The organism is Stenotrophomonas sp. 116085_Sma (assembly GCF_056479585.1).
In genome coordinates, this window is record NZ_CM151057.1 from 2635865 (window position 1) to 2751207 (window position 115343).

The window sequence follows — 115343 nt, forward strand, 5'->3', positions numbered from 1 at the left end:
GTGGCCGAAGCACGCCGGGCGCGCTGAAACCTGCCACCATCACGCTTGGCGGGCAAGCCTTGGCGGGCCCGTTCAGCTAAGTTAAGGTGGACTCCCCTACCCGGACCTGCTGCGTGCCTGTGCGAGTTCTCATCGTCGACGATCACACCCTGGTCCGCGCCGGCCTGGCGCGGCTTCTGCAGGGGTTTGCCGACGTGCAGCTGGTGGCCGAAGCCAGCAACGCCGAGCAGGCGCTGCAGCTGGCCCTGCAGCACGCACCGGACGTGGTGCTGATGGACCTGTCACTGCCGGGCCGTACGGGCCTGGAAGCGCTCAGCGATATCCGGCTGCGCGCGCCTGGTACCCGGGTCGTGATGATGACCATGCATGACGATGCCGCGCACGTGCGCGATGCGCTTGACCGCGGCGCGGTCGGGTTCGTGGTCAAGGATGCGGCACCGCAGGAACTGGAACTGGCGCTTCGCGCGGCGCATGCCGGCCAGGTGTTCCTGAGTCCGCAGATCTCCGCCAAGATGCTGGCACCGATGCTCGGCCGCGAGAAGCCCACTGGCATCGCCGCGCTGTCACCACGCCAGCGCGAGATCCTGCGCCGCATCGGCAAGGGCGAAAGCAACAAGGAAATCGCCGCCGACCTCGGCATCAGCGTCAAGACGGTGGAAACCCACCGCGCACGCATGATGGAGTCACTGGGCTGCCGTCGCGCCAATGATCTGCTGCTGCTGGCCGCGCGCCACCAGCACGAGCTGGAGTGATCGGCTGTCGGTAGAGTCGACTGTCAGTCGACTTGCGCGCGGAGCGCGGGACTTTTCCAGAGCCTGATCGGAGAGCAGTCGACTAACAGTGCAGTCGACTAACAGTGCAGTCGACTAACAGTGCAGTCGACTAACAGTCGACTCTACTACCAACCTGCGACATCCCGCATCCGCGACGAAATCCCGTCATCCCGACACTCCCCGACGGGAATCCGTACACGGCACACGGCGGGATCGACGGATCTGGTACCGCGAATCAATGCCTTAGCTCCACCCATCGTCAATATCCCGCAACCATGTAGGGAAAACCCCTACACCCTGTCGGGGCAACCACCAAGCCCCTCAGGAACCCCCTGATTCCGCCCCCGCCGGATCAAAAGCAAGATGCGTTCCACAAGGCGCCGGGGAGCGGTGCCGGGGAACCACGATGAAGGCTGCACTCTCGACCCAGCTGGGCCAACAACTCCACCTCACCCCGCAGCTGCTGCAGTCGATCCGGCTGCTGCAGCTTGATGGCCTGCACCTGGAACAGGAAATCCAGCGCCTGCTGGACTCCAATCCCCTGCTGGAAATCGAAGAACCCGAAGCACCGACCGCCGACGCCACCGAGGTTGCCGCCACGACGCTGGAAACCGCCGCGTTCGATGAGCTGCCGGAGTCCTCGATGTGGGACGTTGCCGGTACCAGCTGGCAGGACGGTGACGACGATCGCATGGCGCGTATCGCTGCCGGCGAATCGACCGACCCGCAGCTGCGCGTGCTGCAGCGCCTGTCGCTCGACATGGATGATCGCCAGCTGGCAGTGGCCGCATTCTGGCTGGACCACTGCGACGAGGCCGGCTACCTGCAGGCGCCACTGGACCAGCTGCAGCTGCTGGCCAGCGCACAGTTCGACATCGCTGCCGACGGCGTCGAAGCCATCCGCCAGCAGCTGCTGCACGGTGAACCGGCCGGCATGGCCGCGCAGGACCTGCGCGAGGGCCTGCAGGCGCAGCTGCGCAGCCTTCACGGCGCGGTGCCTGCCCGCCACCTGGCCACGCGCATCCTGGACGGCGCGCTCGATGCGCTGGCCGCACATGATTACCCCGCCCTCGCCCGCCAGCACGACGCCGAGATCGACGACGTTCGCGAAGCGGTACGCCTGATTCTGTCGCTGCAGCCACGCCCGGGCGACAGCCTGCTGCCGGAACGCAATGCCGTTGTGGTTCCGGACGTGGTCGCCTGGCACGCCGATGGCCAGTGGAAGGTGGCATTGAACCCGACCACCAGCCGCCGCGTCTCCATCAACAGCCAGTACGAACAGGCGCTGGCAGAGACCAGCGAGGCCGCCCCGGCACTGCGCGAAATGCTGCAGGAAGCGCGCTGGTTCAGCCGCGGCCTGTCGCTGCGCTACGACACCCTGCTGCGCACCGCGCGGGTGATCGTCGAGCGCCAGGCCGCCTTCCTGGCCCGTGGCGAAGAGGCCATGGCCCCGCTGACCCTGAAGGAAGTGGCCGAGGAGATCGGCATGCACGAGTCCACCGTTTCGCGCATCACTACCGGCAAGTTCCTGCAGACCCCGCGCGGCACCTTCGAACTGAAGCACTTCTTCGCCGTGCGCCTGGAAGGCGCCAGCGTCTCCGGGCAGGCGGTGAAGGCCATGGTCCGCCGCCTGATCGACGCCGAACCGGCCGGCCGCCCGCTGGCAGACGAGGCCATTGCCGGCCTGCTGTCACGCCAGGGGGTGAACATTGCCCGCCGAACCGTCGCAAAATACCGAGAACAACTGGATATCGCCCCGGCCCGCGAACGGCGCCGGCTCAGCGCCAGGCAACCCCAGCTGGCCCGGGTGGGCTGAAAAGGATGTTGGACATGAACAAGCTCACGGTCCTGCTGGTCGATGACCACGAGGGCTTCATCAACGCGGCGATGCGCCATTTCCGCAAGATCGACTGGCTGCAGATCGTCGGCAGCGCCGGCAACGGCCTGGAAGCGATCGAGCGCTCGGAAACGCTGCGCCCGCAGGTGGTGCTGATGGACCTGGCGATGCCGGAAATGGGCGGCCTGCAGGCCACCCGCCTGATCAAGTCGCAGGACGATGCACCGTACATCGTGATCGCCAGCCACTTCGACGACGCCGAGCACCGCGAGCACGCACTGCGTGCCGGCGCCGACAATTTTGTCAGCAAGCTGTCCTACATCCAGGAAGTCATGCCGATCCTGGAAGGCCTCAGGGAGGATCGATCGTGAGCGAATCGCGCATCCTGGTGCTGGACAACGACGCCGTGCGCGCAGAGCGCACCGTTGCCCTGCTGGAATTCATGGACTTCAACCCGCGCTGGGTCTCCGACGCGGCCGACTTCGATCTGGGCCGGCAGCGCCAGAACGACTGGATGGCGGTGATCGTCGGCAGCCTGGACGACAGCGCCGCCAGCACCGCACTCTACAACTGGCTGGGCGGCAGCAGCCTGCCACCGCCGGTGCTGCTGGCCGATGGTGATGCCTCTGCGTTCGCGCAGCAGCACGGCCTGCACGAAGCCAATATCTGGCCGCTTGAAACGCCGCTGCGCCACGCGCAGATGGAAGCCCTTCTGCGCCGCGCCAGCCTCAAGCGCCTGGATGCCGAGCATCAGGCCGGTGCCGTGCAGGATCAGGGGCCGACCGGCAACGGTCCGGCGGTGACCGCACTGCGCACCATGATCGAACAGGTGGCCGCGTTCGATACCACCGTGCTGGTGCTGGGTGAATCGGGTACCGGCAAGGAAGTGGTGTCGCGCGCGATCCACCAGCGCTCGCCGCGCCGCGATGGCCCGTTCGTGGCGATCAACTGCGGCGCCATTCCGGCGGACCTGCTGGAAAGCGAACTGTTCGGCCACGAGAAGGGCGCCTTCACCGGTGCGCTGACCGCGCGCAAGGGTCGTTTCGAAATGGCCGAGGGCGGCACCCTGCTGCTGGATGAAATCGGCGACATGAGCCTGCCGATGCAGGTGAAGCTGCTGCGCGTGCTGCAGGAGCGCAGTTTCGAGCGCGTGGGCGGCAACCAGACCATCCGCTGCAACGTGCGCGTGGTGGCGGCGACCCATCGCGACCTGGAAACCCGTATTGCCGAGGGCAAGTTCCGCGAGGATCTGTTCTACCGCCTGAACGTGTTCCCGATTGAAGTGCCCGCGCTGCGCGAACGTCGCGAGGACCTGCCGGCACTGGTGGAAACCATCGCCGCACAGCTGGCCCGCACCGGCCGTGGCGAGGTGCGCTTCACCCCGGAAGCCTTGCAGGCACTGGCCGGCTACGAATGGCCGGGCAACGTGCGCGAGCTGACCAACCTGGTCGAACGACTGGCCGTGCTGCATCCGGGTGGTTCGGTGCGCGTGCAGGACCTGCCGGCCCGCTATCGTGGCGATGCGGCACTGGCCGCCGTCGCTACGCCGGCACCGGCACCGCCCGCCGCCAGCGAAGAGCGGCTGGACCTGCGCAGCTTCTCGTTCCACACACCCGGCAGTGGCAACCAGCCGGCGCTGGAGCACGGCATTGCCGTCAATCGCCCGGCGGCTCCGGCCGCACTGCCCGACGAAGGCATGGACCTGCGCAACCACATGGCCAACATCGAACTGGGCCTGATCCACGAAGCACTGGAACGCACCCAGGGCGTGGTCGCCCACGCCGCCCAGCTGCTCGGCCTGCGCCGCACCACCCTGGTGGAAAAGCTGCGCAAGTACGGCATCGAGCGCGAGCAGGCCGAGCTGGCCGGCTGAACCGCGCTATCAGCATGAAGGGGGCACGAACGCCTGGGCTTGCCCGGGCGTTGGTGTTTGTGGCGCCCGGGGTCAGATCCCTTTCCGCTGGAAAGGGATCTGACCCCCCGCGCACTCACAGCGCCGGAATTCCGGCCACTGGACCCTGCGGCCCCAGGCCAGAAAACCGACGCCGGTTAAATGGCGCCATGACCGGGGTCAGAGCCCGTTGCACTGCAACGGGATCTGCCCCCCTCCGAGCAGTGTCGACCAAGGTCGACACCCACCATCAGATCGCAGAGAACTGTCGAAGGCGGGGTGGGTCCGGTTGCGGGGGCGTGAGCCGCATGGATGCGGCGACCGAGCCTCCATGGACGGATTTACGGCGCCCCCCGCAACCGGACCCACCCCGCCATCCCACGGAATGTTCGCTGTTGCTGTTGCTGTTGCTGTTGCCGGCCAGCGGCCGGCACTACCGCGGGGAGCGGGGTGCAACCCCGCACGCACACCCAACCTCCTCACTTCACTGAATCGAAAACCGGTTTCGGCACGGCACTTGCACTGGCTCCAGCAGACAACCCCATCCCTGTTTCTGGAACCGTTGCAGATGTCCCACTCCGTCACTTCGATCCTTTCGCAGATCCGCTCCTATCAGACCCAGATGGGACAGCCGGCGCTCAACCCGCTGGGCGAAACCCCGCGCAGCAATGCCCTGCCGGGCACGGTGCTGGAAGCACCGCAGGCCCAGCCGGCCAGCTTCACCGAAACCCTGCGTGGTGCGATTGCCGGCGTCAACGACGCGCAACAGAAATCCGGCGCCCTGGCCAAGGCCTTCGAAATGGGCGACCCCAGCGCCGACCTGGCCAAGGTGATGGTCGCCTCGCAGCAGTCCCAGATCGCCTTCCGCGCCACCGTGGAAGTCCGCAACCGTCTCGTCCAGGCTTACCAGGACGTGATGAACATGCCGCTGTAAGGAACATTGACGCATGGCACTGACGCTCTCCAAGGACAGCCTGAACGCCGAGAAGGCCGGGCAATGGTTCGACCGCCTGCAGAGTCTGCAGATCACCCGTCGGCTGGGCCTGATGGCGATGATCGCGGTGGCGGTGGCGGCAGGCCTGTCCGTGTTCTTCTGGTCACAGAAGCCGGGCATGGTCCCGCTGTATACCGGCCTGGACCAGAAGGCGACCGCTGAAGCGACCGACCTGCTGCGCGCCGCGCAGATTCCGTTCGCGCTCGATCCCGCCACCGGCGGCATCACCGTGCCGGAGAAGAACCTGCACGACGCCCGCCTGAAGCTGGCCGGCTCCGGCCTGACCGACAGCGGCAAGCTTGGCTTCGAGCTGATGGAACGCGACCCGGGCTTCGGCGTCAGCCAGTTCGTCGAAAGCGCGCGCTACCAGCACGCGCTGGAAACCGAGCTGTCGCGCACCATCAACACGCTGCGCCCGGTGCGTGATTCGCGCGTGCACCTGGCCATTCCCAAGCCCAGCGCCTTCACCCGCCAGCGCGATGTCGCCAGCGCTTCGGTGACCCTGGAACTGCGCGGCGGCCAGCAGCTGGAACGCAGCCAGGTGGACGCCATCGTGCACATGGTCGCGGCCAGCATCCCGGATCTTGCCCCGGAACGGGTGACCGTGGTCGACCAGAGCGGGCGCATGCTCAGCATCACCGACCCCAACAGCGAGGCGGCCGTCAACGCTGCCCAGTTCGAACAGGTGCGCCGCCAGGAAACCTCGTTCAACCAACGCATCCGCGAGCTTCTGGAACCGATGACCGGCCCGGGCCGCGTCAACCCGGAAGTGAGCGTGGACATGGATTTCTCGGTGACCGAAGAAGCCCGCGAGCTCTATAACGGCGAGCCGCAGAAGCTGCGCAGCGAGCAGATGAGCGAGAACACCACCAGCACGCCGGGGCCGCAGGGTGTGCCGGGGGCGACCAGCAACAGCCCGCCGGGCCAGCAGGCCGCGCCGGCCACCGCGCAGACCCCGACCGAAAGCAGCAAGAACGCGACCCGCAACTACGAGCTGGACCGCACCCTGCAGCACACCCGCCAGCCCGCGGGCCGCATCAAGCGCGTGTCGGTGGCAGTGCTGGTGGACAACGTGCCGCGCGCCGGCGCCAACGGCAAGATGAGCCCGCAGCCGCTGTCGGCCGCCGAGCTGACCCGCGTCGAGGCCTTGGTGAAGCAGGCGGTCGGCTTCAACGCCGAGCGTGGCGACACCGTGTCGGTGATGAACGCCCCGTTCGTGCGCGAGATCACGCCCGAGGAAGGCCCGGCCTGGTGGGAGCTGCCTTGGGTCCACGACGCCGGCCGCATGCTGCTCGGCGCGGTGGTGGTGCTGGCACTGCTGTTCGGCGTGCTGCGCCCGGCGCTGCGCGCGATCACCGGCCAGAACAAGAAGAACGACGAGCACGCACTGGAACCGCATACCGCGGACGTGCAGCTGGTTGATGACGATGGCACCCCGCTGCCGGCGCTGGGCGCCGACCGGGCCAGCCTGGCCGGGCCAGACGCACTGGCCCTGCCGGTGGATTCATATGAGGAACGACTGCGGATGGCGCGTGAAGCCGTGAAGACCGACTCCAAGCGCGTGGCCCAGGTGGTCAAGGGCTGGGTGGCCAATGACTGAGCCGCAATTGACCGGCGTGCAGCGCGCGGCCGTGCTGCTGCTTTCGCTGGGTGAGCTGGACGCGGCCGAGGTGCTGCGCCACATGGAACCCAAGGAAGTGCAGAAGATCGGCATCGCCATGGCCACCATGACCGACATCACCCGCGAGCAGGTGGAACGGGTGATGGACCAGTTCGGCCAGGAGCTGGGCTCGAAGACTTCGCTGGGCGTGGGTTCGGATGACTACATCCGCAACATGCTGGTGCAGGCGCTGGGCAGCGAGAAGGCCGGCAACCTGATCGACCGCATCCTGCTCGGCCGCAACACCACCGGCCTGGACGCGCTGAAGTGGATGGACCCGCGCGCGGTGGCCGACCTGGTGCGCAACGAGCACCCGCAGATCATCGCCATCGTGATGGCGCACCTGGAAACAGACCAGGCCGCCGACGCACTGAAGCTGCTGCCCGACCGTACCCGCGTCGACGTACTGCTGCGCATCGCCACCCTCGACGGCATTCCGCCGAACGCGCTCAATGAACTCAACGAGATCATGGAGCGCCAGTTCGCCGGCAACCAGAACCTGAAGTCGTCCAACATCGGCGGCGTGCAGTGCGCGGCCAACATCCTGAACTTCATGGACAGCGGCCAGGACCAAGCGATCCTGGGCGAAATCGCACGCATCGATGCGCCACTGAGCAACCGCATCCAGGACCTGATGTTCGTGTTCGACGATCTGGTCGATCTGGACGATCGCGAAATGCAGCTGGTCCTGCGCGAAGTGAGCGGCGAGCGCCTGGGCCTGGCCCTGCGCGGTGCCGACATCAAGGTGCGCGACAAGATCACCCGCAACATGTCGCAGCGCGCGGCCGAAATCCTGCTGGAGGACATGGAAGCCCGTGGCCCGGTGCGCCTGTCCGACGTGGAAGGCGCGCAGCGCGAGATCCTGGCCATCGTCAAGCGCATGGCCGATGAAGGCACCGTCACCATCGGCGGCAGCGCGGAGGCCATGCTGTGAGCAACGTCGTGCGCTGGCTTGCCCCGGACCTGCTGGCCCAGCCCGAACCGGCGCTGGCGCAGGAAGATGTGTTCGAACTCACCGAGCCGGACCCGGAACACGAACCCGAGCCACCGCTGCAGCTGCCGACCCTGGAGGAGATCCAGGCGATCCAGGACAGCGCAGAGAAGGAAGGCTTCCAGCACGGCCATGCCGACGGCTACAGCCAGGGCCAGGCCGAGGTGCGGCGCCTCGCCGCGCAGATCGAAGGCATCCTGGACAACTTCAGCCGGCCGCTGGTGCGGCTGGAGAATGAAGTGGTCGGTGCGCTCGGCGAGCTGGCCGTGCGCATCGCCGGTGCCCTGGTCGGGCGTGCCTACGAGGCCGACCCTGCGCTGTTGGCGCAGCTGGTCGGCGAGGCCATCGACGCGGTCGGTGGCAGCACCCGCGAAGTCGAGGTGCGCCTGCACCCCGACGACATCGCCGCCCTCGCCCCCCTGCTGAACCTGTCGCCGCAGCAGCGCCTGGTGCCCGATACCAGCCTGAGCCGCGGCGACCTGCGCGTGCATGCCGAAGCGGTGCGCATCGACGGCACCCTGGAAGCCCGCCTGCGTGGCGCGCTGGATGCGGTGATCCGCCAGACCGGAGCAGGCGCATGACGCCCGAATCGCAGCCCACGCCACCGCCCGCCGACTGGGCCATGGCCCGCAACCTGCGCCTGGCCCGTCGTCTCGACGGCCTGCGCGTGGATACCGCGCATGGTCGCGGCCTGATCCGCGAGGGCGTGCTGCGTCGCGCGGTCGGGCTGACGCTCGAAGCGGTTGGCTGCGAGGCACCGCTGGGCGCCAGCTGCAAGGTGGAAGTGGTCGACGGTGGCTGGGTCGATGCCGAAGTGGTCGGCTTTGCCGGCGAGCGCACCTACCTGATGCCCAGCGCTGAACTGCACGGCCTGCTGCCCAACGCCCGCGTGGTGCCGTCGGCGCGCCGCGGTGGCGTGGAAGTCGGCGAAGGCCTGCTCGGCCGGGTCATCGACAGTGATGGCGTGCCGCTGGACGGCAAGGGGCCGATCCGCGCCGAAGGCCACGTCGGCATGGCCGGCGTCTCGATCAATCCGTTGGCACGTGAACCGATCACCCAGCCGCTGGACGTGGGCGTGCGCGCGATCAACGCGCTGCTGCCGATCGGCCGCGGCCAGCGTGTCGGCCTGTTCGCCGGCTCCGGCGTCGGCAAATCCACGCTGCTCGGCATGATGACCCGCTACACCGCTGCCGATGTGATCGTGGTCGGGCTGATCGGTGAACGTGGCCGCGAAGTCCGTGATTTCGTCGAAACCACTCTGGGTGAGGAAGGCCTGCGCCGCGCCGTGGTGGTGGCCAGCCCGGCCGACCGCCCGCCGCTGGCACGCCTGCACGGCGCCTACCGTGCCACCGCCATTGCCGAATGGTTCCGCGACCAGGGACTGAATGTGCTGCTGCTGATGGACTCGCTGACCCGCTTCGCCCAGGCACAGCGCGAGATCGGCCTGTCGGTCGGCGAGCCGCCGACCACCCGCGGCTACCCGCCGTCGGTGTTCGCCAAGCTGCCGGCGCTGGTCGAACGCGCCGGCAACGGCGCCAAGGGGCGTGGTTCGATCACGGCGTTCTACACGGTGCTGACCGAGGGCGACGATCCGCAGGACCCGATCGCCGATGCCGCCCGCGCGATCCTCGATGGTCACATCCTGCTCTCGCGGCGCGTGGCCGACAGCGGCCTGTATCCGGCCATCGACGTCGAATCGTCAGTCAGCCGAGTGGTCACGGAAATCGCCGACGAGCCGTGGCGCCTGCGCATCCGCAAGCTGAAGCGGCTGGTCTCGGCCTACTCGGCCAACCGCGACCTGATCGCCATCGGTGCGTACCAGCGCGGCAACGACGCGGCCACCGACGAAGCCCTGGAACGCTGGCCGGAAATCATGGAGTTCCTCGGCCAGGACGTTGCCAAGGCCGCAGATCTCCCGCACAGCCAGGCGGCACTGCAGCGCCTGGTGGAACAAGAGAGTTAAGCCATGAACCAGTCCAAGCGCATCGATCCCCTGCTCAAGCGGGCCCAGGAACACGAGGACGCGGTCGCCCGAGACCTCGCTGAACGCCAGCGCGTTCTCGATACCCATCTATCGCGACTGGACGAACTGCGACGTTATGCCGAGGAGTACGCAAACGCGCAGATGGCAGCGACCAGCCCGGCGCAGCTGCTGAACCGTCGCGCTTTCCTGGACCGCCTGGACAGTGCGGTCGAGCAGCAGCAAGCCACGGTCAACGGCAACCGCGAAAAAGTGGAAGCCGAGCGTGCCCGCCTGATCCTGGCCAGCCGGGACAAGGCCGTGCTGGAACAGCTCGCCGCCAGCTACCGCGCGCAGGAAAAAGTGGTGACCGATCGCCGCGACCAGCGCGAGATGGACGACATCGGTGCGCGCCGCGCGCGCCTTGTACAGGCCGAAGACCAGGATGGCACCGAGCAGGGAGGCCGCTCGTGATGCCCTCCCCGCTCGCCAGCAGCGCCAACGCGCAGACACAGAATTCCGGCGGCGCTGCAGCGCGCGCACCGCGCAGCGAGCGCGGCAAGGAATTCGGCCAGCTGCTGCAGGGTGGCGCGCCCTCTGCAGCCGCCCCTGCCAGCAGCGCCACCACGCCGACGCCATCCACGCCGAGCCAGCCATCGACCCCCGACAGCAATGGCCAGGCTCCCGGCGAACGCAACGCAGAAGGCGAAGCGGCAAGCGCTGAAACGTCGCCGCTGCCGCCCGTTGCCGCCACCCCGGCTGGACCCGGCACCGACAAGGACACGCCCGCCGCGACCGAGGATGCCCCGTGGCCACCGCTCGGCCTGGCCGGCCTGGTGCTGGCGATGCCGACGCCCGTGGATCCGGCCGCCGCTCTGCCGACCACCGCTGCACCGTCGCTGTCCAGCGACGGTAGCGCGCTGCCCGCTGCCCCCGCCGCGAACCCGGCGCTGCCCGCAACCGCCCCAGCAGCGGCTACCGCAGCCGCAGCGACGGCCGACGGCAAACCTGCGGCGACCAGCGCTGGGGATGCCAGCGCGCTGCCACTGCCGGAGATGATCCCGCCCGGCAAGCGCAGCGAGCGCGGCGAAGGCAGTGACGTGGCTGCCTTCGGCGACCGCAACAGTGCACCACTGCTGCACGCACCGGCAGCGGCCGCCGTGCAGGACCTGAAAGCGGCGCTCGCCACCGGCAACGCGATCTTCAATGGCGAACCCACGCCCAAGCCCGTGCTGGGTGACGACGGCTTCGACCAGGCCATCGGCGCGCGCCTGGGCTGGCTGGCCGACCAGAAGATCGGTCACGCCCACATCCGCCTGAGTCCGGACGACATGGGCCCGGTGGATGTTCGCCTGCAGTTGAACGGCGACAAGGTGCATGCCAGCTTCAGCAGCCCGCACGTGGACGTGCGGCAGGCGCTGGAAAGCAGCCTGCCGCGCCTGCGCGAGCTGCTGGGCGAACAGGGCTTCCAACTGGCCCACGCCGATGTCGGCCACCAGGCGCCTGGAGGTGACGGCAGTGCGTCGGGGCAATCCGGCGCCGGCGGCATGGCCGGTGACGGAGAACCGTCGCCGGGTGACACCAGCGTGTCGTCCGCGCAGTTGATCCGCCAGCGCGGATTGCTGGACGCCTACGCCTGACAGACGTGCCAACCAAGGTTGGCACCTACCAGAGTGGGGCGGTCGGCGCCCACCAGGGCACAGGGGCACCGGGGCAATGGAGCCGGCCAGGATCGGCACTTCGCCGTATCGCGTTGGTGGCTGCGGAGCTTGCTCCGCACGGCCGCACCGGCACCCCGACGGAATTCCGTCGCACCCCACCGTCCCATCTTCGGCACACCCCTTGCATATCCCGGTGAAGCAACCCTCAGGAGCTTCACCCCGTGGCCGCAGCCGCTGACAAAACCAAGAAGACCGCCGAGAAGGACAAGGCCGCCAAGCCGCGCAGTCCGATCCTGATCACCGCATTGGTGGCCGTGCTGGCCGCCGCCGCCGCTGGTGGCGGCGTCTGGTTCTTCACCCAGTCCAAGCCGGAAGAGAAGACCGCGCAGGCCCCGAAGAAGTCGGCCACCCCGGCGCCGGCGCAGTACTTCGCGCTCGACCCGGCCTTCGTGGTCAACCTCAACGGCCCCATCGACGGCCCGCGCTACCTGCAGCTGGAAGTGCAGCTGATGACGCGTGACCCGGCCGCGCTGGAGGCGATCAAGACCCACGCACCGGCCATCCGTGCACGCCTGCTGATGCTGTTCTCGCAGGTCAGCCCCGACCAGATCGCCGATGTCGCCGGCAAGCAGAAGCTGCAGGCTGCGTCGCTGGCCGAAGTGCAGAAAGTGCTCAAGGCCGAGACCGGCAGCAATGGTGCCGACGACCTGCTGTTCACCAGTTTCGTGACCCAGTAAGGGCCCACCAATGAATGATCTGTTGTCCCAGGACGAGATCGATGCCCTGCTCCACGGCGTGGACAGTGGCGCGGTCGAGACCGATCCGGAACCGCCGTCAGGCGAAGCGCGCTCATACGACTTCGCCAGCCAGGACCGCATCATCCGCGGTCGCATGCCAACCCTGGAAATGGTCCACGAGCGTTTCGCACGCCTGTGGCGGATCGGCCTGTTCAACCTGATCCGCCGCTCGGCCGAGCTGTCGGTGCGCGGCATCGAGCTGATCAAGTTCAACGACTACATGCACTCGCTGTATGTGCCGACCAACCTGAACCTGATCCGTTTCAAGCCGCTGCGTGGCACCGGCCTGATCGTGTTCGAACCGACCCTGGTGTTCGCCATCGTCGACAACTTCTTCGGTGGCGACGGGCGCTACCCGACCCGCATCGAAGGCCGCGAGTTCACCGCCACCGAAATGCGGGTGATCCACCTGCTGCTGAAGCAGACCTTCGCCGACCTGCGCGAGGCCTGGGCACCGGTGATGGATGTCGACTTCGAGTACATCAACTCGGAAATCAACCCGCACTTCGCCAACATCGTGACGCCGCGCGAGTACGTGGTGGTGTGCCGCCTGCACGTCGAGCTCGATGGTGGTGGCGGCGATATCCACGTGACCCTGCCGTACTCGATGCTGGAGCCGATCCGCGAACTGCTCGACGCCGGCATCCAGAGTGACCGCAACGACCGCGACGAGAGCTGGGGCCAGACCCTGCGCGAACAGCTCAACATCGCCGAGGTGACCCTGTCCAGCGTGCTGGCCAGCAAGCGCATGACGCTGCGTGACCTGACCCAGCTGAAGGTCGGCGACATCCTGCCGATCGAGCTCAGCCCGCAGGTGCCGTTGTGCGTGGAGAACATCCCGGTGTTCACCGGCGAGTTCGGCATCGCCAACGGCATGAATGCCGTGAAGATCACCGCTACCCATCCGCCGGGCACCCGCCCGCGCGTACCCGTCATCCAGGAAGACCCGCAATGAACGATATCGACGCCCTCGAACCCACCCCGGCCCAGTTCAGCAGCCTGCAGGCCGACGAGGCGAACGGCCCGGACCTGAACCTGGACGTGATCCTCGATGTGCCGGTGACGCTGTCGCTGGAAGTCGGTCGCGCGCGCCTGCCGATCCGCAACCTGCTGCAGCTCAACCAGGGCTCGGTGGTGGAACTGGAACGCGGCGCCGGCGAATCGCTGGATGTGTTCGTCAACGGCACGCTGATCGCCCACGGCGAAGTGGTGGTGATCAATGACCGCTTCGGCGTGCGCCTGACCGACGTGGTCAGCCCGAGCGAGCGTATCCGGAGACTGCGTTGAGCCTGCTGGCCTCCACCCTGCTGGCGGTCGGCAAGGCCGCCGCCCCGGTTGGCCCGCAGATTGGCCAGCATGCGGCCGCCGCACCCAGCCTGTTCGGTGCGGTGCTGGCGCTGCTGGCGGTGCTGGCCCTGGTCATCGGCCTGGGCTGGCTGCTCAAGCGCATGCCCGGCAGCGGCTTCCGCCCTGCCGAAGGCATGAAGCTGGTAGCCAGCCTCAGTGTCGGCGCCAAGGAACGCGTGGTGGTGGTCGAGGTCAACGGCCAGCAGCTGCTGCTGGGCGTCACCGCCGGTGGCATCAATACCCTGCATACCCTGCCCGAACCGTTGCCGCCACCGGCGCCGGTACGCGTGCCGGACTTCAAGAACCTGCCGAATTTCGCCCAGCTGCTGCAGCAGCGGCTGCGCAAGGACCCCTGACATGCGTGTCACCCGTACCCGTCTTGCCATCCTGATGCCGTGGCTGCTGTTGCTTGCCCTGTGCCTGTTGCCGGCACTGGCGTTCGCCGCGCCCGGCGCACCGACCACGCCGCTGCCGGACATCAACGTCGGCAAGATCGGCGGTGCGCCGGTCAGCCTGCCGCTGCAGACCCTGCTGCTGATGACGGCGATCACCCTGATCCCGTCGATGCTGATGGTGCTGACCTCGTTCACCCGCATCATCATCGTGCTGGGCCTGCTGCGCCAGGCGCTGGGCACGGGCCAGACGCCGTCCAACCAGGTGCTGCTGGGCCTGGCCCTGTTCCTGACCGCGATGATCATGCTGCCGACCTGGGACAAGGCCTGGAGCACCGGCATGGCGCCTTACCTCAACGGCGACATCGACTTCCAGACCGCCTGGACGCTGACCACCACGCCGCTGCGCGCCTTCATGCTGGCGCAGATCCGCGAGACCGACCTGATGACCTTCGCCGGCATCGCCGGGCACGGCACCTACGCCAGCCCCGACGCGATCCCGTTCCCGGTGCTGGTCGCCTCGTTCGTCACCAGCGAGCTGAAGACCGCCTTCGAGATCGGCTTCCTGATCTTCATCCCGTTCGTGATCATCGATCTGGTGGTGGCCAGCGTGCTGATGTCGATGGGCATGATGATGCTGTCGCCGATGCTGGTGTCGGCGCCGTTCAAGATCCTGCTGTTCGTGCTGGTCGATGGCTGGGTGCTGACAGTCGGCACACTGGCGGCGAGCTTCAATCCGGCTTGACCCAACCCCGCAACGGCCGTCGAGCACGGCTCGACGCTACATGAGCGTTGCCGGGCACCGCCCGGCGCTACCGATGGAAAGACCATGTCTCCCGAACTTGCCCTGACCGAACTGCGTGGCGGCCTGATCACCGTGTTGTGGGTGGCCGGCCCGCTGCTGCTCACCGTACTGGTGGTGGGCGTGGTGGTCGGCGTCGTGCAGGCCGCGACCCAGCTCAACGAACCGACCATCGCCTTCGTCGCCAAGGCGGCGGCGCTGACCGCGGTGCTGTTCGCGCTGGGCAGCCTGCTGATCGGCCACCTGGTTGAATTCACCACGCTGTTGTTCCAGCGCATCCCGCACCTGATCGGCTAGGACACACGCTTCGATGGACGCCGCCACCCAGATGGCTGCCGACGGCCTGCAGGCCTTCGGCATGATCGGCACCGTACTATGGACCATGCTGCGCATCGGTGCGGTGGCCATGGCCATGCCCATGGTCGGCACCCGCGCGGTGCCGGCGCGGATCCGCGTGATCCTGGCCGGCACCCTTGCCATCGCGTTGGCACCACTGCTGCCGCCGGTACCGGACTGGACCGGCTTCGACGCCGCCACCGTGCTGACCATCGCCCGGGAACTGGCCATCGGCGTGTCCATCGGCTTCCTGCTGCGCCTGGTGTTCGAGGCCGGTGCGCTGGCCGGCGAACTGATCGCCCAGGGCACCGGCCTGGCCTTCGCGCAGATGAGCGACCCACTGCGCGGCGGCACCTCCGGCGTGATCGGGCAGTGGTTCTACCTGATGTTCGGCCTGCTGTTCTTCACCGCCAATGGCCACCTGGCGCTGATCTCGCTGGTGGTGGACAGTTACCGGGCACTGCCGATCGGCGCCCCGCTGCCCGACCCGCACGCGTTCTTCAGCATTGCCCCGACCTTCCTGCTGACCGTACTGCGCGGCGCACTGACCCTGGCCATCCCGCTGACGGTGGCGATGCTGGCGGTCAATCTGGCGTTCGGCGTACTGGCCCGCGCCGCCCCGGCGCTGAACCCGATCCAGTTGGGCCTGCCGGTCTCGCTGCTGCTGGGCCTGTTCCTGCTGGCCCTGCTGGCCGGTGAAATGGGGCCGCCGGTGCAGCGCTTGTTCGATGCCGCCTTCCAGGCTGCGGACGCGGTTACACACTGACCTGATCATCACGTTTTACTGGTTGCCATGCATTCGTTTCTGTAGAGCCGAGCCCATGCTCGGCTGCCATTGGCCGAAGCGCTAGCCGAGCATGGGCTCGGCTCTACAGGGGCGCAATTTCACGTCTTGCCGCTTGAAGTCCCCCCGGGTCCACGCGTTAGAGTGAATGCGCGGCGCCCAGGGGGACGCCGCGTCTGGTCGACGCACTGCGTCGGCCTGCCTCATGCATGCCCCACCGTGGTTTCCGTCGACAGGCAGGTCCGGGAGACTGACGAATGCTGGTAGGCACGTACAATCCTTGGCTGGTGGCGATCTCGTTGCTGGTCGCCGTGATGGCTTCCTACACCGCGCTGGCGATGGCCGGGCGCACCGTCACCGCACCAGGCAAGGGCGCGGCGTGGTGGTGGCGCCTGGGGGGCGGCTTCGCCATGGGCCTGGGCATCTGGTCGATGCACTTCATCGGCATGCTCGCCTTCGACCTGCCCATTCCACTGGGCTACGACCTGCCCATCACCCTGCTCTCGCTGGCGTTGGCGATCGCCTCGTCTGTGTTCGCGCTGTGGCTGGTGTCACTGCGCACCCTGCCGCATCCCCGCCTGGCCGGCGGGGCATTGCTGATGGGTACCGGCATCGCCTGCATGCACTACGTCGGCATGGCGGCCATGCGCATGCAACCCGGCATCGACTATGACCCGGGCTGGCTGCTGTTCTCGCTGATGGTGGCGGTCGCCGCCTCGTGGACTGCGCTGTATGTGGCATTCCGCCTGCGCGCGCAGCGCACCCGTGTCGGCGACCGCCTCGCGGCCGCCGGCCTGCTCGGGCTGGCCATCGTCGGCATGCACTACACCGGCATGGCCGCCGCACGCTTTCCGGAAGGCAGCATCTGCGGCGCGGCGGTCGGCGATGGCCTGCAGAGCGAATGGCTGGCCATGCTGGTGGTGCTGCTGACCGTCGCAATCCTGGCCGTGGTGCTGGTGGTGTCGTGGCTGGACCAGCGGGTCGAGGCCCAGCTGCTGCGCCTGCGCAACTCGATGTTGAGCACCTCCCTGACCGACGCGCAGCAGGAGCTGACCCAGGCTGCACTGCATGATCCGCTCACCCGCCTGCCGAACCGCCTGTTGCTGCAGCGGCGCATCGTGCAGGCGCTGGCCGAGGCCGAACAGGGCGGCAGCCGTTTCGCAGTGATGTTCATGGATCTTGACGGCTTCAAGCAGGTCAACGATGCCTATGGCCACCAGGCCGGCGACGCGCTGCTGGTGGCGGTGGCCGAGCGCACCCGCGAGCTGCTGCGCCCCCATGACATGCTGGCCCGCCTCGGCGGCGATGAGTTCGTGCTGGTGGTACGCATCGAGCACGACGAGGATCTGCCTACCCTCGCCCGGCGCATCCTGCAGGCGGTCGGCAGCGGACCGCTGCTGCCGGACAACGAACTTCAGGTAACCGCCAGCATCGGCGTGGCGATCTGCCCCGACCATGCTGCCAGCGAGCGGCAGCTGATGGCGTTTGCCGACGCGGCGATGTACCAGGCCAAGGAGTCCGGACGCAACGCCTTCGTGCTGTTCGCGGACTGGATGAACGACAGTGCCGAGCAGCAGTTCCGGCTGCTGGCCGACCTGCGCCGGGCGATCGGCAGCGACCAGTTGTTCCTGAACTTCCAGCCCAAGATCCGCGTCGCGACGCAGAAGGTGGCCGGCGCCGAGGCGTTGATCCGCTGGCGGCATCCGGAACATGGCCTGATCCCGCCCGATCGATTCATCCGCCTGGCCGAGCGCAGCGGCGCGATCAACGACATCGGGCGCTGGGCGCTGGACCAGGCCTGCCAGCAGCTGCGGCGATGGCACGATGCCGGTCATGAAGGCTGGTCGATGTCGGTGAACCTGTCGCCGGTGCAGTTCAGCTCGCCGCACCTGCTGCAGGACGTGCGCACGGTGATCGAGCGCCACAACATCGCGCCACGGCACCTGGTGCTGGAAATCACCGAAAGCACGGTGATGCGCGATACCGACACCAGCCTGCGCCTGTTGCAGGCACTGTCGGCACTGGGCGTAGGCATTTCCATCGACGATTTCGGCACCGGCTATTCCAGCCTGCTGTACCTGAAGCGGCTGCCGGCCACCGAGATCAAGATCGACCACGCCTTCGTGCGCGACCTGGAGCACAGCGCCGAGGACGTGGTGATCGTCTCGGCGATCGTGGCGCTGGGCCATGCGCTGGACATGGACATCGTCGCCGAAGGCGTGGAAACCGCCGCCCAGCGCGCCTACCTGGAGCGTCTGGGCTGCGACTACCTGCAGGGCTACCTGCTGGGCCGGCCGGTCGATGCAGCGCGCTTCATGCAGCTGCACGACCTGCCACGGCCGCGGGTGGAACTGGCGCAGAGCCCGCCGCCGCAACACCCGCCCGGATAACGCCTCGCGGCGCGGCCGCCCGCCATCACGGAACGACTCCTTCGACACCCTCCTGTAGAGCCGAGCCTGCGCTCGGCTGCGCTTCGCGCTTGAGCCAACCGCAGCCGAGCATGGGCTCGGCCCTACAAATGCCCCGCGCCTCCTGTAGAGCCGAGCCTGCGCTCGGCTCCCGTATGATGGGCCGCGCGACCGTCATGCAAGGAAGAGCCCGTGGCACTCCGCACCACCCTGGCAGGTCTGCTGCTGGCCCTGAGCTGCGCCCGCGCATTGGCCAGCGATCTGTCATGGTCGCTGCCCGCGGATGCATCTCCCGCGCAGACCGACGCAGCCCTGCGAACACTGGGCACCGAGCTGCTGAAGTCTGCCTCCCTGACCGACGCACAGCGCAGCCACGCGCTGCTTGCGCTGGACCGGACCAGCGAAGCGCGGCGATCGATCCAGCAGGCACGCGCATCGCTTGCAAGCGACGGTGATACCGCGGCGGTGCAGCGCTGGGTGCCGATGCTGCTGCTCGCCACCGCCGGCGAGCAGGACGCAGCGGGGTATGCGCGTGCCTTCCACAGCACCTTCGCTGCCCTCGACGACGTTGCCGCGGTGCAGGCCGATGCCGCGCTCTCGGTCGAGCCAGCCCCGGTGCGCGCGCAGCTGGAGCAGGCCATCGCCGCGCAGGCGGGGGCCGCGACCGTCACCGAGGCCGTCGCCCTGGAACTGCTGCGCCTGCGGGCGGTACTGCGTGCACAGACCCTTGCCGCCGCACTGGCCCCTGCGCTGGTCGCCGCGGAAGAGCAGCGTCGCTTCGTCATCGACGATGCCCTGCGCATCCCCGCCGGCGATGGCGTCGTGCTGTCGGCGCAGCTGGCACGGCCACGCGCCGCCAGGGCTCCGCTGCCTGCAGCAATGCTGTTCACCATCTACACCGATCCACCCAAGAACCGGCAGAAGATGCTGCTGGCCGCCGCACATGGCTACGCCGGCATCGTGGTCGATGCCCGTGGCAAGGGTCGGGGCATCGGCACCATCGCTCCCTATGAGCATGACGGCGGGGACGCCAACGCAGCCATCGACTGGATCAGCCACCAGCCGTGGAACGATGGCCGGGTGGCCATGTATGGCGGCAGCTATGAGGGCTTCACTGCCTGGGCGGCGGCGCGCCATCACCATCCCGCACTGAAGACCATCGTGCCCTACGTTGCCGCCATCCCCGGCCAGGGCCTGCCGATGGAAAACAACGTGTTCCTGAGTGCCAACTACGGTTGGGCGTTCTATGTGGCCAATGGCCCGATGCTGGACAACGACACCTACAACCAGAACGAGCGCTGGTCGCAGCTGCCGCGCCGCTGGTATGCCTCCGGCCGCCCCTACCGGCAGATCGACCAGGTCGATGGCACGCCGAACCCCTGGCTGCAGCGCTGGCTCGACCACCCGGCGTACGACGCTTACTGGCAGTCAATGGTTCCCTATGGCGACCAGTTCGACGACATCCGCATCCCGGTACTGACCATCACCGGCTACTACGACGATGGCCAGATCTCGGCACTGCAGTACTTCAAGGACCACCTGCGGCACCGCCCCGATGCGGACCATGCCCTGCTGATCGGCCCCTACGACCATCGTGGTGCGCAGTCGGCGGTCAAACCGCTGCAGCTGCGTGATTACGCGATCGACCCCGCCGCGCAGTTCGATACCCCGGCAGTCACCTTCCAGTGGCTGGACCATGTGCTGCGCGGCGCGCCGCGTCCTGCGCTGGTGCCCGACCGCGTGAACTACCAGCTGATGGGCGCCAACCGCTGGGGCCATGCGGCAACGCTGGACGCCGCCGCGGGTGCCCACCGCCGCTACCACCTGTCGGCCGCACCCGCTTCGGCCGATGGCTACCACCGCCTGCAGGAACAGCCGCCAGCGCCAGGCCAGCTGGGGCAGACCGTGGACCTGGCCGACCGCAATGAAATGCGGCATGGCTACTACCCGTTCCCGATCATCGCAGCACAGGACGAAAGGGATACGGCGCTGTCCTTTGTCACCGATCCCTTTACAGGCCCGATGGATCTGGTGGGCAGCTTCTCCGGCGACCTGAAGGTCCGGATCAACAAGCGCGACTTCGATTTCACCGTCACCCTGTACGAACTGATGGCCGATGGACGCCGGATGCAGCTGTCCTACTACATGGGCCGGGCCAGCCACGTGCGTGACCCGACCACGCGCCAGCTGCTTCAGCCAGGCCAATGGACCCACCTGCCCTTCGACCGCACGCGCATGGTGGCGCGCCGACTGGCCGCCGGCAGCCGCCTGCTGGTGAAGGTGGATGTACTGAAGGACGCGATGCACCAGGTGAACCACGGTACCGGCCGCGATGTCAGCGACGAGAGCGTGGCCGATGCGGGTGAACCGCTGCGGGTGGACTGGCACAGCGACAGTGTTCTGACGATTCCGCTGCGGGCGGTAACGCCGGATGGATGATTGCGCCGGGCACGGTCCGGCGTTACCCGTGCCGCCGCCCGCCATCACGGAACGGTTCCTGCAACACCCTCCTGTAGAGCCGAGCCTGCGCTCGGCTGCGCTTCGCGCCTGGGCCCAACCTCAGCCGAGCGTGGGCTCGGCTCTACAGTAGATCCACGCCATGCGTGGATGCGCCACCCGCCATGCGTGGAACGGTTCTTGCACGCACCCCGGCATCCCCTGCCGTAGTGCCCCGTGATGTCCGAGAACGAATCCGCCGGCGAAAAGACCGAACAACCGACCGAGAAACGCCTGCGCGACGCCCGTGAACAGGGCAACCTGCCGCGCTCGCGCGAACTCGGCACGGCCGCCGTATTCGGCGCCGGCGTGCTGGCGGTGATGGCGATGAGTGGCTCGATCGGCCGTGGCGCCACGGCCTGGATGAAGCAGGCGCTGAGCCCGGAACAGAGCCTGCGGCAGAACCCGAAGGAGCTGTTCGGCCACTTCGGTGACCTGCTGCTGCAGTTCATGCTGGTGATCGCGCCGCTGGTGCTGGTCTGCCTGCTGGCCAGCTTCGTCGCCCCGCTGGTGATGGGAGGCCTGCGCTGGTCGCAGAAGGCGTTGCTGCCCGACATCAACCGCATGAACCCGATGAGCGGGCTCAAGCGCCTGTACGGCCCGGAGGCCATTGCCGAGTTCACCAAATCGTTGCTGCGCGTGGCCTTCGTCGGCGTCGCCGCCGGGCTGGTGGTCTGGACCGGCTTTGACACCCTGCGCGGGCTGATCCACCACCCGCTGGAGACGGCCATCACCGACGGGCTCGGCTTCACCCTGCGCCTGCTGCTGGCCACCGCCGGCGCCATGCTGGTGCTGGCCGCCATCGATGCGCCGTACCAGCGCTGGAACTGGATGCGCAAGCTGAAGATGACCCGTGAAGAGCTGCGCCGGGAAATGAAGGAAAGCGAAGGCAGCCCAGAGGTGAAGGGCCGCATCCGCCAGCTGCAGCAGCAGATGGCCAACCGCCGGATGATGGAAGCGGTGCCCACCGCCGACGTGGTGGTGGTCAACCCCACCCACTACGCGGTGGCCCTGAAGTACGAAGGCGGGGCCATGAACGCCCCCACCGTGGTCGCGCTGGGCGTGGACGAGACCGCCCTGCGCATCCGTGAGGTGGCCGACGGCAACAAGGTCGCGATCGTCTCCGCCCCGCCTTTGGCACGCGCCTTGTATCGGGAAGGCCAACTCGGAAAGGAAATCCCCGTGAGACTGTATTCGGCCGTCGCCCAGGTCCTGTCCTACGTCTACCAGCTGCGCGCCTGGCGCACTGGCCCGATGCCGGACGCCCCGCACATCCAGGTGGATGAATTCGGCAAGGGAGGCCGCCCGTGAGCGCCCAGCCCTCCGCCGGATTCAATACCCGCCGCGCCCTGGAAATGATCCGCCAGGGTCTTGGCGCACCGCTGATCGTGCTGGCCCTGCTGGCCATGGTCGTGGTGCCGCTGGCCGCGCCAGTGCTCGATGCACTGTTCACCTTCAACATCGCCATCTCGCTGATGGTGCTGCTGGCGGTGGTCTACGTGAAGCGCCCGCTGGACTTCACGATCTTCCCGATCGTGCTGCTGATCACCACCATGCTGAGGCTGGCGCTGAACGTGGCGTCCACCCGCGTGATCATGCTCAACGGCCAGAACGGCCACGACGCCGCGGGCAAGGTCATCGCCGCCTTCGGCGAATTCGTGATCGGCGGCAACTACGCGGTCGGCATCGTGGTCTTCGCGATCCTCACCATCATCAACTTCGTGGTCATCACCAAGGGCGCAGGCCGCGTCTCCGAAGTGACCGCGCGCTTCATCCTGGACGCGATGCCCGGCAAGCAGATGGCGATCGACGCCGACCTCAACGCCGGTTTGCTGACGCGTGAAGAAGCCAAGCTGCGTCGCGAGGAAGTCCGCGAGGAAGCCGACTTCTACGGCGCGATGGACGGTGCCAGCAAGTTCATCCGCGGCGACGCCATCGCCGGCATCCTGATTCTGTTCATCAACATGCTCGGCGGCCTGGCCGTGGGCGTGCTGCAGCATGGCATGCCGTTCGGCGAAGCCGCTGCCACCTACACCCTGCTCTCCATCGGTGACGGCCTGGTGGCGCAGCTGCCGGCCCTGCTGGTGTCCAGCGCGGTGGCGATGCTGGTCACCCGCGCCTCGCGTTCGCAGGACATGGCCCAGGCCATGACCGGCCAGGTGTTCGGCCAGTACCGTGCGCTGGCGATCACTGCCGGCATCATCGGCGTGGTCGGCCTGGTGCCGGGCATGCCCAATGTCGCTTTCCTGACGCTGTCCGCGATCCTCGGCTTCATCGCGTGGAAGGTCTATCGCAAGGGCAAGGCTGCCACCACCGATCCGGGAGCTGCAGGCAACGACGCCGCTGCGCTCAACGCATTGGGCCGCCCGTCCGCGCCGGCACCGACCGCCGAACTGAGCTGGGACGAGCTGCGCCCGGTCGATCCGCTGGGCCTGGAGGTCGGCTACCGGCTGATCCCGCTGGTGGACAGCAACCAGGGCGGCGAATTGATGGCGCGCATCAAGGGTGTGCGCCGCAAGTTGACCCAGGACGTCGGCTTCCTGATTCCGTCGGTGCATATCCGCGACAATCTGGAGCTGCCGGCCAATGGTTACCGCGTGCTGGTGCACGGCGTGCCGGTGGCCACCGCCGAGATCCACCCGGACCGCGAACTGGCGCTGGACCCCGGCAGTGCACTCGGCGCGCTGGAAGGTATCGCCGGCAAGGACCCCGCGTTCGGCCTGGATGCCACCTGGATCCAGCCGCACCAGCGTGCCCAGGCCGAAACGCTGGGCTACACCGTGGTCGACCCGGCCACCGTGGTCGCTACCCACCTGTCGCACCTGATCCGCGAGCACGCGCCGGAACTGCTCGGCCACGAGGAAGTGCAGCACCTGCTGGCCAACCTGGCCAAGAGCGCGCCCAAGCTCGTCGAAGATCTGACGCCGAAGGCGCTGCCGCTGTCGGCGGTGGTGCGCGTGCTGCAGAACCTGCTGGTCGAGCGCATTCCGATCCGCCAGCTGCGCAAGATCGCCGAGGCACTGGTCGAACACGCGCCCAGCAGCCAGGACCCGGCGGTGCTGACCGCTGCCGTGCGCACCGCGCTGGGCCGCTTCATCGTGCAGGAGATCGCCGGAATGTCGGCGGAGCTGCCGGTGTTCACCCTCAACCCGCAATTGGAACGTGTCTTGCAGGAGTCCACGCAGGGCAACGGCGCCGCGCTGGAACCCGGACTCGCTGAGCGACTGCACCAGAGCCTGGCCGAATGTGTCAGCAAGCAGGAAGCCCGCAACGAGCCCGCGGTCGTGCTGGTACCTGGCCCGGTGCGCGCCGCGCTGGCCCGCCTGGTCCGCCACAGCGTTCCGTCGCTGTCGGTCCTGGCCTACAGCGAGGTGCCGGAGGACAAGCGCCTGAAGCTGGTCGGAACGATCAGCTGACGCCGCCCTCCGATGCGCCAGAAAACAGACACCACTTTCGAACCAACGCAACAGACAGATACCAAGGGGAACCCGCACCGTGCAGACCACCGACCACCCGAGTTCCCCGACCGCCACCCCGCCGTCTTCGTCCCGTGACCACAGCATGAAAATCAAACGATTCGTCGCCGCCGACATGCGCTCGGCCATGAACCTGGTGCGCAAGGAACATGGTCCTGACGCCGTGATCCTGTCCAACCGCCGGATCGAGGAAGGCATCGAGATCGTCGCCGCGGCCAACTACGACGAGAGCGCCGTGCAGCGCGCACTGGAAGCCTCGCGTCGTGACGTCGCCCCGCCGCCGGCACCGAAGCCGCGCACCGCCGCCGACGCGGTGATCGCCGCGGTGACCCGCCGCCGCAGCGCTACCCCGGCGCCGGAGCCGGTGGCCGCCACCACCTCGGCCGTGGCCGCCCTCGCCCGCGCCGCGGTCGGTGCCACCGGCCGCACCCTGGACAGCGCCGACGAGATCGTGCCGACCCGCGGCAGCACCGGCTTCGCCGCGACCCTGGCCCGCGCTGCCGTCAACGAACCGGCGCTGCCCGAACAGATCTTCGCCCCGTTCGCCGAGGCCATCGTTGCACCGGCACCGGCCGTCAGCGCGCCAGCCAACCGTGCCCGCTTCCAGATCGACCCGCCGCACGACATGCATCACGAAAGCGTGCCCCCCGCCGTGCAGCCGCCGCCGCTGCCGGGCGCGGCCGTCGCCGAACCGCAGCCGGCCATCGCCGCCAGCGAACCGGCGTTGGCCGATGCCAGCGCCGAAACCGCGCCGGAGCCCACCCTCGCCCCGGCCCCGGTGCTGACCGTGGTTGCCCAGGACGACGCCGAGATCCGCCAGCTGCGCCAGGAAGTGGCCGGCATGCGCCAGGTGATCGAGCGCGAGATGAACCGCTTCACCGACGAGCGCCTGCGCGGCTGCCCGGTGCGCGCCACCGCGCTGGACCTTATGGACGAGTACGGATTCGACGCCGGGCTGGCCCGCGACGTGGCCATGCAGATCCCGCTGGAGACCGAAGCCCACCGTGGACGCGGCCTGATGCTGGGGCTGATCTCGCGCAAGCTGCCGATCGCCCCGGTCGACCCGCTGGAAGAAGGCGGCGTGATCGCGCTGGTCGGCCCGACCGGCGCCGGCAAGACCACCACCATCGCCAAGCTGGCCTCGCGCTTCGCCGAGAAGCACGCCCCGCGTGACGTCGCCCTGGTGACCACCGACACCACCCGCATCGGCGCCCGCGAGCAGCTGTACGGCTACGGCCGCCAGCTCGGCATCGCGGTGCACGAGGCCAACAGCGGCACCGACCTGGACCAGCTGCTGGAACGCCTGAAGGACTACAAGCTGGTGCTGATCGACACCGCCGGGCTGGGCCCGCGCGACCGCGCACTGGCCGCCCAGCTGCAGTGGCTGCGCGCCGCCCGCCAGGTCCGCACCCTGCTGGTGCTGCCGGCCAACACCAGCTTCGGCGACATGGACGAGGTGGTCCGCCGCTTCGGCGCCGCCAACCTGCAAGGCCTGGTGCTGAGCAAGCTGGACGAGACCGGCCGCTTCGGCAACGCCCTGTCGGTGGCCGTGGACCATGCCCTGCCGATCACCTGGGTGACCGATGGCCAGGACGTTCCGGACGACCTGCACCGGGCCAGTGCAGCCAATCTTGTACTTCGCCTTGAAGATTTGCGCCGAGCGGCCGATATGCCCTGCAACCCGGAGTTGAACCATGCCGTCGCGTGAGTACGCCAAGCTGACCAAGACCTTCCCGCTGTCGGCCACCCGCAGCGAGCCGCTCGGCCCTGTGCGCACCCTTGCCGTCACTGGCGGCAAGGGCGGCGTGGGCAAGACCAATGTCTCGGCCAACCTGGCCGTGGCACTGGCCGGCATGGGCAAGCGCACGCTGCTGCTGGACGCCGACCTTGGCCTGGCCAACATCGACGTGATCCTGGGGCTGAACCCCACCTTCACGCTGGCCGACCTGGTCGCCGGCCGCTGCTCGCTGGACGATGTGATCGTCGAAGGCCCGAACGGCGTGCTGGTGGTCCCGGCCGCGTCCGGCCGCCGGCACATGGCCGAGCTGGCCCCGGCCGAGCACGTCGGCCTGGTCAACGTGTTCTCCGAACTGGAACGCGAACTGGACATCATGGTGGTCGACACCGCCGCCGGCATCACCGACGGCGTGCTGACCTTCTGCCAGGCCGCACAGGACACCGTGGTGGTGGTCTGCGATGAACCCGCGTCGATCACCGACGCCTACGCGCTGATCAAGGTGCTGTCGCGCGAACGCGGCGTGGACCGCATCCAGGTGGTGGCCAACATGGTGCGCGACCCCAACGAGGGCCGCGTGCTGTACGAGAAGCTGACCCGCGTCTGCGAGAAGTTCCTCGCCGATGTCTCGCTGAACTACCTGGGCTGCGTGCCGCAGGATGACTGGCTGCGCCTGTCGGTGCAGCGCCAGCAGCCGGTGGTGAAAGCCTATCCGTCCAGCCCGGCAGCACTGGCGATCACCGAGATCGCGCGTCGCACCGCACGCTGGCAGGCGCCAACCGAACCGCGTGGCGGCGTCGAGTTCTTCCTCGAGCGCATTCTCAAGCAGCGCGGGGTGGCCGCATGAAAGGTGCAGCCCAGTACCGGGAGGTCCAGCGCTCGGCGGCCAACGAGGTCATCGCCCAGCACTCGGACCTGGTGCGGCGCATAGCCCACCACCTGGCCGCGCGGCTGCCGGCCAGCGTTGAAGTGGACGACCTGATCCAGGCCGGCATGATGGGCCTGATCGAAGCCTCGCGCAGCTACGACGCCGACCAGGGCGCCTCGTTCGAGACCTATGCCTCGATCCGCATCCGCGGTTCGATGATCGACGAGATCCGCCGTGGCGACTGGGTGCCGCGCTCGGTGCACCGCCGTGCCCGCGATGCCGCCGCCACCATCCGCCGCCTGGAACAGAGCAGCGGCCGCGCCGCCAGCGCCACCGAAGTGGCCGCCGCGATGGAGATGCCGCTGCCCGAATACCTGCGGTTGATGGAAGACGCCGCACGCGGCCAGGTACTGAGCCTGGAATCGCGCATCGAGGACCAGGGCGAGCTGGACACCGTCGCCCAGGGCGGCCCGACCCCGCAGCAGGTGCTGGAGCGCGGCGAATTCGGCCGCGAGCTGGGCAAGGCCATCGGCCACCTGCCCGAGCGCGAACAGCTGGTGCTCTCGCTCTATTACGAGCAGGAACTGAACCTGAAGGAGATCGGCGCGGTGCTCGGCGTGAGCGAGTCGCGGGTCTGCCAGATCCACGGCCAGGCGGTGCTGCGCCTGCGTGGCCGGCTCAAGATTTTCGAGGCGGCGGACGCCGGCCTGGAAGAATGAACATGCCCGAGGCGGCTGCCCCCGGCCGCCCGGAATGAACAACAAAGGAACTCTGCTTTGAACAAGAACATGCGCATCCTGATCGTCGACGACTTCTCGACCATGCGTCGAATCGTCAAGAACCTGCTGGGCGATCTGGGCTTCACCAACACCGCCGAAGCCGAGGACGGGCATGCCGCGCTGTCGCTGCTGCAGAGCCAGCCGTTCGATTTCGTGGTCACCGACTGGAACATGCCGGTGATGACCGGCATCGAGCTGCTGAAGGCGATCCGCGCCGATGCCAAGCTGAAGACCCTGCCGGTGCTGATGGTCACCGCCGAGGCCAAGCGCGAGCAGATCATCGAAGCCGCCCAGAACGGCGTGAACGGCTACATCATCAAGCCGTTCACCGCGCAGACGCTGGAAGAGAAGCTCGGCAAGATCTTCGAACGCCTGGCGGCCAGCGCCTGATGGATACCACGGTCGACAAGAACGCCCTCGCCCTGCGCCTGCAGGAAGCCCTGGACGCACTGGAGTCCGGTGACGAAGCCGCCTGGCGGCAACGCATCGACGGACTGGTCGCGCTGCGTACGCAGCCGATGATGAGCGGCCTCTCGCGGCTGGCCCGCGAGCTGGGACAGGCACTGGGTGAACTGCCGACCGTGCCCAGCGAGGCCGGCGAGCTGGACGACGCCTGCGCACGCCTTGACCACGTGGTGGCGATGACCGAACAGGCCACGCACCGCACCCTGGACCTGGCCGAGGAATGCCGCAGCCTGACCGAACAGCTGCGCGCCGAAGGCCTGCAGCCGGGCCAGGACGCGCAGCTCGAGCGCATCCGCCACAACCTGACCGAGATCGCCCTGACCCAGAGCTACCAGGACCTGACCGGGCAGATCATCCGTCGCGTGGTCGGCATCGTCCGCCGCGTGCACGAGGGCTTTGGCGCACTCGGCCTGCCGCCGGAACAGCATCGCACCGATCCGGAACTGGCCGGGCCGGCACTGAAGGGACTGGACCGCCACGCGGTCTCGCAGAACGACGCCGACGACCTGTTGTCGGATCTGGGGCTGTAAGCATGAGCGCGGTATCCGACGACATCACTGCCGATTTCATCATCGAGGCCCAGGAAATCCTGGATCGCCTGGGCGAACAGCTGGTGTCGCTGGAGCAGGCACCGCAGGACACCGAGCAACTCAACGCGGTGTTCCGCGGCTACCACACGCTCAAGGGCGGCGCCGGCTTCCTTGGCGTCACCGCAATGGTCGAGCTGTGCCACGCCGCTGAAGAAGCACTTGGCATCGCGCGTGCCGGGCAGGCGGTACTGCAGGCCCACCACTTCGACGCCGCCCAGCAATCGCTGGACTACCTGCAGTCGATGCTGGACGCCGTGTCCTCCGGTACGGAGCCGGGCTATGCGCCGCCGGACCTGATCGCGCAGTTCGACATGAACGGTGGCACTGCCGCACCGGTCGCTGCGGCCGCGCCTGCGGCAGGTGGCAGCGATCTGATCACCGACGACGAATTCGAGGCCCTGCTCGACCAGCTGCACGGCGGCAACGCGCCGACCGCAGTCGCGCCGGCGAAGAAGGCCGACGACGGCCTGATCAGCGAAGACGAGTTCGAAGCCCTGCTGGACCAGCTGCACGGTGGCGCTGCGCCAGGCGCCAAGCCTGCTGCCGCCGTCGCGGCGGCACCCGCCGCAGCACCGCGCCCGGCACCCGCAGCCAAGCCGGCAGCCAAGCCGATGGCCGAGGCCGAGCACACCGTGCGCGTGGACACCAAGCGCCTGGATGCGATCGTCAACCTGATCGGCGAACTGGTGCTGTCACGCAACCGCCTGAAGACCCTGCGTGCACGCCTGCGCGACGAGGAGCTGGACCGCGCCGTATCGACGCTGGACATCGCCACTGCCCGCCTGCAGTCGGCGGTGATGCGTACCCGCATGCAGCCGGTTGGCAAGGTGTTCTCGCGCTTCCCCAAGGTCGCCCGCGACGTCGCCCGCTCGCTGAAGAAGGAAGTGGACCTCGAGCTGGTCGGCGCCGAGACCGAGCTCGACCGCAACCTGGTCGAAGCGCTGGCCGACCCGCTGGTGCACCTGGTCCGCAACGCCATCGACCATGGTGTGGAAATGCCCGAGCTGCGTGAAGCGCAGGGCAAGCCACGGATGGGCCATGTGCGCCTGTCGGCGCAACAGGAAGGCGACTACGTCAGCATCGAGGTGCAGGACGATGGTGCCGGCATCGACCCGGAAAAGCTGCGTGCCAAGGCGCGCGAAAAGGGCCTGATCGATCCGGAAGCCGCCGCTCGCCTGAGCAGCGAGGAATGCCTGCACCTGGTGTTCCTGCCCGGCTTCTCGACCAAGCAGCAGGTCACCGACATTTCCGGCCGTGGCGTCGGCATGGACGTGGTGCAGTCGCGCATCCGCGAACTGAGCGGCCAGATCCAGATCCAGTCGGAACTGGGGCGTGGCAGCCGCTTCCTGATCCGCGTGCCGCTCACCCTGGCGATCCTGCCAACCCTGCTGGTGCAGGCCGGCGAGGACGTCTACGCGCTACCGCTGGCGCGCGTGATGGAAGTGCTGCACGCACCGCGCACGTCGCTGGGCTGGTTCGATGGCCGCGCCGTGCTCGACCGCCGCTCGCACACCCTGCCGCTGGTCGACCTGCGCCAGTGGCTGGATGTGACGCCCGCCGCGTCGACCCTGCTGACCATCGTGGTGCTGCAGGCCGGTGAAGCGCGCTTCGGACTGGTCGTGGACCAGGTGCGCGGGCGCGAGGAAGTGGTCATCAAGCCACTGCCGAAAGCCCTGCGCGGCCTGCGCGGTTATGCCGGTGCAACCTTGATCGGCGATGGTCGCATGGCACTGATCCTGGACGTGGACGGCATCCGCTGAACACCGCCGGGCGTGGCCCGGCGACCCGAAAACTGTGACTACCGTCTGTACGCGTTCTCCCGGTGTCTCAAGTCCCATTCATACAAGCCGATACCGGAACCATGGATAGACTCAGCCTCATTGGACTCTTTCTCGCCCTGGCCTCGCTGGTCGGTGGCAGCATCCTCAAGGGCGCCGGCCTGGCGTCGCTGTGGTCGCCTGCGGCGTTCGTGATCGTCATCGTCGGCACCGTTGCCGCGATCCTGCTGCACACCTCGCCGGCGGTGTTCAAGCATGCGTTCAAGATCGTGCGCTGGGTCGTGCGCCCGCCGCACAGCGATCGTCGCGAACTGATCCAGCAGATCGTCGAGTGGAGCAACATCGCCCGTCGCCAGGGCCTGCTGGGCCTGGAATCGCAGGTGGAAGCGCAGCAGGATCCGTTCCTGCGCAAGGGCCTGCAGTTGCTGGTGGACGGCGTCGAGCCTGAATCGATGCGGCACATGCTGGAAATCGAACTGGGCAGCCAGGAACACCAGGACCAGGCCGGTGCCAAGGTATTCGAGGCGATGGGCATCTACGCGCCCACGCTGGGCATCATCGGCGCCGTGCTCGGCCTGATCGCGGTGATGAAGAACCTGGCCGACCCGAGCAAGCTGGGCCACGGCATCGCTGCCGCGTTCACCGCCACCATCTACGGCATCGCCTCGGCCAACCTGCTGTTCCTGCCGATCGCGGCCAAGCTCAAGAGTGTGATCTCGCACAACACGCGCGACCGCGAAATGGTCATCGAAGGCCTGATCTCGATCGCCCAGGGCGAGAACCCGCGCAACATCGAAACCAACCTCTCCGGCTTCCTGCACTGACATGGCCCGCCGCAAGCACCACGAAGAGCACGCCAACCATGAAGCATGGGCGATCCCCTATGCCGACCTGATGACGCTGCTGCTCGCCTTCTTCGTGGTCATGTACGCGATCTCTTCGGTCAACGAGGGCAAGTACCGGATCATGGCCGACGCGCTCACCGATGCCTTTGGTGGTGCGCCGCGCACGATCAACCCGGTGCAGGTCGGCAACAAGCAGGTGCAGGGCGGCGGCTGGGACAGCCCGTCGGTGATCAAGTCCGGCACCAAGATCGGCCCCTCCGCGCCGGCGCCGTCGCACGACCCGACCCTGCTGCCGTCGATGGCCTCGCAGATGCGCATGCCGGTCTCGGTGCACAACCAGGAACAGATCGCCCGTGCCGAGCGCCAGCTCAACAGCATCGCCGACCGCCTCACCGCCGCGCTGGCGCCGCTGATCGACCGCGGCATGATCAGCGTGCGCCGCACCGAGCTGTGGATCGAAGTGGAGATCAACAGCGACATCCTGTTCCCCACCGGCTCGGCCGCGCTGGACATGCATGCACGGCAGACGCTGGCCAGCCTGGCCGAGGTGCTGCGTGACGTGCCCAACAGCGTGCGCGTGGAAGGCCATACCGACAACGTGCCGATCGCCACCGCCACCTTCCCCTCCAACTGGGAGCTGTCGGCCGGACGCGCGGCCAGCGTCGTGCACCTGTTCGCCGACCAGGGCGTGCAGCCGTCGCGGCTGGCGATGGTCGGCTATGGCCAGTTCCGTCCGCGCGAAGAGAACGACAGCGCACAGGGGCGCAACCGCAACCGCCGGGTGATGGTCATCATCCTGGCCGACACCTCGCATGCGGTGGATCCACTTGGCCAGCGCCTCAATGCGGCCACCGGCGCCGCCGACAACAGCACCACCGAACAAGCCGCCGCAACTCCGGCTAACGCCCCCACGTCCCCCATCGCACCGGTGAAGTTGCCGCCGGTGCCGGCTGGCAGCCGTGTCGGCGCCGCCGTTCCCCCGGCAATGAAGGAGTAAACCGATGCGCATCTGGGCAGTCGCCAACCAGAAGGGCGGAGTCGGCAAGACCACCACCACCCTCGCCCTCGGCCGTGGCCTGGCCGCGCTTGGCCATCGCGTATTGCTGATCGACCTCGATCCGCATGCCTCGCTCAGCCGCGCCTTCGGCGTGCCGGTGGATCCGCCGCCGGCCGGCGTACTGGAACTGTTCGGCGCCCCGCCGGCAGATCTTTCCAGCCTGTGCCATGCCAGCAGCATCCACGGTCTGGACTATGTCTGCGCGCAGTCGGCGCTGGCCACGCTGGAGCGCCGCAGCGCCAACCAGCCCGGCCTCGGCCTGGCCCTGCAGAACGCGCTGGCGCGCCACCAGGGCCAGCACGACTACATCCTGCTGGACTGTGCCCCCACCCTCGGCCTGTTGATGATCAATGCGCTGGCCGCTGCGGACCGCCTGATCATTCCCACCCAGGCCGAGCCGCTGGCCCTGCACGGCCTGGATGGCATGGTCCGCACCGGCGAGATGGTCGAGCGCTCGCGCCGCCGCCCCCTGCCGATCTCGATCCTGCCGACCCTGTTCGACCGCCGCACCCGCGCCGGCAACGAATCGCTGCGCACCATGCAGGATCGTCACGGCACCCGCGTGTGGGAAGACGCGATTCCGATCGATACCCGCATCAGCAATGCCGCAGGCCTGACCCTGCCCAGCGTCGGCGAGGACTACCCCGGCCGCGGCCTGGCCGCCTACCGCCGCGCCCTGAACTGGATCCTCGGCGAAGATGCCCGTGCCCTGGAGCAGGCGGCATGAACAGCACAGGCGTATTGGACGACTACCTGGACGAACTGCTGGGCGAAGCGATTGTGGCGACGCCGCCCTCCACCCTGTCATCCGACAACGCCGGCCCCTGCCCGACGAGCGCGGTAGCGCCCGAGCGTGAGCCGACCTGGGACGACCTGCCCGCCGAAGTCATCTACGAGACGGACGCCGTCGTCGCGCAGCCCGCTGCAGACAACGCAGCCCTGGAGGCCGCCTTCGACGCCGCCTCCACGCCCGCGACCGTGACCGACACGGAACGCGAGCCGACATGGGACGACCTGCCCGATGAGGTCGTTCATGAGACCGCGCCCGCCCTCGCTCCGGTCACAACCAAGGCTGGCCCAGAGCCCACCTGGGACGACCTGCCCGACGAAGTGATCTACGAGACCGACGCGGCCGACAGCCATCACCTCGCCCACACTGACAGCCCAGGGCTGCAGGCCGCGTTCGAAGCCGCCGCCGGTGGCGAGGATGTCCCCACGCCGCCGCCGGCCGTGGTGACGCCCCCGGCACCGCGCCCTGCACCTGTACCTGCCCCGGCTGCACGCGCTGCAGCCGCGCCGCCCCCGCGCGTTGCCGTGGATGCCCCGGCCAGCAGCCGTCCCGGCACCTGGCAGGAGCTGCAGGCACAGGCGCACCAGCCCGCCAGCAGCCCACACCCGCAGAACCGCCGCGCCGGCGAGCGCACCTCGCGCTGGCTGCGCCTGCGCTGCGGGACCCAGGCGTATGCGCTCGAACTGCTGAAAGTGCAGGAAGTGGTGTTGCCGGTGCCGCTGCTGCCGTTGCGCGGCACCGCACCGGCGATGCTCGGGATCATGAACCTGCGTGGCCAGGTGGTGCCGGTGATGGACCTCGGCCTGCACCTCGGTGCCGCGGCGGCGGAAGACGACGCCCAGACCCGCATCGTGGTGCTGGAAGAGGATGGCGAGACCATCGGTCTGCGTGTGTCGGCAGTGGAAGATGTCGCCAACCTCACCGATTCGCAGATCGAACCCCCGGATACCGCCCGTATCTGCCAGATCTCCAATGATCTGTTCCGCGGCGTCGCCCGGGTCAGCCAGCGGCCGATGATCCTGCTCGATGCCACGCGGCTGTTGAGTTGAGCCGACGCACCGCGTCGATTCCTCTAAAGAACCCCGCCGGGGTGCCGTTATGGATCACGGAACCGTTTGTCCGGAGCAACGATGAGCACTGTCGAACTGGGTGAGGATCTCGGCATCGAGAGCACCACCGAGCTCAAGAACCGCCTCGCCCCGCTGGTGGCGCAGGCAGGCGAGCTGATCCTGGATGCAAGCCAGGTCGCCCGCATCCACACGGCAGCCGTGCAGGTGCTGTGTGCCTTCGTGCAGGCCCGCCGCGAGGCAGGCCTGGGCACCGGCTTCCACGGTTGCACCGCAAACTTCCGTGACGCCGCGCGCCTGCTGGGCGTCACCCAGGCCCTGGGCCTGGACGTAACCCATGACAACCTGAAATCTGTGGAGAACGCTGCATGAGCGCACGTATCTTGGTGGTGGACGATTCGGCGTCGATGCGCCAGATGGTTTCCTTCGCCCTCACCTCGGCCGGTTTTGCCGTCGAAGAAGCCGAAGACGGCGCGGTCGCGCTCGGTCGCGCCAAGGGCCAACGCTTCAACGCGGTGGTCACCGACGTCAACATGCCGAACATGGACGGCATTGCGCTGATCCGCGAACTGCGCCAGCTGCCGGACTACAAGTTCACCCCGCTGCTGATGCTGACCACCGAGTCGGCCGCCGACAAGAAGTCCGAAGGCAAGGCCGCCGGCGCCACCGGCTGGCTGGTCAAGCCGTTCAATCCGGAACAGCTGGTCGCCACCGTGCAGAAAGTGCTGGGCTGATCGCCCGGCACTGCTCCCCCTCTTCGCTTCCGGACCACCACTGCCATGAGCATGGACCTGCAACGCTTCCACGCCACCTTCTTCGAGGAGAGCCGCGAAGGCCTCGACGCGATGGAGGCTGGCCTGCTGGCCCTGGAATCGGGGCAGCAGGACGCGGAGATCATCAATTCGGTGTTCCGCGCCGCCCACTCCATCAAGGGCGGCGCCGGCACCTTCGGCTTCGATGCCATCGCCGGCCTGACCCACGTGCTGGAAACGCTGCTCGATGAGCTGCGTGCCGGCAAGCGGGCCCTGGAAGGCCACGCTGTCGACGCCATGCTGTCCTCGGTGGACGTGCTGCGCGCGCTGCTGCGCGAGGCCGAGCACGGCCAGGCTGCCGACCCCGCCGCTGTTGCTGCGGTGAAGGCACGCCTGGAAGCCGTTCTCTCCGGCCAGGCCGCACCGAGCGCGCCGGCCGCTGCCGCCGCCAAGGTGGACGATACGCCGGAAGCCTGGCAGATCGGCTTCACCCCGGCACCGTCGCTGTTCATGAGCGGCAACGATCCGTTGCGCATCATCCGCGAACTGGAACACCTCGGTTCGCTGCAGGTGGCCGCGCGCATGGAACGCCTGCCCGGATTTGCCCAGCTCGACCCGCTCGAGGCCCACCTGGCGTGGGACCTGGGCCTGGTCGGCAAGGTGCCGCGCAGCAAGATCGAAGACACCTTCGCCTGGGTACTGGACGACTGCGAGCTGGACATCCGTCCGGCAGCGCCGCCGAGCCTGGCTACCCAGGCGCCCGTTGCAGCAACCCCTTCCACGCCTGCTGCCATCGCACCGGCAGCGCCTGCTGCGCCAGCCGCCAGCGGCGCTGCCAGCCAGGAAGCCGAGACCTCGATCCGCGTCAGCGTCGACAAGGTCGATGCGCTGATCAACCTGGTCGGCGAACTGGTCATCACCCAGGCCATGCTCAAGCAGGTCTCGCACGCGCTGGACCCGGTCCACGCCGAGAGCCTGTTTGCCGGGCTTGACCAGCTGGAACGCAACACCCGCGACCTGCAGGAAGCAGTGATCGGCGTGCGCATGCTGCCGGTCGATGCGGTGTTCCGCCGCTTCCCGCGCCTGGTCCGCGACCTGTCCAGCCGCCTCGGCAAGCAGGTGCGCCTGCGCACCGTCGGCGAAGGCACCGAGCTGGACAAGGGCCTGATCGAGAAGATCGCCGATCCGCTGGTGCACCTGGTGCGCAACTCGATCGACCACGGCCTGGAAATGCCCGATGTGCGCCGCGGCGCGGGCAAGGACGAGACCGGCACGATCACCCTGGCCGCTTCGCATCAAGGCGGTCATATCGTCATTGAAGTGAGCGACGACGGCCGCGGCCTGGATCGCGCCAAGATCCTGGCCAAGGCCACCGAACGCGGCCTGGCCGTGCCGGACAACCCGACCGATTCGCAGGTCTGGGACCTGATCTTCCAGCCCGGCTTCTCCACCGCCGATGCGGTCACCGACCTGTCCGGGCGCGGCGTCGGCATGGACGTGGTCCGCCGCAACATCCAGGCGCTGGGTGGCGAGGTGCAGATCGAAAGCAACCTCGGCGCCGGCACCCGCACGTTGATCCGCCTGCCGCTGACCCTGGCCATCCTCGATGGCATGACCGTGGCCGTGGCCGGCGAAACCCTGATCCTGCCACTGGCCTATGTGCTTGAGGCGTTGCAGCCGCAGGCCGAGGACATCCGCAGCATGGCCGGCGAAGGCCGCGTGCTGCGCGTGCGTGGCGAGTACCTGCCCATCCTCTCGCTGAGCGAGTACTACGGCTACGGCAACCGTGCACCGGGCAGCGAATCGCTGGTGGTCGTGGTCGAAGGCGATGGCCAGAAGATCGCACTGGAAGTGGACGAGCTGGTCGGCCAGCAGCAGGTGGTGGTGAAGAACATCGAGAACAACTACCGCCGCATCGGTGGGGTGTCCGGTGCCACCATCCTTGGTGACGGCCGCGTGGCACTGATCGTCGACATCGGTGGGCTGGTGCGTTCGCTGCGGATGCCGCAGGCCGCCTGATCCATCCTGCAAGCGTTCATGAAACCGCCGCCCTTCGGGGTGGCGGTTTTTGTTTGTGCACGTTCCGGCGATGGGGCGGCGATGGGGTCAGATCCCTTTCCTGCGGAAAGGGATCTGACCCCCGCCTGACGGCGCCGCCCATTCCGTGAACTTCGTCGCCATGATGGTTTCGCGCGCAACCACGCCACTCAAGCGAAGCCCCGCCGCTACGCCACTTTCGCGCCCTTATCCCTACGCATCCGAATGTGATCTGCGTCCATAAAGTCCGCGCAGGTTGCGCCGCTATTCCGCAATGACGGCCGTCACCGAACCCCCACCGGGCACTCCCGTTCGCTCTGCAACCACCCCCAAACCGGCGCACAGACGCCGGCACTCTGCCCACCTGGAGCACCCTGCATGAAGTGGTTCCAAGATCTGCCCATCGCCCGCAAGCTGGCCGTGGGGTTCACCCTCACCACCTTGATGACCCTGGTCCTCGGCGCCTTCGCACTGGTGCGTCTGAGCGAAGCCAACGCGCAGCTGCGCGAGATGGCTGGCAACGACATTCCGTCGGTGCAGCACCTGGGCGAGGCGCGCTCGCAACTGGGCGAGTTCCGCACCTACGAACTTGCACAGCTGAGCATGCTCGACCAGCCGGAGAAGGTCGCCGACTACAACAAGCGCATGGACGACACCGCCAAGGCCGTGCATGACGAGCTGGCCGCGTACTCGGCGCTGCCGGCGCTGGCCAAGGAGCGTGAACTGTATCGCGCGGCGAGCGCGCAGCTGGATCGCTACTTCGCCGCCAACAAGGCGATGCGCGACGCCGTGGCTGCCGGTGATGGCGCACGGGCCCAGCAGATCTCCGACGAGCAGTCGCGCCCCGCGCGTCGCGATCTGTTCGCTGCAATGAAGGCACTGGGCACCCACATCGCCGGCCAGATGGACGGCAAGATCGCCGGCGCCAATGCCACCCACCGCACCAGCATGATTGCCATCGTCGGCTGCATGGTGCTGCTGTCGCTGGTCGCAGCCGTGCTGGCCGTCGTCATCTCGCGTGCAGTGACCGGCCCACTCGGCAAGGCCGTGCATGCCATCCAGGCCGTCGCGCGCGGTGATCTCAGCGTCAGCACCCAGGCCACCAGCAAGGACGAAGCCGGCAAGATGCTGGCCGCCACCGCCGAGATGACCGCGATGCTGCGCCGCTTCAGCGAGCAGACCCAGCTGATGGCGCAGATGCATGCCGGCCCGGACATCAGCCACCGCATTCCCGAAGACTTCCCGGGCGTCTACGGCCAGCTGGCCAACGGCATCAACACGGTGATCTTCGAACACCTCGATGCGATCGTCGATGCCATTGAAGTACTCAACCAGTACGCCATCGGCAATCTGACCCCGGACGCACGCCGCCTGCCCGGCAGCCGCGCCATCCTGCATGAATCGATGGATGCAGCCAAGGCCAGCCTGCTGGCAATCAATACGCAGATCCAGCAGCTGGCTGCAGCAGCGGCCGCAGGCGACTTCAGCCAGCGCGGCGACGCCCAGCGTTTCCAGCACGACTTCAAGCTGATGATCGAACACCTCAACACCATGATGCAGGTGGCTGACGGTAACCTCGGCCAGCTCTCGCAGCTGCTGCAGTCCATTGCCGCAGGCGACCTGACCGCGCGCATGGATGGCCAGTTCAACGGCGTGTTCGCCCGCATGCGCGACGACGCCAACACCACCGTTGCGCAGCTGACCCAGATCGTCGGCCAGATCCAGGCCAGCGCCTCCAGCATCACCCTGGCCGCCGGCGAGATCGCCTCCGGCAACAGCGACCTGTCGCGCCGCACCGAGCAGCAGGCCGCCAACCTGGAAGAAACCGCTGCCTCGATGGAGGAGCTGACCTCCACCGTGCGCCAGAACGCCGAACACGCGCGCCAGGCCAACCAGCTCGCCATCGGTGCGCATGGTGTCGCCTCGCAGGGTGGCGACGTGGTCGGCCAGGTGGTCACCACCATGTCGGCCATCGAAGCCTCGTCGAAGAAGATTGCCGAGATCATCTCGGTCATCGACGGCATCGCGTTCCAGACCAACATCCTGGCGTTGAACGCCGCGGTGGAAGCCGCCCGCGCCGGTGAACAGGGCCGTGGCTTTGCCGTGGTTGCCAGCGAGGTGCGCACCCTCGCCCAGCGCTCCGCTGCCGCCGCCAAGGAGATCAAGGGCCTGATCGACGATTCGGTCGGCAAGGTCGCCGAAGGCTCCAGCCTGGTCCATCAGGCCGGCAGCACCATGGGCGAGATCGTCGCCTCGGTGCAGCGCGTGACCGACATCATGGCCGAGATCTCCGCTGCCTCGCAGGAACAGTCGGCCGGCATCGAGCAGGTCAACCAGACCGTCGTGCAGATGGACGAGACCACCCAGCAGAACGCCGCACTGGTGGAGGAAGCCACCGCTGCGGCGCGCGCGATGGAAGACCAGGCCATGCAGCTGGGCGAAGCCGTAGCGCGCTTCCGGCTGGCATCGCAGGGCGTCGCTGCTGCACCGGCACGGCTGGCAAATGCGCCGCAGCCACGCCAGGTCGCGGCTGCCCTGCCCGCCACCAAGGCAGCACCGGCACGACCGTTGCGTGCATCGGCCGCCCAGCCGGCGCTGGCTGCCGAGGGTGACTGGCAGGAGTTCTGAGGACACCGGGGTCGGATCCCTCTTCCGTGGAGGAGGGATCCGACCCCACGCAGAAGGCATCCACGCATGGCGTGGATCTACCGATGCCGAGAGCCACGGGGTCAGATCCCTTTCCCACGGGAAAGGGCTCTGACCCCTTACGCATGGAAAGTGATGCAAATCTCACTTCATAATCCAATGCAGAGGCCGATATCCCCATCGAGCCTCGCGCCAACGCGTGCTGGCGCCCGCCCCTGATCACAGATTCCATGTCCGACGGCCACGACACTGAACTGCACGATGTCCACGCGGCCGACGCCGCGGACGAACGCTTCCTGGTCCGCAACCCCCGCCAGCTGCGCCACCTGCTGCGCTCGCTGATCGACCAGCGATCACTGATCAACGCGCATATCGACGGCCGGGACCGTTCGTTCCCGACCGCCCTGCTTGATCTCGACGAGGACGAAGACTACCTGCTGCTCGACGGCAGCCCGCAGGAGGCATCCAACCGTGCCGCCGAGCAGGCCGACCATCTGCTCTGCTTCGCCCAGCTGGAACGTGTCCTCGTGCGGTTCCGCCTGCACGCGCTGCAACGCGTGGACAACGATGGCCACGTCGCCTTCCGCGCCCCGCTGCCGGACGAACTGGTGCACCTGCAACGCCGCGAGCTGTACCGGCTCGAGACCCCGGTCACCGACTCACCACAGCTGCTGCTGCCACCCGGCGAAGCCCGCGCCGAAGCACTGTCGATGCGGGTGGTGGACATCAGCGGTGGCGGCCTGGCCGTAGTGGTACCCAACGACTGCGCCGTGTTCGGCCTGCAGAAGCGCTACACGGCTCAGCTGTCGCTGCCCGATGGCCCGGACCTGGACATCGAACTGGTGGTCTGCAACCTGCTGCCTCAGCGACAGCCCAACGGCATCGAGGTCAAGCGCGTAGGCATGCGCTTTGACAGCCTGCCGCGCGGTGGCGACAGCGCCATACAGCGCTACATCTTCCGCATCGACCGCCAGCGCAAGGCCCGCCGCAACGGCGAGCTCTGAGGCCCGTCCAATGGGTATGCCGGCCAGCGGCCGGCACCATCCACGCCGTGCGTGGATGCCCAACCCACCGCCCCGGTAGACCCACGCCATGCGTGGATGCCTCTCCCCCGGCACCTAAAGTCCCCCCATGCGGGGCCGATATCGAGCCTGACACCGGGACTTCCGGCAGAACCAGGACCCCTCGATGAACGACAAGACCAGCTCCGCCGCCAGCGCCGGCGGCGAATTCCTCAGCTTCACGCTCGGCGCCGAGCACTACGGCGTGGACATCCTCAAGGTGCAGGAAATCCGTGGCTACGATGCGGTCACCCGCGTGCCGGATGCCCCGGACTACATCAAGGGCGTGATCAACCTGCGCGGCACCATCGTGCCGGTCATCGACCTGCGCCTGAAGCTGCGCCTGGACAACGCCCGCTACGACGCCTTCACCGTGATGATCGTGCTCAACGTCGAAGACCGCGTGGTCGGCATCGTGGTCGACAGCGTGTCGGACGTGATCCCGCTGTCGGCCGAGCAGATCCGCCCGACCCCGGAGTTCGGCGCTGCGGTCGATACGCGCTTCATCTCCGGCATCGGCACACACGACGACCGCATGCTGATCCTGCTGGACATCGAGACCCTGCTCGACAGCGCCGACATGGGCCAGTCCACCCTCGCCGAAGACGCTGCCGCCTGACCCAGCGGACCTGCTTCACGTTCTGGTCACAAAACCCTTCAGTTCCCCCCGGCGGTGCCGATAGGGGGACAGAAGCCGGTCGCGCAGGAGCGCGCGGAACCGGAACGACCATCACCATCCCCGGAGATACACCTCGATGAAGTCCCTGCTTGCGTTCGTTTCGGCCGCTGTCCTGGCCACCACCGCTTCCTCCGCGTTCGCCCAGGCGGCCGACATGATCCCGCCGGAACTGGCCCCGCGTTCGGTCGGCAAGGACGGCATGGTCTGTGGCAAGGTCGAAAAGGCCCGTTACGCAGAAGGTTCCGAAGGCCAGCCGACCTTCCTGTACATGGGCGGCGCCTTCCCGCGCCACACCTTCTCGGCGCGCATCGCCGGCGAGAACCGCGGCAAGTTCTCCTTCCCGCTGGAAACCCTGGAAGGCAAGACCGTGTGCGTGATCGGCAAGATCCAGCGCGACGCCTCGCGCGCGGAAATCGAAGTCAGTTCGCCGGCGGGCCTGAAGCTGGCCAACATCAAGTAATCCGCTGTCCGTCGAACCACGCCGGAGCTTGTGCCGGCGTGGTTTCTGCTGCAACCGGGCCCGACGCCCGGACGCGTCTGCCTTAGGAGATCGCAACGCCCATGCCGTGGATCAACAACCTGAAACTGATGCCGAAGCTGCTGTTGACCTTCGGTGTCCTCCTGCTGGTGATGCTGCTGCAGGGCATCGTCGCCTATCGCGGACTGCATTCGCTGAACAACGTCACCACCGAGTTGGCCGGTTCGCGCATGGAAAGCATCCGCATGGCCGGCGAGATGCGCGGCATGCTGGGCGAGTACCGCAATGCCGCCTACCAGCAGCTGATCCGCGCCAGCGATGACGTCAAGGCCGACGCGCGCAAGCAGGCCGTCGACCTGCGCACCAGCATGGACACGTCGATCAAGGACTACCCGAAGCTGGTCGACAACCCGCAGCAGAAGAAGCTGTTCGATACCTTCGCCAAGGAATGGAAGGACGCCCTGGCCTCCTATGACAGCGTCACCGAGATGCTGGAGCTGGACCTGCCGGACGATGCCATCGATACCTTCGTGGGCGAGACCCGCACCAAGCACCGCAAGGCGGCTTCGGCGCTGGAAGCGCTGATCGCCGAAGACAACCGCCTCGCCCGCGCCTCGCGCGAAGAGGCCGCGTCCACCTATTCCGCCTCGGCCGTGCTGACCGTGATTGCCCTGCTGGGCGGCGCCGCACTCGGCCTGGTGCTGGTCTGGCTGTTCGCCCGTGCTCTGGTCGGCAGCGTGCGTGGTGCCGTTTCGGTTGCCAACGACGTCGCCGGCGGCAAGCTCGATGGCCACATCGACGTCAGCCGCCAGGACGAAGTGGGCGAGCTGATGCAGGCCATGCAGCGCATGCAGCGCGACCTGCGCGAGCGCATCGAAACCGACCAGGCCGTCGCCCGCGAGAACCTGCGCATCCGTACCGCGCTGGATTACAGCTCCACCGGCGTCTACCTGACCGATACCAGCAACACCATCGTCTACAGCAACCGCGCCCTGCAGCAGACCCTGAGCCAGTACCAGGACGAAGTGCGCCGCGACCTGCCGGACTTCGACGCCCAGGCCTCGCTGATCGGCAAGCCGGTCACCGTGCTGGAGCACCGCGGCGAGATGGACCAGACCCTGCTGGGCAACCTGAAGGCGCACGGCGTCGCCCGTCGCCCGATGCAGTACGGCGACGCCCAGTTCGCGCAGGTGGTGTCGACCATCCGCAATGAAAGCGGCGACACCGTCGGCTACGTGGTGGAATGGCGCGACCGCACCCAGGAGGCCCTGGTCGAAGCCGAAGTGGCGCGCGTCATCGCCCAGGCCGCCGCCGGCGACCTGTCCGGCCGCATCGACGCCAGCGACAAGGAAGGCTTCTTCCTGCAGCTGGCACAGCAGATCAACGGCCTGCTGGACGCCAACGCCGGCAGCATCGAACAGATCTCCGGCCTCCTTGCCGCACTGTCGCAGGGTGACCTGACCGTGCGCATGCACGGCGATTACCAGGGCGTGTTCGCCCGCATGCGCGACGACGCCAACGCCACCGCCGCGCAGCTGAGTGAAATCGTCACCCGCATCAAGCAGTCCAGCCGCGCGATCAGCTCGGCCGCCGGCGAAATCGCCTCCGGTAACAGCGACCTGTCGCGTCGTACCGAGCAGCAGGCGGCCAACCTGGAAGAGACCGCCGCCTCGATGGAGGAACTGACCTCCACCGTGCGCCAGAACGCTGAACATGCCCGTCAGGCCAACCAGCTCGCCATCGGCGCGCATGGTGTCGCTTCGCAGGGCGGCGACGTCGTCGGCCAGGTAGTCACCACCATGTCGGCCATCGAAGCCTCGTCGAAGAAGATCGCCGAGATCATCTCGGTCATCGACGGCATCGCCTTCCAGACCAACATCCTGGCGCTGAATGCCGCGGTGGAAGCCGCGCGTGCCGGTGAACAGGGCCGTGGCTTTGCCGTGGTCGCCAGCGAGGTGCGCACCCTCGCCCAGCGCTCGGCCGCCGCCGCCAAGGAGATCAAGGGCCTGATCGACGATTCGGTCGGCAAGGTCAACGACGGCTCGGCACTGGTGCACAAGGCCGGCGCGACCATGGGCGAGATCGTTGCCTCGGTGCAGCGCGTGACCGACATCATGGCCGAGATCTCCGCCGCCTCGCAGGAACAGAGTGCCGGCATCGAGCAGGTCAACCAGACCGTGGTGCAGATGGACGAAACCACCCAGCAGAACGCTGCACTGGTGGAAGAAGCCACCGCCGCCGCCCGGGCGATGGAAGAACAGGCCGGCCACCTCAGCGAGGCCGTTTCGATCTTCGTGGTCGACGAAGCCGATACCGTGGTTGCACCGCCGCGCGTTGCTGCCCCGGCCCCGCGTGCTGCTGCACCGGCAGCACCGGCTCCGGCCGCTCCGCCCGCGCGCCGCACCGCGGGTGGTCGCCCGATGGCCACGGAACTGGCCGACGGGGACTGGCAGGAATTCTGATGCCTGCCTGACCTGATGTACGAGAACGCCCTGGCCCTGTGCTGGGGCGTTTTTGTTTACGGGGTATCTGGATTCCAGCCAACGGCGAAGCCCCTCGGGGTGGTCGCGGAGAGCGGCGGATTTCCTACGTTTAGGCCGGGAGGGTGGGCTGCGCAGGGGACGCCGTGAACCCGTCCCTGGGGGCTTGGCCGCGGCATCCATGCCGCGGACACCCCTGCGCAACCCACCCTCCCGGCCACGGACAGTTTTCGTGCGCGTCCACCCCGGATTGAAGAAAGAAAAGCAAAAAACAAAAGCCAGGTCACTTCCGGGGTCAGATCCGTTTTCCGCAGGAAAACGGATCTGACCCCTCTTTCCACTTGGAAACCCAACGCTCTTTCCGTCCGACACCGAAGTGCCGAGAGGGCTGGGCCGGGGTGGGAAGGCAGGACCGTTGGCGCCATGGATGGCGCCATCGAGCCCCCATGGGTGAGGGCGCTTTGCTTGCGAAGCACTGCTTCGCAAGCGCCCGAACGCACAGCCGCCAGCGGCTGGGCCGGACCCCGGAGGGGGGTTTACGGCGTGTCCTGCCTGCCCACCCCGGCCCAGCCACTTACTGACAATCCAGCGCCGACCAACCGCTGTTGCTGTTGCTGTTGCTGTTGCTGTTGCTGTTGCTTCAAAAGCCTGCCGCAGGCAGCGCCGCAGCCGCCGCTGCACGGAAACCTGAATACGTTCGGACACAACACCTCAATCCCCCGCCCCAGCGGCCGATAACGGGGTTGTCACGGCGTATCCCGCCGCTGACCGGCTCGGCGCCGCCCGCCCGTTTCGACCTGGTCCTGCTCGATGAATCTCCTGCATCGCTGGCAACACTACTTCAGCAATCTCTCCGTCCGGCGCAAGCTCAACCTGCTGACGCTGCTCATCGCGCTCGGCGTGATCGCGCTCTCGGTGATCGCCGCCCGCATGCAGTACCTGGACCTCACCGAGACCCGCAAGACCGCACTGAAGACCCAGGTCGAACTCAGCTACGGCATCCTGCAGCACTACCATCGCCTGGCCGGCACCGGCGAGCTCAGCGAGGACGCCGCCAAGGGCGCCGCGCTGCAGGCGCTGGAATCGATGCGTGCCGAGAACGATACGTACTACTTCAACATCTACGACACCGGCTACCGCCTGCTGATGCACCCGTTCCGGAAGGACCTGGTCGGCAAGGACATGAAGGACTTCCGCACCGACGACGGCGTGCGCATCTATTACGACCAGGTCGAAGCGGCCAGGGCCGGCGGCGGCTTCGTCAACTATCGCTGGGCCAAGCCTGGCAGCAAGGGCGAGGTCGAGAAGGTCGCCTACGCCGGCCTGTTCGCGCCCTGGAACTGGGTGGTCAGCAGCGGCGTCTACATGGACGACGTGCAGCAGCAGGCGCTGGTGTTCACCGCCATCATGGCAGTCTCCGGTGGCGTCCTGGTGTTGATCGTCCTCGCCCTGAGCTGGGTCATCGGCAACCGCATCGCGCGCCCGCTGAAGCAGGCCACCGCCGTCGCCGAAGGCATTGCCAATGGCAAGCTGGACAGCCACATCGGTCCGCAGGCGCATGACGAACCCGGCCGCCTGCTTGAAGCCATGTCCGGCATGCAGCAGCAGCTGCACGCGGTGATCGGCGGCCAGCGCGAAATGGCCCGCCGTCACGATGCCGGCGAACTGAGCTACCGCATCGACGCCAGTGTCTTCCCCGGCGAGTATGGGTTGATGGTGCAGGAGACCAATACCCTGGTCGGCAGCCACGTGCAGACCCTGCATGACGTGCTGGACGTGGTACAGCAGTATGCGGTCGGCGACCTGAGCCGCGACATCGCCCGCTACCCCGGCGAAAAGGCGGCGATGACCACCACCGTCGACACCGTCAAGGCCAACCTCGGCCGCATCAACGCCGAAATCAAGCAACTGGCCAGTGCCGCCGCTGCCGGCGACTTCAGCCGTCGTGGCGACGCGCAGCGCTTCGATCACGATTTCCGCCTGATGCTGGAAAACCTCAACGCGATGATGGCGGTCAGCGATGACAACCTCGGCAAGCTCTCGCAGCTGCTGTCGGCGATTGCCGAAGGTGACCTGACCGCGCGCATGCACGGCGATTACCAGGGCGTGTTCGCCCGCATGCGCGACGACGCCAACACCACCGTTGCGCAGCTGACCCAGATCGTCGGCCAGATCCAGGCCAGCGCCTCCAGCATCACCCTGGCCGCCGGCGAGATCGCCTCCGGCAACAGCGACCTGTCGCGCCGCACCGAGCAGCAGGCCGCCAACCTGGAAGAAACCGCTGCCTCGATGGAGGAGCTGACCTCCACCGTGCGCCAGAACGCCGAACACGCGCGCCAGGCCAACCAGCTCGCCATCGGTGCGCATGGTGTCGCCTCGCAGGGTGGCGACGTGGTCGGCCAGGTGGTCACCACCATGTCGGCCATCGAAGCCTCGTCGAAGAAGATTGCCGAGATCATCTCGGTCATCGACGGCATCGCGTTCCAGACCAACATCCTGGCGTTGAACGCCGCGGTGGAAGCCGCCCGCGCCGGTGAACAGGGCCGTGGCTTTGCCGTGGTTGCCAGCGAGGTGCGCACCCTCGCCCAGCGCTCCGCTGCCGCCGCCAAGGAGATCAAGGGCCTGATCGACGATTCGGTCGGCAAGGTCGCCGAGGGCTCCAGCCTTGTGCACCAGGCCGGCAGCACCATGGGCGAGATCGTCGCCTCGGTCCAGCGCGTCACCGACATCATGGCCGAGATCTCCGCCGCGTCGCAGGAACAGAGCGCTGGTATCGAGCAGGTCAACCAGACTGTGGTGCAGATGGACGAAACCACCCAGCAGAACGCCGCGCTGGTGGAGGAAGCCACGGCCGCCGCACGTGCGATGGAAGACCAGGCCGCGCAGCTGGCCGACGCCGTGGCGATCTTCCGCCTCGACAACCAGGTTTCCGCCGCAGTGAAGGCTGTGGCGGAACGCGTGGAACCGGCGCGCGTCACCACCGTGGCCCGTCCGCAGCCGACCAGCACGCCCGCGCCGGTCCGCCGCAGCAGCAACGCCAGTACCTTCGTGGCCAGCGACAGCGACTGGCAGGAATTCTGAGACCCACCCGCGGTGGCTTCGGCCACCGCCCTCGCCGATGGACACGTCCCCCGTGCAAAGTCCCACTCCCATCGTCACCGGCCCGCGCGAATTCGAGTTCGCCGACCGTGATTTCCGCCGCGTCTGCGACCTGATCTACCAGCGCGTGGGCATCGCCCTGGCGCCGGCAAAGCGCGACATGGTGTATGGCCGCCTCTCTCGCCGCCTGCGCACGCTGGGCATGCGCAGCTTCCAGCAGTACCTGGACCATCTGGAGCAGGAAGACGGCGACGAGTGGCAGGCGTTCACCAACGCCCTGACCACCAACCTGACCTCGTTCTTCCGCGAGCCGCACCACTTCGACAAGCTGCGCGAAGAGCTGCAGCAGCGCTCCGGCCGCACGCCGCTGCTGCTGTGGTCGTGCGCGGCGTCCACCGGTGAAGAGCCCTATTCGATGGCGATCACCGCCTGCGAGGCCTTCGGCACCCTGAAGCCGCCGGTACGCATCATCGCCACCGACGTCGATACCCAGGTGCTGGCCACCGCCGGCCGTGGCGTCTACAACATCGACCGCGTCACCAACCTCGACCCGGACCTGCGCCGGCGCTACTTCCAGCGCGGCAGCGGCCCCAACGAGGGCCAGTGCCGCGTGCTGCCGGCACTGCGCGAGCTGATCGAGTTCCGCCCACTGAACCTGCTTGCCCCGCGCTACGACGTCGGCGGCCCGTTCGATGCGTTGTTCTGCCGCAACGTGATGATCTACTTCGACAAGCCAACCCAGCGCGCGATCCTCGGCCGCCTGGTACAGCAGCTGGCCGATGACGGCCTGCTTTACACCGGACACTCGGAGAACTACCTGCACGCCGCCGACCTGATCCAGCCCTGTGGCCGCACCCTGTACCGCCGCGCGGCAAAGGCCGGTGCATGAACGCCTCGCTGCGTACCGACGATGTGATGCGCTACCAGGATGCGCGCTTCCAGACCATTGCCGCCAAGCTTCTGCCGACCCAGTACCTGGTGGTGGACGACACCACCGCGCTGACCACCACGCTGGGTTCCTGCGTGGCGGCCTGCCTGCGGGACCCGGTACTGAAGATCGGTGGCATGAACCATTTCCTGCTGCCCGAGGGCAATGCCGGCGACGGCGCGCCCGCGCGTTACGGCAGCTACGCGATGGAACTGCTGATCAACGACATGCTCAAGCGCGGCGCCCACCGCAAGCGCATCGAGGCCAAGGTGTTCGGCGGCGCCAACGTGCTCAAGGGATTCACCAGCAATCCGGTCGGTACCCGTAACGCCGAGTTCGTGCGCCAGTACCTGCAGGCCGAGCATATCCCGATCATCGCCGAGGACCTGTGCGGCATCCATCCGCGCAAGATCTGGTTCTTCGCCGATACCGGCCGCGTGGTGGTGCAGCGCCTGCCGCATGCCCACGAAGCCGAAGTGGCTGCCACCGAATCTGCCGTGCGTGCACGTCTGTCCAAGGCCCCGGTCACCGGCGGCGTGGAGTTGTTCGAATGACCTTCACCGGCAACGCCCCCTGCCGGGTCCTGATCGTCGACGACTCTGCCGTCGTGCGGCAGATGCTCACGGAAATCCTGTCCAGCGACCCGGCCATCGACGTGGTCGGCACCGCCGCAGATCCGCTGCTGGCGCGTGAGAAGATCAAGCGCCTGGCCCCGGACGTGATCACGCTTGACGTGGAGATGCCGCGCATGGACGGCCTGGCGTTCCTGGAAAACCTGATGCGGCTGCACCCGCTGCCGGTGGTGATGATTTCTTCGCTGACCGAACGCGGCGCCGACACCACGCTGCAGGCGCTGGCACTGGGCGCGGTGGACTTCGTCTCCAAGCCCAAGCTGGACGTCGCACGCGGCCTGCAGGCCTACGCCGATGAGATCATCGCCAAGGTCAAGATGGCGGCGCGCTCGCGCGTCCGCCCGCTGGTGCGTGCGGCCGCTCCGAAACTCCTGCTCGAAGCAGCTCCTGCAATGCGCCCGGCTGCGCCGCAGTTCCGCACCACCGACCGCCTGATCGCGATTGGTTCTTCGGCCGGCGGCACCGAAGCGCTGCGCGTTGTGCTGGAAGGCATGCCTGCCGATGCTCCCGCCGTGGTGATGACCCAGCACCTGCCCGCCAGCTTCAGCAGCGCCTTCGCCGAGCGACTGGATCGGCACTCGGCGATGGCCGTGCGCGAGGCCAGCGATGGTGAAGCCGTGCTTCCCGGCCATGCCTACCTGCCGCCGGGTGGCAAGCACCTGCGCATCATCCGCGACGGTGCGCGCTGGCGCTGCCGCGTCGACGATGGCCCGGCGGTGAACCGGCACAAGCCTGCGGTCGACGTGCTGTTCCGTTCGGTCGCGCAGAATGCCGGCGGCAACGCGATCGGTGCCATCCTCACCGGCATGGGCGATGACGGCGCGCGCGGCCTGCTGGAAATGCGCCAGGCCGGCGCACCGACGCTGGTCCAGGACGAGGCCACCAGCGTGGTCTGGGGCATGCCCGGCGCCGCGTTCAAACTCGGCGCCGCTGAGGAACAGGTGCCGCTGGAACGGATTGCCGAGCGGCTGCTGGCGCTCGCTCGCGGCTGATAGCGCGCCCCGGCTCAAGGACTCCGCGGGCAGTAGATCCACGCCATGCGTGGATGCCTTTGTAGAGTCGAGCCGCGCTCGACTCATCGCGCATCGCACGAACAGCAGCCAAGCATGGACTCGGCGCTACAGGCCATCATGCAACAAGAAAAGGTGCCGGCTTTCATCGGGGTTCTTCGTTTCAACGCGCTACCCGCATGTGTGCTTTGATAGCGGTATTGCACAAGGAATGCTGCACATGATCAAAGGCATATGGAAGGCCGCCCTGGCGGCCGTACTGCTTTCATTGCCACTGGCACCCGCCAGCGCCAGTGGCGATCTGTTCTACTTCGAGGCCAAGCAGGGTGATGTGTTCTTCATGCTGATGCTGGTGGGTCGCGAAGATCCCGGCGCGGTAAGCGTCAGCTGGAAAGGCCCGTCTATCCCGCCGTACCCCAACGTGCATCGCCGCTACTACATCGAATTCAACCGTGCAAAGCGCCAGTCCTACGTGCGTCCACTTGACCGTGATGGACTGCCTTGGTTCGAGATGGATGTCTCCGGTAAGAGCGGCAACGTGCTGATCGGCGGCCGTCGGCTGGAAGGCAGCGCAGACTGGACCGTGCAGTAGCGCCGGAAGCCTGAGCGTTGCGTTGTTTCCAACACGCCCAGATCTTCCATTTGGATCGCACCAGGCTCCAGCCATACCAAGCAGTCAATGGTCCGACTATTGGCTGGGACGAGGATGCAGACGCCCCAGAACGGTCCCGTCAAGCTTGATCAGCTCCAAGGTCTGATCTGTCTTCAACGTCTCAAACAGACCATCCGGTCGAGAATGAATCGATAGAAATCCCTGTTCGAACAGCGTCGTTTCTGTGTCCGGGTCAAGAAAATTAACCGTAATATCACCGGCACTGTTTCGCTCACGCACGGAAACCAGGCCTTTCGAAACATTCACGTAGCCGTAGCGGGGCGCCAGCCTCCACCGCCCCGACTCATCCAGAAGACCCCAACGGCCACGTAGTGAGAGCGCATAGACTCTTGTTCCATCCGCCAAAAAATCCGGCAAGGGATCATGCAGCGTGAAATCAGCCACCGCATTGCCACGCAGATCGAGTATGTGATAACCGGGGTCATATCCCGGCCGTTCGAATGCCGCGACCAGATTCGGACCCAATGGTCTTATTCGACGGTAGCGAGGAGGAATCAGCCAAGCACCCGTAGCATCTATTACACCCCATCCTCCATCGGCTTGGGCCAACAGCAGTTGGTCATCCAGCCCTTCCGCGGTTTGAAAAGGCGCAAGTCGGTAGTACAGGGAAGACGAGATGCTGCCATCTTCCAGCATCATGAAACGCACCCCCGCTTCGCCGGGCTTTTGATACTCGACGATCCTGCGGTTCAACGGATGCAGGCCTGCAGCGCGTTGCAGGGAGCGCAGCGACCCATCCAGGCCTACAACGTATTCATCATCTTCCGAACTGAAGATTACATACCCCACTCGTTCAGCGAACTCATCTGTCTTCATACAGTGGCCTGCAGGCGTCGGAAACATCAAACCCGCGCGCGTGAAATGCAGGCACTGGCCGTCTTCGGCTACCGCAGAAAGCAGGTACCCACCCCGACCAAACTTGAACCGATATCGACCCATGGGCGCCACTTGCACCCCGTGGGGATCCAGCACCGTGTCGTTCCCGCCCTGGGTGGCGAGCGCGAAACCCGAACTGTTGAAGGTCATCTGATCGTAGTCCTGGCGCCCTATGCCTGCCAGTGATCGATCAACCAGGCCAAAGTGGACACCATCGCGCGAAGCGATGGCCACTTCCCCCTCATGACCCACGGGACCAAAGCTACCAAAGACACTGAAAACGGGACCGGACCTGCCCTTTGCGTCAAGGAAGTGGGTCCTGCAGCGCCGCTTTTCACTGTTGCAGAGTTCTACAGCCGGGTTTCCTGCCCAGGACGCCGAGCGCAGGAGATCGATCTCGCCTTTCTCCTCAAACCGACGCACCAATCGGCCTCGTGCATTGAAGAAGTCGATTCGCGTGTACGCCTTGGGCGGGCTCCGCAGCAATACCTTGGCTTCGATCATCCCGTTGCCATGTACCTCAACCGAGTCGTAATGCGCTTCAAGGACGATACGCCCTTCTGAATTCATGACGCCCCTGTTCTCCCCCCTTTCGAAGACCGCCACCCCATTTTTGAAGGGGCGGAGGTATTGCATTCCCCGATGCTCGACCAGTTGCCGGCCCGTGCCATCCAGCACCACGCAGCGACCCTCATGACAGAGGCTGTGGCGTGTAGTCCTGTCGAGACGGGGCGGCGGCTTGATAGACAGCGGCATCGCAGACGCCGGAGTTGCGCCGACCGATGGCGCTATGGTCAGAAGTACGGAGGCCAGCAGAGCCCCGAAGGCTTGGGTGATGACGCTGCGGCGATGGGCAGGGCTGGGAGTCGTCAGCAGAAATGAATGGCGCATCTCAGGCAAGACCCGAATGGTGGGCATCCACGGTAGGCGCCATGCGTCGCCAGAGACATACAATTTGTCCGAAAGTGCCCTGTCCACAAAAAAACCCCGGCTCTCACCGGGGGTTCTTCGTTTCAACGGGGCCGCCAGCCAGCGGCCGGCACTACCGCATCAGGCAGCGACCGTCTTGGCCACGTCCTGATATTCCTCGATCTGGTCGAAGTTCATGTAGCGGTAGATCTCCGCACCATTGGCGTTGATCACGCCGATGTCCGCCATGTACTCCTCCTTGGTCGGGATGCGGCCCAGGCGCGAGCAGATCGCCGCCAGTTCGGCCGAACCCAGGTACACGTTGGTGTTGCGGCCCAGGCGGTTCGGGAAGTTGCGGGTCGAGGTCGACATCGCGGTGGAACCTTCGCGGATCTGCGCCTGGTTGCCCATGCACAGCGAGCAGCCCGGCATTTCCATGCGTGCGCCGGTGGCGCCGAAGGTGCCGTACACGCCTTCCTTGGTCAGCTCCGAGGCATCCATCTTGGTCGGCGGGGCCACCCACAGGCGGGTCGGCAGGTCACGCTTGCCTTCCAGCAACTTCGCAGCGGCGCGGAAATGACCGATGTTGGTCATGCACGAACCGATGAACACTTCGTCGATCTTGGCGCCGGCGACTTCGGACAGGGTCTTCACGTCGTCCGGGTCGTTCGGGCAGGCCACGATCGGCTCGTGGATGTCGGCCAGGTCGATCTCGATGACGGCAGCGTATTCGGCGTCGGCATCCGGCTCCAGCAGCTGCGGGTTGGCCAGCCACGCTTCCATCTTCTCGATACGACGCTGCAGCGAGCGCGGATCCTGGTAACCCTCGGCAATCATCCACTTCAGCAGGGTGATGTTGCTGGTCAGGTACTCGATGATCGGTTCCTTGTTCAGGCGCACCGAGCAACCGGCGGCCGAACGCTCGGCCGAGGCGTCGGACAGCTCGAACGCCTGCTCGACCTTCAGCTCCGGCAGGCCTTCGATTTCCAGGATGCGGCCGGAGAAGATGTTCTTCTTGCCAGCCTTGGCCACGGTCAGCAAACCCGACTTGATCGCGTACAGCGGGATCGCGTTGACCAGGTCACGCAGGGTCACGCCCGGCTGCATCTTGCCCTTGAAGCGCACCAGCACCGATTCCGGCATGTCCAGCGGCATGACGCCGGTGGCCGCAGCGAAGGCGACCAGGCCCGAGCCGGCCGGGAACGAAATGCCCACCGGGAAACGGGTGTGCGAGTCACCACCAGTACCGACGGTGTCCGGCAGCAGCATGCGGTTGAGCCAGCTGTGGATCACGCCGTCGCCCGGGCGCAGCGAAACGCCGCCACGGGTGGAGATGAACTCCGGCAGGGTGTGGTGGGTCTTGACGTCCACCGGCTTCGGGTAAGCGGCGGTGTGGCAGAACGACTGCATCACCAGGTCGGCCGAGAAGCCCAGGCAGGCCAGGTCCTTCAGCTCGTCACGGGTCATCGGGCCGGTGGTGTCCTGCGAGCCGACCGAAGTCATCTTCGGTTCGCAGTAGGTGCCCGGGCGCATGCCCTGGCCTTCCGGCAGGCCACAGGCGCGGCCGACCATCTTCTGCGCCAGCGAGAAGCCCTTGCCGTTGTCGGCCGGCTGCACCGGCAGGCGGAACAGGTCGGTCGGGGCCAGGCCCAGCGCCTCACGCGCCTTGCCGGTCAGGCCACGGCCGATGATCAGCGGAATGCGGCCACCGGCGCGCACTTCGTCGAACAGCACGTCGGACTTGACCTGGAACTCGGCGATCACTTCACCGTTCTTCAGCGCCTTGCCTTCGTACGGACGCAGCTCGACCACATCGCCGTGCTCCATCTTCGACACGTCCAGCTCGATCGGCAGTGCGCCGGCATCTTCCATGGTGTTGTAGAAGATCGGGGCGATCTTCGAACCCAGGCAGACGCCGCCGGCGCGCTTGTTCGGGATGAACGGAATGTCATCACCGGTCCACCACAGCACGCTGTTGGTGGCCGACTTGCGCGAGGAACCGGTACCGACCACGTCGCCGACGTAGGCGACCAGGTGGCCCTTGTCCTTCAGGTCGAGGATCTGCTGGATCGGACCGCGCTTGCCGTCTTCTTCCGGGGTGAACGGCGCATCGTCGCGCTTGTTCTTCAGCATCGCCAGGGCGTGCATCGGAATGTCCGGGCGGGTGGTCGCGTCCGGCGCCGGCGACAGGTCGTCGGTGTTGGTCTCGCCCGGCACCTTGAACACGGTGACGGTCAGGCTCTGCGGCACTTCCGGGTTGCTGGTGAACCACTCGGCATCGGCCCAGCTCTGCAGCACGGCCTGGGCGTTGGCGTTGCCGGCCTTGGCCCTTTCCTGCACGTCGTGGAACGCATCGAACACCAGCAGGGTCTTCTTCAGGCCGTTGGCGGCGATGGTGCCGACGCTGGCGTCGTCCAGCAGCTGCACCAGCGGGGCGACGTTGTAACCGCCGAGCATGGTGCCCAGCAGTTCGGTGGCGCGCTCGCGGCTGATCAGCGGGTTCTGCTCGCTGCCCAGGGCGATCGCGGCCAGGTACGAGGCCTTGACCTTGGCTGCGTCATCGACGCCGGCCGGCACGCGGTGGGTCAGCAGGTCGAGCAGGAACTCGGCCTCGCCCTGCGGCGGGTTCTTCAGCAGTTCGATGACATCGGCCGTCTGCTGCGCGCTCAGCGGCAGCGGCGGGATGCCAAGCGCAGCGCGCTCGGCGACGTGGTGGCGGTAGGCTTCCAACATGACAACTCCCGGGTAATGCGTAGGTTGAAAAAAAGTGGGCTCAGGCGTGCGGCACGATCAGCTTCAGGCCCTTGAAGTAGTCGCGGTAAAACGTATCGTTCCAGGTGATCAGGCCATCGCACTGCAGCAGTGCGTGGGCGCCGACCATGAATTCGTCCAGGCTGCGGCGGCTGCCACTGCGCTGGCGGTGGCGGCGGTGCATCTCGCCGGCGCGCAACGCCGACTTGGCTTCCATCGGGTTGAAGTGCACGCCCATTTCTTCCAGCGCTTCGAGCACCTCGGCGCCGCCGCGCAGCGATGCGCAGACCTCGGCCAGCGTCGCACCACACACCACCACGCGGCCACCGACCAGGCTCTGCCGGAGGATGGCTTCCACTGCATCGGCCTGCGGGCCATTGCTGAGCAGCTCGACCAGCACCGGCGAATCGACGGCGATCATCACGGCTTACTCCTCGTCACGCACCGCGCGTACCGCTGCGTCGGACGATTCGAAGCCGTCCAGCGCGAACTTGCCGCGCGCCCGTGAAATGGCATCGTCAACACTCTTGCGCAGGATGATGCGGCTGCCGTCCAGCTCGACCTTCAGCAGCGTGCCCTTGGTCAGGCCGAGGGCATCACGCACCGCCTTGGGCAGGGTGATCTGTCCGCGTTCTGCAACAGTGGCTTCCATCGGTAGGCCCTCCAGAGTATGCACAAATTATACATACTTCCCCGGGCATACTTCCACTCTGAACAGGACCGGCGACCCGCCAGCCCTTGCCTCGCAAAGGATCGGCCACAAACGTGACATACGCCATACACCTTCCCCTGTAGTCTGGAACCGATGCCGCAGGCCGGACCCGGCCCGGGTGAATCCATTCAGTTTCGGGTTCATACTGGAACCTCCGGGGCCACCAGGCCCGCGGCGACCGCAAGCAGGTCCGCCCATGCGCGGGCCACTGCAAGCCATCCGCAAGAAGGAGTTACCCCGCATGAGCGATTCGTTCTCCACCCGCAGCCAGCTCAAGGTCGGCGGCAAGACCTACGACTATTTCAGCCTGCCCACGCTGGGCCAGCGCTTCGATATCTCCCACCTGCCCTACTCGATGAAGATCCTGCTGGAGAACCTGCTCCGGCACGAGGACGGCGGCGCCACCGTCGGTCCGGACCACATCGAAGCCGTGGCCCGCTGGAACCCGTCCGCCGAACCGGACACCGAGATCGCCTTCATGCCGGCGCGCGTGGTCCTGCAGGACTTCACCGGCGTGCCCTGCGTGGTCGACCTGGCCGCAATGCGCGACGCGGTGGTCAAGCTCGGCGGCTCGCCCGAGCAGATCAACCCGCAGATTCCCTCCGAGCTGGTCATCGACCACTCGGTGCAGGTCGACGTGTTCGGCAAGCCCGACGCGCTGGACCTCAACGGCAAGATCGAATTCCAGCGCAACCAGGAACGCTACGGCTTCCTGCGCTGGGGCCAGAAGGCCTTCGACAACTTCAAGGTGGTGCCGCCCAACACCGGCATCGTCCACCAGGTGAACCTGGAAAACCTGGCCCGCGTGGTGATGACCGCGGACAAGGACGGCAAGGCCGTTGCCTACCCCGATACCGTGTTCGGTACCGACAGCCACACCACCATGATCAACGGCATCGGCGTGCTCGGCTGGGGCGTGGGCGGCATCGAGGCGGAGGCGGCCATGCTCGGCCAGCCATCGTCGATGCTGATCCCACAGGTGGTCGGCTTCAAGCTGACCGGCAAGCTGCCCGAAGGCGCCACCGCCACCGACCTGGTGCTGACCGTCACCCAGATGCTGCGCAAGCTGGGCGTGGTCGGCAAGTTCGTCGAGTTCTACGGTGACGGCCTGCAGCACCTGCCGCTGGCCGACCGCGCCACCATCGGCAACATGGCCCCGGAATACGGCGCTACCTGCGGCATCTTCCCGATCGACGCCGAATCGCTGAACTACCTGCGCCTGTCCGGCCGCAGCGAAGAACAGATCAACCTGGTCGAAGCCTACGCCAAGGCGCAGGGCCTGTGGCACGAACCGGGCAGCCCGCACGCCCAGTACAGCACCACGCTGGAACTGGACATGGGCACGGTGAAGCCGTCGCTGGCCGGCCCCAAGCGCCCGCAGGACCGCGTGCTGCTGGAAGACGTGCAGAAGAACTACCGCGAAGCGCTGGTCGGCATGACCGCCAACCGTGACAAGCGCAGCGAGGATGTGTCCTCGTTCGTCAATGAAGGCGGCGGCGCCGCGGTCGGCAACGAGCAGCTGGCCAAGGGCTACGCCGACATCGAAACCGAAGGCCGCAAGGTCCGCCTGAAGGACGGTGCGGTAGTCATCGCTGCCATCACCTCGTGCACCAACACCTCCAACCCGGCGGTGATGATCGGCGCCGGCCTGCTGGCCCGCAACGCGGCCGCCAAGGGCCTGAACCGCCAGCCGTGGGTGAAGACCTCGCTCGGGCCGGGCTCGCGCGTGGTCACCGACTACCTGGAAAAGGCCGGTGTACTGAAGGAGCTGGAGAAGATCGGCTTCTACGTGGTCGGTTACGGCTGCACCACCTGCATCGGCAACTCCGGCCCGCTGCCGACCGAAGTCAGCGCCGGCATCGCCACCGGCGACCTGGTGGTGACCTCGGTGCTGTCGGGCAACCGCAACTTCGAGGGCCGCGTGCATCCCGAAGTGAAGATGAACTACCTGGCCAGCCCACCGCTGGTGGTGGCCTATGCCATTGCCGGCACCACCGACATCGACCTGACCACCCAGCCGCTGGGTACCGGCAGCGATGGCCAGCCGGTGTTCCTGCGCGACATCTGGCCGAGCAACAAGGAAATCGGCGACGTCATCGCCGCCACCATCGGCCCGGAAATGTTCAAGCAGAACTACGCCGATGTGTTCAAGGGTGACACCCGCTGGAACACCATCGCCTCGCCGGACGGCAATCTGTACGAGTGGAGCGATGCCTCCACCTACATCAAGAACCCGCCGTACTTCGATGGCATGACCATGCAGACCGGCAGCATCGACGACGTGCACGGCGCGCGCGTGATGGGCCTGTTCGGCGATTCGATCACCACCGACCACATCTCCCCGGCCGGCAACATCAAGAAGGATTCGCCCGCAGGCCGCTTCCTGCAGGAACGCGGCGTGCAGCCGGCCGACTTCAACAGCTACGGCAGCCGCCGCGGCAACGATGACGTGATGGTCCGCGGTACCTTCGCCAACATCCGCATCAAGAACCTGATGTTCGGTGGCGAGGAAGGCGGCAACACCCTGTACTACCCGGCCGGTGGCGGCCAGCCGGAGAAGCTGGCGATCTACGATGCGGCCATGAAGTACAAGGCCGACAAGGTGCCGCTGGTGGTGCTGGCCGGCAAGGAATACGGCACCGGCTCGTCGCGCGACTGGGCAGCCAAGGGCACCCTGCTGCTGGGGGTGAAGGCGGTCATCGCCGAAAGCTTCGAGCGCATCCACCGCTCCAACCTGGTCGGCATGGGCGTGCTGCCGCTGCAGTTCCGCAACGGCGAAAACGCACAGAGCCTGGGCCTGGACGGTTCGGAGGTGATCGACATCACCGGCCTGCAGGACGGTGCCAGCAAGCGCGCCACGGTCACTGCGACCAAGGCCGACGGCACGAAGAAGACCTTCGAAGTGTCGGTGATGCTGCTGACTCCGAAGGAAGTCGAGTACTTCCGTCATGGCGGCCTGCTGCAGTACGTGCTGCGCCAACTGGCCAGCAAATAACGCCTGACCTGTAGAGCCGAGCCATGCTCGGCTGCATTGCCACCAACCGCAGCCGAGCATCGGCTCGGCTCTACAGATGCACTGCCCCTACGGCCCGACGCCGTAGATCCGCCACGGCGCCGCGCTCGGCCCGACGTCATACACCAGGCCGCGCAGGCCCTCCGGCATCACCGTCCCGCCATTGGCGGCACCGGTGTTGAGCACGGTTACCACCATCTCGAACGCCGGATGCGGCGCCTGGCCTATGCGCGAACAGACCACGCCACGGTCCTCGTAGTGCACCACCGGGGTAAAGCCACCATCGCCGCAGGCCACCGCAATGAAGCGGTAGCCGCGATCCTCGGCACTGCCCGGCATCAGCGCATGCGCGGCGTAGGACACGCGCCCCTGCCCGCCGGCATAGGCCGGCACCTGGACACGGAACTGGCCGATATCCCCCACCGCCAGCACCGGGAAATCGAGTTGCTGCATCGGTGGGGGGATCGGCTCGGCACGCAGCGGAATCGCAACGGACAGCAACAGGCCACAGAGAAGTCGTTTCATCGGGGTCTCCCGCTTGAAGAGACTCCATGGTCGATCACGACCCCATGCGACGTATCTAGGAATGCAATGAAATGTGGCAGGCATCGGCCCGCGCCGATGCCCACCCGCACCGCCCCTCAGCGCCGCGGCGCGTCCGGATCGGTGCGCAGCGCCTTCAGCAGGCCCCACATGTAGAAGGCCAGCGTGAACGAGAACGGCAGGCCGCACAGCACCACCGCCGTCTGCATCGCACTGAAGTTGCCGGCCAGCAGCAGGCCGACGCTGGCCACGGTGATGCCGGCCGCCCAGAACACGCGCAGCCAGATCGGCGCGTCGTGGCCGTCCTCCACGCCGTCATCGACACGACGGGTGCACAGGTTGGCGATCATCAGCGTGCCCGAATCGACCGGAGTCAGGAACAGCACGAAACCGATCACCACCGCGGCACCGGCCATGTAGGGCGCGGCGGGCAGGTATTCGAGCAGCTTGAACAGCGTCATCGCCGCATCGTGCTGGGCGACGTCGCCCAGGATCGCCTGGCCGTGGTTGAGCACCAGGTCGATGGCGGTATTGCCGAAGATCGACAGCCAGGCCAGGGTGAAGCCGAGCGGGATCAGCAACACGCCCATGATCACTTCGCGGATGGTGCGGCCACGCGAGATGCGTGCCACGAAAAGGCCGACGAACGGTGCCCAGGCAATCCACCACGCCCAGTAGAACAGCGTCCACGAGCCCATCCACTCACGGCCCTTGGGGTCGTTGAGGTACATGTCGAAGCTCTTGCGCACGAACGCGCCCAGGTAGTCGCCGGTGTTCTGGATCAGGCCGTCGAACAGGTGCAGGGTCGGGCCGGTGACCAAAACGAACAGCAGCAGGCCGCACAGCAGGCGCACGTTGAGGTTGGAGAGCCAGGCGATGCCCTTCTCCACGCCCGCGACCACGCCGATGGTGGCCACCGCCATCATCACCAGCACGATCGCCACCAGCACCTGCGGCGTATCCGGGATGTTGAACAGGTAGACCAGGCCGGACTGCACCACCAGCGCGCCGATGCCGAGGTTGGTCACCATCGAGATCAGCGTGGCCAGGATGCCGAAACCATCCACCATGTCACCGATGCGGCCGTGGATGCGCTCACCGAAGATCGGGTACAGCGCCGAGCGCAGCGCCAGCGGCAGGTCGCGGCGGTAGGCGAAGTAGCCCAGCGCCACGCCGACCAGCGCGTACAGCGCCCAGCCGTGCAGGCCCCAATGCAGGAAGGTCAGCACCATCGCCTCGCGGCCGGCGGCCACGGTACCGCCGGGCTGCCCGGGAGGATTGAGGAAATGGTCCAGCGGCTCGTAGGCGCCGTAGTACAACAGCGCGATGCCGATGCCGGCCGAGAACAGCATCGACACCCAGGCCACGTAGCCGAACGCCGGTGATTCCTCGTTGTGGCCCAGGCGGATGCGGCCGTACGGCGAGAACGCCAGCCACAGCACGAAGCCCAGGCACAGCACGATCAGCAGCATGTACCACCAGCCGAACGCCGCCGAGACCTCGGCCTGCGCCCATTGCAGCCAGTGCTCGCTGCCTTCGGGATAGAGAACGGTGAGCAGCCCGAGGATGCCGATCGACACCGAGGAACTGAAGAACACAAAACGGTTCAAGCGCAGGGGCGAACGCTTGGGATGAGCCAGGGAAGACATGGGGTCGTCTCATCAAGTCCGAGGGAGCACATGGGCGGGGCCGGACCGGTAAACCGGGCCCATGGCGTGGGGCGCGAGCGCATCCTAGGGTTTATTGATTGAACGTTCAATCAATAAAAAGCATAATGGCGGGCAGCCCGATCCTTCGGGTCGCAATCCGTGGAGAGACAATGCCGAAGAAAGGCGTGGAACCGGTACGGCGCGAACAGCTGATCCGGGCCACTTTCCAGACCATCGACGAGATCGGCATGGCCGATGCGACCGTCGCCACCATCGCGAAGAAGGCCGGGCTGTCCAGCGGCATCGTCGCCCACTACTTCGGCGACAAGGACGGCCTGCTCAATGCTGCAATGCGGCAGATCCTGCGCGAACTGAAGGACGCGGTCGCCCGCTACCGCGCCGACGCAAGCGACGATCCGCGCGAGCAGCTGCGCGCCATCGTCGACGGCAACTTCGACGACAGCCAGATCAACGGCACTGCGATGCGCGTCTGGCTCACCTTCTGGGCCGCCAGCATGCACCAGCCGGAACTGGCCCGGCTGCAGCGCGCCAACGACCAGCGCCTGTTCTCCAACCTGTGCCACCAGTTCAACCGCCTGCTGCCCCACCCGCAGGCCCGCCTGGCCGCCCGTGGCCTGGCCGCGATGATCGACGGCCTGTGGCTGCGCGGCAGCCTGGTCGGCGGCCAGTTCAACGCCGAGAAGTCCCGGCGCATCGCTTACGGCTATATCGACTTCCAGTTGCAGGCTGGCGCGCTATAAGCGCTTCAGCACCCGCCCCCTTCCAAGGAGTACGCCCGATGACCACCCTGCCCGTCCAACAGCTCTACATCCACGGCCAGCGCGTCGACGCCACCAGCGGCAAGACCTTCAAGACCGTCAACCCGGCCACCGGTGAAGTGATCGCCGAGGTGCAGGTCGCCAGCCAGGCCGACGTCGAGCGCGCCGTGCAGAGCGCGGCCGAAGGCCAGAAGGTGTGGGCCGCGATGACCGCGATGGAGCGTTCGCGCATCCTGCGCCGCGCCGTTGAGATCCTGCGCGAGCGCAACGACGAGCTGGCCCACCTGGAAACCCTGGATACCGGCAAGGCACTGGCCGAGACCACCACCGTGGACATCGTCACCGGTGCCGACGTGGTCGAGTACTACGCCGGCCTGGCCACCGCCATCGAAGGCATCCAGCTGCCGCTGCGCGAATCGAGCTTCTTCTACACCCGCCGTGAGCCGCTGGGCGTGGTAGCCGGCATCGGCGCCTGGAATTACCCGATCCAGATCGCCATGTGGAAGTCGGCCCCGGCGCTGGCCGCCGGCAACGCGATGGTGTTCAAGCCGTCCGAAGTGACCCCGCTCACAGCAATCAAGCTGGCCGAGATCTACACCGAAGCCGGCGTGCCGGCCGGCGTGTTCAACGTGGTGCAGGGCCCGGGCCGCGAGATCGGGCAGTGGCTGACCGAGCACCCGGTGATCGAGAAGATCTCCTTCACCGGCGGCGTCGCCACCGGCAAGAAGGTGATGGCCAGCGCCGCCTCCTCGTCGCTGAAGGAAGTGACCATGGAACTGGGCGGCAAGTCGCCGCTGGTGATCTGCGACGACGCCGACCTGGACCGCGCCGCCGACATCGCGGTGATGGCCAACTTCTTCAGCTCCGGCCAGGTCTGCACCAACGGCACCCGCGTGTTCGTGCCGCGCAGCATGCTGGCCGCGTTCGAAGCCGCCGTTGTCGAGCGCGTCAAGCGCATCCGCATCGGCGACCCGATGGCCGCCGAGACCAACTTCGGCCCGCTGACCAGCTTCCCGCACATGGAAAACGTGCTGCGCTACATCGAGAGCGGCAAGGCCGAAGGCGCCCGCCTGCTGACCGGCGGCGGCCGTGCCACCGAAGGCGCGCTGGCCAATGGCGCCTACGTGCTGCCGACCGTGTTCTCCGACTGCCGCGATGACATGACGATTGTCCGCGAAGAGATCTTCGGGCCGGTGATGAGCATCCTCGCCTACGACGACGAGGACGAAGTGGTGCGCCGCGCCAACGACACCACCTTCGGCCTGGCCGCCGGCGTGGTCAGCAAGGACGTCAGCCGCGCCCACCGCATCATCCACCGCCTGGAAGCCGGCATCTGCTGGATCAACACCTGGGGTGAATCGCCGGCCGAAATGCCGGTGGGTGGCTACAAGGAATCCGGCGTCGGCCGCGAGAACGGCATCTCCACCCTCGGCCACTACACCCGCATCAAGTCGGTGCAGGTCGAGCTGGGCGACTACGCCAGCGTGTTCTGACCGGCGCGCCCTGCGCGCGCCCCATCGTCCGGCCATCGTGCCGATCCGACATTCCGCCCGGACGCCTGCATGCAGCGCGCCCCGGCCTGCAGGAGACACCCATGAGCACCCATAACGAGTACGACTACATCATCATCGGCGCCGGTTCGGCCGGCAACGTGCTGGCCACCCGCCTCACCGAAGATGCCGATGTCAGCGTGCTGCTGCTGGAAGCCGGTGGCCCGGACTACCGGCTCGACTTCCGTACCCAGATGCCGGCGGCACTGGCCTTCCCGCTCCAAGGCAAGCGCTACAACTGGGCGTACAAGACCGATCCGGAGCCCTTCATGAACAACCGCCGCATGGACTGCGGCCGCGGCAAGGGCCTGGGCGGCTCGTCGCTGATCAACGGCATGTGCTACATCCGCGGCAACGCGATGGACTACGACAACTGGGCCAGCATGCCGGGCCTGGAAGACTGGACCTACCTGGACTGCCTGCCGTACTTCCGCAAGGCCGAAACCCGCGACATCGGCCCCAACGACTACCACGGTGGTGATGGCCCGCTGCGCGTGACCACGCCGAAGGCCGGCAACAACGAGCTGTTCGCCGCGATGGTCGAGGCCGGCGTGCAGGCCGGCTACCCGCGCACCGACGACCTCAATGGCTACCAGCAGGAAGGCTTCGGCCCGATGGACCGCACGGTGACCCCGAAGGGCCGTCGCTCCAGCACTGCCCGCGGCTACCTGGACCTGGCCAAGCCGCGCCCGAACCTGACCATCGTCACCCACGCGCTGACCGACCGCATCCTGTTCTCGGGCAAGCGTGCGGTGGGCGTGCAGTGGCTGCACAACGACCAGCCGCAGCGTGCCACTGCCCGTCGCGAAGTGCTGCTGTGCGGCGGTGCCATCGCCTCGCCGCAGATCCTGCAGCGCTCCGGCGTCGGCCCGGCCGACCTGCTGCGCAGCCTGGACATCGACCTGGTGCACCACCTGCCGGGCGTTGGCGCCAACCTCCAGGACCATCTGGAAATGTACCTGCAGTACGAGTGCAAGAAGCCGGTCTCGCTGGCGCCGGCACTGAAGCTGTACAACCAGCCGGCGATCGGTGCCGAGTGGCTGTTCCTGGGCACCGGCATCGGCGCCAGCAACCAGTTCGAGGCCGGTGGCTTCATCCGCAGCGACGCCGAGTTCGACTGGCCGAACCTGCAGTACCACTTCCTGCCGGTGGCGATCAATTACAACGGCTCCAACCCGATCAAGGCACACAGCTTCCAGATGCACGTCGGCTCGATGCGCTCGCCCAGCCGCGGCCGCATCCACGTGCGTTCCAAGGACCCGCGCGAACATCCCAGCATCCTGTTCAACTACATGTCGCACGACCAGGACTGGCGCGAGTTCCGCGCGGCGATCCGCATCACCCGTGAGATCTTCGCGCAGCCGGCACTGGCCCCTTACAGCGGCCGCGAGATCTCGCCGGGCAGCGCGCTGCAGACCGACGCGCAGATCGATGCGTTCGTCCGCGAGCATGCCGAGACCGCCTACCACCCGTCGTGCTCGAACAAGATGGGCCACGCCGATGATCCGATGGCGGTGGTCGACGGCCAGGGCCGCGTGCACGGCCTGGAAGGCCTGCGCATCGTCGATGCCTCGATCATGCCGCAGGTCGTGACCGGCAACCTCAACGCGCCGACCATCATGATGGCCGAGAAGCTGGCCGACGTGATCCGCGGCCGCACCCCGCTGGCCCGCAGCACCGCGCCGTACTACAAGGCCAATGGTGCACCGGTGCGCAAGCAGGGCTGAGCCAGCCGCTCACGGTGAAACATCCGCCGGGCATGGCCCGGCGCTACCAGGCGCGTCCTGCCTTCGGTAGCGCCGGGCCATGCCCGGCGGCGTTTGACGCGTTCGCACAATGCGGCACGCAAACCCCTCTTCGCGTTTTCCCTACGGCGGGGTATGCTGCAATGAACGGCCATTGTCGCTACGCTCAGGGCCGAAACCTAATACATCACGATTCCTGGAGGGGGAATATGAGTCTGGATCGTCCCTGGCTGCAGAGCTATCCGAAAGGCGTTCCCGCCGAGATCGACGTCAACGAGTTCCATTCGGTAGCTTCGGTCTTCGACGCTTCCGTCGCGAAATTCCGCGACCGTCCAGCCTACTCCAGCTTCGGCAAGGTGCTCACCTACGGTGAGACCGATGCGCTGGTCACCCAGTTCGCGGCCTACCTGCTGGGTGAGCTCAAGCTCAAGAAGGGTGACCGCGTCGCCCTGATGATGCCCAACTGCCTGCAGTACCCGGTGGCCACCTTCGGCGTGCTGCGCGCAGGCCTCACCGTGGTCAACGTCAACCCGCTGTACACCGCCCGCGAGCTGAAGCACCAGCTGGTCGACGCCGGCGTGACCGCACTGGTCGTGGTCGACAACTTCGGCGATACCGTCGAGCAGGTCATCGCCGACACGCCGGTCAAGCACGTGATCACTACCGGCCTGGGCGACCTGCTCGGCGCCAAGGGCGCGATCGTCAACTTCGTGCTGAAGTACATCAAGAAGATGGTGCCCAACTACCACGTCAAGGGTGCCGTCCGCTTCAGGCAGGCACTCACGCTGGGCAGCCGCCACGCGCTCCCGCCGGTCGAGATCGACCACGACGACATCGCCTTCCTGCAGTACACCGGCGGCACCACCGGCGTGGCCAAGGGTGCGATGCTGACCAACCGCAACCTGATCGCCAACATGCAGCAGGCCTCGGCCTGGATCAGTGCGTCGGGCATCGAGATGGGCAAGGAGTGGATCATCACCGCCCTGCCGCTGTACCACATCTTCGCACTGACGGCGAACGGCCTGGTCTTCATGAAGTTCGGTGGCTGCAACCACCTGATCACCAATCCGCGCGACATGAAGGGTTTCGTCAAGGAGCTCAAGTCGGTGCGCTTCACCGCCATCACCGGCGTCAACACGCTGTTCAACGGCCTGCTCAATACCCCCGGTTTCGACACGGTCGACTTCTCGTCGCTGAAGGTCACCCTGGGCGGCGGCATGGCCGTGCAGCGCGCCGTGGCCGAACGCTGGAAAAAGGTGACCGGCGTTACCCTGGTCGAGGCCTATGGCCTGACCGAGACGTCGCCGGCGGCCTGCATCAACCCGCTTACCCTCACCGAGTACAACGGTTCGATCGGCCTGCCGATCCCGTCCACCGATGCCTGCATCAAGGATGACAACAGCAACATCCTGCCGCTGGGCGAAGTCGGCGAACTCTGCATCAAGGGCCCGCAGGTGATGAAGGGCTACTGGCAGCGTCCGGAGGAAACCGACAAGGCCATCGACGCCGACGGCTGGCTGCACACCGGCGACATGGCGAAGATGGACGAACAGGGCTTCTTCTACATCGTCGACCGCAAGAAGGACATGATCCTGGTGTCCGGCTTCAACGTGTACCCGAACGAAGTCGAGGATGTCATCGCGATGATGCCCGGCGTGCTGGAAGTGGCTGCGGTCGGCGTGCCGGACGAGAAGTCCGGTGAGGTGGTCAAGGTGGTCATCGTGAAGAAGGACCCGAACCTGACCGCCGAAATGGTCAAGGAACATGCCCGGGCCAACCTGACCGGTTACAAACACCCCAAAATCGTAGAATTCCGAAAGGAGCTGCCGAAGACCAACGTCGGCAAAATCCTCCGCCGCGAACTCCGCGATACGCCCGCCCAGTAAGGGTTTCGGGCAATTTGAACGGCATCGGGCCCGGGACGGAAACGTTCCGGGCCCTTTCGCATGCGGCGCCCCGGTGGCGGTGTAGCATCGCCGCGTGTGTGGACCGTTCGGCCCGCCGGCCACCCACCTGACTCTGCGGGCCGCATGCCGAGGACCCTTCCATGAGTACCATCGAAAAGCTGCCGAGCAGCGGCTCGCGTTTTGCCACCATCCGTACCGAGGACAGCGCCGACGGCACTGCCCACTGGTTGTTCATGCATGCCGATGCTGCCACCGGCATCCGTCCGTGCTGCCGAAAGGACATGCTCGATGAGATGTGGAGCTTCATGGCCGCCATCACCCGCAGCCCCGCCGAGCGCCACAGCGGCACGTTGCGGCATTTCGTGCTGGCGTCCGATGCCGTCGCCTACAACCTGGGAGGCGACCTGGACCTGTTCACCCGCCTGATCCGCGAAGGCAACCGCGACCTCCTGCTGAACTACGCCCAGCGGTGCGTGGAAGGCGTGCACCACCTGCACACCGGATTCGGCGGCGACGTGCGTTCGATCGCCCTGATCCAGGGCGACGCGCTTGGCGGTGGCCTGGAAATGGCATTGGCCTGCCACACCATCGTGGCCGAGGAAGGCAGCGGAATGGGCCTGCCCGAAGTGCTGTTCGGCCTTTTCCCCGGCATGGGCGCCTATTCGTTCCTGTGCCGGCGGGTGTCACCGCACCTGGCCGAGAAGATCATCCTTGACGGCCGTGTCTACAGCGCCGAGGAAATGCATGCGCTGGGTATCGTCGATGTACTGGCGAAGAAGGGCGAAGGTCGTGCCGCGGTTGAAGAGCTGATCCGCCAGCAGCAACGCACCCCGCAGTCCTATCTGGCAATGAACGCCGCGCGCAGCATTGCCCAGGCGGTCAGCTACGACGAACTGCTGGAGATCACCAAGGTATGGGTCGATTCCGCCCTCGCCCTTGGCGACCGCTCCTTGCGTACCATGGATCGCCTGATCAAGGCCCAGACCCGTCGCGCCGGTCTCGACGCGGCCTGATTCATCCCCTCCCCCAGGATGGGTTCAAGCCCGGTTGGCCACCGGGCTTTTTTTATGACACCACACGCCCAGGCTCAGCGCGCCTCACCATCCTCGGCGGCACCGCGCAGGCGGCGCTCGGCGCGCGCATCCAGCGCACGCCGGCCTTCCTTGATGGCGTCCTGCAGCACACCCAGGCGTACGCGCCATTCGGCCTTCAACTGCCAGTCGGCCATCCGCATCAACTCGCCGGCACGGTTGGACGCGCGCATCAGTCCGAGGTTGCTGGCCACGCCCTTGATCGCATGGGACTGCTCACGGAACACCTCCCACTGCGCGGTTTCACCCGCCTGCTCGGCCTTGCCCATGCAGCTCGCTGCGTCCTCCAGGCACTGGCGGATGAACTCACGCTCGAACCCTTCACCCATTCCCAGTGACGCCAGCTCGTCCAGCACGCTGCTGTCGAGCACCCCATCCTGCAACGGCGCCGCGGGTCGCACGACCGGCGCGGCCATGGTCCTCAACTGGGCATTGCTGGCGATCTCGGCCAGGGTGTCGAGCAGCCGTACCGCCACCACGGGCTTGGCCAGGAATGCATGGGCACCGGCCTGGGTGCACCGCTGGATCGCCTCCGGCGTGACATCGGCACTGAGCACCAGCACCGGCGTGCGCGGACCACCGCCGGCCTGCATCACGCGCAGTTCCTTGAGCATGTCCAGCCCACTCATGCCCGGCATGTGCAGATCGACGATGACCGCATCGAACTCGCTGTCGGCCAATGCGTCCAGTACGGCTTCACCACCGTCGACGCACAGCACCCGGTGACCGGCCTTCTGCAGCAGGCGCTGCAGGACCATGCGGTTGGCCTCGTGGTCGTCGGCCACCAGGATCTGCATGCTGCGCACGCGCGCGCGATGACGCAGGAATGGATCGGCAAAGGCAATCACGTTCCCGCCGGGCCCCGCGTCCTCCTCGCCGGACAGGGTCGGGACCGCGCCCGGCACCATCGGCTGCGGTGGCGCGAAAGGCAGCTCGACCCAGAAGTGACTACCGCGCGGCGGGTTCTCCAGATAGCCGATGTCGCCGTCCATCGCTTCGACCAGGCCCTTGGCGATGGTCGTGCCCAGTCCCGTGCCCTCATGGCGGCGCGCCATGCTCACATCCGCCTGCTCGAAGGCATCGAACAAGCGCGCACGCATCGCCGGCGCCACGCCGATGCCGGTATCGAAAATATCGAAGCGCAACCGCACCGCGCCACTGGTATCAGCATGCACCACACCGACACGGATCTCGACCCGGCCGTGGTCGGTGAACTTGACTGCGTTGCCCGCCAGGTTCAACAGGATCTGCCGCAGGTGCCCGACGTCGCCGCGCACGCGCGGTGGCACGCCGTCGGCAACCTTCACCCGGTAATCCAGGCCCTTGGCCCTGGCCTGCGGCATCAGGATCAACCCGATCGCCTGGATCACGTCGGTCACGGCGAAATCCTCTGCCACCACCCGCAGCTTGCCGGCCTCGATGGCAGAGATGTCCAGCACCTCCTCCACCAGCGCCAGCAGGCTGCGCGAAGACGCCTGGATGGTACTGAGGCACTCGCGCTGCTCATCATCCAGGCGCGTGGTCGCCAGCACTTCGGTCATACCGTTGAGCCCATTCAACGGGGTGCGGAACTCGTGGCTCATGTTGGCCAGGAAGCGGCTCTTGGCCTCGCTCGCGCGCCGGGCCTCGGCCATCGCTTCGGTCAGCTGCCGCAGCAGCGTGGAGAAGTACAGCGGCACTGCGGCCAGTCCGAGCCAGAGGCCGATGGCCAAGCGGAAATTCTGCATCCAGTACGGTGTCTGGAGCACGGTGAAGCCGAAGCTCACCAAGGCCATTGCCACTGCCACGTACAGGTAGTGGTTGCCGAACCGCATGCCGTTGCCGACCGTCACCCACATCACAACGATGTAGACCCAGGCCAGCGGCTCACCCATCTGCACCATGCCGGCCGCGATCAGGCCGTAGTCGGCCAGCATGCCAAGCACGCGGCGCGCGTCGGAACGTGCCGGTCGCCACAGCAGCCAACCGAACAGCAGCAGGGACAGGCTCAACCCGGTCAGCACGATCGCCAACACACCCACGTACTGCCCATGCGGCAGGTCGTGGCGCGGCGCCGGCAACAGCACGTAGGCAAGGATCAGGCTGATCAGGACAATACGGACAATCTGCTGGCCGTGCTCGCTGTCCTGCCGCTGGGACAGGCGCAGCCGCAGCCGCGACAGCAGGCGTTTCACGCGCCCAGCCCCGGGCGTGCGGACGCCATCGAATGCTCGGCGCAGATCTGGTCCAGCTGCTCACGGCCGCGCATCAGCGCATCCACGCAGCGCGGATCGAACAGTCGCCCACGCTGGGCGTACAGATAAGCCAGTGTCGCTTCCATGGTCCATGCTTCCTTGTACGGACGGGGTGAGATCAGTGCATCGAACACGTCGGCGACAGCAACGATCCGCGCTTCCAGCGGGATCGCCTCGCCGACCAGGCCATCAGGATAGCCGCTGCCGTCATAGCGCTCGTGGTGGCGCAGCGCGATGAGCGCGCCCACCTGGATGAAACGGTTCTGGCTGCCACTGAGCAGCTCATGGCCGATTCGCGGGTGCCGGCGCATGATCGCCAGCTCCTCGTCGTTGAGCTTGCCCTGCTTGAGCAGCACCGCATCGGGAATGGCGATCTTGCCCATGTCATGCAGCGGCGCCGCCATCTCGATCAAGCGCACGTCGTCTTCGGGCAGGCCCAGCTGCTCGGCGATCAGCCCCGCAACCCGTGCCATGCGTTCGAGGTAGGCACTGGTGCCGGCATCACGGAACTCGATCGCCCGCGCCAATCGCGACAGGGTCTCGCGTTCGCGCTCTTCGACCTCATGCATGCTGGCCAACAGGCGCTGCTCCAGCGACAACGCGCGTTGCTTCACGTTCTCGGTCTGCTGGCGCAGCTGCAGCAGGTTGTAGCAGCGCGCGCGCAGTTCGCGCGGGCGGATCGGCTTGACCAGGAAGTCGATGACACCCGCTTCCAGCGCCGCCTGCCGGATCGGCTCGTCACCGACCACAGTGATCAGGATCACCGGGATGTCGCGGTGCTTGGGCAGGCGACGGAAACGACGGGCGAACTCCAGCCCGTCCATCTCCGGCATGCGGTAATCGAGCAGCAGCAGGTCGACCGGATGCGCCTCGCACCAGGCCAATGCGGTCAGCGGATCACCAAAGTCATACACGCTCAATTCCGGCGCGATGTCTTCGATGACGTGACGCAGCATCGTCCGCGCGGACGTCTGGTCGTCAACAATGACGATGTTCAACGCGTACTCCGCCTGGTTTCTCGACCATGCTGGATCATCAGCAGGCGAGGATACCCTGCTGCTGCGAACGCTCGCACCCTGCATCGGCCCGACTCCCGTGTCATGCGTCCCGGTTCATGATCGTCATCGCATTGTGAAGCGGACTCTCCACAACGCGTCATCCCCCTGACGCCGATCAAGCCATAACGGACGTCAAGGTAGTGCATTAACGATACGCCGAGTGCGGGAGGCGTCAAATGCGCCGTCTCGTTTCGCGACGGCGCGCACAATCAGGAGTCAGAAAAGCGACTTACTGCTCCGGACGCATGTACGGGAACAGCAGCACGTCGCGGATCGAGCTGCTGCCGGTCAGCAGCATCACCAGGCGATCAACGCCGATGCCCAGGCCGCCGGTCGGCGCCATGCCGTACTCCAGCGCACGGATGTAGTCGGCGTCGTAGTGCATGGCCTCGTCGTCGCCGCCTTCCTTCGCGGCCACCTGGGCCTGGAAGCGCTGCGCCTGGTCTTCCGGGTCGTTCAGTTCGGAGAAGCCGTTGGCCAGCTCCTTGCCGTTGACGAACAGCTCGAAGCGGTCGGTGTAGCCCGGATCGTTGTCGTTGGCACGGGCCAGCGGCGAGACCTCGACCGGGTGATCGGTGATGAAGGTCGGCTGGATCAGGGTGTGTTCGACCGTGGCTTCGAAGATCTCCAGCAGCAGCTTGCCCCAGCCGTAAGACGGCTTGACGCGGATCTTCAAGCGCTCGCAATGGCGCAGCAGCGCCTCGCGGTCGGTGCAGTCGGCCGCGGAGATTTCCGGGTTGTGGTGGCGCACCGCTTCATCCATGCGCCAGCGGCGGAAGGCCGGGCCCAGGTCGATCTTCGCGCCGTCCCATTCCACTTCAGTGCCACCGTTCACGGCCTGGGCCACGTCACGGATCACGCCTTCGGTCAGGTCCATGATTTCGTTGTACGTGGCATAGGCCTCGTACAGTTCCATCATGGTGAATTCCGGGTTGTGGCGGGTGCTCACGCCTTCGTTGCGGAAGTTGCGGTTGATCTCGTAGACGCGTTCCAGGCCACCCACGGTCAGGCGCTTGAGGTACAGCTCCGGCGCCACGCGCAGGTACAGGTCCAGGTCCAGCGCATTGTGGTGGGTGGTGAACGGCTTGGCCGCCGCGCCGCCGGGGATGTAATGCATCATCGGCGTCTCGACTTCCAGGAAGTCGCGGTTGTCCAGCCAGGCGCGCATGGCGCGGATGATCTTCGAGCGCTTGATGAACACCGCGCGCGATTCCGGGGTCACGATCAGGTCGACGTAACGCTGGCGGTAACGCTGCTCGACGTCGGCCAGGCCATGCCACTTGTCCGGCAGCGGGCGCAGCGACTTGGTCAGAAGGCGGATCGACTCGGCCTTGACCGACAGTTCGCCGGTCTTGGTGCGGGTCAGGCCGCCTTCGACGGCGATGATGTCGCCCACGTCCCAGCCCTTGAAGGCGGTGTAGGCATCACCCAGTACGGAACCCTGCAGGAACAGCTGGATACGGCCGGACTCGTCCTGGATCTGCGCGAAACTGGCCTTGCCCATGATGCGCTTGGCCATCAAGCGGCCGGCCATCTTCACCTGGCGTCCGTTGCCTTCCAGCGCCTCGGCGGTCCAGGTTTCAGCGTCGGCAAACTCCTCCTGCAGGCGGCCGGCGAAGTCTTCGCGACGGAAGTCGTTCGGGTACGCGATGCCCTGCCCACGCAGCGTTTTGAGTTTCTCGCGGCGCTCGGCGATCAACTTGTTTTCGTCAACGGGGGGGGTATCGGTAGCTTCGCTCATGGATCTGCGGGAATCGTGTAGTGAGGGGGGTGTCGCGCCCGGCACGGCCGGCCCCACAGCATACCAAAACCGCCCTGCCCCGGCCTGGAGAGGGGTCAGAACCCTTTTGCGAGGCAAAAGGGATCTGACCCCATCCGGGACCCTGCCTGGACCCTGGATATCTACCTGTTCCCCGGGAACGCCTGCCGCAACTCGTCCACCAGCACCCGCTGGTTCTCCGAATAATCGATCGGCACCGACACCAGGTGCACCCCACCCTCATTGAACGCCGCCTCCAGCGTCGGGATGAACTGCTCGATGGCGGTTACCTCATGCCCCTTGCAGCCATAGGCTTCCGCGTACTTGACGAAATCCGGGTTGCTGAAGGTCATGCCGTAGTCGGTGAAGCCATCCACCGCCTGCTTCCAGCGGATCATCCCGTAGGCACCGTCGTTGAGGATCAGCACCACCAGGTTCAGGCCCAGCCGGCGCGCGGTCTCCAGCTCCTGGCTGTTCATCATGAACCCGCCGTCGCCGCACACCGCCAGCACCCGCCGCTGCGGGTACAGGATCGAGGCCATGATCGCCGACGGCAGACCTGCACCCATCGTCGCCAGCGCATTGTCCAGCAGCAGCGTATTGGCCACCTGGGTGCGGTAGTTGCGCGCAAACCAGATCTTGTACATGCCGTTGTCCAGCGCCACGATGCCGTCCGGCGGCATCACCTGGCGTACGTCATGCACCAGCCGCTGCGGGGTGAAACCGACCTCCTCGGCACGGTCGGCCAGATGCTCAAGGATGGTCGCGCGCAGTGGCAGCAGCGCATCGGCGTTCGGCACCGCACCTTCGATGCGGTCAGCCAGCTGGGTCAACGAACGACCGATATCGCCGATCACTTCCACCTGCGGGAAGTACACCTGCTCCACCGCCGCCTGCGAGTAACCGATATGGATCACGGTCGGCCCACCCGGACGCATCACGAATGGCGGCTTCTCGGTGACCTCATGGCCGATGGTCACGATCACATCTGCCTGGTCAATGGCCGTGTGCACGTAGTCGCGTTCGGTCAGCGCCGCAGTGCCCATGTACAGGCCCGAACCACCCGCCACCGCGCCCTTGCCCATCTGCGTGGTGAAGAACGGGATGCCGGCGCGCAGCACGAACGCCGACAGCGCTTCGCTGGACTGCGGCCGCGAGGCGGCCGAGGCGATCATCAGCAGCGGGCGCTTGGCAGTGCGGATGATCTCGGCCGCGCGATCCAGCGCCTCCGGGCTGGCAATCGGCCGGTCCACCGCGTGCGGTGGAATCAGCGCCACGCCCTCGACCTCATCGGCCGCGATATCCTCTGGCAGCTCCAGCAGCACCGGTCCGGGGCGCTCTTCCTGGGCCACACGGAATGCCTCGCGGACGATGGTCGGTATGGTGCGTGCCGAGACGATCTGCCGCGCCTGCTTGGTCAGTGGCTTCATCGTGCTGACGATGTCGACGATCTGGAAGCGCGCCTGCTTGCTGGCGACGATGCCCTTCTGGCCGGTGATCATGATGACCGGCCACGCACCAAGGAGCGCGTAGGCGGCGCCGGTGGTGAAATTGAGCGCGCCCGGCCCGAGCGTGGCCAGGCACACGCCCGGCTTGCCGGTCAGGCGGCCGTAGGTGGCGGCCATGAACACCGCAGCCTGTTCGTGGCGGGTGATCACCAGCTCGATGCTGGAATGGCGGAGTGACTCGACGACGTCGAGGTTCTCTTCGCCGGGAATGCCGAAAATACGCTCGACGCCTTCGTTCTCAAGTGCGGCGACGAGCAGGTCTGAACCCTTGGACATGGGAATGCCGTCCTTTTTTCGCTGGACTGATGGTGGATCGTTGCAGGAAGGATGGAAGCCGTGCGTCAACGCTTGTCGAACCACACCGTCTGCGCATTGACGAACTCGCGGATGCCGAAGTGCGAGAGCTCGCGGCCGAAGCCGCTCTTCTTCACGCCACCGATCGGCACGCGCGGGTCCGAAGCGGAGAAACCGTTGACGAACACGCCGCCGGTCTGCAGCCGGCGCGCCAGCTGCATCGCACGGGCGCGGTCGCCGGTCCACAGGTTGCCGCTGAGGCCGAACTCGCTCTGGTTGGCCAGTTCCACCGCATGGTCGGCGTCGCGGGCGCGGCTGATCGAGGCCACCGGGCCGAAGGTCTCGGTATCGAAGGCCTGCATACCCGGCTCCACCCCGGCCAGCACGGTGGGCGCATAGAACGCGCCCGGACGATCCAGCTGGTGCCCGCCGACCAGCAGCTGCGCACCGGCATCGACCGACGCGCGTACCTGCGCATCGAGCTGTTCCAGCAGGTCCTGGCGCGCCATCGGGCCGATGCGGTTGGCTGGGTCGCGGCCATCGCCGATGGTCAGCGCCTGCACCTTCTCGCAGAACTGCGCCACGAACCGTTCGTAGACCGCGTCTTCGACGATGATGCGCTTGCCGGCGATGCAGACCTGCCCGGTATTCTGGAAGCGCGAGGCCACCGCCGCATCGACGGCCGCATCAAGATCGGCATCGGCCAGCACGATGAACGGATCGGAACCGCCCAGCTCCAGCACCACCTTCTTCAACGCCTGCCCGGCCTGCGCGGCGATGCTGCGGCCAGCGGCCACGCTGCCGGTCAGGGTCACCGCGGCAATGCGGTCATCGGCAATCGCGCGACTGGTGCCCTCGCGGCTGATGTTGGCCGCGATGAAGGTGCCCTCCGGCAGCCCGGCATCGCGCCAGGCCGCGTCGAGCAGCTGCGCGGTGCCGACGATGTTCTCGGCCGGCTTCAGCAGGAAGCCGTTGCCGCCCATCAGGATCGGCACTGCCGCCCGCATCACCTGCCAGTACGGGAAATTCCACGGCATGATGCCCAGCACCACGCCCAGCGGCAGGTAGGACACGTAGGCCTTGTCGTCCGGCACCTGGGTCGGTTCGTCGCGCAGGAACTGCGCGCCATGGTCGGCGTACCAGTCGCACAGCACGGCGCACTTTTCGATCTCGGCCAGCGCTTCGGCCTGGACCTTGCCCATTTCAGCGGTGGCCAGCGCAGCCAGCTTTTCACGGTCACGCCGCAGTACGGCGGCCATCGCACGCAGCACCTCGGCCCGCTGCTCCAGGCTCCTGGTGCTCCAGGCGGCAAAGCCGGCCTGGCCGCGATCGAGGATCGCCTCAAGTTCGGTGTCGGTAGCGAAGGGATGGCTGGCGATCTGCTGGCCGGTGGCCGGATCGCGGGAAATGGCGGTGCTGGGGGCAGCGGACATGCAGGGCTCCTGTTGTCTCGACAACGGGCGGTGGCCCGTCTCCTGCACAGGAATGTGGACCCGATTGGCGGAGGCAACAAGGCGTCTGTTTATCCTGTGACCTGCACTTACCTGCCTGAATGGGGTTATCGGCAGGGCTGCGCCCTGCACCCGCAGAGGCCAGGGCAACGTCAAGGTCAAAGGCCTGCATTCCGTGGGATGGCGGGGTGGGTCCGGTTGCGGGGGACGGCGTGAATACGTCCATGTAGCCTCGGTCGCGCCATCCATGGCGCTCACGCCCCCGCAACCGGACCCACCCCGCCTTCGACAGTTTTCCGCGATCTGTCGGAAATACTCTTGGGGTCAGATCCGTATTCCTATGGAAAACGGATCTGACCCCGAAATTTCATTCGATATCTGACAGATGTGTCGACCAAGGTCGACACCTACCAACATCCGCGCGAAATCTGTCTGAGGTGGGGCGGTGTGGGTTGGCAGGACCGTTGGCGCCATGGATGGCGCCATCGAGCCCCCAAGGACGGGTTTACGGCGTGTCCTGCCAACCCACACCGCCCCGCCAAACCACGGAATCCAGCTCTGGCTCTGGCTTTGGCCGTTGCATTGAGCAGGTGCAGGGCTGCAAGCCCTGCCGAACACCCCCTACTTCCGCGGCAGGTAGGTCACCAGTGACAAATCGTGCCGGCTCTCCGGTACCAGCGCCACGTACTGCAGGTCCAGCAACCCACGCGTGGGATGGTTCAACTTCTTCGCACCTTCATCGAACCGCCGCACGTCGTGCTCCGGCCACCACTGGCGGAACTCCTCACTATGCGCGGCGAGATCCTCCACCAACGCCAGGAACGGCGCCTTGTCCGGCGCCTGCGCCATCGCCGCGCGGAAGCCGGCCAGCAGGCCGCGGGTCATTTCTTCCCAGTTGAGGATCAGCGTACGGTACGGCGGGTACAGGAACATCAGCCGCAGCGTGTTGCGCTCATGCGGTGCCAGCTGGCTGTAGTCCACGAACAGATCGGCGATGGCCGGGTTCCAGGCCAGGATGTCGAAGCGGGTATTGCGCACATACGCCGGGATCGGCTGCATCGCTTCCACCAGCTGGCGCAGGCCGTCGGTCACGCTCTCGTCCGGTGATTCCAGCGGCACGCCATAGCCGGACAACGCGAACGCATAGGCACGCTCGTCATCGCTCATGCGCAGCACCTGCGCCAGGCGCTCCAGCACCTCGGGCGAGGCGCGCACTTCACGGCCCTGTTCGATCCAGGTGTACCAGCTGACGCTGACCCCGATCGCCAGCGCCACTTCCTCGCGCTTCAGGCCAGGGGTGCGCCGCCGCCCGGCCGGCAGGCCGAGCGTGGCGGGGTCGACACGGGCGCGGCAGGCCTTGAGGAAGCCGCCGAGTTCCTTGCGTTCACTTTCGCTGCGCATCATCGGCCCGTCCTGCCCTATGTAGCGTCGAGCCATGCTCGACGCATCTGCTACTGCGCCAACAGCAGCCGAGCATGGGCTCGGCTCTACCGGAAGCGCGATCAGCCACCCTCGGCGTTGCGCGCGAGGGTGACGATCTCAGCGCACGCGCGTCGATCAGGCATCGACGCGTTTGGAGCCCACGGCCAGGCCGGCCTTCAGGCTGGCCTCGACGAACTCGTCCAGGTCGCCGTCGAGCACCTTCTGCGTGTCCGAACGTTCGATGCCGGTACGCAGGTCCTTGATGCGGCTCTGGTCCAGCACGTAGTTGCGGATCTGGCTGCCCCAGCCGATGTCGGACTTGGTGGCTTCCACCGCGTCCTTCTCGGCATTGCGCTTCTGGATCTCAAGCTCGTAAAGCTTGGCGGCCAGCATCTTCATCGCGTTGTCGCGGTTCTGGTGCTGGCTGCGGCCGGTCTGGCACGCCACGACGATGTTGGTCGGGATGTGGGTGATACGCACCGCCGACTCGGTCTTGTTCACGTGCTGGCCACCGGCACCGGACGAACGGTACACGTCGGTACGCAGGTCGGCCGGGTTGATGGTGATGTCGATGTTGTCATCGATTTCCGGCGACACGAACACCGAGGTGAAGCTGGTGTGGCGGCGGTTGTCCGAGTCGAACGGCGACTTGCGCACCAGGCGGTGCACGCCGGTCTCGGTCTTCAGCCAGCCATAGGCATAGTCGCCTTCCACGCGCAGCGTGGCCGACTTGATGCCGGCGACGTCACCACCGGAGACTTCCATCAGCTCGGTCTTCCAGCCGCGCGATTCACACCAGCGCAGGTACATGCGCAGCAGGATCTCGGCCCAGTCCTGGGCTTCGGTACCACCGGCACCGGCCTGGATGTCGACGAACGCCGCCGCATTGTCCATCTCGCCGGAGAACATGCGCTGGAATTCCAGCTTCTCCACGTGCGCCTGGTGCTTGTCCAGGTCCGCGACCACGGCCAGTGCGGTGTCCTCGTCCTGCTCGGACTCGGCCAGCTCCAGCAGCTCGGTGGCGTCGGTCAGGCCGTCCAGCACCGAGGCGATGCCGCCCACGGTCTTTTCCAGGCTGGAACGTTCGCGGCCCAGGTTCTGGGCGTACTCGGCGTTGTTCCAGACATCGGGGCTTTCCAGCTCCCGTGTTACTTCTTCAAGACGCTCTTTCTTGGCGTCGTAGTCAAAGATACCCCCGAAGCGACAGCACGCGATCGGTCAGATCGGTGATGCGCTGGCGGACAGGATTCAGTTCGATCATGTCGGCGGTTATGCATTCAAAAGATGACTGCCAATGATACCGCAGGCCGGGGGTGCCCGGAATGAGGGACCCGGGTATCCTGCTGTGCTTCAACCCGGCCGTTGGTAGAGTCGACTGTCAGTCGACTGCCTTTCATTCAGGTTGCGGCGAAGCCCGCGCTGCGCGCGATAGTCGACTAACCCGCGCCCGCCCCCCCCAGCGCCTGCCGCAGCACCGGCAGCTGTCGCCGGCTGCACGGCACCTTGGCCCCGTCGGCCATGTGCAACAGGGCCTCGCCGCCGTCCAGCGGCTCGATCGAGCGCAGCTGCCCGCGATGGATCAGCCAGCTGCGGTGCGGGCGCAGAAACAACGCGGGATCCAAACGCTGTTCCAGCACCGCCATGGTGATCCGCAGCGGATAGTCATGTCCACGTACCCGCAGGTTCACGTAGTTCCCCGCCGCCTGGGCGTACTCCACGTCTGCGGTGGCGACCAGGAACTCCTTGCCCAGTTTGCGCACCAGGAAGTGCTGCGGGCGCTCGACCGGTTCCACGGGCGGGCCTACATCGGGCTCGGCCAACAGGCTCGCCTCGCCCTGCCTGCGCCGCCCGAACCAGCTGGTGAAGTGCTCCAGTGCCACGAACATCGCGAACGTGCGGACATCCTTCAGGTATTCGTAGGCAAAACGCTCCAGCCATCCCGCATCGTCCTGGTAGCGGTAGCCCAGCGATGCATAGGCCAGGTGCCGCAGCACCATCATCCCCACCACGTGCAGAAACGACCAGCCCACGCTGGCCAGCAGGTACAGCGGCAACCGCTGCTTCCAGGTATCGGCATGCAGCGGCCAGCGCTCGCAGCCCCACCACAGCAGCGGCAGGGTCAACAGGATCAGGGCGAGGCTGCTGAATTCCCAGATCATCGGCTCCCACAGGCCGAGATCGCTGCCCCGCCGCGTGGCGTCCATCACCTCAACCAGCGCATTGGTCACCGCCGAGGCCGACAGGATCGCTGCCCAGACCAGCAGACGGATGGTGGTGCGCCAGCGCGGTGGTCGGCCCTGGGTCATTGTGGCGTCCATGTGGTTGCAGTGCTCCAGCGTGCCCCAAGGGACCGAGAGTAGCGCCTCCATTGGTCCCACCACCCCCGCCATTGGTCACTGGGCGGGTTCCGGCGGCCCCTTGGCAGTCGCTGCACGGACCGGGCGGCGTCACCTTGGCTCGACTCTCCGGCACACCACCACCATGACCCGACGCCACGACATCGACGCCCTGCGCGTGTTCGCCTTCGCGCTGCTGATCCTCTACCACACCAGCATGGCCTACGTGGATGACTGGGGTTTCCACCTCAAGAGCCTGCATACCGCCGAATGGCTGCAGTGGCCGATGCTGTTCATCAACCGCTGGCGGATGTCGCTGCTGTTCCTGATCTCGGGCATCGCCATCGCGATGATGCGACCGGAAGGAAAGCTGCTGCGCTTTGCCGGCCTGCGCACGTGGCGGCTGCTGCTGCCATTGCTGTTCGGCATGTTCGTGATCGTGCCGATCCAGCCCTACTGCGAAGGCGTGGCCAACGGCCACGTGGCACCCGGCTTCGGCCACTTCCTGTTGCGCTACTGGCAGGTTCGGCCGTGGCCGGAAGGCAGCTTCGCCGGCTGGCAATACGGCATCACCTGGAACCACCTGTGGTACCTGGCCTATCTGTGGAACTACACGCTGGCCCTGGCCCTGTTGATGCCATTGCTGGGAACGGCCGTGGTTCGCCGTGCGATCGCGTTCTGCGCCGCCTCGCCGATACTGCTGATCGGAATTCCGTCTGCGCTGCTGCTGGCCTGGGTGATCTGGCTGGAGCCGATCTATCCGTCCACCAATGCCCTGGTTGGCGACTGGTACCAGCACGCGAAGTACGCGACAGTGTTCCTGGCCGGCTACCTGCTCGGTCGCGAGCCGTTGTTCTGGCAGCGCGTGGTCTCCCTGCGCCGCACCACGCTGTGGCTGGCGCTGGCGGCGGTCGGCTGGTATCTGGGGTTGCGCATCCTCGGCCAGGTGCTGCCGGCTGACTCCTCGCTGCGGCAATGGCCTGAAACGTTCTGGGACCTGCAGGGCAGGACCAGCCAGTCGGTGTATGTCTGGAGCGCGCTGCTGGCCATCCTCGGCTGGGGCAAGGTCTTCCTCGACCGCCCGTTCGGCTGGCTGCCGTACTGCACCGAGGCAATCTATCCCTGGTACATGCTGCACCAGAGCCTGATCATCGCCCTGCTGTTCTGGCTCAAGCCGTTGCAACTGGGTCCTTGGCTGGAGCCGTCGCTACTGCTGGGCGGCACCGTCGGCGGCTGCATGCTGATCCACGAACTGCTGATCCGACGCTCCCGCTGGCTGCGGCCCCTGTTCGGCCTGAAGGCCGATCCGAAACGGCCCAGCGAGCATCATACTGATGTAGAGCCAAGCCCATGCTCGGCTGCTCCAGCCATGCGCGGCGCATGGGCTCGGCGCGACCCACCCATGAACCGATGATCCGCTGTCCTCAACGATTGCGCCCATGCTCGCCCGCTTCCACAGTGAGCCGAGCATGGGCTCGGCTCTACAGGATCAGGGCTCGGACAGCCACGCATGGCGTGGCACTACTTCACCTCGAACTCGCCCACCAGCACGGTTTCGGCGCGATCCTTCAACCGCATCGTGACCATCTGGTCCTTCTGCTTCGGCGTGCCCCAGTGGGTGGTCAGGCGCAGCATCAGTGTCGTCGCCCCGGTCACCAGCTGCTGGCGGCTGCCGAAGTAATTCGCTTCCACCTTGTACTTGCCGGGCTTGGCGTTGCGCAGCGAGAACTGCTCGGGGCCATAGCCGCCGGTGAAATCCTGCGACATCTGCCCGCCCTGGTAGGTCAGGCGGTTGCCGTAGTACGCGCGCTCGCCGTTCGGGTCGGTCACCCACAGGTCCATGTCGCTGTTGTCGGCATCCCACGACAGCACCACGCGCAGGTCCAGCGGCATCGCCTGCAGCAGGCGCGGGTCGATGCTGGTGGTGTCCAGCCGGGGCGTGCTGCGGGCCACCAGGTTGGTCAATTCATCCAGTGCGATCAGGGCGATGCCGTTGAAGCGGTTGTCCCACGGCCGCACCACCACCTGGTACAGCGGCGCCAGCGCCTGCTGCGGCTTGCCGGCCGCTGCCAATGCCAGGCCGAGGTCGCGGAAGCTCTGCGGCTCTTCCTGGCCCATCGCCAGCACCTGCTCGAACACCGGCACCGCCAGTGCGGGGGCATCAGCCTGCATCAGTCGATAACCGAGCACGCGCAGCAGGTGCCGGTTGTCCAGATCCATCTCGGCCAGGTTCGACAGCACACGCAGCGCGAGGTCGCGCTGACCCTGCTCCAGCAGCAGATCAGCCACGTCGAGGAAGAATGCGCTGCTGTCGGTGTGGGCATCGCGCTCGGCCAGGTAGCGGTCATACAGTTGCGACGGAGGGCCCTGGCGCAGGCGCCTGGCGATGGCCGAGTCCGGCTGCCAGGCCGCCAGCTGGATGCCGAGCTCGCCCTCGTTGGCCGCAACGGGCGCAGCGACACGGCCACCCGTGACCGTGATTGAATCCAGGGCCTTGTTCGATGCAGGCGCTGAGCGACGTGCACGCGCGCTACTGGCTTCCATGCGCTGCTCGGCGGCGGCCATCGGTGCCGGGGCGGGCGGTGCCGCAGGGGCCGGCGCGGCGAGCATCGCCACCGGCGCCGACTCCATCGCGTAGTCCGCGGAGGCGACTTCGAGTGCCCCGCCCTTCGCCTGCGGCGGCATTCCCTTTGGCCAGCTGCGGTTCCACCACTGCTGGCGCTCCTTCCAGCGTGCCGCCACTTCATCCAGGCGCTGGCGATCAGCAGCGGCGCGATCACTTACCTGCACTGCAAACCTGGCGTCGTACTCGGCGCGCAGCGTGCCCGAAGGGCGGATCGCATAACGCAGGTAGTCCTCCAACGTCTCCAGCACGATCAGCGAGGTATCCGGTCCGACCAGGCCAAACTGCTGCGACAGGCGCTGCATCGCCTCGCGGTTGCCATGACGGTTGGCGGCCAGCTGCTGCAGGCGCGCCTGCGCCCACAAGCCCGCCAGCAGTTCACCTTCATTGCTCTTCTGCGTGGCAGGCAACGCCTGCCATTCGCCGCCACCCACGCGCACCCGCATCGGCACACCATCGGCCGCCAGTCGTGCATGCAGCCACAGCCAGCCTTGGGCTTCACTGCGTCGATCGATCACCACGTCCTGCACGCCGCGCCCTGCATCGACCTGCACATCCAGCGGCGACGACAGCAACTCACGGGCGGCCAATTCGACATCCTTCCCCAGCGCGACGAAACGGCCACCATGCGCTTCGCTCCAACCACGCAGTCGCACGGCATCGGTGCGCGCGCCGGCGCTGCTGATCGCAAACAGGCGTTGATCCGCCGCCATCGCCGGCAGCTGTTCCGGCCCATAGGTCAGCAGGCCATCGCTGACCAGCAGATATTCCTTCACGCTTGGCTGTGGCTGCCACTGCGCCAGCGCGCTGGCACCGTCCGGGCGTACGGCCTGCAGTGCCGCACGCAGCTCACTCCAGTTACCGGCGCGGATGCGGAAGCGCCTTACCGGCTCGGCGCGATCGCGCAGCACGGTCAAGGCCACGGTGCCGTCGCCCATCGCGGCGAAGTAGCGATCCAGCAGTGCGAACTCGCGCGTGCGATCGCGTTGCCCCGCCGAGCCGGAGCCATCCCACAGCAGGCCGATCTCGCTGGGCAGCGTGCGGGGCGTGCTACTGGCCGCCACCGGCAGCTGCGCCAGCAGGTAATGGCCATCCTGCCAAGGCGCCACCTGCACCTGTGCCTCGCGAGCTGCCGGCAGGCTCCACTGCAGCTGCTTCGGCAGCTGCGCGCCCTTGCCCCGCCACTGCAGCTGGCCCGCGCTGATGCGGAATGGCGCCGTACCTGCGCTCGCCGCGCCGGGGGCCTGCAGCTTCAGTTCAACCGAGGCGGCACCGGCGGCGAACTGCAGCGGCAGCGTCCACTGCCAGCCTTGGCCGGTGAAGCCCAACGGCTCACGAATCACCAGCTGCACGCGCCGACTGCCACCGGCCGGCAGCGGGTAGATGCGCAGGCGGAACTGGTTGCCAGCGGTCTGTTCCAGCAGGCCCGGATCGACGCCCCGACGGGCGATCTCCTCGAACACCTGGCGGCCGCGGTCCTTCGGCACCGGCACCGCGTCACGCATCTCGCCGTTGATATCCAGCGCAAAGCCGCTGATCTGCTGACCGTCGGCCAGCGGGAACTGCAGCTCGCCCTCCAGCACACGCCGGTTCGGGTTGTGGAATTCCAGGGAGATCCGGGTCTGGGCGACGCCGGCCTGGACTTCGCCCTCGATGCGGGCGTGTCGCAGTTGGACCGCCTGCTCGGCAGCCGGGGCGATCAGCAACGGGGTAGAGCCACTCGGCACGGGCGGACGCCGCGCCGACTGCGCCGACGCGGGCATGGCCATCAGGCCAAGCAGGAACAAGGTGCAGCAACGGGCGAAGACCATGACAGGACTCCAGTGGGATCGTGATTGTCTGAACGCACAAGGTGGATGAATGGGGTTGACCCGGTTCGATGCTGGTCCTCGACCCTGCCGACGCCCAGCCTATATGACCTCTCCTTCCAACCCGAGAATGCGCATGCGCGTCCTTTTTCCGTCTGTCTTGTCTGTCTTGCTCGCCCTGTCCTCTCCGTTAGTTGCTGCCGCCACCACGATGCCCGAGGGAGCCTACTTCCAGCATCACGATTGGGTCGTGGCCTGTGACAACACCCGTACCTGCCGTGCCGCCGGGTACGCCAGTGGCGAAAACAGCACCTTGAGCGTGTTGCTGACCCGCGATGGTGGCCCCCAGCAACCGGTTCGTGGCGAAATGTCGCTGCGGCCGATCGACGGCCAGCAGTCGCCCAAGGGTGCCCTGCACCTGCGTATCAAGCAGCGTGATCTGGGCATGCTGACGCCGGCCAAGGAGGAAGGCATGTACACGCTGAACCCGGCACAGACCACCGCTCTATTGTCGGCGCTGGTGCGCGATGGCGGCATCACGGTGATCGATGCTGGCGGCCATGCATGGCCGCTGTCGGACAAGGGCGCTGCAGCGGCGCTGCTGAAAGCCGATGACTTCCAGGGCCGCGTGGGCACGGTGGGCGCGCTGATGCGCAAGGGCCCGGCGGCCGAGAGCAGCGTGCCGGCGGCGCTGCCAAAGCCGGTGATACACAAGGCGTCGATGCAGTTCCCTCTGCCCGATAACCGGGCGTTCGCCAAGCTCGCAACCTCGCCTGCATTGCGTGCAGCACTGCGCGCGACCTTGAAGGAACCGAGCTGCGAAGGACTGCTCGATGCTGATCGGGACACCCCCCTCAAGAACCCGCCACTGGGAATCCAGCGCCTCGATGGGAGGCACCTGCTCGTCAGCGTGCGGTGCTGGGACGCGGCCTATAACACCGGCGATGGTTACTGGGTCATCCGTGAGCAAGCGCCTTATCGGGCAGCTTGGGTGACCAGTGACGCCACCTCCTACGGGAATGGCGAGATCATCGCTTCCCAATCTGATCGCTCCGAGCCCAGCTGCAGGTCCGAACAATCATGGACCTGGGATGGCACCCGCTTCGTTGCGACCTCAGCTACGGAAAGCGTCTTCTGCCGACATGCGCTGGACGGAACCTGGCAGTTGCCCATGCAGGTCACCGATGTGCAGTGAACGCTGAGAGCCTCGCGGCCACGAACGAGAATCATTGCGGGACTTCAGTGTGACTGCGTTGCTTGGGGGGGGTGATGCCGTTCGGCGCTGGGGATGACCTCTCGGCACAACAAGAGCGGCATTCCAACACAACGCAAGGTTGCCTACGACGACGGCCAGGTCATGCCCTCGCAGAAGGGCCGCAGCTTGGGGGGACTGCATCACGCTGGCCATCCTCCAGCGGACACTGCAGTTCGCGCTCCAGAACACGGTCTTTGGACTTCCGGAATTCAGGGACGATGCGCGCCTGGGAAGCGCCGACCTACACCGCGCTTGCGGTGCGAGATTGTCGCAACTGGACCGTTTACTCAGCGGCCGGAGAAATCAGCAGCGGGATAAAGCCCATCGGCGTAGGTAGACAACGCGCCGGCTGCGCCGACGCTGGCATCACCATCGAGCCGTGCACAGCTTTTCATTGCCTTTACCTGCAGTCACGATGCCTGCTGTCCCAAACCACCCAAAACTGCCGATGCGATTTGCTCGACGCGTATCCCTGCTGGTCTTGGCCTGGCCGCTGGCATCCGAAGCCATGCCCTCACCCAAACACCTGGAGTTTCACCATCTCGACTGGTTCGTGGCCTGTGACAACACGCGAACCTGCCGCGCAGTCGGCTACCCAGCCGACGAGGAAGGCACTCTGAGCGTACAGCTCACTCGCAAAGGCGGCCCTGGCCAGGCCATTCAGGGTCGACTTTCACTTCAGCCGGCAGAAAATCAGGCCCAACCCAAAGGCGCGCTACGTCTGCATATCCAGCAGCAGGATGTCGGGGTTCTTGCGCCCACCAAGGGCAAAGGCACGCACATCCTGAATGCCACGCAGACCAGCGCACTGTTGTCCGCACTGGTACGCGACGGCGGAATCAGTGTGACCGATGCTGCCGGCCACCGTTGGCCGCTGTCGGACAAGGGTGCCGCAGCGGTGCTGCTGAAAATCGATGAGCACCAGGGCCGCCTCGGCACTCCCGGGGCGGTGATGCGCAAGGGCAGCCTGCCTGAAACCCGCGTTCCCGCGGCACCGCCGATGCCGGTGGTGCGCAAGCCCACTACTCCGAACTCAAACCTGCACGACCCTGCATTGGCACGACTGGCCATCTCGCCGGCTCTGCGCTCAGCCCTGCTCACCACGCCCAACGCCGACGGCTGCGAAGGCCTGATGGACGCTGATGCCGATTCCCCACTAAGCAATTCCCCGCTGAAGGTCCACCGCTTGGACGCACAACATGTGCTTGTCAGTGTTCCCTGCTGGCGTGCCGCCTACAACTTCGGCGACGGCTACTGGATCGCCCGCACACGGGCACCCTTTCGGCCGCAACTGGTAACCGACGAAGCGACCGGCTACGACAACGGCCAGATCACAGCTTCAAAGCTGGGGCGCAGCCTCGGCGATTGCATATGGTCGGCAACCTGGACGTGGAACGGAACCGCCTTTGTCGCTACATCGGAAATGGCAGTCGGCCTATGCCGCGGCGTACCCGGCGACACTTGGGAACTGCCTAGACTGGTCAGCGAGATCCGCTGACCCGACAGGAAAAGGGGAACGGAGGGAACAAAATCGAACGTTGATGCATCCCGCCCGGCCATGCCCGGCGAGCGCGAAGCGCGGTGCCTCCGCCGCTCAGGCGGGCAGGCAGTGCTCGACGATCAGCTGGATCGCTGCGCCACCGCGGTAGTCATCACAGGCCAGGCGGTAGGCCAGGTGCACGTGACGGCTCGGCGCATTGCCGTGCCAGCCGCCGAAGTGGATGGCGTTGACCGTGCCCGGCAGGCCCGGCAGGCGCAGTTCCAGCTTCAGGTGGCGCTCCTTCAGCACGCGCCAGTTGGCCACCTCGAAATGACCATCGAACATCGGTTCCGGGAACCCCTGGCCCCAGGGACCGGCCAGACGCAGGGCGTCGGCATGGCGGTGGTCGAGTTCGTGCACGGCCAGTTCGCCATCGCTGAGCACGTGCTGCTGCAGCGCGGCCGGGTCAAGCACTTCCTGCACGATGGCAACGAAGGCGGCCTCGAACGCGGGCAGATGCTCCAGGCGCATGCTCAGGCCGGCGGCCATCGCGTGGCCACCGAAGCGCTCGACCAGGCCGGGATGACGCGCATCGACCAGCGCCAGTGCATCACGGATATGCAGGCCCGGGATGGAACGGGCCGAGCCGCGCAGGGTATCCGCACCCGGTTCGGCCGGCGCGAAGGCAATTACCGGGCGATGCAGGCGATCCTTCATCTTCGACGCAACCAGGCCAACCACGCCCGGGTGCCAATCGGCATCGAACAGGCAGGCCGCCACCGGGCGCTGACCGGCCATGTCCAGCACCACGCGGGTCAATGCCTGCTCGGCGTCGTCGGTCATCGACTGCTGCACCGCGCGCCGTTCCGAATTGATCTGCTCCAGCGTCTGCGCGATCTCGCGCGCCTGGCGTGGGTCTTCGGTCAGCAGCAGCGCGATGCCCAGCGCCATGTCTTCCAGCCGGCCCGCCGCGTTCAGGCGCGGGCCGAGCGCGAAGCCGATGTCAGTGGCGGTCAGTCGCGCGGCGTCACGGCCGCTGGCTTCGATCAGGGCGCGCAGGCCGACACAGCCCTGCACTGCGCGCAGACGACGCAGGCCCGCGCTCACCAATGCACGGTTGTTCGGGTCCAGCGCTACCAGATCGGCGACGGTGCCGACCGCCACCAGGTCCAGCAGCGTGGTCAGGTCCGGTCCCTTGCCATCGGCAAAGACACCGGCTTCGCGCATCTGTCGGCGCAGCGCCATCAGCACGTAGAAGATCACGCCGACACCGGCCAGCGATTTACTGGGGAAGGCGTCGCCGTCCAGATTCGGATCGACAATGACGTCGGCCGGCGGCAGCTGCGGGCCCGGCAGATGGTGGTCGGTGACCAGTACCTGCCAGCCACGTGCCTTGGCCGCAGTCACGCCGGCATGGCAGGCAATACCGTGGTCGACCGTGACCAGCAGGTCCGGCTTCAACTCGGCCAGTTCTTCCACCAGCGACGGCGACAGACCATAGCCGTGCACCATGCGGTTCGGCACCGCGTGGAAGACATGCTGCGCGCCGAGCATGCGCAGGCCACGCACGCCGACCGCACAGGCGGTGGCGCCATCGCAGTCGAAATCGCCGACCACCAGGATGCGCTTGTCATTGGCGATGGCCTCGACCAGCAGGCCCACCGCATCGTCGATGCCGGTCAGCAGTTCGGGGGCGTGCAGATTGCCCAGCTTCGGCTGCGCCAGCTCCGGTGTGCCCGCGCCCCGGCTGGCATAGAGACGCGCCAGCAGGGGCAGCGTGCCGTCCGGCCAGCTTCCGGGCACGACCGCATCGCGGCGGCGGATCGTCGGCGTATCAGGGGATGACTGCACAGCATCGGCGGCAAGGGACATCGGCATCGCCGGGTGACGGAGGACCCGTCGATGATACCGCCACGGCGGCCGCCCGGTAGAGTCGACTGTTAGTCGACTAACGCGCAACGCGCGGGATTTTATGCATCCGAGCGAAGTGCAGTCGACTAACAGTCGACTCTACCTACCGGATCCTGCCGGATGCTCAGTCGTGCAGCTGGCGCGGCTTCTTCCAGAACTGCCAGCGCTGTCCGCGGTCCAGCTGGAACTGCAGGCCATCCTCGAAATCCAGCACCAGCCGCTGCAGTTCGCCACGCTTCAGCGCGGCCAGCAACGGCCGGATCGCATCGTTGCCGAGCTGCTGCAGCGAACGCAGCTGGCGCAGATCGACCAGTGCATCCACGGCCTGCTCGCCATCGACCGCCACACCCGCGGCCAGAGCCAGGCCCTGCAGCAGGGCATCGCGGCTGCGCACCTGCGCGTGTGGCGTACTCACCGACACCGGCATCACGCCACCGCCCCAGAACCACAGCGAGTTGATCGGCTGCTGGCCCTGCGCGGCACGTTGCTGGTTCCAGGAATGGTTGTGCAGCAGCACCTGCGCTTCGGTCATCAGCGCGCGCCAGCGGCGACCGCCCTCGCCTTCGGGCAGGTGCGAGAACAGGTCATCGCCGAGCACCTCGTCCGGGCTGTCGAAGTCAGGCAACGCCATGTCGATCGGAAGCCGCAGGTACCAGCGCGAAGGGTCCGGCGCGTCGAGCACGAATCCGGAATCGGCAAACAGCGGCTGCAGCACCGGCAACAGTGCCAGGCAGTCGGCCAATGTCGGCCGCAGCGTCTCGCCGTAGGCCATCATCCGCGCGCCGTGCATGTCCGGCACCATGCAGGCCGGGTCGGCACGCAGCCAGCTGGCGCCGGCTGCATCGCCGACGTCGCGCTGGCGGGTCATCGCGGCTACCGGCCAATGCGGCGCGGCAACCGTGAAATGGCGCGTCAGTTGTGCACGTTCGCCCGGTGCGACCTGCACCGTCGTGGCACGGCCGAGCGCACGCGCCACATCGTCCGGCAGCGCAGCCGCGGCAAAGCGGCTGCGTGCAGGCAACAGCAGGGTCGCCGTCGCCACGCGGTCAGTCCACGTAGCTGACGCTGACGATCTCGTACTCGCGCTGGCCGGCCGGGGCGTCGATCACGATCGAATCGCCTTCCAGCTTGCCGATCATCGCGCGCGCCACAGGCGAGGAAATCGCGATCAGGCCCAGCTTGATGTCCGCTTCCAGGTCACCGACGATCTGGTACTTCTTCTCTTCGTCGGTTTCCACGTCAGCCAGCGTCACGCTGGCGCCGAACACCACCTTGGAGCCGGCGTTGAGCTTGCTCACGTCGATGATCTCGGCGTGCGACAGCTCGCCTTCCAGCTGCTTGATGCGCCCTTCGATGAAGCCCTGCTCCTCGCGCGCGGCGTGGTACTCGGCATTCTCCTTCAGGTCGCCGTGCTCACGCGCTTCGGCGATGGCCGCAATGACTTTCGGGCGCTTGACCGACTTCAGGTGATCCAGCTCATCGCGCAGCTTCTGCGCGCCCTTCATGGTGATCGGTGCTCTCATGCATTCAACTCCTTGTGCAGCTCCTGCAGCGACCAGACGGGGCCGGTACCGCGGAATTCCAGTGAATCCACCAGCGCCTTGGCGCCGGCAATGGTGGTCGAGTAGGTGACGCGGTGCTGCAGCGCCTCGCGACGGATCGAGAACGAGTCGTTGATCGCCGAACGACCTTCGGTCGTGTTGACGATGTAGACGATCTCGCCGTTCTTGATCGAGTCGACGATGTGCGGACGGCCTTCGACCACCTTGTTGATGATCTCGCAGTCCATGCCGTGCTGCTGCAGCCACGCGGCGGTGCCACGGGTGGCGACCAGGCTGTAGCCGCGCGCCAGCAGGGCCTTGGCCACCGGCAGCACGCGCTTCTTGTCCGGATCGCGCACCGAGACGAAGGCCTTGCCGACCGGCGGCGCCTTGATGCCACCGGCTTCCTGCGCACGCGCAAAAGCGGCGTTGAAGGTGCGGCCGACGCCCATCACCTCACCGGTGGAGCGCATCTCCGGCCCGAGGATCGGGTCGACGCCCTGGAACTTGGCGAACGGGAAGATCGCTTCCTTCACCGAGTAGTAGTCCGGCACGATTTCCTTGGTCGCGCCCTGCTCGGCCAGGCTCTTGCCAGCCATGCAGCGGGCGGCGATCTTCGCCAGCGGCATGCCGGTGGCCTTGGACACGAACGGCACGGTGCGCGAGGCACGCGGGTTCACTTCCAGCAGGTAGATGGTGTCGGCACCTTCGTCGCTGGTCTGGATTGCGAACTGGGTGTTCATCAGGCCGACCACGTTCAGGGCCTTGGCCAGCTCCACCACCTGGCGGCGCAGCTCGGCCTGGGTTTCAGCGGACAGCGAGTACGGCGGCAGCGAGCACGAGGAATCGCCCGAGTGCACGCCGGCTTCTTCGATGTGCTCCATCACGCCGCCGATCAGGACGTTGCCATCCTTGTCGGCGATGATGTCGACGTCGCACTCGACCGCGTTGTCGAGGAAGCGGTCCAACAGCACCGGCGAATCGTTGGACACCTTCACCGCGTCGCGCACGTAGCGGGCCAGATCGGCTTCGCCGTAGACGATTTCCATCGCACGGCCGCCCAGCACGTAGCTCGGGCGCACCACCAGCGGGTAGCCGATCTCGCGGGCCAGCAGCAAGGCTTCCTGGTCGTTGCGGGCGATGCGGTTCGGCGGCTGCTTCAGGCCCAGCTTGTCCACCAGCTGCTGGAAGCGCTCGCGGTCTTCGGCCAGGTCGATCGAGTCCGGGCTGGTGCCGATCACCGGCACGCCGTTGGCTTCCAGCGCGCGCGCAAGCTTCAGCGGGGTCTGGCCGCCGTACTGCACGATCACGCCCTTCGGCTGTTCCAGCTCGACGATTTCCAGCACGTCTTCCAGGGTCAGCGGCTCGAAGTACAGGCGGTCGGAAGTGTCGTAGTCGGTCGACACGGTTTCCGGGTTGCAGTTGACCATGATGGTTTCATAACCATCCTCGCGCAGCGCCAGTGCCGCGTGCACGCAGCAGTAATCGAACTCGATGCCCTGGCCGATGCGGTTCGGGCCACCGCCCAGGATCATGATCTTGTCGCGGTTGCTCGGCGCAGCCTCGCACTCGTCCTCGTAGGTCGAGTACAGGTAGGCGGTACCGGTGGAGAATTCACCGGCACAGGAGTCGACGCGCTTGTAGACCGGGCGCACCTTGTGCGCACGACGCAGCGCGCGGATGGCGGCTTCGTTGGTACCGGTCAGCTGCGCCAGGCGCGCGTCGGAGAAACCGGCGCGCTTCAGCTTGCGCAGGCGCGCGGCGTCCAGCGCGTCGATGCCATCGGCGGCGACGGCGGTTTCCGCGGCGATGATTTCCTCGATCTGGTCCAGGAACCAGTGATCGATGAACGACAGTGCGTAGATTTCTTCAACGCTCATGCCGGCGCGGAACGCATCAGCGACGAAGAACAGGCGCTCCGGACCCGGTGCCTTCAGTTCGCGGCGCAGGGTCTGCAGGTCTTCTTCATTGCCCAGGTCCAGGCCGGTCGGATCGAAGCCGACCTTGCCGGTTTCCAGGCCGCGCAGCGCCTTCTGCACCGACTCCTGGAAGGTACGGCCCATCGCCATCACCTCGCCCACCGACTTCATCTGGGTGGTCAGGCGGGCATCGGCGGCCGGGAACTTCTCGAATGCGAAGCGCGGGATCTTGGTGACGACGTAGTCGATGGACGGCTCGAACGACGCCGGGGTCAGGCCGCCGGTGATCTCGTTCTTCAGTTCGTCCAGGGTGTAGCCCACGGCCAGCTTCGCGGCGACCTTGGCAATCGGGAAGCCGGTGGCCTTCGAGGCCAGCGCCGAGGAACGCGACACACGCGGATTCATCTCGATGACGACCACGCGGCCGGTCTTCGGGTTGATACCAAACTGCACGTTCGAGCCACCGGTATCGACGCCGATCTTGCGCAGCACGGCGATGGAGGCATCGCGCAGGCGCTGGTATTCCTTGTCGGTCAGGGTCTGCGCCGGCGCCACGGTGATCGAGTCACCGGTGTGCACGCCCATCGGGTCCAGGTTTTCGATCGAGCAGACGATGATGCAGTTGTCCGCCGTATCGCGGACCACTTCCATCTCGAACTCCTTCCAGCCCAGCACCGACTCTTCCACCAGCACTTCGGTGGTCGGCGACAGTTCCAGGCCGCGGCTGACGATCTCGACCAGCTCTTCGCGGTTGTAGGCGATGCCGCCACCGCTGCCGCCCAGGGTGAAGCTGGGGCGGATGATGGTCGGGTAGCCGACGCGGGTCTGGATCTCCAGCGCTTCGTCCAGGGTGTGGGCGACGGCGGCGGTCGGGCATTCCAGGCCGATCTCACCCATGGCCACGCGGAACAGCTCGCGATCTTCGGCCATGCGGATCGCTTCGCGCTTGGCGCCGATCAGTTCGACGTTGTACTTCTCCAGCACGCCGTTGTCGGCAAGGTCCAGCGCGCAGTTCAGCGCGGTCTGGCCACCCATGGTCGGCAGCAGCGCGTCGGGCTTTTCCTTGGCGATGATCTTCTCGACCGTCTGCCAGTTGATCGGCTCGATGTAGACGGCGTCGGCCATCTCCGGGTCGGTCATGATCGTGGCCGGGTTGCTGTTGACCAGCACCACGCGGTAACCCTCGTCACGCAGGGCCTTGCAGGCCTGGGCGCCGGAGTAGTCAAACTCGCAGGCCTGGCCGATGACGATCGGGCCAGCACCGATGATGAGGATGGTCTTGAGGTCAGTGCGCTTGGGCATTTTCTTCTCTAAGTCAGTACAGCGTGACAAGGGGGAGTGATCGCACGCTGTCGATCAGGAATCTTGATCCGCAGCGCCGCGCCGGGGGCAGCAGCGATGCGGGGTTTACGGTCCATCGCGACGCCACCGGGAGGCCGGCGGCGTACTGATCACGCCTTGGCCTGCTCCATCAGCACCACGAAGCGGTCGAACAACGGACCGACGTCGGTCGGGCCCGGCGACGCTTCCGGGTGGCCCTGGAACGAGAACGCCGGCACGTCGGTGCGGGCGACACCCTGGTTGGTGCCATCGAACAGCGAACGGTGGGTCACGCGCAGGGTCGGCGGCAGGGTCGCTTCATCGATCGCGAAGCCGTGGTTCTGCGAGGTGATCATCACCCGGCCGCTGTCCAGGTCCTGCACCGGGTGGTTGGCACCGTGGTGGCCATGGCCCATCTTCATGGTCTTCGCGCCCGAGGCCAGGCCGAGCAGCTGATGGCCCAGGCAGATGCCGAAGGTCGGGATCTTCACGTCGATGAAGGCCTTGATCGCGTCGATGGCGTAGTTGCACGGTTCCGGGTCACCCGGGCCGTTGGACAGGAACACACCATCCGGCTTCAGTGCCAGCACCTCGGCGGCCGGGGTCTGCGCCGGCACCACGGTCACTTCGCAGCCGCGCTCGGCCAGCATGCGCAGGATATTGGTCTTCACGCCGAAATCGTAGGCCACGACCTTGAACTTCGCCGGCACGCTGACGAAGGCATTGGCATCCAGGTCCAGCTGGCCCTCGGTCCAGGTGTAGGTCTTCTCGGTAGTGACAACCTTGGCCAGATCCATGCCCTTCAGCCCCGGGAACTTGCGGGCGGCTTCCAGTGCCTTTTCCACGTCGATGTCACCGGCCATCAACGCACCGTTCTGTGCGCCCTTCTCGCGCAGGATGCGGGTCAGCTTGCGGGTGTCGATGCCGGCGATGGCGACCACGCCACGCTGGATCAGCCAATCCTGCAGCGACACCTGGCTGCGCCAGTTGCTGGGGCGGCGCGGAACATCGCGCACGATCAGGCCGGCCGACCACACCTTGGACGCTTCATTGTCCTGGTCGGTCATGCCGGTATTTCCGATATGCGGATAGGTCAGCGTGACCATCTGCCGGGCGTAGGACGGGTCGGTCAACACTTCCTGATAGCCGGTCATGGCGGTGTTGAACACCACCTCACCGACGGACAGGCCGGGCGCGCCTACGGATTCGCCCTCGAATACGGTGCCGTCTTCGAGGACGAGGATTGCGGCTTGGGTCACGGGAATCTCACTTTGGCTACCGAGGGGGCTGCCGAAGTCACGCCTGCGCTTCACGGAAATCCGGTTGCAAAAAAGCGCGGACGTACGGTCTGGGACCGGTCCGGCTTTCGTGATTCGGCGAGTGCGAATTGTAGCGCTGACGGGGCGCTCGCGCCAGCGGTTATCGCGCTTCATGAACAGGCGATTGCGTATTCATTTCAATCCGGCGGCGTATGCGGGCCGGACGCGGGGTCGGATCCTTTCCCGAACGGGAAAGGCTCTGACCCCAGGCGCCCTAGGATGTCAGAGCCGTTTCCGCTGGAAAGGGCTCCGACCCCAGGAATCAGCCCGCCTTACGCCAGCAGATCCCGCACGCGGTAGCTGCCCGGCGCGCGACCGTGCAGCCGGCGGGCGGCGAACAGCGCGCCACGGGCAAAGATGTCGCGGTTGGTGGCCCGATGCACCAGTTCGATGCGCTCACCCAGGCCGGTAAACTGGACCAGATGCTCACCGACGATGTCACCGGCACGCAGGCTGGCGTAGTGCGGCTCCGCCCCGCCCCGTTGCGCGGCGGCACCCAGGGTCAGCGCGGTGCCCGAAGGCGCATCCTTCTTCTGGGTATGGTGCGATTCGACAATGTCGCAGTCCCAGCCGGCCAGCGCCTGCGCCGCGCGCTCGACCAGCTCGTCCAGTACCGCCACGCCCAGGCTGAAATTCGAGGCCCAGACCAGCGGGATCTTCGCCGCCGCCGCCTCCAGCGCCTGGCGCTGCGTGCTGGAGATCCCGGTCGTGCCCGAGACCAGGCCCGCGCCTCGCTCCACGCACAGCGCCAGCATCGGGTTGAAACCCTCCGGCAGGCTGAAGTCGATCGCCACGTCGAATGCCGGCGCACCGGGCAGCTCACTGGCAGCGAAGAACGGTACGCCATCGACCACGCGCTGGGCCGGCGCACGGCCGGTCACCGCGGCCACGATCTGCAGCGTTTCGGGATGTTCGACGGCCAACCGCAGCAGGGCCTGGCCCATGCGCCCGGAGGCGCCGTGAATGAGCAATCGCAGGGGAGTCTGGTTCATGCCTGCAGGCTAGCGGCAGCACGCCCGCTCCGGCAAGCGCCATCGCTGCTACGCTGCATGCCCTTTCATGCAATGGATGGCAGCTCCCTCATGCAGATCAGCGAACAGCTGGTGCTGGTCACCGGTGCCGGGCGCGGGCTTGGCCAGCACATCGCCCGCGCCTTCGCCGCACAGGGCGCGCGCGTCATCGTCAATTACCACCGAAGCGAAGGCGCCGCACGTGCCCTGGCTGCCGGGCTCGGTGGACAGGCGATCGCACTGCCGGCCGACGTCACCGACCGCGCCCAGGTCGATGCGATGCTGCAGCAGGCACTGGCCCACTTCGGGCAAGGCGTAACCACCGTGGTCAACAACGCGCTGGCGGCGTTCTCGTTCAATGGCGATGCCCGCGACAATGCCGCAGACATCGGCTGGCCGGCCTTCCAGGCCCAGTTCGAGGGCAGCGTGCGCGGCGCACTGAACACCGTGCAGGCTGCCCTGCCCGGCATGCAGGCCCGGCGTTTCGGCCGCGTCATCAACGTCGGCACCAACCTGTTCCAGAACCCGGTGGTGCCCTACCACGACTACACCGCAGCCAAGGCCGCACTGCTGTCACTGACCCGCACCCTGGCCGGTGACCTCGGCCCGCACGGGATCACCGTGAACATGCTGTCCGGCGGACTGCTGCGCACCACCGATGCCAGTGCCGCCACACCCGAAGCGGTGTTCGACTACATCGCCGCCAACACGCCACTGCGCAGCGTCACCACCCCGGCCGAGTTCGCCGATGCCGCGCTGTTCTTCGCCAGCCCGTGGTCGCGCGCGGTGACCGGCCAGAACCTGGTGGTGGACGGCGGACTGGTGCGGGACTGAGCCGATGCGCATTTCCGAGGTCAGCCGCCTGACCGGTGCCAGCGCCAAAGCCATCCGCCTGTACGAGGCACGCGGGCTGCTGCCGCCGGTGCCACGCGTGAACCGCTATCGCGACTACAGCGAACAGGACGTAGCCTGGGTGCAGCTGATCCGCCAGGCGTTGGCGCTGGGCATCACGCTGGCTGCGATTTCCCGCCTGCAGGGCCGTGACGGGCAGCTCGACTGGCCCGCGGTACTGGCCTTGCTGGAGCAGCAGCGTAGCCACATCGCCAGTGAACGGGCACGACTGGAACAGGTCGAACTCGCCCTGCGACAGGTCAGCGACGAACTCCGGCAATGGCTGCATGCCGGCCGCGGTGACTGCGTGCTGGACCCCAACGGCTGCACCACCCCGGCTTGACTCTGCCCCAGGGGCAGACTGCACCCTCGCGCACTTTCCACTGCCCGAGGTTGCCGTGTCCCGTTCCATCCTGATCCTGCTGGGCCATCCCGACCGCGACAGCCTGTGCGGCGCTCTCGCCCAGCGCTACGCCACCGCCGCCGAGAACGCAGGCCACCAGGTACGCCTGATCGCACTGGGCGAGCTCGAATTCGACCCGGTGTTGCGGCACGGCTATCGCCAGATCCAGCCGCTTGAACCCGATCTGCAGGACGCCGCCGATGCGATCGAGGCCTGCGATCATCTGGTACTGGTCTACCCCACCTGGTGGGGCGCGATGCCGGCCCTGCTGAAGGGCTTCTTCGATCGCGTGCTGCTGCCGGGGTACGCCTTCCGCTACAGGCGTGATTCGGTGTGGTGGGATCGCCTGCTGGCCGGGCGCAGTGCACGGGTGATCACCACGCTGGACACGCCCCCCTGGTACTACCGCTGGATCTACCGCGACCCGGGCATCGTCCAGATCCGCGCCACCATCCTGGAGTTCTGCGGCATCCGCCCGGTGCGCGTCAGCCGCCTCGGTGCGGTTCGCGGCAGCACCCCGGCGCAGCGAGAGCGCTGGCTGACGGTGGCAGCAGATCTGGGAGCGCGGGCTCGATAGATTCAGGCCATGGGCAAGGCGTGCGAACCAAGGTTCGCACCCACCTGGAAGGATCGCACCCACCCGGGGCGCTCGCTGCGCGTGTCGCATTTGCCAATTGATCTGGAATCATTGCGCCTCAAGGCTGTGGGCCCTTCTTCCGGCTCGGACAGAACGCATGAAATCCGCGACAGTCTTCAGCAGATGTGCAAGGAAAACAGGCTTTGCCGGAACAACGACCACCCGCTACCGGTTGCTGGACGGCGCTTCGCTTGTCGTAAATCACCAGGCCGCCAGTCACGGCAGGGGCTTCTATGTGAATGCCGGGCTCTACTTCGCGGAGCTGCTTGAGCACACGCTTGAACCGTGCGACCTCGAGAAGGCCTTCAGATACCGCACCAGCATTCCCACGCCCCATGTGGACTGGCGGATCGAAGAGACGCCAGGGCTGCGCCGGGCCTTCACCCAGCAGGATCTCCATGACCTGCTCGAGGCCGGCGACCGCAGCGCGATGAAGCGCCTGCTGCTGGATGCCTTTCGCGATGTCCTGCGCTTCGTCGCAGCCCACGGAAACCGCGCCTCGGTACGGCGGATGCAGCAGGAAGGACGCTTTCGCGCGATCATCCGCAAGGAGGTCTGAACCCGGCCGACGTTCGGTAGATCCACGCCATGCGTGGATGAACCCCGCAAGCGTGCGAACCAGGGTTCGCACCCTCCAGGGCAGGAAAAGCAGCGTCAGTGCTGCTTCGGCGGCGTCGGCCCGCAGCTGTCGCAGCCACCACAGGCGCCACCGCCGCCCGTAGCTGGTGGCGCGATCTTCCGCCCCAGCGCCTGCATCCAGCCGGGACGGCCCGGCTTCAGCAGGGCCAATGCCAGCACACCGCGCAGCTTGCGCACAGTGCCCGGGAACTGCTTCTTCAACACCACCCAGGCACTGACCAGCACGGCCACCGCGATGATCAGGTACTGGATCAGCAGGCCGGTATCCATCAGCCGCCTCCCAGCGCCTTGGTCACCTGGTAGGTGATCAGCGCGGCCACATAGGCCGCTGCGAACAGGTAGAACGCGGCGAAGCCCATCTGCTTCCACGAGTTGGTCTCGCGCTTGATGGTGGCCAGCGTCGAGATGCACATCGGTGCGTAGATGTACCAGACCAGCAGCGACAGTGCGGTGGCCAGCGACCAGCCGTCGCTGATCAGCGGGGTCAGCGCCTGGCTGGCGGCATCGTCATCGGCCGCGGACAGCGCGTAGACCGTGGCCAGCGACGATACTGCCACTTCGCGTGCGGCCAGGCCCGGGATCAGTGCGATGCAGATCTGCCAGTTGAAGCCCAGCGGCGCGAAGAACACCGCCATCGCATGGCCGATCTGGCCGGCGTAGCTGTAATCGATCGCGGGCATGGTGGCGCCGACCGGCGCGGCCGGGAACGACAGCAGCACCCACAGCAGGATGGTCAGCGCCAGGATGATGCCGCCGACGCGCTTGAGGAAGATCATGCCGCGCTCGTACAGGCCCACGGCCAGGTCGCGCACGTGCGGCAGGCGGTACGACGGCAGCTCCAGCATCAGCGGGTGCTCGCTCTTGTCGCGACGCCACTTCTTCATGATCCACGACATCGCCAGCGCACTGAGGATGCCCGCCGCGTACAGGCCGAACAGCACCAGGCCCTGCTGGTTGAACACGCCCCATACCGTCTTCTGCGGAATGAACGCACCGATCAGCAGCGCGTACACCGGCAGGCGTGCGGAACAGGTCATCAGCGGCGCCACCAGGATCGTGGCCAGGCGGTCACGTGGGTCCTGGATGCTGCGCGTGGACATGATGCCCGGCACTGCGCAGGCAAAGCTGGACAGCAGCGGGATGAACGAGCGGCCGGACAGCCCGGCGGCGGCCATCATGCGGTCGAGCAGGAACGCCGCGCGCGGCAGGTAGCCGGATTCCTCCAGCACCAGGATGAAGAAGAACAGGATCAGGATCTGCGGCAGAAACACCACCACGCCGCCGACGCCGGCGATGATGCCGTCGGTGAGCAGGCTGGCCAGCGGCCCTTCCGGCAGCACGCTGCCGACGAACTGGCCAAGCCAGGCGAAGGCGGCTTCGATGCCATCCATCAGCGGCGTCGCCCAGGCGTACACCGCCTGGAATATCAGGAACATCACCACCGACAGGCTGACCAGGCCGAACACCGGGTGCAGCAGCCAGCGGTCCAGCGCGTCATCGATCTTCGCGGTACGTGCGGGCATGCGCACGGCCACCGCAAGGATCTGGCGCACCTTGGCGTGGTAGTCGATGCCGCCTTCCGGGCCCGGCACCGGTGCATCCAGGTGCGGCACCATCGCGTCCAGGCGCTCGACCAGGGCCTTGGCACCCTGCTTGCGCACCGCCACGGTCTCCACCACCGGCACGCCCAGCTCGCGCTCCAGCGCGGCCACATCCACCTGGATGCCACGGCGCTGGGCGGCATCGACCATGTTCAGGGCCACCACCATCGGCTTGCCCAGTTCGCGCAGTTCCAGCGCGAAACGCAGGTGCAGGCGCAGGTTGGTGGCGTCAATCACGCACAGCAGCACGTCCGGCGCGGCCTCACCCGGGTAGAAGCCCCGGCACAGGTCGCGGGTGATCGCCTCGTCCAGGCTCGCCGGCTGCAGGCTGTAGGCGCCCGGCAGATCGAGCACGGCGAACTCGCGGCCGGACGGCGCACGCAGGCGGCCTTCCTTGCGCTCGACGGTGACGCCGGTGTAATTGGCGACCTTCTGCCGGCTCCCGGTCAGCTGGTTGAACAGTGCGGTCTTGCCGCTGTTCGGATTACCGACCAGCGCAACGCGCAGGGGGGCGGTAGTGGCAGTGGCGGTCATGCACGTCGTTCCTGGCTGGCGGCGTCAACAACGACGCGCTTGGCTTCACTGATCCGCAGCGCGAACCGGGTGAACCCGACCTGCACCAGCAGCGGCTCGCCCCCCACCGGACCCTTGGCCACCAGGCGTACTTCCTCGCCCTTCACGAAACCCAGCTCGCGCAGGCGACGGGCGATGGCATCGTTGGCATGCAGGTCCTGCACGGACTCGACCACGGCCGAGGTGTGCAGCGGCAGTTCGGACAGCGTCATCTAGCGTGTTCTCTGCTGGATGTAAATGGTTCTCGATTCTAACATTCCCGCGTCGCGTCATGGCCCATGACCAATGGCCCGCTATGATCCATACAGGTATGGAGTGACCCTGGAATCCCATGAACGATGCTTTGCAGATCGAGCGCAGCGGCGCCACCCTCACGCTCTGGCTGAACCGGCCGGAGCTGCACAACGCCTTTGACGCCGGGCTGATCGCCCGCCTGACCGCTGCACTTGAGGCCGCCGGCCGCGATGATTCGGTGCGCGCGGTGGTGCTGGCCGGCCACGGCGCCTCCTTCTCGGCCGGTGCCGACATGCAGTGGATGCGCGGCATGGCCTCCGCCAGCGAGGCCGACAACCGCGAGGACTCACTGGCCCTGGCGCGCCTGATGCGCACCCTGGACGAGCTTCCCAAGCCGACGCTGGCCCGGGTCCACGGCGCGGCCTTCGGCGGCGGCGTCGGCCTGGTCGCCTGCTGCGACATCGCCATCGCCAGCACCTCGGCCCGCTTCGGCCTGACCGAAAGCCGCCTTGGCCTATTGCCGGCGGTGATCTCGCCCTATGTGATCGAGGCCATCGGCCCGCGCCAGGCCCGCCGCTGGTTCGCCACCGGCGAGCACTTCGACGCCGATACCGCACTGCGCATCGGCCTGGTCCACCAGCTGGTCGAGCCCGAACGCCTGGACGAGGCCGTGCAACGCCAGCTGGCCCTGCTCGACAAGGCCGGCCCGATCGCCTCGTCCACCGCCAAGCAGCTGGTGCGCCAGGTCCGCGACAGCCATGACCGCGACACCCTGGATCGCGATAATGCCGCCCTGATCGCGCGCCTGCGGGTGTCCGCCGAGGGCCAGGAAGGCCTGGGCGCCTTCCTCGACAAGCGCGCGCCCCACTGGGTCACGGAAGCCTGAATATGCTCGATCATCTTGGTTTGACCAGCGCCGACCTGGCGCGCAGCAAGACCTTCTTCCTGCAGGCCCTGGCACCGTTGCAGATCGGCGTGGTGATGGAAGTGACCGCCGAACAGACCGGCGCGCACGACCACATCGGCTTCGGCAGCGACGGCAAGCCGTTCTTCTGGCTGGGCAATGGCGGCACCGCCAGCCATGGCGTGCACGTGGCCTTCGCCTGCGCCAGCCGCGACCAGGTGGACGCCTTCCATGCCGCCGCCCTCGCCGCCGGCGGCCGCGACAACGGCGCGCCTGGCCTGCGCCCGTGGTACCACCCCGACTACTACGGCGCCTTCGTGCTCGACCCGGACGGCAACAACATCGAGGCGGTCTGCCATCGCCCCGTCAGCGAGGTGGCCGCATGAGCGACTACGTCCGCATTGTCGAGGTCGGCCCGCGTGACGGCCTGCAGAACGAAAAGCAGTCGGTGTCCACCGCTGACAAGATCGAACTGATCAACCGCCTGTCGGCCACCGGCCTGCGCAGCATCGAGGCGACCAGCTTTGTCAGCCCGAAGTGGATCCCGCAGCTGGCCGACGCCGCCGAGGTCTACGCCGGCATCCAGCGCCGGCCCGGCATCCACTACCCGGTGCTGGTACCGAACGAACAGGGCTACGACCGCGCCCGTGCGGTGGGCGTGGAGGAAGTGGCGGTGTTCACCGCCGCCTCCGAGGCGTTCAACCGCACCAACACCAATGCCGGCATCGATGAATCGCTGGCCCGCTTCGAACCGATCCTGCGCCGCGCCGCCGCCGATGGCGTGCGCGTGCGCGGCTACGTCTCGACCGTGCTCGGCTGTCCCTACCAGGGCGAAGTGCCGCTGGCCGACGTGGTGCGTGTTGCACGCGCCCTGCACCAGATGGGCTGTTACGAAATCTCGCTGGGCGACACCATCGGCGTCGGCACCCCGCGCAAGGCAAGGGCGATGCTGCAGGCGGTGGCGGCCGAGATTCCGATGTCGGCACTGGCCGTGCACTTCCACGACACCTACGGCCAGGCCATCGCCAACATCGCCACCTGCCTGGAAGAAGGCGTGCGCGTGGTCGACAGCGCGGTATCAGGCGCCGGTGGCTGCCCGTATGCGAAGGGTGCCAGCGGCAACGTCGCCAGCGAGGACGTGGTCTATCTGCTGCAGGGCCTGGGCCTGGACAGCGGCGTGGACCTGCCGGCCCTGGCCGAGACCGGGCGCTGGCTGGCCGGCCTGCTTGGCCGCGCCACTGCCAGCCGCACCGGCCAGGCGCTGGCCGCCGCCGGTTGATGGTGGCACTGCGCCGCCCTTGCCGGGCGGCGCAGTGCACAACGGCGACGGTCCCGGCTTCCGTTAGAATCGGCGGTTCTCGAACCTGCAGGACCGTTCAATGCAGCTGTCTTCCGTACGTGCCGTGATCACTGGCGGCGTCTCCGGCCTCGGCCTGGCCGTGGCCCAGCACCTCGTCGCCCAGGGCGGCAAGGTGGCCCTGTTCGACCTCAACGACGACAAGGGCGCAGCCGCCGTTGCCGGACTGGGCGCCGACAAGGCCCGCTACTTCAACGTCAACGTCAGCGATGAGGCGGCGGTGACCGCGGCCATCGACCAGGCCCACGATTTCCTCGGCGGCCTCAACGTGGCGATGAACTGTGCCGGCATCCTCGGCGCCGGCCGCGTGCTGGGCAAAGAGGGCCCGATGCCGCTGGCCGGTTTCCAGGGCACGGTGATGGTCAACCTGGTCGGCAGCTTCAACGTCGCCAAGGCCGCGGCCAACCGCATGCAGCACAACGAAGCCGGCACCGACGGCGAGCGCGGGGTGATCATCAACACCGCCAGCATCGCCGCCTACGAAGGCCAGATCGGCCAGGCCGCGTATGCCGCCAGCAAGGGCGGCGTGGTCTCGATGACGCTGCCGATGGCGCGCGAACTGTCGCGCTTCGGCATCCGCGTCAATACGATTGCGCCTGGCGTGTTCTGGACGCCGATGGTCGACGGCATGCCCGAGGCCGTGCAGCAGTCGCTGGCCGCCTCGATCCCCTTCCCGTCGCGCCTGGGCAAGCCGGAAGACTTCGCCAGCCTGGTCGGCTTCATCCTCGGCAACACCTACCTCAACGGCGAGACCATCCGCCTGGACGGCGCTACCCGCCTCGCTCCGAAGTGATTCCCCCCGGGCGCCGGGACGGCGCCCTCCCCCAACGACCTAGATCACCATGAAAGCCAACGACATCAAGAAGGGCAACGTCGTCGAGTACAACAACGGCGTGTACCAGATCCGCGACATCGAGCGCAGCTCGCCGCAGGGTCGCGGCGGCAACGTCCGCTTCCGCTTCATCATGTACAGCGTGCCGGGCGGCAACAAGCTCGACGCCAGCTTCGATGCCGACGACAACCTGGTCGAGGTCGAACTGCTGCGCCGCCAGTCCACCTATTCGTACAAGGATGGCGATGCGTTCGTGTTCCTCGATGACGAGGACTACACCCCCTACACCCTGGACGCGGACGTGATCGGCGACGACGCCGGCTACATCACCGACGGCCTGACCGGCATCTACGTGCAGGTCATCGACGAGCAGCCGGTGGCGATCCAGCTGCCGGCCTCGGTGGTGCTGGAAGTGATCGAGACCCCGCCGGAACTGAAGGGCGGCACCGCCACCAAGCGCCCGAAGCCGGCCAAGCTCAACACCGGCATCGAGATCATGGTGCCGGAATACATCGTCAACGGCGAACGCGTGCTGGTGAACACCGCCACCGGCGAATTCGCCGGCCGTGCCGACTAAGCGCCTGGCGCTGATCGCCTGCCTGTCCCTGCTTGCGGCGTGTTCGCCGCAGGCAGCGGACAGCGCTGCCGATGCCGCCCCGGGCAGCACGCAGGTCGAACCGGCCGTGACGGCCGCGGCGGCGGCGGAGGCACCGGCCGCCGTGGAGGCCACCACCGAAGCGGAGCCATCGACCGGTCTGCCCTCGGGCGACGATGCGCTGGACAAGGCACGTGCGGCAGCCGGCTGTCCGGTCCCTGAGGATGTGTATGACGTCGAGGACGTGCGCATCTACTGCACGATGCCGGCCGATGTGCAGGCCTTCCTCGCACGCGAGAACACCTGCCAGCATTTCGCCGGCGAAGAGCCGTACGACGACGAGCGTCGCCGCGAACTGGAAGAGGCCAGCGCGAAGTACTGCGAGGGCCGCGAGAAGATCTTCACTGATCTGGTCGCGCGTCATCGCGGTGACTGTGCGATCCGTGATGCGCTGATCGCGATCAACGGCCGCTACGATCTGGTGTTCGAGCTGGACCTGAAGACCTGCGAGGGCTGAGCCGGCAATGTTGATGTAGAGCCGAGCCCACGCTCGGCTGCTTCGTGCTCTGCACAGGCACTGCAGCCGAGCGTGGGCCCGGCTCTACAGAGGGCTTACGGCTGCTTCGCGCCGAAATTGCCGCAGCCGTGGTACTGGCGCGTGCCGACCGTCAGCATCACCTTGGCCTCGAACGCCTCGCCACTCATGTCGTCCTGGCAGGTCGTGCGCTGGAAGCTGAGCTTGACGTCGGTGCCATCGGACGCCTTGCCACTCCAACCGTCAGCACCTTCGGTGGGCTTGGCCACGTCGAAGCGACGCTCGCCATAGTCGACTTCCACCTGCAGGCCCGGCGCGTCGCCATCAACGACCGCAAGCCAGCCGGGTTCATTGCCGGTGGCACGGAACGCAGCGTTGCCGGCACTGCCATCGCCTTCGGCAGCCTCCACCGCGTGGCACTCACGATCCGCTTCGCCCTTCAGGCTCAGCAGACCGTCATCGCTGCCCCTGGTCCAGAAGCTGTTGCCCTGGCCATCGCCATATTTGGCGCCGGATGCCGTGCGTTCGGAGGTCATGGCGAAGGTGCGCTCGCCGATCACCACCGTGGCCGCGTCTTCGCCATTGAAGGTCGCACGCACGTTCAGATCACCACACTGGTAGGCGGTCTCGCTGCCACCCGCGGTGCTGGCACCTGGCTGCGGCGTGGGAGGCGGGGTGTCATTGCCGCCAGCGGCGGGTGCCTGGGCCGGCTGGCACGCGGCCAGCGCCAACCCGAGGGAGGCTGCCAACAGACTGGGAACTACACGCATGGCTCGACTCCTTGTCGACACTACTGAGATCATCGACCCTACCACCTGCCGGTGAGCGGGGCCTGAAAGGGGCCTGACCATGCTCACACGGCCAACACCGCCATCGACAGCAGTTGTGCGCCGCTGTCGCCGGAACTGCAGGTCCACACCCGCAGCAGGCGCAGTTTCAGTTCGCGCTCCTGGCCCTGCCCGCGCACTGACAGGCGCACGTCGCTGGACAGCAATGCCAGACGCCCGCACAGCAGCGTTTCCACAGCGCACGTCTGCAGGCTGCCCACCTGCAGTTTCCCAGCCAGCCAGTCGCCCAGCCATGGCAGGTCGAGCATGCGGCCGCCGTGGCCATCCATCATGAACAAGGCCGGCGATACAAGCGTGCTCAATGCATCGTGATCATTTTCCAGCAGCGCTGCGCACAGGCGCTGCTCCAGCGCCATCAACTGTTGCTCGTGCAGATCTTCAACGATGTTCCGTTCCATCCACGATTCCTCCCGGCATCGGCCGGCGCCTGCGCAGGCGCTGCGCGATCCATTGCCGCGCGCCCTGCACCACTACATAGAAGACCGGCACGAAGAACACGGCCAGCACGGTCGCACTGACCATGCCACCGAACACACCAGTTCCGATCGCCCGCTGGGTTTCCTTCGACGCCCCCTGCGCCAGCATCAGCGGCACCACGCCCAACGCGAAAGCCAGCGAGGTCATCACGATCGGCCGCAGGCGCAGCCTGGCCGCCTCCAATGCTGCCTCGACCAGGCCGCGCCCCTGCTGTTGCAGCTGCCGCGCGAACTCGACGATGAGGATCGCGTTCTTCGCAGACAGCCCGATCACGGTGATCATGCCGACCTTGAAGAACACGTCGTTGGGCATGCCGCGCAACAACACCGCGGCGACCGCACCGAGCAGGCCCAGCGGCACCACCAGCATCACCGCCAGCGGAATCGACCAGCTCTCGTACAGCGCCGCCAGTACCAGGAACACCACCAGCATCGACAACACCAGCAGCCATGGCGCCTGCGCCCCCGACTCGCGCTCCTGCAGCGACTGGCTGGTCCACTGCAGGGAGAAGCCGGTTGGCAGCGCTTCGGCCAGCCGCTCCATCTCCGCCATCGCCTGGCCGGTCGACACGCCGGAGGCCGGTGCACCGGACAGGTTCAATGCCGGAAAGCCGAGGTAGCGCTGCAGCTGCAGCGGCGCCTCGGTCCAGTGTGGCGTCACCAGTTCCGACAACGCCACCATGCCACCCTCACTGTTGCGCACGTACAGCTTCAGCACGTCCTCCAGTTCCATCCGGTACGGCGCATCGGCCTGCAGGATCACCTGCTGCAACCGGCCCCTGTTGGGGAAGTCGTTGACGTACTGCGAGCCCATTGCTGCCGACAGCGTGCTGCTGATGTGCTCGAAGCCCACGCCCATCGCCTCGGCCTTGGCCCGGTCGATGTCCAGCCGCACGCTGGTGCCCGCAGGCAGGCCATCGGCGTGCACTTCCGACAGCAGCGGGCTGGCCTCGGCCAGCTTCAGCAGCTGCTGCAACGCCGCGCGCAGTTCCGCCTGGCTCTGCCCGGTACGTGCCTGCAGGGCCAGCGAGAAGCCGGAAGAACGCCCCAGGCTGTCGATCGCCGGCGGCATCACGCTCATCACCTCGCCCTCGGCCAGCGTGGCCATCGCCTTCTGCGCGGCCTCCACCTCACCGGCCGCAGTGGCGCCTGCACGCTCGCCCCAGTCCTTCAGCATGGTGTAGGTCAGCGCCGCGCTCGGGCCGGAGCCTGAGAAGCTGTAGCCGAGGATGGACTGGTTGGAAGCAATGCCCGGGCGCGAGGCCACGTGCCGCTCATAGGCTTCGACCACCGCCAGCGTGCGTTCGGCCGTCGCTTCGGCCGGCAGCTGGATCGATGTCATGAAGTAGCCCTGGTCCTCTTCCGGCAGGAACGCGCCCGGCAGCCAGTGCAGGCCCAGCAGCAGGGCCGCCACCAGGGCAGCGAACACGCCCATCACCCGGCCACTGCGCTGCAGCACCGAGGCCACGCCACGCTGGTAGCGCCCGGTCATCCTCTCGAAGCCACGATTGAACGCGCCGAACAGCCCACCACGACCGTGATGACCATGGGTACTGGGGCGCAGCAGGGTCGCGCACAACGCCGGCGTCAGGCTCAGTGCCAACAATGCCGAGAACAGGATCGACACCGCCATCGCCACGGTAAACTGACGGTAGATCGCGCCCACCGAACCGCTGGCGAATGCCATCGGAATGAAGACCGCGGTCAGCACCAGGGTGATGCCGATCACCGCGCCGGTCAGCTCACGCATCGCCTTGATGGTGGCCTCGCGGGGTGGCAGACCTTCCTCGGCCATGATGCGCTCCACGCCTTCGACCACCACGATCGCATCGTCAACGATGATGCCGATCGCCAGCACCATGCCGAACATCGTCAGCACGTTGATCGAGAAGCCCAGCGCCAGCATCACTGCAAAGGTGCCCAGCAGCGCGATCGGCGCGACCAGCGCCGGGATCAGCGTGTAACGCCAGTTCTGCAGGAACAGGTACATCACCGCGAACACCAGCAGCATCGCTTCCAGCAGCGTCTGCACCACCTTCTGGATCGAGATCTTCACGAAGGGTGCGGTGTCGAACGGAATGCTCGACTCCACCCCACGCGGCAGCAGCGGCGCCAGTTCGGCCATGCGTTCGCGCACTGCGGATGCGGTCCGCACGGCATTCGCGCCGGGGCGCAGCTGCACGCCGGCGGCGGTGGCGGGATGGCCATCCTCGCGGGTACCCCAGGCATAGCTCTGCGCGCCCAGTTCGACGCGGGCGACATCGCCCAGCAGCACCCGTGAGCCATCGGTCCCGGCGCGCAGCACGATGGCCGCAAACTGTTCAGGGGTCGACAATTGGCCATCGGCGCTCAACGGCACGGTGATGCGCTGGCCCGGCACGCCCGGCGAATCGCCGATGCGTCCTGGCGAGATCTCCAGGTTCTGCTGCTCGATGGCGGCCGCCACGTCGCCCATGGTCAGGCCGTAGCCGGTCAATCGCGTCGGGTCCAGCCACACACGCATCGCCTGTTCGGCACCGAACAGCTGCACGCGGCCGACGCCATCGATGCGGCGCAGCTCTTCGATGATGTTGCGTGCCATGAAGTCGCCCAGCGCGGCCTCGCTGACGCTGGCATCCGGCGAACGCAGGCCCACCAGCATCAGGAAGCCGGAATCGGCGGCCTCCACGAACAGGCCGTTCTGGCGCACGCTGCGCGGCAGGCGCGGTTCGATCGCCTTGATCCGGTTCTGCACGTCCACCTGCGCCAGCTCCGGATTGGTGCCGGGCTTGAAGGTGGCGGTGATGGAGGCCTCGCCGGAGGTGTCCACCGACGATTCGAAGTACAGCAGGTGCTTGACGCTGGACAGCTCGCGCTCGATCAGGCCGACCACCGCATCATTCAGCGTCTGCGGGCTGGCACCGGGGTAGCTGGCGTAGATGCTGACGCTGGGCGGCGCCACCGCCGGATAGCGCTCCACGGCCAGCCGTGGGATCGCCAGTACGCCAGCCAGGATGATGAAGATCGCCAGCACCCAGGCGAACACCGGGCGATCGATGAAGAAACGTGCCATGTTGGATTTTCCTGGAGGGAGCGGCCCGGGACAGGCTCAGCCCTTGCTGCCGGCCTGCACGGCACCGGCGCCTGCGACCGGCAGCTGCCAGTCGCGCGCATCGACCACCACGCCTTCCTGCAGGCGTTCCTGGCCCTCGACCACCACCTTTTCGCCGGCCTTGAGGCCAGTGCGCACCAGCCACTGGCGATCGACGCTGCCATCGACCTCCAGCGTGCGGATCACCGCCTTGCCGTTGGCGCCGATCACCCAGGCATAGGCCTGGCCGCCGGCGCTGCGCAGCACGGCCTGCTGCGGCACGGTCAATGCGCTGGCCGGTGCACCGCGCGGCACCTTCGCACGCACGTACATCCCCGGCAGCAGCTGGCGCTGGGGGTTGTCGACCAGGATGCGCAGGATCACGTCTCCGGTGCGCGCGTCGACATTGATACCGGAGAACAGCAGCTGGCCGCGTTCGGACAGTGGCTTGCCCGCTGCACCGATGATGGTTACCGGCAGTTCGCCACCACCGGCACTGCGCTGCAGCGCCTCCAGCTGTGCGGCCGGCTGGCGCACGTCCACGTAGACCTGGTCGATCTGCTGCACCACCGCCATCGGTTCGGCGTCGGCAGCACCGACCAGCGCGCCCTCGGTCACCAGCGCCTGGTCGATGCGGCCGGCAATCGGTGCGCTGACCGTTGCGTAGCGCAGGTCGAGCTGGCGTCGTGCCAGGATCGCGCGCGCCTCGTTCACTGCCGCACGGGCCTGTTCGTACTCGGCACTGGCATCGTCGCGGTGCTGTTGGCTGACCGCCTGCGCGGCCGCCAGCGCATGCAGGCGCTGCGACTGCACGCGGCTGCGGCCCAGCGCCGCTTCGCTGCGCTGAAGAGCCGCCAGTGCCGAATCCACGTCGGCGCGGAATGCCGCCGGATCGATCTGGAACAGCGCCTGGCCGGCGCTGACTTCCGCGCCCTGGTCAAACAAGCGGCGCTGCACGATGCCACCCACCTGGGCACGGATCTGTGCGGTGCGCACGGCGGACACGCGGCCGGGCAGTTCGTCATCGCGCTGTACCACCTGCGGGCCGACGGTGACCACGCTGACACGCGGCGTGGCTTCCGGCGTGGCTTCGGGGGTGGAGCAGGCCGTCATGGCCAGGGCGAGGGCCGCGATCAACGCGACCGGAGTCCTGAAGGTTCTCATTGCTGTGCACAATGCCGCGCAGGCGGCTGATAGGTTCTGAAGCGTGCAGTCTGCGGGGTGATGATGGGGTTTCGATGGAGGAACTGTGGAGATACGATGGAGGCAAGCACCTTAAGGCCCCGCCCCTGCATGCATGCCTCCCCTGCCCTCGCCGCCCTCGTCCTGATCGTCGAGGATGAGGCCGAGATCGCCGATATTCTTACCGCCTACCTGGAACGCGAAGGACTGCGCACCCTGCGTGCCGCCGATGGCCACAGCGCGCTGGACCTGCACCGCAGCGCCCGCCCGGACCTGGTCCTGCTCGACGTACAGCTGCCGCGACTGGATGGCTGGAGCGTGCTGACCCAGCTGCGCCAGCGCGGCGAAACGCCGGTGATCATGCTGACCGCGCTGGACCAGGACCTGGACAAGCTGACCGCGCTGCGCATGGGCGCCGACGACTATGTGGTCAAGCCATTCAATCCGGCCGAAGTTGCCGCGCGCGTGCGTGCGGTACTTCGGCGTACGCTGCGTGCCTCACGCGTGGACACGCCGACGGCGCTGCGCGCGGGCCCATTGCTGATCGACTCGGCCACCCACGCCGTGCACGTCGAAGGCGATGGCTACAGCCATGAAGTACTGCTCACCCTTACCGAGTTCAAGCTGCTGCACTGCATGGCGCTGGCGCCGACCCGCATCTTCAGCCGCAGCGAACTGATGCACGAATGCCTGCCGGAAAGCGAGGCACTGGAACGCACCGTCGACAGCCATGTCAGCAAGCTTCGCCGCAAGCTGGATGAAGTCGGCATGGTCAACGTACCGGCCAGCGTGCGGGGTGTCGGCTACCGGTTGATGGCCGACCGCTGATGGGCCGCCTGCGCCGATCCGGGCTCAGCCGGCACATCATCGTCTCGATGTCGCTGATGGTCATCGGCGTGATCGTGATGATGATCCTGTCGTCATGGTTGCTGTATGCGGTGCTGGTCGAGTTTTTCCCCGGCAGCACCGAGGAACCGGAAGGATGGCTGCCGACCGGGCCGGAGCTGGCGTGGATGGTCGGCGTGATCCTGACCGGCCTGGCGCTGGCCATCGCCGCCTCGTTCCGACTCGCCCATCGCATCCTGTCACCCCTGAATTCACTGGTGGATAGCGTGCGTGCGCTCGCTGGCGGCGATCTGGGTGCACGTGCCAGCGTCGAAGAGAATTCGCCGGGCGAGGTGGCGACCCTGGTCGAGGATTTCAATGCGATGGCGCGCCGCCTGCAGCATATGGAGAGCGAGCGTGCGATGTGGCATGCGGCCATCGCCCATGAACTGCGGACCCCGGTGACGATCCTGCGCGGCCGCCTGCAGGGCCTGGCCGAGGGCGTGTTCCAGCCAGACGAATCGCAGTTCCGCAGCCTGCTCGCGCAGGTCGAGGGCCTGTCGCGTCTGATCGAGGATCTGCGCGTACTCAGTCTGTCCGACAATGCACGGCTGGACGTGCGCCGCGCCCGGACCGACGTGGTGGCCGAAGTGCACTCGGTGATGACCCTGGTCGACCCGCAGTTCCGCGCCGCCGGCTTCGTGCTGGAACTGGAAACCAGCCGTGAAGAACACAACGCGCACTGTGATCCGACCCGCCTGCGCCAGGCCCTGCTGGCGCTGCTGGAGAACGCACGCCGCTACGCCAGCCCGGGCAAGGTGCGGATTGCCGTGCATGACACGCCTGGGCACGTGCAGGTGACAATCGAAGACGAAGGTCCGGGCATCGACCCGGAACTTCACACCGACATCTTCACTCCGTTCATGCGCGCCGATGGCTCGCGCTCGCGCCAGGGCGGCGGCAGCGGGCTTGGCCTGGCGGTGGTCAAGGCCATCGCCGATGCACATGGTGGCCGCGTCTACTGCACGCCCGGCAGCGCCGGCGGCAGCCGCTTCGTCATCGAGCTTCCGCGCCAGTAACCGACGTCGCTGCCTGCTCGCGCAGATGCGCACCGAGTTCGGCCAGGTTGGCATCGATCGCATCCATCTGGTCGCGCTGCCTGGACGGCAACTGCTGGCGCAGCTGCACGCGCAGCGCCTGCCAGGCAGGTACGGCCTGCGCACTGGCAGTGGCCACCGCCTCGGACAGCAGCGCCTGGTCGTCGCCCAGCGGCAACCCATAGCCTCCGTCCTGCAGCAGCGTCCCCGGCCGCAACCACTGCCCGCTCTGCTCCAGCAGGCCGCGCAGGCTGCGGGTTTCCGCACTGTCCGGTGAAGCCAGCAGCTGCCGCTTCAGCACGTCACGCGCGCGCAGCTCGGCACGCCGCTGTGCGGCCTGTTCCAGCAGCAGCAAGCCGGCACTGGCGCGCAGGTCGCCCTTCAGCAGCCACGGTGCGCGTTGCTGTGCAGGCAGCTTCAACCAGGCGCGCACATCACGGACGGGCAAGGCCAGCTGCCCCGCCGCCACTGCGAACAACTGCTGGTAGTGGTCGCGTGCAGAGGCGAAGTAATAGCCCTGTGCCTGCGCTGCGCTGCGGTCGGCCAGCACCTGCTCGTCAAGTACCTGCAATCGCGCCAGGCGGCGCTTCAACCCACGCGGGCTCAGCTGGGCCAGACCGGCCCGCCCAAGGCGCGGCACGCCCGCCTGCAGCAGCTTGGCGGTTTCCACCGCGCAGTTGTTGCTGACGAAGTAATAGCGCCCGTCATAGCTCCAGTGCACCTGGGCAGTGCGCTCGAGCAGGCTGGCGATCTCCTCGCGTCGCAGCTGTAACGGCAGCGATTGCAGGCCACGCAGTTCGACCTTGGTGTATTCGTCCACCACCTGCTGCAGCGGCAACACGAACAGCCGCGAGGGATAGCCGCCAGTCAGTCCGCGCCAGTTGGAAATCTGCACGTCGCCGACGAATGCACGGAACGACAGCACGCGGTGGTACTCCAGGTCCAGGCGGCAGTCCGGCCCCGGTGCGCGGCCGGGTCGGCAGATCACCAGCCGCAGCATGCTGTGGCCCCAGCGGCTCATCGGTTGTGCGCTGCCTTCGGCGAACAGGTAGTCCACGGCATAGACACGCGCGGGGTCGAGCTGCAGCAGCGATGCGGCACCCTCTTCTGAGTCGGACTGGAGCAAGGGCAGCGTCGTAGCGCAGTGCGACTGCGGCAGCGATGGCGGTGTTCCGAAATGGGCCTGGTACCACTGCGCCAGTGCCGGGCGCCGGCAGGCGAATTCGGCATCGAGCACGAAATGCTCGGCGTTCACCGCCAGGTATTCGGCCGGGTCCTTCAGTTCATAGGCATCCGGGCTGCGGTCACGGAAGTCGTTGTCGCCGCGCCCCATATGCCAGGGCTTGCGCTGCCACCCGGCCAGATCGCGCCAACGCGGGCTGCGCGACCATGCCGCGCCGCTTCGATCTGCCACATGGGTCAGTTCGTGCACGAGCGCGCTCCGCCTTGCCCGGCGCGCACCCGGCAGGCCGTCTTCAAGCAGGTCGCGGCGCAGGGCAATGCCGCCAGCAAAGGCGCGGCCGTGCACGTCAGCCGGCAGGTCGTCGCTCCAGCGCACCTGCACGCGTGCCGGCAACGCGCGCAGCAGGCCATCGGGCAGCAATGACTGCACGTCGGCCAGGGTCTGGCTGGCGAGCTGCTGCTGCGCCGGATCGAGACCTGAGGGATCGAGCTGAAGGCGATCGGCTGCGTGCGCGGAAGGGATGAGCAGCCACGCCAATGCGGCGATCCACCCGCACCGCCCGCTGTGCCTCTGTAGAGCCGAGCCATGCTCGGCTGAATGCCCGGCGCATGCGGATCGCAACAGCAGCCGAGCA

At 67.0% G+C, this 115343-nt stretch carries 96 protein-coding genes (2 of these 96 running past the window's edge); 67 read left to right on the forward strand and 29 right to left on the reverse strand.

Translation table 11 applies throughout. The features are described 5' to 3' along the window. The 46 genes from ACZK0Z_RS12410 to ACZK0Z_RS12635 form a co-directional block, all read left to right on the forward strand. Positions 1–27: the final stretch of a PilZ domain-containing protein gene (locus ACZK0Z_RS12410; protein ID WP_197619111.1), read on the forward strand. The gene continues 552 nt to the left of window position 1, outside the view; only the last 27 of its 579 coding nucleotides appear in the window; its start codon lies off the left edge, out of view; the stop codon is at positions 25–27. Positions 28–119: 92 nt separating this feature from the next. After that, positions 120–752 (forward strand): response regulator, encoded by a 633-nt coding sequence (locus tag ACZK0Z_RS12415; RefSeq protein ID WP_005413261.1) that lies wholly within the window; start codon positions 120–122, stop codon positions 750–752. A gap of 427 nt (positions 753–1179) precedes the next feature. Then, on the forward strand, positions 1180–2589 hold the full coding sequence (gene rpoN / locus ACZK0Z_RS12420; protein WP_197633629.1) for an RNA polymerase factor sigma-54: 1410 nt from the start codon (positions 1180–1182) through the stop codon (positions 2587–2589). Positions 2590–2603: 14 nt separating this feature from the next. Then, positions 2604–2981 (forward strand): response regulator, encoded by a 378-nt coding sequence (locus tag ACZK0Z_RS12425; RefSeq protein WP_010485922.1) that lies wholly within the window; start codon positions 2604–2606, stop codon positions 2979–2981. Beyond that, complete coding sequence (locus tag ACZK0Z_RS12430; protein ID WP_100443523.1) at positions 2978–4483, forward strand: sigma-54 dependent transcriptional regulator; 1506 nt, start codon at positions 2978–2980, stop codon at positions 4481–4483. Before ACZK0Z_RS12425 ends, ACZK0Z_RS12430 begins: the two co-directional genes overlap by 4 nt. Before the next feature lie 586 nt (positions 4484–5069). Further along, entirely contained in the window at positions 5070–5435 is a 366-nt protein-coding gene (gene fliE / locus ACZK0Z_RS12435; protein WP_005416441.1) for a flagellar hook-basal body complex protein FliE, read from the forward strand. A gap of 13 nt (positions 5436–5448) precedes the next feature. Then, positions 5449–7095, forward strand: coding sequence for a flagellar basal-body MS-ring/collar protein FliF (gene fliF / locus ACZK0Z_RS12440; protein WP_049429345.1), 1647 nt, complete (start codon positions 5449–5451; stop codon positions 7093–7095). Between the two features lie 7 nt (positions 7096–7102). Continuing rightward, positions 7103–8089, forward strand: coding sequence for a flagellar motor switch protein FliG (gene fliG / locus ACZK0Z_RS12445; RefSeq protein ID WP_024958226.1), 987 nt, complete (start codon positions 7103–7105; stop codon positions 8087–8089). Continuing rightward, positions 8086–8727: a FliH/SctL family protein gene (locus tag ACZK0Z_RS12450; RefSeq protein WP_049429346.1), complete on the forward strand. Its 642-nt coding sequence runs from the start codon at positions 8086–8088 to the stop codon at positions 8725–8727. Before fliG ends, ACZK0Z_RS12450 begins: the two co-directional genes overlap by 4 nt. Beyond that, positions 8724–10109, forward strand: a complete 1386-nt coding sequence (locus tag ACZK0Z_RS12455; protein ID WP_164147210.1) for a FliI/YscN family ATPase — start codon at positions 8724–8726, stop codon at positions 10107–10109. Before ACZK0Z_RS12450 ends, ACZK0Z_RS12455 begins: the two co-directional genes overlap by 4 nt. A gap of 3 nt (positions 10110–10112) precedes the next feature. Further along, a complete protein-coding gene (gene fliJ / locus ACZK0Z_RS12460) occupies positions 10113–10580 on the forward strand; it encodes a flagellar export protein FliJ (protein WP_005413256.1) in 468 nt (155 codons plus the stop codon). Next, positions 10580–11746, forward strand: coding sequence for a flagellar hook-length control protein FliK (locus ACZK0Z_RS12465; RefSeq protein ID WP_197633630.1), 1167 nt, complete (start codon positions 10580–10582; stop codon positions 11744–11746). The genes fliJ and ACZK0Z_RS12465 overlap by 1 nt, the downstream gene beginning before the upstream one ends. Before the next feature lie 242 nt (positions 11747–11988). Then, positions 11989–12504 carry a flagellar basal body-associated FliL family protein gene (locus tag ACZK0Z_RS12470; protein WP_057504318.1) on the forward strand — a complete coding sequence of 172 codons (516 nt, stop codon included), beginning with the start codon at positions 11989–11991 and terminating at the stop codon, positions 12502–12504. A 10-nt stretch (positions 12505–12514) separates the two neighbouring features. Further along, complete coding sequence (gene fliM / locus ACZK0Z_RS12475) at positions 12515–13519, forward strand: flagellar motor switch protein FliM (RefSeq protein WP_049431106.1); 1005 nt, start codon at positions 12515–12517, stop codon at positions 13517–13519. Further along, a complete protein-coding gene (fliN, locus tag ACZK0Z_RS12480; protein WP_005409543.1) occupies positions 13516–13851 on the forward strand; it encodes a flagellar motor switch protein FliN in 336 nt (111 codons plus the stop codon). The genes fliM and fliN overlap by 4 nt, the downstream gene beginning before the upstream one ends. Before the next feature lie 17 nt (positions 13852–13868). Continuing rightward, positions 13869–14267 carry a flagellar biosynthetic protein FliO gene (gene fliO / locus ACZK0Z_RS12485; RefSeq protein ID WP_170272481.1) on the forward strand — a complete coding sequence of 133 codons (399 nt, stop codon included), beginning with the start codon at positions 13869–13871 and terminating at the stop codon, positions 14265–14267. Between the two features lies 1 nt (position 14268). Further along, on the forward strand, positions 14269–15048 hold the full coding sequence (gene fliP / locus ACZK0Z_RS12490) for a flagellar type III secretion system pore protein FliP (RefSeq protein ID WP_197633631.1): 780 nt from the start codon (positions 14269–14271) through the stop codon (positions 15046–15048). 84 nt (positions 15049–15132) lie between these two features. After that, a complete protein-coding gene (locus ACZK0Z_RS12495; protein WP_005413254.1) occupies positions 15133–15402 on the forward strand; it encodes a flagellar biosynthetic protein FliQ in 270 nt (89 codons plus the stop codon). Positions 15403–15415: 13 nt separating this feature from the next. Beyond that, a complete protein-coding gene (fliR, locus tag ACZK0Z_RS12500; RefSeq protein WP_099552064.1) occupies positions 15416–16207 on the forward strand; it encodes a flagellar biosynthetic protein FliR in 792 nt (263 codons plus the stop codon). Between the two features lie 275 nt (positions 16208–16482). After that, complete coding sequence (locus ACZK0Z_RS12505; RefSeq protein WP_197633622.1) at positions 16483–18615, forward strand: putative bifunctional diguanylate cyclase/phosphodiesterase; 2133 nt, start codon at positions 16483–16485, stop codon at positions 18613–18615. 210 nt (positions 18616–18825) lie between these two features. After that, positions 18826–21072: a CocE/NonD family hydrolase gene (locus tag ACZK0Z_RS12510; protein WP_197633623.1), complete on the forward strand. Its 2247-nt coding sequence runs from the start codon at positions 18826–18828 to the stop codon at positions 21070–21072. A 237-nt stretch (positions 21073–21309) separates the two neighbouring features. Further along, entirely contained in the window at positions 21310–22440 is a 1131-nt protein-coding gene (flhB, locus tag ACZK0Z_RS12515; RefSeq protein ID WP_005416428.1) for a flagellar biosynthesis protein FlhB, read from the forward strand. Positions 22441–22484: 44 nt separating this feature from the next. Next, complete coding sequence (gene flhA, locus ACZK0Z_RS12520) at positions 22485–24545, forward strand: flagellar biosynthesis protein FlhA (RefSeq protein ID WP_197633627.1); 2061 nt, start codon at positions 22485–22487, stop codon at positions 24543–24545. Between the two features lie 145 nt (positions 24546–24690). Continuing rightward, on the forward strand, positions 24691–26313 hold the full coding sequence (gene flhF / locus ACZK0Z_RS12525; protein ID WP_197633624.1) for a flagellar biosynthesis GTPase FlhF: 1623 nt from the start codon (positions 24691–24693) through the stop codon (positions 26311–26313). Next, positions 26300–27187, forward strand: a complete 888-nt coding sequence (locus tag ACZK0Z_RS12530) for a MinD/ParA family ATP-binding protein (RefSeq protein WP_049426835.1) — start codon at positions 26300–26302, stop codon at positions 27185–27187. Before flhF ends, ACZK0Z_RS12530 begins: the two co-directional genes overlap by 14 nt. Beyond that, a complete protein-coding gene (locus ACZK0Z_RS12535; RefSeq protein ID WP_005413248.1) occupies positions 27184–27927 on the forward strand; it encodes an RNA polymerase sigma factor FliA in 744 nt (247 codons plus the stop codon). Before ACZK0Z_RS12530 ends, ACZK0Z_RS12535 begins: the two co-directional genes overlap by 4 nt. Before the next feature lie 57 nt (positions 27928–27984). Further along, on the forward strand, positions 27985–28377 hold the full coding sequence (gene cheY, locus ACZK0Z_RS12540) for a chemotaxis response regulator CheY (RefSeq protein WP_005413247.1): 393 nt from the start codon (positions 27985–27987) through the stop codon (positions 28375–28377). Continuing rightward, complete coding sequence (locus tag ACZK0Z_RS12545; RefSeq protein ID WP_006442968.1) at positions 28377–28982, forward strand: protein phosphatase CheZ; 606 nt, start codon at positions 28377–28379, stop codon at positions 28980–28982. Before cheY ends, ACZK0Z_RS12545 begins: the two co-directional genes overlap by 1 nt. A 2-nt stretch (positions 28983–28984) precedes the next feature. Further along, a complete protein-coding gene (locus ACZK0Z_RS12550) occupies positions 28985–30802 on the forward strand; it encodes a chemotaxis protein CheA (RefSeq protein WP_049426837.1) in 1818 nt (605 codons plus the stop codon). 101 nt (positions 30803–30903) lie between these two features. Beyond that, on the forward strand, positions 30904–31644 hold the full coding sequence (locus tag ACZK0Z_RS12555) for a flagellar motor protein (protein WP_005409527.1): 741 nt from the start codon (positions 30904–30906) through the stop codon (positions 31642–31644). A 1-nt stretch (position 31645) separates the two neighbouring features. After that, positions 31646–32662 carry a flagellar motor protein MotD gene (motD, locus tag ACZK0Z_RS12560; protein ID WP_049426838.1) on the forward strand — a complete coding sequence of 339 codons (1017 nt, stop codon included), beginning with the start codon at positions 31646–31648 and terminating at the stop codon, positions 32660–32662. 4 nt (positions 32663–32666) lie between these two features. Continuing rightward, a complete protein-coding gene (locus ACZK0Z_RS12565) occupies positions 32667–33449 on the forward strand; it encodes a ParA family protein (protein ID WP_005413243.1) in 783 nt (260 codons plus the stop codon). Continuing rightward, positions 33446–34561, forward strand: a complete 1116-nt coding sequence (locus tag ACZK0Z_RS12570) for a chemotaxis protein CheW (protein ID WP_197633625.1) — start codon at positions 33446–33448, stop codon at positions 34559–34561. Before ACZK0Z_RS12565 ends, ACZK0Z_RS12570 begins: the two co-directional genes overlap by 4 nt. 81 nt (positions 34562–34642) lie before the next feature. Next, the gene (locus tag ACZK0Z_RS12575; RefSeq protein ID WP_049426841.1) at positions 34643–34951 is read left to right on the forward strand and encodes an STAS domain-containing protein; all 309 of its coding nucleotides are present in this window, start codon (positions 34643–34645) and stop codon (positions 34949–34951) included. Continuing rightward, positions 34948–35313: a response regulator gene (locus ACZK0Z_RS12580; RefSeq protein WP_005409521.1), complete on the forward strand. Its 366-nt coding sequence runs from the start codon at positions 34948–34950 to the stop codon at positions 35311–35313. Before ACZK0Z_RS12575 ends, ACZK0Z_RS12580 begins: the two co-directional genes overlap by 4 nt. A 45-nt stretch (positions 35314–35358) precedes the next feature. After that, complete coding sequence (locus ACZK0Z_RS12585; protein ID WP_197633626.1) at positions 35359–37350, forward strand: chemotaxis protein CheW; 1992 nt, start codon at positions 35359–35361, stop codon at positions 37348–37350. A 396-nt stretch (positions 37351–37746) separates the two neighbouring features. After that, complete coding sequence (locus tag ACZK0Z_RS12590) at positions 37747–39996, forward strand: methyl-accepting chemotaxis protein (protein ID WP_329861802.1); 2250 nt, start codon at positions 37747–37749, stop codon at positions 39994–39996. A 248-nt stretch (positions 39997–40244) separates the two neighbouring features. Further along, positions 40245–41018 carry a flagellar brake protein gene (locus ACZK0Z_RS12595; RefSeq protein ID WP_049426672.1) on the forward strand — a complete coding sequence of 258 codons (774 nt, stop codon included), beginning with the start codon at positions 40245–40247 and terminating at the stop codon, positions 41016–41018. 184 nt (positions 41019–41202) lie between these two features. Further along, entirely contained in the window at positions 41203–41694 is a 492-nt protein-coding gene (locus ACZK0Z_RS12600; RefSeq protein WP_197633780.1) for a chemotaxis protein CheW, read from the forward strand. Positions 41695–41830: 136 nt separating this feature from the next. Then, positions 41831–42214 carry a hypothetical protein gene (locus tag ACZK0Z_RS12605; protein WP_005409515.1) on the forward strand — a complete coding sequence of 128 codons (384 nt, stop codon included), beginning with the start codon at positions 41831–41833 and terminating at the stop codon, positions 42212–42214. 101 nt (positions 42215–42315) lie between these two features. Next, on the forward strand, positions 42316–44694 hold the full coding sequence (locus ACZK0Z_RS12610) for a methyl-accepting chemotaxis protein (RefSeq protein ID WP_100443530.1): 2379 nt from the start codon (positions 42316–42318) through the stop codon (positions 44692–44694). An 828-nt stretch (positions 44695–45522) separates the two neighbouring features. After that, positions 45523–47793 carry a methyl-accepting chemotaxis protein gene (locus ACZK0Z_RS12615; RefSeq protein WP_100443531.1) on the forward strand — a complete coding sequence of 757 codons (2271 nt, stop codon included), beginning with the start codon at positions 45523–45525 and terminating at the stop codon, positions 47791–47793. Positions 47794–47830: 37 nt separating this feature from the next. Further along, positions 47831–48700: a CheR family methyltransferase gene (locus ACZK0Z_RS12620; protein WP_197633676.1), complete on the forward strand. Its 870-nt coding sequence runs from the start codon at positions 47831–47833 to the stop codon at positions 48698–48700. Then, the gene (gene cheD / locus ACZK0Z_RS12625; RefSeq protein WP_014037083.1) at positions 48697–49293 is read left to right on the forward strand and encodes a chemoreceptor glutamine deamidase CheD; all 597 of its coding nucleotides are present in this window, start codon (positions 48697–48699) and stop codon (positions 49291–49293) included. The genes ACZK0Z_RS12620 and cheD overlap by 4 nt, the downstream gene beginning before the upstream one ends. After that, complete coding sequence (locus ACZK0Z_RS12630) at positions 49290–50363, forward strand: chemotaxis-specific protein-glutamate methyltransferase CheB (protein WP_197633677.1); 1074 nt, start codon at positions 49290–49292, stop codon at positions 50361–50363. The genes cheD and ACZK0Z_RS12630 overlap by 4 nt, the downstream gene beginning before the upstream one ends. A gap of 238 nt (positions 50364–50601) precedes the next feature. Then, positions 50602–50973: a hypothetical protein gene (locus ACZK0Z_RS12635; RefSeq protein ID WP_049431160.1), complete on the forward strand. Its 372-nt coding sequence runs from the start codon at positions 50602–50604 to the stop codon at positions 50971–50973. A 96-nt stretch (positions 50974–51069) separates the two neighbouring features. Here the strand turns inward: ACZK0Z_RS12635 and ACZK0Z_RS12640 are convergent, their stop codons facing one another. From ACZK0Z_RS12640 to ACZK0Z_RS12655, 4 genes are all read right to left on the reverse strand, one after another. Beyond that, positions 51070–52821 carry a WG repeat-containing protein gene (locus ACZK0Z_RS12640; RefSeq protein ID WP_414489376.1) on the reverse strand — a complete coding sequence of 584 codons (1752 nt, stop codon included), beginning with the start codon at positions 52819–52821 and terminating at the stop codon, positions 51070–51072. A gap of 159 nt (positions 52822–52980) precedes the next feature. After that, positions 52981–55572 carry a bifunctional aconitate hydratase 2/2-methylisocitrate dehydratase gene (acnB, locus tag ACZK0Z_RS12645; RefSeq protein ID WP_197633679.1) on the reverse strand — a complete coding sequence of 864 codons (2592 nt, stop codon included), beginning with the start codon at positions 55570–55572 and terminating at the stop codon, positions 52981–52983. A gap of 40 nt (positions 55573–55612) precedes the next feature. Beyond that, a complete protein-coding gene (locus ACZK0Z_RS12650) occupies positions 55613–56011 on the reverse strand; it encodes a type II toxin-antitoxin system VapC family toxin (protein ID WP_010482492.1) in 399 nt (132 codons plus the stop codon). 6 nt (positions 56012–56017) lie between these two features. Then, positions 56018–56242 carry an AbrB/MazE/SpoVT family DNA-binding domain-containing protein gene (locus ACZK0Z_RS12655; protein ID WP_005409505.1) on the reverse strand — a complete coding sequence of 75 codons (225 nt, stop codon included), beginning with the start codon at positions 56240–56242 and terminating at the stop codon, positions 56018–56020. A 301-nt stretch (positions 56243–56543) separates the two neighbouring features. On the opposite strand from ACZK0Z_RS12655, the gene acnA reads away from it, so the two are divergent. Beyond that, on the forward strand, positions 56544–59297 hold the full coding sequence (acnA, locus tag ACZK0Z_RS12660) for an aconitate hydratase AcnA (protein ID WP_197633680.1): 2754 nt from the start codon (positions 56544–56546) through the stop codon (positions 59295–59297). An 87-nt stretch (positions 59298–59384) separates the two neighbouring features. On the opposite strand, the gene ACZK0Z_RS12665 is transcribed toward acnA, so the two are convergent. After that, positions 59385–59840, reverse strand: coding sequence for a hypothetical protein (locus ACZK0Z_RS12665; protein WP_197633681.1), 456 nt, complete (start codon positions 59838–59840; stop codon positions 59385–59387). A 116-nt stretch (positions 59841–59956) separates the two neighbouring features. Next, positions 59957–61507, reverse strand: a complete 1551-nt coding sequence (locus ACZK0Z_RS12670) for a BCCT family transporter (protein WP_049431175.1) — start codon at positions 61505–61507, stop codon at positions 59957–59959. A 170-nt stretch (positions 61508–61677) separates the two neighbouring features. Between ACZK0Z_RS12670 and betI the strand changes: the two genes are divergently transcribed. From betI to ACZK0Z_RS12695, 5 genes are all read left to right on the forward strand, one after another. Further along, on the forward strand, positions 61678–62268 hold the full coding sequence (betI, locus tag ACZK0Z_RS12675; protein ID WP_100443535.1) for a transcriptional regulator BetI: 591 nt from the start codon (positions 61678–61680) through the stop codon (positions 62266–62268). A 38-nt stretch (positions 62269–62306) separates the two neighbouring features. Continuing rightward, entirely contained in the window at positions 62307–63779 is a 1473-nt protein-coding gene (betB, locus tag ACZK0Z_RS12680; RefSeq protein WP_100443536.1) for a betaine-aldehyde dehydrogenase, read from the forward strand. Positions 63780–63880: 101 nt separating this feature from the next. Further along, entirely contained in the window at positions 63881–65563 is a 1683-nt protein-coding gene (gene betA, locus ACZK0Z_RS12685) for a choline dehydrogenase (protein WP_049429885.1), read from the forward strand. A 227-nt stretch (positions 65564–65790) separates the two neighbouring features. Continuing rightward, positions 65791–67467 (forward strand): long-chain fatty acid--CoA ligase, encoded by a 1677-nt coding sequence (locus ACZK0Z_RS12690; RefSeq protein ID WP_049429884.1) that lies wholly within the window; start codon positions 65791–65793, stop codon positions 67465–67467. Positions 67468–67628: 161 nt separating this feature from the next. Then, positions 67629–68501, forward strand: a complete 873-nt coding sequence (locus tag ACZK0Z_RS12695) for a crotonase/enoyl-CoA hydratase family protein (RefSeq protein WP_049429883.1) — start codon at positions 67629–67631, stop codon at positions 68499–68501. A gap of 74 nt (positions 68502–68575) precedes the next feature. Here ACZK0Z_RS12695 and ACZK0Z_RS12700 read toward each other — a convergent pair whose 3' ends face one another. From ACZK0Z_RS12700 to ACZK0Z_RS12735, 8 genes are all read right to left on the reverse strand, one after another. Then, positions 68576–70753: a response regulator gene (locus ACZK0Z_RS12700; protein WP_049429882.1), complete on the reverse strand. Its 2178-nt coding sequence runs from the start codon at positions 70751–70753 to the stop codon at positions 68576–68578. Beyond that, positions 70750–71895, reverse strand: a complete 1146-nt coding sequence (rpfG, locus tag ACZK0Z_RS12705) for a cyclic di-GMP phosphodiesterase response regulator RpfG (protein WP_049429881.1) — start codon at positions 71893–71895, stop codon at positions 70750–70752. The genes ACZK0Z_RS12700 and rpfG overlap by 4 nt, the downstream gene beginning before the upstream one ends. Positions 71896–72100: 205 nt before the next feature. Beyond that, positions 72101–73612: a lysine--tRNA ligase gene (gene lysS / locus ACZK0Z_RS12710; RefSeq protein WP_049429880.1), complete on the reverse strand. Its 1512-nt coding sequence runs from the start codon at positions 73610–73612 to the stop codon at positions 72101–72103. A gap of 161 nt (positions 73613–73773) precedes the next feature. After that, a complete protein-coding gene (locus ACZK0Z_RS12715) occupies positions 73774–75414 on the reverse strand; it encodes an acetolactate synthase large subunit (protein WP_197632631.1) in 1641 nt (546 codons plus the stop codon). A gap of 65 nt (positions 75415–75479) precedes the next feature. Next, positions 75480–76865: an aldehyde dehydrogenase family protein gene (locus ACZK0Z_RS12720; RefSeq protein WP_197632630.1), complete on the reverse strand. Its 1386-nt coding sequence runs from the start codon at positions 76863–76865 to the stop codon at positions 75480–75482. A gap of 639 nt (positions 76866–77504) precedes the next feature. Continuing rightward, complete coding sequence (locus ACZK0Z_RS12725; RefSeq protein WP_057495109.1) at positions 77505–78287, reverse strand: helix-turn-helix transcriptional regulator; 783 nt, start codon at positions 78285–78287, stop codon at positions 77505–77507. Positions 78288–78440: 153 nt separating this feature from the next. Continuing rightward, positions 78441–79566, reverse strand: a protein-coding gene (gene prfB, locus ACZK0Z_RS12730) for a peptide chain release factor 2 (protein ID WP_099551678.1) whose coding sequence is annotated in 2 segments (ribosomal slippage) — positions 78441–79490 and positions 79492–79566 — 1125 coding nt in all. Because the reading frame shifts where the segments join, the coding sequence is not laid out codon by codon here. A 175-nt stretch (positions 79567–79741) separates the two neighbouring features. Next, positions 79742–80611, reverse strand: coding sequence for a LytTR family DNA-binding domain-containing protein (locus ACZK0Z_RS12735; protein WP_049427642.1), 870 nt, complete (start codon positions 80609–80611; stop codon positions 79742–79744). Between the two features lie 175 nt (positions 80612–80786). Here ACZK0Z_RS12735 and ACZK0Z_RS12740 point away from each other — a divergent pair, with 175 nt between their 5' ends. Beyond that, positions 80787–82055: an acyltransferase family protein gene (locus ACZK0Z_RS12740; RefSeq protein ID WP_336339879.1), complete on the forward strand. Its 1269-nt coding sequence runs from the start codon at positions 80787–80789 to the stop codon at positions 82053–82055. 107 nt (positions 82056–82162) lie between these two features. Here the strand turns inward: ACZK0Z_RS12740 and ACZK0Z_RS12745 are convergent, their stop codons facing one another. After that, the gene (locus ACZK0Z_RS12745; RefSeq protein ID WP_197632629.1) at positions 82163–85075 is read right to left on the reverse strand and encodes a VIT domain-containing protein; all 2913 of its coding nucleotides are present in this window, start codon (positions 85073–85075) and stop codon (positions 82163–82165) included. 133 nt (positions 85076–85208) lie between these two features. Between ACZK0Z_RS12745 and ACZK0Z_RS12750 the strand changes: the two genes are divergently transcribed. Further along, positions 85209–86267 carry a DUF1176 domain-containing protein gene (locus ACZK0Z_RS12750; protein WP_126559851.1) on the forward strand — a complete coding sequence of 353 codons (1059 nt, stop codon included), beginning with the start codon at positions 85209–85211 and terminating at the stop codon, positions 86265–86267. Between the two features lie 475 nt (positions 86268–86742). Further along, complete coding sequence (locus ACZK0Z_RS12755; RefSeq protein WP_231298794.1) at positions 86743–87825, forward strand: DUF1176 domain-containing protein; 1083 nt, start codon at positions 86743–86745, stop codon at positions 87823–87825. A 96-nt stretch (positions 87826–87921) separates the two neighbouring features. On the opposite strand, the gene recJ is transcribed toward ACZK0Z_RS12755, so the two are convergent. The 6 genes from recJ to ACZK0Z_RS12785 all read right to left on the reverse strand — a co-directional run bounded on the left by recJ (position 87922) and on the right by ACZK0Z_RS12785 (position 96761). Next, positions 87922–89679 carry a single-stranded-DNA-specific exonuclease RecJ gene (gene recJ / locus ACZK0Z_RS12760; RefSeq protein WP_197632628.1) on the reverse strand — a complete coding sequence of 586 codons (1758 nt, stop codon included), beginning with the start codon at positions 89677–89679 and terminating at the stop codon, positions 87922–87924. Between the two features lie 163 nt (positions 89680–89842). Beyond that, a complete protein-coding gene (locus ACZK0Z_RS12765; protein WP_197632627.1) occupies positions 89843–90760 on the reverse strand; it encodes a phosphoglycerate mutase in 918 nt (305 codons plus the stop codon). Between the two features lie 4 nt (positions 90761–90764). Next, complete coding sequence (gene greA / locus ACZK0Z_RS12770; protein ID WP_026347191.1) at positions 90765–91229, reverse strand: transcription elongation factor GreA; 465 nt, start codon at positions 91227–91229, stop codon at positions 90765–90767. 8 nt (positions 91230–91237) lie between these two features. After that, positions 91238–94480 carry a carbamoyl-phosphate synthase large subunit gene (gene carB / locus ACZK0Z_RS12775; RefSeq protein WP_197632626.1) on the reverse strand — a complete coding sequence of 1081 codons (3243 nt, stop codon included), beginning with the start codon at positions 94478–94480 and terminating at the stop codon, positions 91238–91240. Positions 94481–94629: 149 nt separating this feature from the next. Continuing rightward, entirely contained in the window at positions 94630–95757 is a 1128-nt protein-coding gene (carA, locus tag ACZK0Z_RS12780) for a glutamine-hydrolyzing carbamoyl-phosphate synthase small subunit (RefSeq protein WP_049429087.1), read from the reverse strand. 332 nt (positions 95758–96089) lie between these two features. Then, on the reverse strand, positions 96090–96761 hold the full coding sequence (locus tag ACZK0Z_RS12785; protein ID WP_404830272.1) for a 4-hydroxy-tetrahydrodipicolinate reductase: 672 nt from the start codon (positions 96759–96761) through the stop codon (positions 96090–96092). A gap of 138 nt (positions 96762–96899) precedes the next feature. Between ACZK0Z_RS12785 and ACZK0Z_RS12790 the strand changes: the two genes are divergently transcribed. The 4 genes from ACZK0Z_RS12790 (at position 96900) to ACZK0Z_RS12805 (ending at position 99317) form a co-directional block, all read left to right on the forward strand. After that, the gene (locus tag ACZK0Z_RS12790) at positions 96900–97661 is read left to right on the forward strand and encodes a 3-oxoacyl-ACP reductase (RefSeq protein ID WP_197620418.1); all 762 of its coding nucleotides are present in this window, start codon (positions 96900–96902) and stop codon (positions 97659–97661) included. A gap of 4 nt (positions 97662–97665) precedes the next feature. Next, a complete protein-coding gene (locus ACZK0Z_RS12795; RefSeq protein WP_049429090.1) occupies positions 97666–98061 on the forward strand; it encodes a MerR family transcriptional regulator in 396 nt (131 codons plus the stop codon). A gap of 55 nt (positions 98062–98116) precedes the next feature. Beyond that, positions 98117–98698 (forward strand): NAD(P)H-dependent oxidoreductase, encoded by a 582-nt coding sequence (locus ACZK0Z_RS12800; RefSeq protein WP_197632624.1) that lies wholly within the window; start codon positions 98117–98119, stop codon positions 98696–98698. Between the two features lie 157 nt (positions 98699–98855). Further along, positions 98856–99317, forward strand: coding sequence for a DUF4304 domain-containing protein (locus ACZK0Z_RS12805; protein ID WP_049429092.1), 462 nt, complete (start codon positions 98856–98858; stop codon positions 99315–99317). 95 nt (positions 99318–99412) lie between these two features. Here ACZK0Z_RS12805 and ACZK0Z_RS12810 read toward each other — a convergent pair whose 3' ends face one another. Genes ACZK0Z_RS12810 through ACZK0Z_RS12820 form a run of 3 tightly spaced genes read right to left on the reverse strand, consistent with a single transcriptional unit; the run spans position 99413 to position 101783 of the window. Continuing rightward, positions 99413–99667, reverse strand: coding sequence for a DUF6587 family protein (locus tag ACZK0Z_RS12810; RefSeq protein WP_049429093.1), 255 nt, complete (start codon positions 99665–99667; stop codon positions 99413–99415). Next, positions 99667–101532, reverse strand: a complete 1866-nt coding sequence (gene feoB, locus ACZK0Z_RS12815; protein WP_100443538.1) for a ferrous iron transporter B — start codon at positions 101530–101532, stop codon at positions 99667–99669. Before feoB ends, ACZK0Z_RS12810 begins: the two co-directional genes overlap by 1 nt. Continuing rightward, a complete protein-coding gene (locus tag ACZK0Z_RS12820) occupies positions 101529–101783 on the reverse strand; it encodes a FeoA family protein (RefSeq protein WP_005409473.1) in 255 nt (84 codons plus the stop codon). Before ACZK0Z_RS12820 ends, feoB begins: the two co-directional genes overlap by 4 nt. A gap of 119 nt (positions 101784–101902) precedes the next feature. Here ACZK0Z_RS12820 and ACZK0Z_RS12825 point away from each other — a divergent pair, with 119 nt between their 5' ends. The 6 genes from ACZK0Z_RS12825 (at position 101903) to ACZK0Z_RS12850 (ending at position 106010) form a co-directional block, all read left to right on the forward strand. After that, positions 101903–102691: an enoyl-CoA hydratase-related protein gene (locus ACZK0Z_RS12825; RefSeq protein WP_197632623.1), complete on the forward strand. Its 789-nt coding sequence runs from the start codon at positions 101903–101905 to the stop codon at positions 102689–102691. 2 nt (positions 102692–102693) lie between these two features. Continuing rightward, the gene (locus ACZK0Z_RS12830) at positions 102694–103095 is read left to right on the forward strand and encodes a VOC family protein (RefSeq protein WP_075674578.1); all 402 of its coding nucleotides are present in this window, start codon (positions 102694–102696) and stop codon (positions 103093–103095) included. After that, on the forward strand, positions 103092–103988 hold the full coding sequence (locus tag ACZK0Z_RS12835) for a hydroxymethylglutaryl-CoA lyase (protein ID WP_197632622.1): 897 nt from the start codon (positions 103092–103094) through the stop codon (positions 103986–103988). Before ACZK0Z_RS12830 ends, ACZK0Z_RS12835 begins: the two co-directional genes overlap by 4 nt. Before the next feature lie 100 nt (positions 103989–104088). Further along, a complete protein-coding gene (locus tag ACZK0Z_RS12840; protein ID WP_111113408.1) occupies positions 104089–104859 on the forward strand; it encodes an SDR family oxidoreductase in 771 nt (256 codons plus the stop codon). Between the two features lie 49 nt (positions 104860–104908). Then, complete coding sequence (gene yeiP, locus ACZK0Z_RS12845; protein WP_005409468.1) at positions 104909–105475, forward strand: elongation factor P-like protein YeiP; 567 nt, start codon at positions 104909–104911, stop codon at positions 105473–105475. Further along, complete coding sequence (locus tag ACZK0Z_RS12850; RefSeq protein WP_049427499.1) at positions 105465–106010, forward strand: hypothetical protein; 546 nt, start codon at positions 105465–105467, stop codon at positions 106008–106010. Before yeiP ends, ACZK0Z_RS12850 begins: the two co-directional genes overlap by 11 nt. 95 nt (positions 106011–106105) lie before the next feature. Here the strand turns inward: ACZK0Z_RS12850 and ACZK0Z_RS12855 are convergent, their stop codons facing one another. The 4 genes from ACZK0Z_RS12855 to ACZK0Z_RS12870 form a co-directional block, all read right to left on the reverse strand. Continuing rightward, the gene (locus ACZK0Z_RS12855) at positions 106106–106798 is read right to left on the reverse strand and encodes a COG3650 family protein (protein WP_049427498.1); all 693 of its coding nucleotides are present in this window, start codon (positions 106796–106798) and stop codon (positions 106106–106108) included. A gap of 83 nt (positions 106799–106881) precedes the next feature. Then, entirely contained in the window at positions 106882–107274 is a 393-nt protein-coding gene (locus ACZK0Z_RS12860; RefSeq protein WP_049427496.1) for a nuclear transport factor 2 family protein, read from the reverse strand. Then, positions 107255–110404: a multidrug efflux RND transporter permease subunit gene (locus ACZK0Z_RS12865; RefSeq protein ID WP_197632621.1), complete on the reverse strand. Its 3150-nt coding sequence runs from the start codon at positions 110402–110404 to the stop codon at positions 107255–107257. The genes ACZK0Z_RS12860 and ACZK0Z_RS12865 overlap by 20 nt, the downstream gene beginning before the upstream one ends. Before the next feature lie 36 nt (positions 110405–110440). Further along, positions 110441–111586 (reverse strand): efflux RND transporter periplasmic adaptor subunit, encoded by a 1146-nt coding sequence (locus tag ACZK0Z_RS12870; protein WP_197632620.1) that lies wholly within the window; start codon positions 111584–111586, stop codon positions 110441–110443. Between the two features lie 129 nt (positions 111587–111715). Here ACZK0Z_RS12870 and ACZK0Z_RS12875 point away from each other — a divergent pair, with 129 nt between their 5' ends. Next, positions 111716–112432 carry a response regulator gene (locus tag ACZK0Z_RS12875; protein WP_180848859.1) on the forward strand — a complete coding sequence of 239 codons (717 nt, stop codon included), beginning with the start codon at positions 111716–111718 and terminating at the stop codon, positions 112430–112432. Continuing rightward, positions 112432–113508: an ATP-binding protein gene (locus ACZK0Z_RS12880; protein WP_049429054.1), complete on the forward strand. Its 1077-nt coding sequence runs from the start codon at positions 112432–112434 to the stop codon at positions 113506–113508. The genes ACZK0Z_RS12875 and ACZK0Z_RS12880 overlap by 1 nt, the downstream gene beginning before the upstream one ends. Here ACZK0Z_RS12880 and ACZK0Z_RS12885 read toward each other — a convergent pair. Next, on the reverse strand, positions 113486–115343 hold the 3' portion of the coding sequence (locus ACZK0Z_RS12885; protein ID WP_404830728.1) for a DUF7844 domain-containing protein. 38 nt of this gene lie beyond the right edge of the window; 1858 of the gene's 1896 nt are visible here — the last part of the coding sequence; its start codon lies beyond the right edge, outside the window — the gene reads right to left on this strand; its stop codon occupies positions 113486–113488. The two genes, ACZK0Z_RS12880 and ACZK0Z_RS12885, sit on opposite strands and share 23 nt — an antisense overlap.

What these genes read in the sequence shown, in the direction of transcription:
- rpoN (WP_197633629.1), top strand. Translation starts at nt 1,180, where the DNA reads ATGAAGGCTGCACTCTCGACCCAGCTGGGCCAACAACTCCACCTCACC.
- ACZK0Z_RS12425 (WP_010485922.1), top strand. Translation starts at nt 2,604, where the DNA reads ATGAACAAGCTCACGGTCCTGCTGGTCGATGACCACGAGGGCTTCATC.
- fliE (WP_005416441.1), top strand. Translation starts at nt 5,070, where the DNA reads ATGTCCCACTCCGTCACTTCGATCCTTTCGCAGATCCGCTCCTATCAG.
- fliF (WP_049429345.1), top strand. Translation starts at nt 5,449, where the DNA reads ATGGCACTGACGCTCTCCAAGGACAGCCTGAACGCCGAGAAGGCCGGG.
- ACZK0Z_RS12455 (WP_164147210.1), top strand. Translation starts at nt 8,724, where the DNA reads ATGACGCCCGAATCGCAGCCCACGCCACCGCCCGCCGACTGGGCCATG.
- fliJ (WP_005413256.1), top strand. Translation starts at nt 10,113, where the DNA reads ATGAACCAGTCCAAGCGCATCGATCCCCTGCTCAAGCGGGCCCAGGAA.
- ACZK0Z_RS12465 (WP_197633630.1), top strand. Translation starts at nt 10,580, where the DNA reads ATGCCCTCCCCGCTCGCCAGCAGCGCCAACGCGCAGACACAGAATTCC.
- fliM (WP_049431106.1), top strand. Translation starts at nt 12,515, where the DNA reads ATGAATGATCTGTTGTCCCAGGACGAGATCGATGCCCTGCTCCACGGC.
- fliN (WP_005409543.1), top strand. Translation starts at nt 13,516, where the DNA reads ATGAACGATATCGACGCCCTCGAACCCACCCCGGCCCAGTTCAGCAGC.
- fliP (WP_197633631.1), top strand. Translation starts at nt 14,269, where the DNA reads ATGCGTGTCACCCGTACCCGTCTTGCCATCCTGATGCCGTGGCTGCTG.
- ACZK0Z_RS12495 (WP_005413254.1), top strand. Translation starts at nt 15,133, where the DNA reads ATGTCTCCCGAACTTGCCCTGACCGAACTGCGTGGCGGCCTGATCACC.
- fliR (WP_099552064.1), top strand. Translation starts at nt 15,416, where the DNA reads ATGGACGCCGCCACCCAGATGGCTGCCGACGGCCTGCAGGCCTTCGGC.
- ACZK0Z_RS12505 (WP_197633622.1), top strand. Translation starts at nt 16,483, where the DNA reads ATGCTGGTAGGCACGTACAATCCTTGGCTGGTGGCGATCTCGTTGCTG.
- flhB (WP_005416428.1), top strand. Translation starts at nt 21,310, where the DNA reads ATGTCCGAGAACGAATCCGCCGGCGAAAAGACCGAACAACCGACCGAG.
- flhA (WP_197633627.1), top strand. Translation starts at nt 22,485, where the DNA reads ATGATCCGCCAGGGTCTTGGCGCACCGCTGATCGTGCTGGCCCTGCTG.
- flhF (WP_197633624.1), top strand. Translation starts at nt 24,691, where the DNA reads ATGAAAATCAAACGATTCGTCGCCGCCGACATGCGCTCGGCCATGAAC.
- ACZK0Z_RS12530 (WP_049426835.1), top strand. Translation starts at nt 26,300, where the DNA reads ATGCCGTCGCGTGAGTACGCCAAGCTGACCAAGACCTTCCCGCTGTCG.
- ACZK0Z_RS12535 (WP_005413248.1), top strand. Translation starts at nt 27,184, where the DNA reads ATGAAAGGTGCAGCCCAGTACCGGGAGGTCCAGCGCTCGGCGGCCAAC.
- ACZK0Z_RS12545 (WP_006442968.1), top strand. Translation starts at nt 28,377, where the DNA reads ATGGATACCACGGTCGACAAGAACGCCCTCGCCCTGCGCCTGCAGGAA.
- ACZK0Z_RS12550 (WP_049426837.1), top strand. Translation starts at nt 28,985, where the DNA reads ATGAGCGCGGTATCCGACGACATCACTGCCGATTTCATCATCGAGGCC.
- ACZK0Z_RS12555 (WP_005409527.1), top strand. Translation starts at nt 30,904, where the DNA reads ATGGATAGACTCAGCCTCATTGGACTCTTTCTCGCCCTGGCCTCGCTG.
- motD (WP_049426838.1), top strand. Translation starts at nt 31,646, where the DNA reads ATGGCCCGCCGCAAGCACCACGAAGAGCACGCCAACCATGAAGCATGG.
- ACZK0Z_RS12565 (WP_005413243.1), top strand. Translation starts at nt 32,667, where the DNA reads ATGCGCATCTGGGCAGTCGCCAACCAGAAGGGCGGAGTCGGCAAGACC.
- ACZK0Z_RS12570 (WP_197633625.1), top strand. Translation starts at nt 33,446, where the DNA reads ATGAACAGCACAGGCGTATTGGACGACTACCTGGACGAACTGCTGGGC.
- ACZK0Z_RS12575 (WP_049426841.1), top strand. Translation starts at nt 34,643, where the DNA reads ATGAGCACTGTCGAACTGGGTGAGGATCTCGGCATCGAGAGCACCACC.
- ACZK0Z_RS12580 (WP_005409521.1), top strand. Translation starts at nt 34,948, where the DNA reads ATGAGCGCACGTATCTTGGTGGTGGACGATTCGGCGTCGATGCGCCAG.
- ACZK0Z_RS12585 (WP_197633626.1), top strand. Translation starts at nt 35,359, where the DNA reads ATGAGCATGGACCTGCAACGCTTCCACGCCACCTTCTTCGAGGAGAGC.
- ACZK0Z_RS12590 (WP_329861802.1), top strand. Translation starts at nt 37,747, where the DNA reads ATGAAGTGGTTCCAAGATCTGCCCATCGCCCGCAAGCTGGCCGTGGGG.
- ACZK0Z_RS12595 (WP_049426672.1), top strand. Translation starts at nt 40,245, where the DNA reads ATGTCCGACGGCCACGACACTGAACTGCACGATGTCCACGCGGCCGAC.
- ACZK0Z_RS12600 (WP_197633780.1), top strand. Translation starts at nt 41,203, where the DNA reads ATGAACGACAAGACCAGCTCCGCCGCCAGCGCCGGCGGCGAATTCCTC.
- ACZK0Z_RS12605 (WP_005409515.1), top strand. Translation starts at nt 41,831, where the DNA reads ATGAAGTCCCTGCTTGCGTTCGTTTCGGCCGCTGTCCTGGCCACCACC.
- ACZK0Z_RS12610 (WP_100443530.1), top strand. Translation starts at nt 42,316, where the DNA reads ATGCCGTGGATCAACAACCTGAAACTGATGCCGAAGCTGCTGTTGACC.
- ACZK0Z_RS12615 (WP_100443531.1), top strand. Translation starts at nt 45,523, where the DNA reads ATGAATCTCCTGCATCGCTGGCAACACTACTTCAGCAATCTCTCCGTC.
- ACZK0Z_RS12620 (WP_197633676.1), top strand. Translation starts at nt 47,831, where the DNA reads ATGGACACGTCCCCCGTGCAAAGTCCCACTCCCATCGTCACCGGCCCG.
- cheD (WP_014037083.1), top strand. Translation starts at nt 48,697, where the DNA reads ATGAACGCCTCGCTGCGTACCGACGATGTGATGCGCTACCAGGATGCG.
- ACZK0Z_RS12630 (WP_197633677.1), top strand. Translation starts at nt 49,290, where the DNA reads ATGACCTTCACCGGCAACGCCCCCTGCCGGGTCCTGATCGTCGACGAC.
- ACZK0Z_RS12635 (WP_049431160.1), top strand. Translation starts at nt 50,602, where the DNA reads ATGATCAAAGGCATATGGAAGGCCGCCCTGGCGGCCGTACTGCTTTCA.
- ACZK0Z_RS12640 (WP_414489376.1), bottom strand. Translation starts at nt 52,821, where the DNA reads ATGCGCCATTCATTTCTGCTGACGACTCCCAGCCCTGCCCATCGCCGC.
- acnB (WP_197633679.1), bottom strand. Translation starts at nt 55,572, where the DNA reads ATGTTGGAAGCCTACCGCCACCACGTCGCCGAGCGCGCTGCGCTTGGC.
- ACZK0Z_RS12650 (WP_010482492.1), bottom strand. Translation starts at nt 56,011, where the DNA reads ATGATCGCCGTCGATTCGCCGGTGCTGGTCGAGCTGCTCAGCAATGGC.
- ACZK0Z_RS12655 (WP_005409505.1), bottom strand. Translation starts at nt 56,242, where the DNA reads ATGGAAGCCACTGTTGCAGAACGCGGACAGATCACCCTGCCCAAGGCG.
- acnA (WP_197633680.1), top strand. Translation starts at nt 56,544, where the DNA reads ATGAGCGATTCGTTCTCCACCCGCAGCCAGCTCAAGGTCGGCGGCAAG.
- ACZK0Z_RS12665 (WP_197633681.1), bottom strand. Translation starts at nt 59,840, where the DNA reads ATGAAACGACTTCTCTGTGGCCTGTTGCTGTCCGTTGCGATTCCGCTG.
- ACZK0Z_RS12670 (WP_049431175.1), bottom strand. Translation starts at nt 61,507, where the DNA reads ATGTCTTCCCTGGCTCATCCCAAGCGTTCGCCCCTGCGCTTGAACCGT.
- betI (WP_100443535.1), top strand. Translation starts at nt 61,678, where the DNA reads ATGCCGAAGAAAGGCGTGGAACCGGTACGGCGCGAACAGCTGATCCGG.
- betB (WP_100443536.1), top strand. Translation starts at nt 62,307, where the DNA reads ATGACCACCCTGCCCGTCCAACAGCTCTACATCCACGGCCAGCGCGTC.
- betA (WP_049429885.1), top strand. Translation starts at nt 63,881, where the DNA reads ATGAGCACCCATAACGAGTACGACTACATCATCATCGGCGCCGGTTCG.
- ACZK0Z_RS12690 (WP_049429884.1), top strand. Translation starts at nt 65,791, where the DNA reads ATGAGTCTGGATCGTCCCTGGCTGCAGAGCTATCCGAAAGGCGTTCCC.
- ACZK0Z_RS12695 (WP_049429883.1), top strand. Translation starts at nt 67,629, where the DNA reads ATGAGTACCATCGAAAAGCTGCCGAGCAGCGGCTCGCGTTTTGCCACC.
- rpfG (WP_049429881.1), bottom strand. Translation starts at nt 71,895, where the DNA reads ATGCAGGGTGCGAGCGTTCGCAGCAGCAGGGTATCCTCGCCTGCTGAT.
- lysS (WP_049429880.1), bottom strand. Translation starts at nt 73,612, where the DNA reads ATGAGCGAAGCTACCGATACCCCCCCCGTTGACGAAAACAAGTTGATC.
- ACZK0Z_RS12715 (WP_197632631.1), bottom strand. Translation starts at nt 75,414, where the DNA reads ATGTCCAAGGGTTCAGACCTGCTCGTCGCCGCACTTGAGAACGAAGGC.
- ACZK0Z_RS12720 (WP_197632630.1), bottom strand. Translation starts at nt 76,865, where the DNA reads ATGTCCGCTGCCCCCAGCACCGCCATTTCCCGCGATCCGGCCACCGGC.
- ACZK0Z_RS12725 (WP_057495109.1), bottom strand. Translation starts at nt 78,287, where the DNA reads ATGATGCGCAGCGAAAGTGAACGCAAGGAACTCGGCGGCTTCCTCAAG.
- ACZK0Z_RS12735 (WP_049427642.1), bottom strand. Translation starts at nt 80,611, where the DNA reads ATGACCCAGGGCCGACCACCGCGCTGGCGCACCACCATCCGTCTGCTG.
- ACZK0Z_RS12740 (WP_336339879.1), top strand. Translation starts at nt 80,787, where the DNA reads ATGACCCGACGCCACGACATCGACGCCCTGCGCGTGTTCGCCTTCGCG.
- ACZK0Z_RS12745 (WP_197632629.1), bottom strand. Translation starts at nt 85,075, where the DNA reads ATGGTCTTCGCCCGTTGCTGCACCTTGTTCCTGCTTGGCCTGATGGCC.
- ACZK0Z_RS12750 (WP_126559851.1), top strand. Translation starts at nt 85,209, where the DNA reads ATGCGCGTCCTTTTTCCGTCTGTCTTGTCTGTCTTGCTCGCCCTGTCC.
- ACZK0Z_RS12755 (WP_231298794.1), top strand. Translation starts at nt 86,743, where the DNA reads ATGCCTGCTGTCCCAAACCACCCAAAACTGCCGATGCGATTTGCTCGA.
- recJ (WP_197632628.1), bottom strand. Translation starts at nt 89,679, where the DNA reads ATGTCCCTTGCCGCCGATGCTGTGCAGTCATCCCCTGATACGCCGACG.
- carB (WP_197632626.1), bottom strand. Translation starts at nt 94,480, where the DNA reads ATGCCCAAGCGCACTGACCTCAAGACCATCCTCATCATCGGTGCTGGC.
- ACZK0Z_RS12785 (WP_404830272.1), bottom strand. Translation starts at nt 96,761, where the DNA reads ATGGGCCAGGCCCTGCTGCGGTTGGCCGTCGAACATCCCGAAACGCTG.
- ACZK0Z_RS12790 (WP_197620418.1), top strand. Translation starts at nt 96,900, where the DNA reads ATGCAGATCAGCGAACAGCTGGTGCTGGTCACCGGTGCCGGGCGCGGG.
- ACZK0Z_RS12795 (WP_049429090.1), top strand. Translation starts at nt 97,666, where the DNA reads ATGCGCATTTCCGAGGTCAGCCGCCTGACCGGTGCCAGCGCCAAAGCC.
- ACZK0Z_RS12805 (WP_049429092.1), top strand. Translation starts at nt 98,856, where the DNA reads ATGAAATCCGCGACAGTCTTCAGCAGATGTGCAAGGAAAACAGGCTTT.
- ACZK0Z_RS12810 (WP_049429093.1), bottom strand. Translation starts at nt 99,667, where the DNA reads ATGGATACCGGCCTGCTGATCCAGTACCTGATCATCGCGGTGGCCGTG.
- feoB (WP_100443538.1), bottom strand. Translation starts at nt 101,532, where the DNA reads ATGACCGCCACTGCCACTACCGCCCCCCTGCGCGTTGCGCTGGTCGGT.
- ACZK0Z_RS12820 (WP_005409473.1), bottom strand. Translation starts at nt 101,783, where the DNA reads ATGACGCTGTCCGAACTGCCGCTGCACACCTCGGCCGTGGTCGAGTCC.
- ACZK0Z_RS12825 (WP_197632623.1), top strand. Translation starts at nt 101,903, where the DNA reads ATGAACGATGCTTTGCAGATCGAGCGCAGCGGCGCCACCCTCACGCTC.
- ACZK0Z_RS12830 (WP_075674578.1), top strand. Translation starts at nt 102,694, where the DNA reads ATGCTCGATCATCTTGGTTTGACCAGCGCCGACCTGGCGCGCAGCAAG.
- ACZK0Z_RS12835 (WP_197632622.1), top strand. Translation starts at nt 103,092, where the DNA reads ATGAGCGACTACGTCCGCATTGTCGAGGTCGGCCCGCGTGACGGCCTG.
- ACZK0Z_RS12840 (WP_111113408.1), top strand. Translation starts at nt 104,089, where the DNA reads ATGCAGCTGTCTTCCGTACGTGCCGTGATCACTGGCGGCGTCTCCGGC.
- yeiP (WP_005409468.1), top strand. Translation starts at nt 104,909, where the DNA reads ATGAAAGCCAACGACATCAAGAAGGGCAACGTCGTCGAGTACAACAAC.
- ACZK0Z_RS12855 (WP_049427498.1), bottom strand. Translation starts at nt 106,798, where the DNA reads ATGCGTGTAGTTCCCAGTCTGTTGGCAGCCTCCCTCGGGTTGGCGCTG.
- ACZK0Z_RS12860 (WP_049427496.1), bottom strand. Translation starts at nt 107,274, where the DNA reads ATGGAACGGAACATCGTTGAAGATCTGCACGAGCAACAGTTGATGGCG.
- ACZK0Z_RS12865 (WP_197632621.1), bottom strand. Translation starts at nt 110,404, where the DNA reads ATGGCACGTTTCTTCATCGATCGCCCGGTGTTCGCCTGGGTGCTGGCG.
- ACZK0Z_RS12870 (WP_197632620.1), bottom strand. Translation starts at nt 111,586, where the DNA reads ATGAGAACCTTCAGGACTCCGGTCGCGTTGATCGCGGCCCTCGCCCTG.
- ACZK0Z_RS12875 (WP_180848859.1), top strand. Translation starts at nt 111,716, where the DNA reads ATGCATGCCTCCCCTGCCCTCGCCGCCCTCGTCCTGATCGTCGAGGAT.
- ACZK0Z_RS12880 (WP_049429054.1), top strand. Translation starts at nt 112,432, where the DNA reads ATGGGCCGCCTGCGCCGATCCGGGCTCAGCCGGCACATCATCGTCTCG.